Source organism: Novosphingobium kaempferiae (assembly GCF_021227995.1).
GTDB lineage: Bacteria > Pseudomonadota > Alphaproteobacteria > Sphingomonadales > Sphingomonadaceae > Novosphingobium > Novosphingobium kaempferiae.
This window is the reverse complement of the sequence record NZ_CP089301.1, coordinates 3,938,635-4,053,977: the sequence shown is the minus strand read 5'-3', so window position 1 is coordinate 4,053,977 and position 115,343 is coordinate 3,938,635. Positions and strand designations below refer to the sequence as shown.

The window sequence follows — 115,343 nt, the reverse complement described above, 5'->3', positions numbered from 1 at the left end:
ATGAAGCCCGGTGAGACGACCAGACCATCGGCGTCGACCACCTCGCGGGCATCGGACGGAGAGACGGAGCCGATGCGCACGATCATACCGTCCTTCACGGCAATGTCGGACACCTGCCGTTCGTCGCCGGACCCGTCGATCACCGTGCCGTTGCGGATAAGCAGATCATACATGGCAAGCATCCTTCAGCTGAGCTGTTGCAGGGGCCGGTTGCGCGCCGCGAACCAGCTTTCCGGGCATGGTGCCGGTGGGCACGGCATCGCGGGCGATGACATGGCCGTTGACGATCGTGGCCGCATATCCGTGCGCGCGCTGGATCAGCCGTCGCCCGCCCGCAGGCAGATCGTATGTGACTTCGGGCCGCTTCAGCCGAAGGTGCGCGAAGTCGATCACGTTGATGTCGGCCTTGTAGCCCTCGGCGATCAGTCCGCGATCCAGCAGGCCCACGGCCTCTGCCGGATCGCGTGACAGGCCCTTCACCACGTCGACCAATGCCAGTCGCTCACCGTTCCGGTCGCGCGCCCAGTGGGTGAGCATGAAGGTGGGATAGCCGGCGTCGCAGATCATCCCGCAGTGCGCCCCGCCATCGCCCAGCCCCATCAGGGTATGTGGGTGGCGCAGCATGGCCAATGCGGCGTCGAGCGTGCCATCCGCGAAATTGGCGAAGGCGATGCTGAGCACGGCGCGGCCATCGTCTTCCAGCAGCAGGTCGTAGGCGAGTTCCTCCGTCGAAATACCGGCCCTTGCCGCGCGGGCTGCCACGCTGTCTTCAGGCGAAAACTCGTACTGGGGCGGATCGGCCAGCGGGAACATCCGGTCGAACTCGGTCAGGTACTTGAGATGAACCAGCCAGTCCTCGCCCGGCCGCTCGGACAGGATCGCCGCACGCACTTCAGGCCGACGCATCCGCTCCAGCCGTTCCGCCAGCGGGAGGTGCTGGATCTCACGATAGCTGGGGTGCAGCGAGAACGGATTGTACGACAGGTCGAGCCCCACCAGGATGCCGGTCGGTCGCCCTATCACCTGCGCGCGCAGGGCCACCCCATCGGCCTGCGCCGCATCGACAAGTTCCAGCGCACGGGCATAGCTCCGCGGCGCCTCGCGCACCTGCGCCAGAGAGAAGCTGGCCGGTCGGCCCGTTTCCTCGGCGATGCCGCGCAGCAGCTTCACCTCGGCTTCCACCATATCCTCGCCGTGGAGGTCGATGACCGCCTGAAGCACGCCCTTGCCCGCCTGCGCCAGCCCCTTAGCAATAGCGACCAGTTCCGCGCGCCCCGCGTCGTAGCTGGGCACCGCGGCGCCATCGCTGCTCTTGTGGAACATCGTGCGCGAGGTGCCGAATCCGATCGCCCCCGCCTCCATCGCCTCGCGGGCAAGGCGGGTCATTTCAGCGAGATCGTCGGCTGTCGCAGGCTCCCCGCTCGCGGCCCTTTCGCCCATGACGTAGACGCGCAGGCAACTGTGCGGGAGCTGCGCCGCCACGTCGATGTCCCGCGCGCGCGCGGCGATCGCATCGAGGTATTCCGGGAAAGTCTCCCAGTTCCATGGCAGCCCCTCGGTCATCACGATTTCCGGAATGTCCTCCACCCCCTCCATCACCCGCAGGAGGGTGTCGCGGTCGCCCGGACGGCACGGCGCGAAGCCGACCCCGCAGTTGCCCATCACCACCGTCGTCACGCCGTGGTCGCTGGACGGGGCGGTGCGCTCGTCCCAGGTGACCTGACCGTCGTAATGGCTGTGGATGTCTACGAAACCGGGCGTGACCAGCAGGCCGCTTGCGTCGATTTCCTCGACGCCAGGCCCGATACCGTCGCCGATGCCGGCGATGACGCCGCCGCTCACGCCGATGTCGGCGATATATTCCGGCCCGCCGCTGCCATCGACGACGGTGCCGCCCCGGATTACGAGGTCGAAGGGTACAGCCATGTGATGATCCTCTCACTGCGATCCCGACTCGCATTTGGGGGATTCGCATCCGCAGTGTTACGTCTTCGACGCAGTTCAACAAGAACAAAAAGAGATCATTAAAACAGACATCATGTCATGCGGACTGACATCGCCAAATCATTTCATTGACGCCGCAGATATTTTGCCGGGATTATGCCGACCATGACCAATAATCCGCTCCCGTTGCGTGATGCACATCGCGAATATACGCGCCGCCGCATTCTCGATGCTGCGATCGATCTTCTGAAGCAGTGTGAATTCGATGACTTTCAGGTCGGTGAAGTCGCTGCACGGGCAGGGATCGCGGAACGCACGGTTTATCGCTACTTCGCGACGCGGGCCGAACTGATCGATGCCGTCTGGGCGCACATCGGCGGAGAGATCACCTCTCCCTGCCTGGACACGCCCCAAGCTCTCGCCGCCGATCCCCTGACCGCCTTCCCCGAATTCGACGCCCGCGAACCGCTGATCCGCGCGATCATCGACACGCGGCAGGGCAAGGCGCTGCGTCTGGCCGTCTATACCCAACGCGCCGAGATGATCCGCCGCGCCGTCCGCATCGCGCATCCCGATCTTGCCGAGCCGGATTTCACGGGCCTGTGCGCCGTAGTGGACCTGCTCCACAGTTCCGTCGGCTGGTCGGTGATGAAGGATTACTGGAAGATAGATGGAACCGTCGCTGGGCGGGCGGCCTCGAAGGCGCTGGCCGAACTGCTGCACATCGAAGCGCCGCTGTAAGCGCAGGCACGGCCTTCCGCGTCAGGCCGCTTCGGGGCGCGCCTGCCGCGAACACAGGAGATTGTCGGCGAATTCCCAGAACAGGTTGGTCGCCACGTTCGTCTCCCCGTTCGCACGCGCCAGCATCAGGTCGGTCCAGCCGATGCGGTCTTCCAGCGGCCGCACGACCATGTCGCCCATCGCGATCTCGTCCTCAGGGCTGAGGGAATCGAAGGCGACGGTGATGACCCGGTTCTTGCGTGCGGAATGCACCAGGCCGATGAAGCTGGGATTCATCGCCGGCCGGATCACCGCCCCATGCGCCACCAGCGGCGCGATGGTCGGGTCGAAGAACGCCGGAGCCTGGTGTCGCGCCGGGGTCCACATCTCCAGCCCGTCGAGGTCGGCCAGGGCAACGCGCGGCTTGCGCGCCAGCGGATGCTCCGCCGGGATCAGCAGGTCGGTATAGATCCGCCGCAGCTTCAGCGTGTCCAGTCCGGCAGGTTCCTTCTCCGTCGCGATCAGCAGCGCCACGTCGAGACGGCGGTGTTGCAGTTCCACGATGAGCGAGGATGCCAGGCCGATGTGGACGTTCATCGAGACTGCCGGATAGCGCTTGGGGAATCGCTCGATCAGGTTTTCCAGTTCCGGAACGTCGGTCATGTAGGGCGGATAGCCGAGCCGGAAATCGCGACTGCCCCCGCAGCGCAGTTCCCTGACCAGTTCGCTGGCAACTTCCGACGCATCGATGATTTCGCGCGCGCTGGGCAGAAACCGCTCGCCTTCCACCGTCAGTTCGACATGCCGGGAGTTACGGTCGAGCAACCGGAAACCCAACAGGGATTCCAAACGCCTGACGCCGCAGGAAACCACGGGCTGCGATGCATTCAGGCGCAGTCCTGCCTGTGTAAATGAGCCTTCCTCCGCAACAGTCGCGAAATATCGGAGAAGCCTGACCGGGTAGTCCATCAAACAACATCCTGCTCCACGGCAGTCTTTGCTGCCTGATTCGGACACTGTATATGAGGACCACCTCGCGCTCCAAGCCCCCGGTCGAAGCTGTTCCGGTATCAGCCATATCATTTTTATATGGTTGCGACGGATTTGATATTGGACCTCGCGCCACGTCAGTATCTAGCATCCACGTTATCGACGAGTTCAGCCGGAGTGACACGATCACTCACGAGTAATGAGAATTCATACCGTCGAAATCGGGAGAGATTAGATGGCGACGCATTCCGCCGATTTGTTCGTGAATCCGGAAAACGAGTGGCGGACCGTCACACCCGGCCCCGAAAGCTGGGCGAAGGACGTTCGTCCCGGCACGAATAAGCAGAAGTACTTCATGATTTCTGCCGACGCCCACCTGATGCCGCCGCCGACACTGTTCAAGGAACGGCTGGACAGGAAATGGCACCACAAGCTCCCCCGCGTGGAAGTGCGCGATGGCGTGAAGTTCATCATCATGGAAGGCATGAAGGACGAACGTCTCTGGGACTTCGACCTCATGGGCGAGGATCTGGTGCGGTCCCGCTCCGGCGCCAGCATTCCCGATCCCGAAGCGCCTTCGGAGGAACTGGGCCTCAAGCGCATCACCGACCAGATGCGCGATGGCGTGGACGGCGAGGTGATCTTCCCCAACGGCCCCGCCCTGCTGATGTGGAGTTCGGCCGATGCCGAATTCGTGCAGGCCCAGTGCCGCGTGTGGAACGACTGGGCCTCGGAAGTGTGCCAGCCCTATCACAAGCGCTGCAACCCCGCCGCCACCGTGGCGCCCGCCGATGTCGAAGGCGCTGTGCGCGAAGTCGAGCGTGCGGCGAAGATGGGCTATCGCACCGTCATGCTGCCGTGCAAGCCGGTGTGGAATTCCCACGATCCGGACGATCCCAACTACAACCAGCCGATGTTCGACCCGCTCTGGGCGGCGATACAGGATCACGACCTAACCATCTGCTACCACATCTCCACCGGCAAGGATCCGCGCGGTGCGCGCGGCAAGGGCGGCGCCGTCATCAACTACGTGGTGCATTCGCTGGCGCCAACGATGGAGCCGATCGTGGCGATGTGCGCATCCGGCGTATTCGAACGCTTCCCGCGCCTGCGGGCGGCGACCATCGAGGCCAATGCCGGCTGGCTGCCATGGATGCTGGAGGCAATGGACGAGGTCTATCGCAAGCATCACATGTGGGTGCGCCCCAAGCTCAAGAACCTGCCGAGCGAATACTATCGCAGCAACTGCTTCGCCTCGATCGCCGAGGACCGCGCGGCGCTGGAACTGGTCGAGCGCTACGGCCTCCAGGACAAGCTTATGTGGGGTAACGATTATCCCCACCACGAAGGAACCTGGCCGCATTCGGCCGAGGCCATCGAGCGCACCTTCGGGGACAACCTCAAGGAAGATACGCGCGCGAAGATCCTGGGCCTGAACGCGGCGAAGGTCTTCCGCTTCGAGATCCCGGACGAGTACGCGAACGCCTGACCATCGGCCTTTCGCCTCTCCTTCAACAGCCTCAGTCCCAGTCATGCCGCTTCGGCGGCAGGAGGAACCATGCCTGCTTCCCAGCGCCCGGACCTTCCGGCCTATCAGCCTCGCCAAGCCGACCTGCCGCTTGCCCTCGAAGGGCTGAAGGTCGTCGATTTCTCCCGCGTCCTTGCCGGCCCGTTCGGCACCCAGATTCTTGCCGATCTGGGTGCCGACGTCATCAAGGTGGAAGATCCGCGGTGCGGGGACAGCATCCGCGCGATCCCGCCCTTCGTCGATGGCGACAGCGACGAGAGCACGTTCTTCATATCGTGCAACCGCAACAAGCGCAGCATCGCGCTGGACATCAACACGCCAGAAGGGCGCGAGGTGGCGCTGAAGCTCATCGCCTGGGCCGACGTGCTGGTGGAGAACTACACCTCGCGCGTCATGAAGAAGGCCGGGCTCGATTACGAGAGCCTCAAGGCGCAGTTCCCCCGCCTGATCTACCTGTCGATCTCGGGCTACGGCCGTACCGGCCCGCTGGCCGACGCGGCAGGGCTGGACCCGGTGATCGCGGCCGAAACCGGCGTCATGTTCATGAACGGCCTGCCGGGGCAGCGCCCGGGCATCTCGACGGTGCCCTGGGTCGACATCACCGCAGCGCTCAACGGACAGGTGGCGGTGCTGGCGGCGCTGCACGCCCGCGACCGGCTGGGGAAGGGCCAGCACATCGACCTGTCGATGTACGATTCCGCGATCTCGGACCTGTCCTACATCGGCGGGCGTTACCTCGGCACCGGGCAGGTGCCCGAACGCTACGGCCTCTATCGCCCGGAACTGGTTCCCAGCGGCGAATACGACTGCCGCGATGGCCGGCCTGTCTACGTCTACTGCATGACCGAGACCCACTATCGACGCATGGCCGTCGATGTGTTCGGTCGTCCGGATCTGGTCACGGACTACCCCACCTTCCCCGACCGCAACGTCGAGGCCGAGAAGCTGCAGTCGATCTTCCGCGACCTGTTCCGGTCCGACGATGCCGCCGTGATCGGCCGGAAACTGAAGGCCTGCGGCGTCCCGGCCGGGGTGCTCGCCACTCTGGACGAAGGGCTGACCTCACCGTCGGCTTTCGAGACGGGCATGGTCAGCCAGATTCCGCATCCCACGCTGGGCAGCGTGTTCAACGTCGGCTCGCCGTTCCGCAAGATGAGCCTGACCCCGGCCATCGACCCCAGCGCCGCGCCGATCCTTGGCGAACACAGCGCGCAGGTTCTGGCCGAGATCGGCTACGCCCCGGCAGAAGTCGAACGGCTTGTGCAGAGCGGCGCAATCCGCCGTGCCGCCGATACCGGGCGCAACGCTCCCGCCTTCGATGGCGAGACGCCGGAGCCTGTCATCGCCGTCTCGGGAGGGCTGGATGTACGCTGAAGCGGGCACCCCTGCCCAAGCGAAGCAGACGAGCTATCCGGCGGGCCGCGACTTCGCCTTCTTCTTCGAGGGGCTGGCGGAAGGCCGGCTGCTGGTGCAGCGCTGCCACGGCTGCGGCACGCTGCGCAATCCGCCCGGGCCGATGTGCGGGGAGTGCGGATCGCTGGGGTGGGTGCCGGTTGACGTCCAGCCGCATGGCACGGTGTTCAGCTATACGGTACACCGCCACCCCCCGATCCCACCATTCGCGACACCGCACGTCGTTGCGCTGGTCGACATGGCCGACGGCTTTCGCCTGCTCGGCCCGGTTAGTGGCATCGCCCCGGAGGACATGGCCATCGGCCTGCCCGTGCGCGTGGAAATCGGCCGGTTCGAGCACCCGTTCCCCAGCTTCCGCTTCGTGGAGGGCGCATGATGGGCGGGCTGTCAGGAAAGGCCGCCATCGCCGGCATGGGCGCCACCGAGTTCTCCAAGAACTCCGGCCGCAGCGAACTGCAACTCGCCGTCGAGGCGATCAGCATAGCGCTGGCCGACGCCGGACTGACGGCGGCCGATGTGGACGGCATGGCCACCTTCACGATGGACAACAATCCCGAGAACGAGGTCATGCGCAACCTTGGCGGGAGCGACCTGAATTTCTTCACCCGCGTCCACTATGGCGGCGGCGCGGCCTGCGCTCCGCTGCAACAGGCGGCGATGGCGGTGGCGACCGGCGTGTGCAAGGCGGTGGTCTGCTATCGCGCGATGAACGAGCGCTCCGAAGCGCGCCTCGGCGGGCCGGTGGGCCTGGGCGGGTTCGGAGCGGAAGCGCAGCTGGTGTCCTACCACACCGTCCACGGGCTGCAGACGGCGGCAGCGATGATGGCGATGAGCATGCGCCGCTACATGCACGAAACCGGTGCGACCAGCCGCGATTTCGCGCATGTCTCGGTCACCGCCCGCCATCATGCGGCCACCAATCCCAACGCCTACTTCTACGGCAAGCCGATCACGATCGAGGATCATCAGAATTCCCGTCCGATCGCGGATCCCCTGCGCCTGCTGGACTGCTGCCAGGAAAGCGACGGCGCCGTCGCATTCGTCGTCACCAGCGCCGAACGCGCACGCGACCTCAAGCAGCGTCCGGTCATCATCCGGGCTGCGGCGCAGGGCGCCACGCGCGATACACAGCAGCTGACCAGCTACTACCGCCCGGACATTTCACCCACCGACGAGGTGCGCCTGATCGGCGACCAGCTCTATGCGATGGCGGGACTGGCACCGGCGGACATGCAGCTGGCGATCCTCTATGACCACTTCGGCCCCGCCGTGCTGCCCCAACTGGAAGGCTACGGCTTCTGCAAGCCGGGCGAGGCGAAGGACTTCGTCAAGGACGGCAACATCGCGGTGGGCGGCACCCTGCCGGTCAACACCCACGGCGGCCAGCTCGGCGAAGCCTACATCCATGGCATGAACGGTATCGCCGAAGCCGTGCGGCAGCTGCGCGGAACCGCGGTCAATCAGGTCTCCGACGTCCACAACGTGCTGGTTTCGGCCGGCAACGGCCTGCCCTCCAGCGGAGCGATCCTGAGCACCTTACCGTAGACGCCCGAACAACAAATACGCACAAATGCGATAATGGGGAGAGAGGAATATGAAGCGCTTTGCTTTGCTTGCAGGCTCGGCGGCGGTCGTCGTCGCCATCGCCCAGGTGCCGGTCGCCCATGCTCAGGAGGTGGATTCGACGCCACCGCAGTCGGAGGCACATGCCAGCGTCGACGAGATCGTCGTGACCGCCACCCGGCGTGCGACGAACCTGCAATCCACCCCCGTCGCCGTATCGGCCATCGGCGAGAACGTCATCGCGCAGACCGCCGCTCGCAACATCGGCGATCTTGCCGCCTTCGTGCCCAACTTCTCGGCAGCGAAGATAGCGGGCTTCAACGCCGCCTCGTTCTCGATCCGCGGCGCCAGCCAGACCAACATCTCGATGTACAGCGAACCGCCGATCACCGTGCTGGTGGACGATTTCGTGATCGCCCACGTCCAGACGCAGCTGCTCGATACCTTCGACCTTGCGGGGATGGAAGTGCTGCGCGGACCGCAGGGCACCCTGTTCGGCAAGAACACCACCGGCGGCGCCATCGTGGTCCGCACCAAGCGGCCGGAACTCGATATCCTGGGCGTGCAGGGCATGGTCCGCGTCGGCAGCTTCGGCACGCGCCAGATCAAGGGCGCGGTCAACATCCCGATCGTGGAGGACATGCTGGCCCTGCGCGTCGTCGGCTCCTACGAGAAGTCGGACGGCTACATGCGCCGGGGCGGCTGCTACGGCCCGATCACGCCGCTGGTCGCCGATTCCAAGTGGGCCGGGGCTGCCGGCTGCGGCGATGGCAAGCGCGTGGGCGGCGACGACATCTTCGACGGCCGCGTGAAACTGCTCTGGAAGCCGGGGGACCGCACCGAGGTACTGTTCCAGTATCAGGCCCTGCGCGACCGGTCCGATGCGGCGGCAGGCGTCAACGGCACCCCTGCCAACAACCCGCGCTTCCTGCTGAGCCGCCTGAACATCGTCGAGGGGACCGGCGACCCGCTCAAGAACGCGGGCGGCAGCTTCCGCAGCGGCTACCTGCTGGATCAGGACGACGGCACTTCCGTGAACGTGGACATGTACCAGATCCACGTCGATCAGGAGGTGGACTTCGGCCAGTTCAGCGCCAACATCGGCCGCCGCGACGAACTCGCCCACCTGCCGCAGAGCTATGTCTTCTCCAACGTGCCGACCATCGATGGCGAAACGCTATCACTTTACGACGGCGATCGCGCCTTCAAGCGTCGCACCCAGCAGGCCGAACTGCGCTTCGCCTCGGATTTCGGTGGCCCGTTCGATTTTGTCGCGGGCGTGTTCCACCAGCGCGACCGGGTCTATCGCTGCGGCCACCAGTTGCTCGGCTTTCTCGATCTCAGCAGCAGGCCGGGGCCGTTCGGTCCGAACAACCTGAACCCGCAGCTTTTGTGCAATGCGCAGAAGGCCCGCTCTACCGCCGGCTACGTCGAGGGCAACTACAAGCTGACCGACCGGCTCACTCTGACCGCCGGCGTGCGCTATACCACCGAGACCAAGCGCTGGTGGGGACGTCCGACGGTCTACGTCCAGCAACTTGTCAGCCCGGCCGATCCGAACTTCACATGGCAGGATCTGGACCGCGCTCTGGACGGCAACGTCTTCGATTACCCGGCTGGCGTGGTGTCCAGCAAGACCACCTGGCGGGAACCCACCTGGCGCGGCACCGCGTCCTATCAGGCGACTGACGATATCTTCGCCTATTTCACCTATTCGCGCGGCTTCAAGAGCGGGCTCTACGCGGACTCCACCGGCATTTCCGGCGCGGCGATCGTTCCCAGCCAGTTGATCCCCACCAATCCGGAGAAGGCGGACTCGTTCGAACTGGGCGTGAAAACCGAGCTTCTGGATAAGCGCCTGCGCTTCAATCTGGCGGCCTTCCACGTCACCTACAACGATGCGCAGCGACAGGTGAACGTCCCCGTCGTCCGCGTGGACGGATCGCAGATCCAGGAGACCCGCTACTTCAACGCCGCCAAGGCTGTCGTGAAGGGGCTGGAGGCCGAGATCACCGCCGTCCCGGTGGAGGGCATCACGCTGCGCAGCGCGATCGGCTACCAGGACGCGAAGTACAAGAGCTTCGTCAGCCCCCTGCCCACCGGCCGCAACCTAGCCGAAGCCCCGCTGGAGCGCACGCCGCGTTGGCAGGCCTCGCTGGACGGCACCTATGAAACCGAGATCGGCAACTGGGGCAAGGTCAGCGTCAACGGCAACGTGCAGTACGCCGGGCGCAACCTCTACAATCTCAGCCTGACCAGTGCGCTGGACGACGCCTACCTGCCCGCCCGCACGCTGTTCAACGCATCGATCACGTTTTCCGACCCGGAGGACAAGTATTATATCCGCCTGATCGGCCAAAACCTCAGCGACAAGCGCTACCTCGTCGGGCACCTCGTGGCGGGCGGCCTGTTCGTGACCAAGAACTACGGTCCGCCGCGCTTTCTGGCCGCGGAAATCGGTTTCAAGATGTAAGCCCGTGGCAGGTTCCGACGATCAGAACGGGTTTGCAGGGCCGCTGGCCGGTATTCGCATGGTGGAGTTTGCAGGGCTCGGCCCTCTGCCTCATTGCGTGCGGATGCTTGCCGGGCTCGGCGCGGACGTCATCCGGATCGAGCGCAAGGGCCCTCAGCCCCTGACCGATCCCAACGCCGCCTTCGGCCGCGCCGTCCTGCCGCTGGACCTGTCGAACGAGGACGACCGGCAGACCGCGCTTGCGCTCTGCACCAAGGCGGACATTGTGGTCGAGGGTTTCCGCCCCGGCGTGATGGAACGGCTGGGGCTGGGGCCGGAGCAGCTGCTCGCGGCCAACCCGCGTCTGATCTACGGCCGGATGACCGGTTGGGGCCAGACAGGCCCGCTGTCCCGCACCGCCGGGCACGACATCACGTACCTCGCAATCACCGGGGCACTCGCCGCGATGGGCGATCCTGCCGCTCCGCCGCGCCCGCCGCTGAACCTCGTCGGCGATTATGGCGGCGGGTCGTTCCTGCTCGCGTTCGGCCTGCTTGCAGCCCTGCACGAACGAACCGGATCCGGCAGGGGACAGATCGTCGATGCGGCCATCATCGACGGGGTGGGCTCGATGATGGCCACTTTCGCCGAGGGAGCGCTGTCGCTGGACCGCAATGCCAGCCTGCTCGGCGGGGCGGCGCCGTTCTACCGCTGCTATCGCTGCGCCGATGGCCTCGATATCGCCGTGGGCGCGATCGAGCCGCATTTCTACGCCGAATTGCTGCGCAGCATAGATGCCCCCGCGCATCTGCTCGAAGACCAGTACCGCGAGGAGACATGGCCCGCGCATTCCGCGCACCTGGCCGCGATCTTCGTAACGCGGCCCCGTGACGAATGGCTGGAACGCCTTGCCGGAAGCGAAGCCTGCGCCGCGCCTGTCCTGCCCCTCGGCGAAGCCACGCTGCATCCCCAGATAGCGACGCGCAATGCACGCTCGCACCTGTCTCCTGCACCGCTGGGCGATCCCGTTCCGCGGTTTTCCCGTACCCCCGGCGCATGGCGTGCCAATGGCGACGCCCTGGCTCGCATGGACATCTGGGGTCTGGACATCGCTGCGCAGGACATACCGTCATGAAGGTCGAGGCAACCGGCACGATCCGCCCGGCAAGCGTATCCCGGCGCAGCGCGTTGCGCCCGAACTGGACGCTGGCCCTGCTCAGCATCCTCTACATCCTCTCGCTGGTCGATCGGATGATCCTGGCGCTGCTGATCGCGCCGGTGAAAGCCGAACTCGGCATCAGCGACGTGCAGATCGGCCTGCTGGTCGGCACCGCCTTCGCCATCATCTATGGACTGCTGGGCATCCCCCTCGCCCGCCTCGCCGACAGCGGAAACCGTCGACGCATCATCCTGGCGGGACTGGTGATATGGAGCGCCTCCACGGTCGGTTCCGCGTTCGCAACGTCCTACACAATGCTGGTGCTCTTGCGTCTCGGCCTCGCCATCGGCGAGGCTGCACTCTTGCCCGCCACCTATTCGATGATCGGCGATCTGTTCCCCCCTCAGAAGCGCGCACCTGCCGCCAGCATCTTCGCCGCATTGGGCGCGGCCGGTGCGGGAGGGGCCTTCATTCTGGGGGCGATCATAATCGATAGCGTCGACATGCTGCGCAGCATGGCTGCGATCCCTGCCGCCATCGCAGACTGGCGCATCGTGCTGATACTGGTCGGCGCACCGGGACTGCTGCTGGCCGTTGTGCTTTGCCTGACCGTGAGCGAACCCCCGCGTGGCGGTCACGGTGCAGAAGCACGGAGCGAAGCCTCGCTCGTGACGCTGGTCACTCACGCAAAGCAACATGCGCGGATGTATGCCGGGTTGATGTCATGTGCCTTCACGGGGACCGTCAGCTATGCGTTCGTCACCTGGCTGCCGGAAATGCTGCGGCGCGATTTCGGATGGTCGGCTGCTCAGGCAGGCAGCACGCTGGGCTGGATTCTCGTCGTTTCGGTGCTCTTCGGATCGCTGGCAGGGCCGCGTGCTGCAGAAAGGCTTATGAGGGCGGGCCACCACGACGGCTTCATATTGGTTTCCGCTGCGATGGTCTTGCTCGGCATGCTGACCGCTATCCTTGCAGCAATGCAGAGTTCGGCCAGCGCCTTGCTCACCATCTACTTCTTCACCAGCATGTTCCTGAGCGGATGCTCAAATACCTGCATAACCTCGATCCAGATCGTCAGTCCGGCGCGAATGCGAGGGACGGTCGTCGCCACGTACATGCTGCTCATCAGCATGGCCGGGCTCGGCATCGGCCCGCCGCTCACCGCCTGGCTCAGCACGAACTTTTTCTATGGCAGTATTGGCCCTGCACTCGCGCTCGTTGCGATCGCGGTAGGAGCACCTACACTCGCCACGCAAATTTGGAGCCGAAAAGGTTATAAGGTCCGGATCACTGCAATTGCAGAAAGGAATGGCGAGGGCTGAATGCGAACATTATCCCATTACATCTAGCTGTCTGATTGCGATGCATCTTTGGAACATGGCAAGTAGTGCCGTCCTGGATCACCCGTAACGATCCATCCCTGCCCTCCCACTGTCGATTTCCAACTCTCAGATGCAGACAATTCGCAATTCGGCCAGATGTTGAACGCATTGCTTAGTCGAGAAACGCTCGCATGATGCGTGTCCGGTTCGGATGCTTGAGCTTGGGCAACGTCTTGGCTTCGATCTGACCGACACGCTCGCGTGTCACCGGAAACCGCTGTCCGATCTACGCCAAGGCAGGTCTGACTTTTGTGGTGTGCGGTGCGGTCAGGCCGCAACGTCCTTCGAGCGGCGGCGGGCCTCGCTGATGGTCAGCGAGACAGCCGAGATGAGGAAGTAGAAGGCACCGAAGGCGGCGTAGGGCGCGATGTCGGCGATGCTGACCGGTGCGGCGCCGACGGCCTTGCTGAACATGTGCGCTCCGGCGAGGCCCGACTGAGCGCCGCTCAGGATCATCGTCCACTGCGCGCCGTAGGACTTCCATCGGCGCACGCCGGTGAGGAGCTGAAACAGGCCCGACAGGACGGCCCAGACGCCGAAGATCTGGAGGATGGCGTGCATGCCTTGCGGAAGCGTTGCTGCGACGGCGATTGCGGTCAAGACGCTGACGACGAAGTTCAGCATCTGGCTCTTGTTCCTGGCGAGGCCACCGGACCGATTGGCGTCGATGTAGTTGGCCAGAGCGTCCCACGCAGGATAGGCGACGAGCATTATTGCGGCCAACGCCGGGCCGGTCTTCGCCACCGTGAAGGCGAGCCCGACCCAGATCGCAGAGACCGCGAAGCGCAGGTAATAGTAGGTCTTGAGCCAGTCGCGGTCCGGGGCCTTCGCATCGGTTATGGTCTTCATCGCATGGTTCCTTTCTGTGGCGCAGGCGCACGGCTCCATCCCGTAATCCGGGTGGGTCGGCGATCAGAGATTCAGTCGGTGCGCGGCCTGGTATGGCCGTGTTGGGTCAGCTCAGAGGCGGAAACGTCGGGGCAGACGCCATCTGGCCACGGCGGCCACGGCGCCGGATCCCACGGAATACCAGACCACGACGTAGAGCGGATCGTTGAAGGGGCAGCAAAAGGCGAACACGAACGCTCCGCAGGCTCCGGCGGCGATCCCCGAGGCAAGAGCACTCAGCTTGGGCTGGGTCGGCGCGGCCCTCCTCATCAGGACGCCAAGCAGCGCTACGATAGGCAGCGAAAGCACGAAGATTGAAGTCGCGCACAGGATGCCGCTTGCGGGATCGATGCGATCGAGCAACGCGCGCTCGCCCACACCGTCGGGCACGACGAACGCGCCACCGACGATAGCCAAGGCAGCGAGGACGCTGGCCAGCATCAGCCCCCGGCGCGGTTGCGCGGTTGGTGAGTAAGATCTGATCGCCAGGGTACAGGCAGCGATGGCGAGAAGGCCGAGACTTCCGACACGCCACATCAGGAATGGCGACCCACCCACGTGATGCATGTCCGGCCGCATCACGCCCATGGCGAGGAAGAGCACAAGCTCCACGACGCCGAGCGCAAGGACCAGTCCGCCTTCACGCAGCATGCTGCGGCGCTGGACGGGAGCGAGGTCCGACGACAATTCCGCGATCAGGGCTTCACTCGACATCATGCGTCTTCTCAATGATTGCCGTCAGGCGCGCGAGCCCACGGTGGATGTTCATCTTCACGGCCGAAGGGGAGAGGCCGGTCTGGGCTGACGCCTCCTCGACGCTGAAGCCCTGCACCTTGACCAGCAGTATTGCCTGTGCCTGCGCGGGGCGGAGTTCGTCGAGCAGGCTGGCCAGCACGGAACTGCTGATCACGGTCGCCTCGTGGTCCCCGACCGCTATATCGTCGAGAAGCTCGTCCATCGGTCGGCGCGCCAGGCTGCGTAGCTGATCGATCCACTTGTTCTTCGCGATCGCCGCCAGCCACGGGCCAAGCGGATACTGGGGATCGTATGTGTGGCGACGCCGATGGATCGCGAGCAGCGTCTCCTGCACGGCGTCATCCACATCGGCTGCGGGCAGGCGGCGCTGGAAGTATCGCGTGAGCCACTCCGACATCTCGGCGAGCAGCCGCCGATACGCGCCACCATGCCCGTTCTGGGCGGCGACCATAAGACTGCTCCAGCTATCCGGTGTCGTCCGCGACGGGCGCTCACGACTGACCGGTGCCTCCCCGCGCACAGGCTTTGAGATCAGTCTCGAGAGGAAGTGCGAGCGCATGACCCCTTATTCGCGCGCTTCGCGGCCCTGGTCACTCCGCGCTGATAATTAATTCGGACACGCCGCGCGAGGACCGGGTTCGACCGGCCTTTCCCATTTTACGTCGCTGGTATGTCCAAACGGTAAGTGTCGGCTCTTGGTACAACATGACATTTGGCGACCCGGGCTGGCGCGATGGCGGCGGCGTGTTGACGGCGTCGCTGGATGCGGAACTGCCATCCGCCGCCGGGAGCATCCACAAGCGCCTCGAAACAGCACGCAACCAACCAGCGCTGTATTTGCTGATATACTCCGCCCAGGGCGGCAAATCGTCAGCCAGCTCAGCTAAGCCAACCTGTCGAGCCGCGTAGTGGTCCTTTGGTGCGACACGACATGAGCATAAACATACCTTCAAACTACCCGCAGCCTGCAATCCTCAAGGCATCAGGTCGCCGAAACTCGCTGAACCAACCGTGTCAGGATGGTAAGTTCCGCGCGGATGGGACGCACCGTATCAGTCTGCGCCCTTGCATAAATCCGCAATTGCGAGGTCAGGAAGCTTGAGAACAGCGCGGCTTCAGTGACGCCGACCGTTCTGTGCTCGCCCACCAGGTCCTGCAAGGTACTGCGCGAAGTACGGCCGCGCAGATAGCGTAGCTGGGCTCCGAACTGACTGAGCCCGGGGTCGCGGGCGGTGGCAAGGAAAAGTTCATCGCTGCCCCGGGCATTGCCCCCGCGCCGGAGCATCCCCGCAAGATCGTCGGCAAGGTCGCCGCGCGGAGCGGTCTCCGGCTGCAATCGCTCGACATTGGCGCGGTAGAGCCCTTCAAACGCGGCTTCGAGCAGCGCCGATTTGGTCCGGAACTTGTGCGAGACGGTGCCGAGCGTCAGCCCGCCGCGATCCGCTACGGCCCGATGTGTTAGCCGCGCAAGCCCCTCCTCGTCGATTATCCGCGCGGCGGCATCCACGATCCGGGCGGCGGTGTCGTCGCGGTCGGGCAATGTGGGCATCGAACACAGCGCTTCCTCGCGTGCGTACTCGCGCCAGGGCGCAACAGGCATCGCGGTTCCCGTCAGCCAGGCCGACAGCGAGCGGGCGGTTTCGTCCAGCGCCGCCCGGTCGACCATCCGGCGCCAGCGGATCATGTGCAGGAAGCTCTCGTTCTCGAACACGCGCCGCACCACCAGCGTGCCGTCACCGAGTCCGAAGCGCCGCGCGGCTTCGTCCCAGAACCGCTCCCAGACCTGCGACCACTGCTCTGCCGGTTCACGGAACAACGGCGACTGCTGGGCAAGCAACTGACATTCACGCCATGCAAAGGCTAGCGGGCGGCGCTGTTCGCACCATGCATCGACGATCTGCGCAAAGAATCCAGCGAACGCATGCGGAGACGGCGCGAAGCCATCGAACTGGCGCAACTGCTCTTCGCCCCATTGCCGGGCAGCGGCGATGCAGGCCTGCTGCGACCTTAGAAACAAGTGTTCCAGAGAACCGAAATGATGATAGATTGAGGAGACCGGTGCACCGGTCAAGCCGCTGATCTGGCGGGCTGACATGCCCGCAGCCCCACCCAGTTCCCACTGCTCCTGCACGGTAGCGATGAGTCTGTCATATGACGGAATTTCTGCAGAACTGCTGTGGGGCATGACGCTCGATAATCGCTTTCAATCGGACAGGCCTAGCAGACCGGGCGTTTGCAATCGAGCAATACTGTGCGCTCGTTATGTTCCAATTTGTCCTTTCGCATGTCATCCAACATACATACAAACGTTCTAGCCGCCACGTCGAACCGATCAGGTCCGACTCATTTCTGGGGGCTTTCGTGAAACTGAACACCTGCATATTCCTGCGCTCGACGGCCATCGCCGGCGCGCTCGCCGCATCGCTCACCGGCGCTACTCTCGCTCATGCCGAGGAGGCCGACGCCGCAGCCGCAGTCGCCGACGATGCCGCCGTCGGCGAGGACATCGTCGTCACCGGCTCGATCGTCTCGGCCCAGCAGGATTCGATCGAAGCCAAGCGCGTGATGGACAACCTTGCCGACGTGGCTGCGTCGGATGCGGTCGGCCGCTTCCCGGACCAGAACGCTGCCGCCGCACTCTCGCGCCTGCCCGCCGTCGCAGTGCAGCGCGACCAGGGGCAGGAACGCTACATCCAGGTACGCGGCGCGCCGAACCGCTGGACCTCCGTGAGCATCGACGGCATCCCGATGGCGGGCGTCGATGAGGGCGGCGATACCCGCGCCTTCCGTTTCGACGCGATCCCCGCCGTGCTGCTCTCGCAGATGGTCATCAACAAGTCGCTGACCTCGGATCTGCAGGCCGACGCGGTCGTCGCCACGATCGACCTGCGCACTTACTCGCCGATGGAGCAGAAGGGCCTGCACGTATCGGGCGACGCGGGTTACGGCTTCATGGACCTCGGCAAGGGTGAACAGCGGCAGGGATCGCTGCGCCTGTCGTGGTCGAACGACACCTTCGGCGTGGTCATCGGCGGCTCGCACTATCGCCGCAAGCAGTTGACCGACAACCGTGAGGTCGGGGCCTACGACGCCAACGGCCCGACCGAATTCGATATCCGCCAGTACGAGATCGAGCGCTGGAACAACGGCCTGTTCGCGGGCGTCGAATACCAGCCGGAGGAAGGCAAGCGCATCTATGCCAAGGCCATCTTCTCGGAGTTCAACGACAACGAACAGCGCAACCAGTACGAGTTCCGCCTCGACCGCGCGACCGGCGGCACCCGCACGCTGGCCTCGGGCAACCTGACCGGCGTTCCGCTGCGTGGCAGCTTCAACTTCGGCGAGTACCGCAACCGCAACTACATCGGCACCGTCGGCGGCGACTATGAGGGCGACGACGGCTTCAACGCCTCGTTCAAGTTCAACTACGCCAAAACCGAGAACACCAGCTACCTGCCGCTCGTGCAGTCGTCGACCAGCGCCGCCAACAACCTGGCGCTCAGCTACGACAATTCCGATCCGCGCTTCCCGATCGTGTCGATCGTGGGCGACTTCAACCAGAAGAGCCTGAGCACCTCGGGCACCTACATGATCACCGCCCGCCAGAAGACGGTTTCGGACAGCTATACCGCCAAGCTGGACCTGTCGAAGCAGATGGGCGACCTCAAGCTATCGGCCGGCGGCCTCTACATCGACCGCGACATTTCGGGTAACAACTTCTCATCGTCCAACATCGTCTATATCGGCGCGATGAGCGCGGCGGTGGGCCAGCCGTTCGACGTCAACAACTATGTCACCGGCAAGGCCTGGGACACGGGCTTTCCGCTCGGCGTGACCTTCAACTACGTCGACAACGTGGCGATGCGCCGCGACATCGACAGCCTGCTTGGAAGGCTTGAGACGGCGGGTCTCTACGATCCCGCGCTCGACGTGCCGACGACCGACAAGTACTACCAGCGCGAGAAGACGCTGGCGGGCTACGTCATGGCCAAGGTGGAGAGCGGGCCGCTGACCGCGGTTGGCGGCGTGCGCGTGGAGAACTACGTCCTCGACAACGCCGGCTCGGTACTGGTCGGAGCAGCCTATATCCCCCTCTCCCGCCATTCGAGCAAGACCGACTTCTTCCCCAGCCTCAACATCAAGTACGCCGCTACCGACAACCTCGTCCTGCGCCTTGCGGGCCAGCGGGGCGTGTCCCGCCCTGCCTACGGCGCGATCCGCGTCGGCGCCTCGATCAACGACACCAACAGCCCCGGCACCATCGGCGGCGGCAATCCGGCGCTCAAGCCCGAATACACCTGGGGCGCGGACGCCAGCATCGAATATTACCTGCCCGGCAACGGCATGATCTCGCTCGCGGGCTTCTACCGTTCGGTCGACAACGTGCTGTATCAGGCGCAGAACCCGGTCGGTTCGGACTTCTACAACTTCGGCGGCGTTGACCGTTCGAACTACCTGCTGACCGGCACCTACAACGGCGACAAGGGCAAGCTCTACGGCGTCGAGTTCAACGTGCTCAAGCAGTTCGACTTCCTGCCCGGCGCACTCGACGGCTTCGGCTTCCAGGGCAACGTGACGTTGCTCGACGGCGATTTCGACACGCCGACCGAACAGAACATCGCGTTCCAGGGCATGTCGGACACGATCGCCAACGCCTCGCTGTTCTACGAGAAGTACGGCCTTTCCGCGCGCGTCAGCTACCAGTGGCGGTCGGACTGGCTGGACTCGCTTGGCGGCTTCGGCAGCGGCGAATATCGCAAGGGCTACGAGAACCTCGACGTCTCGCTGCGCTATGCGCTGACCGAAAACTTCACGCTGTTCGCCGATCTCGCGAACCTTACCGACGAAACTTACGTCGCCTATCAGGGCACCACCGCCATGCCGACCGAAGTCGAGCAGATCGGCGCGCGCTACCTGTTCGGCGTCCGCTTCAGCTACTGACCGGGAGAATGACAATGCGAAAGATCGCCACTACCACTGCCCTTATCGTCCTCGCACTGGCTGCACCCGCATCGGCCCGCGAACTGGCGACGCTGACGCGGATCGACGCCGCGACCGTCGAACTGAACCGCGAAGACGCCGCGCCCGTCGCGGTATGGATCAGCGCCGACACCGTGCTGGACAAGGGCGACCAGCGCTTCGCCGCCGCCAGCAAGGACGGAAAGATCACGCTGCCCATCGCCGCAGCCGACCGCCGCTACGTGATCCTTGAAGGCAAGTCCGGCAAGGCGCGCACCGTCGTCGCCGAACGGGTGCTGCCGCTGGAGCAGGGCAGCAACTTCCGCGATGTCGGCGGCTACGTCACGAAGGATGGCCACACGGTGAAGTGGGACAAGGCGTTCCGCTCCGGCGCGATGCCGCTGCTGACCGATGCCGACTATGCGCTGCTCGGCCAGTTGGGCATCGGCAACGTCGTCGACCTGCGCAGCATCGAGGAGCGCGAGGTCGCGCCAGATCTGCTCGATGACAAGGTGGGCGCGCTGTTCATCGCCAACGACTATTCGCTGAAGCCCCTGATGGCCAAGATGGGCCAGGGCGCAGGCGAGAACATGTACGCGGGCATGGAGAAGATGCTGGCCCCGCAGTTCCGCTCGCTGTTCCGCCGCCTCATCGCGGACGAGGGTGCGGTGGTCTATCACTGCTCCGCCGGGCAGGACCGCACGGGCATGGCGACGGCGCTGATCTACGACGTGCTGGGCGTAGACCGGGAGACAATCGTCAAGGACTATCACCTGTCCACCGACCTGCGCCGCCCGCAGTTCGAGATGCCCAAGGTCGATCCCAAGGACTACCCGAACAACCCGATCCTGAAGTACTACGTCGCTGCCGAGGACGGCACGCCGCGCAAGGCCGAACCGCTCTACACGCCGAGCGGCCAGTCGCATCTCGTGCAGTTCTTCGCCTACCTCGACAAGCAGTACGGCGGCTCGGAAGCCTACCTGCGCACGCTCGGCTTCACCGATGCGGATTTCGCGAAGCTGCGCAAGACGATGCTCGACTGACTAGGCCAGGTGGAGGGCTGCGGATCAACGCCCTCCACCTGACCCCGTTGGGTCAGCCTGCCAGCTCGCCGATGACCCGGTTGCGCGTCATCGAAAGCTGCGCGATCAGATCGCTGAGGAGATAGGCGTCGCGGCGGCGGGTCCAGGGTTGTACGGACTGCGGATCGTATTTGACCGGCAGCGGCACTTCGCGGGCGACGGCGGCGGTCATGCCATTGTCCCGCGAAACCAGCACGCAGCGCTTCACGCGATCGCGATGCCCGACGACGACCACTTTGCCGAGGGCCTGGGCGGAGCCGGCATGGGCGACCACAGCCTTGGCCACGCCATCGGTGCTGAGGTAGATCGTCTTGCCTTCCGGCCCCTTGACGGGATTAGAGGCTGGCAGCTTTGTGAAGGTTCCCGGCTTCGTGTCCGGGCATAATGTGAGCCTCCGGCCTTCATCTGCCGGGGTCAACCCCGGCAGATGAAGCAAACTTAACTGGCATAAGCCAGCCTAGGGAGGTGAGGACGGCACTCATTGTAGTCCCGTCGCCACGCGTCGATCTTGCTCCTGGCGTCGGCCACAGACAAGAACCAATGAGTGTTCAGACATTCGTCCCGGAACCGGCCATTGAACGATTCCACGAAGGCATTTCGACGGTGCTGCTGCGCAAGCTCACGCAGCGTCAACCGAAGGTCAGCATCATCGTCCCGCTGTGACCGGTAACGCACGCTCTTCCGGTCAGCGCCGATAACACGACACGCCCGCCGCTCGCTCATCCGCAGAACCGCCTGGAGACGAGCGACCGCCTCTCGCTTGGCAGCGGGCGTTACCAATTTTTTGCGAGAAGATCCTTCAGGCCGGCATACCTAGCTTTCCAGTGGTAGATCGTCGCTTCCGACACACCGTGGCGACGAGCCAGATCGGCAATCTTCGCGCCAGCCTCCTGCTCCTTCAGCACGCCGATGATCTGCTCTTACGTGAACCGTGCTCGCTTCATTCGTCCGTCCTTCCATCACGCCAGACTCCAATCAAGCTGGGAGGAAAATCAGAAGGTCACATCAAAGGCGACGTGAATCCATCGTGCAAAAGAGAGCTTGAAGCCCTCGGTCGCCATTTGGATGAAGTGCCACCTGCCAACAGAAACCCATCACAGATCTCATCAGTGACCCAACCACCCATCGCAGGCATTTGGACCCATTGAAGACTCTTAGCATCTAATTTTGATCTGCAACTGTTGACGGTCTGCTATCCCGGTATGAATCGACCAGCGCAAGTCGTTCCAAGATCCGGGCAAGAACGGCTGCTCTTGCCGAAACATGGCGTAATCGCGGTGCGATTCGCCTTCAACTGAAGCGCCGACATATCAGCAGGCGAGGATACCGATGTAACGGCGGCAGGTTCACGCCTGGCACCCGCTTCCTGTTCGACAATCGCCAGGACTCTCGGCTGCGCATCTCGCTGTCGTGCGTCGATCTGCCTGAGTTGTGCGCTCATCCGATGCTTATCGACTTCCATCAGGACATATCCTGTATGGTGTACGTCGCTGAACCGGATGTGCGGATTGTTGGCCAGAACATCTCCGAAACGCCCCGGAGGCGGCAATTGCGCAGCCAGAGCGGAGGTCACGATCTCGGTGCCGACCGTTGGACCTGAAACCGGGCCGTGCTTGAGGTCATTGACCCAGAAACTGTGAATGTCGCCGCTAAGCACGACGGCATTGTTGACGGATGGCAGACCCAGTTTTTCAGTCAGGCGGTCTCGGGCGGCGGGGTAGCCGTCCCACTGGTCGCTCCATACCTTTTCGCCCGTCCCATCCAGCGCCAGAGGAGCGAAAAACACCCCTTGGGCCAGCAGGGTCCAGGGACGGCGTTCACGTTCGAGACGCTGGACAAGCCATGCTTCCTGCATAGCGCCCAGCATGGATCGATCGGCGCCGTGCCGTTCCCGGCAGTGATCGAGCTTCACGTTGCGCGCCACCTGCGGAGCAGCACAGGCCGGATCGCTGCGATACTGGCGCGTATCCAGCATGGAGAGCGAAGCAAGCTCTCCCCAGTCCACGCCCCGGAACAGCCGCGGCGTCGGTTTCGAGCGCCACAGGCTGGGCCGGATCGGCATATGTTCGAAATAGGCTTGGTAGGCTGCTGCCCGACGCGGAGCGAATAGCTCCGGTGGCAGTCCTTCGCGATTGGCGAGCGCGGCGTAGTCGTTCAGGACTTCATGGTCGTCCCAGGTGACCAACCACGGGAACAGCCGGTGGGCCTCCCGCAAGTCCTTGTCACTGCGATAGAGCGCATAGCGCGCGCGGTAGCCTTCGAGGTCGACGGGGTCAGGTGAGCCGAAGCTGCGCACTTTCGGCTGGTCGGGGTACGCCTGTTCGTAGATGTAATCGCCCACCTGGACGATGAGATCGGGCGCTGCGGCGATCATGTCGCGGTAGGCGTGGAACCAGCCGAGTTCCCAATGCTGACAGGAGGTCAGCGCGAGACGCAGGCGGTCGGCGTTCAACGGTACGGTCTTGGTGCGGCCGACGGGGCTGGTCGCGCCCAACGCATGGAAGCGATACCAGTAAGTGCGCCCCGGACGCAATCCGCCCAGTTCCACGTGGACGCTGTGAGCAGCCGCTGGATGGGCTACCTCGACGCCAGCGCGAACGATCCGGCGGAATGCCTCGTCCTCGGCGATTTCAAAGCGGACGGGGACGGCCCGTGAGGGCAACGGCGTCGCCGCCGGGCCGACCAGCCGCGTCCACAGGACGAATCCGTCCTGCGCCGGATCGCCACTCGCGACACCCAGCGCGAACGGATCGGCGGTTGCGGCAAACGCGTCAAATCGGGGGAAGGCCTGCGCGCCGAGCGCGGCCATTGCGGCCAGCACCGCACGGCGGTGCCACCCGATGCCTAGCGGAAAATCGTGCATGACTGCACCGCTATCCGCCTTTTCGGACATTGATGTGACAACCGGTGTCCCCGAAATGTCATTCACACCGCCTAACGGCCCCGTCCGGGTTCGCGAAAAAGGACGAAGGCGTTGGCCTGGCTACGGGACGCAGATCGCTGGTTCATCGATGAAGTGCTGCCGCATCGCGCGGCTTTCCGGCGTCAGGCCGCGCGCCTCGTCGCGCCTGCCGATGCCGAGGATCTGGTCCAGGAAGCCTACGCTCGCGCCATCGATGCGGCAAACCAGCGCGAAATCGCCAATGCGCGCGGCTTCGTGCTGACCATCATCCGCAACCTGGCACACGAACGCCACCGCCGCGCCACGGTGGTGCGCTTCGAGCATCTGGCCGACATGGAGGCGATGGACTTCGCCGATGGCGCGCCCGACCAGTTCGCCGTCGTCTCCGGCCAGATCGAACTGTCGCGGCTGATGGACCTCATGGAAACGCTGCCCCCGCAGGCCCGCACGGTGGTTCAGTTGAGGCGTTTCGAAGGAATGTTGCCGCGCGACATAGCGGTGCGGATGGGCTTGTCCGTCTCTACTGTGGAGAAGCATCTTGCAAAGGGACTGGCCATTCTGGCCAGTGCGTTGCAGGAAGCGCCCCCGCAGGCAGAAGGACCGACGATTTCACGCCTATGGCAACGCCGCCGAAACCAAGCGAACTGATGGAAGAAGCGGCCGCGTGGCTGGCCGCACTGGACGCCGGATCGGCAACGCGCGAGGAATTCGAGGCCTGGCGCGCTGTTGATTCCCGGCGCGCGGTCGCCTTCGCGCAAGTCGCCGACGCCTTCGAACAGATCGAGCGCCTGCGCACCGTACACGATCCGCTGCCCGAGCCGCGGCGACTGGGGCCAGTGCGCCTCAACCGCCGCAACCTGCTGCGCGGCGGCGTGGTGGCGGGCGGCATCGCGATCGCAGGCGGCTTCGCCATGCAGGCGGCCGCACGCGAACACGCCGAGACCGGCGTGGGAGAGCGGCGCACCGTGGTTCTGGAGGACGGCACGCGGGTTTCGCTTAACACGGACACCCGGATCAGCTGGCGGATCAAGGGGGAGACCCGCTCGCTCTGGCTCGATCAGGGTGAAATCGCGCTGAACGTGCGCGCTCTGGCCGGGCCTCCCCTGCGTCTGTCCGCCAACGGCATGCGCTTCGACCTCGAACCCGGGGCCTTCAACGCGCGGCGCGAACCGGAAACCGTGGCGCTGCTGGTGCTCAAGGGGACGGCAAGCGCCGAGAACCGGGCCGTCAGGGTGGGGGCGCTGGCGCAAGCCATCGGACGCGACATCTCCGTGCATCCGGCAGAGGCGGTGGCGATCGACCGGGCCAGAAGCTGGCAGAACGGGCAACTGGTGTTCGAAGGCGAAAGCCTCGACTTCGTGGTGGCCGAGTTCAACCGCTATCTCGATGACAAGCTGGTAGTGGCCGACCCTCGGCTGTCGCGCATCCGCCTTGGCGGTCGCTTCACCAACACCGATCCGACAGAACTGCTGAAGGCGCTCGATGCCTCATTCGGCATTCGCGCAAAGCGCGGCGAAAGCGGCGCGATCATGCTTTCGGCAAGCTGAACGTTTTTTTGCGCCGCGATAGAGGTGGCCCCGGTTTCGCGCATCTCCCCTTCCGAGACACGGCTTTTCCGGAAGGGCGCACATGCCAATTCACTCTATCGCACTACCCATGATCCTGGCCATTTCGCCCCCCAACGCGGCCTCGGCGAATGCCCGCGAACATGCCATCAGCTTCGATATCCCGTCGCAGAACATGGCGACCTCGCTCAACGAATTCGGTCGCCAGGCCGGCGTGCAGATGGTGTTCCCCTACGACACCGTGGCCGGCCAGCGCTCCGCCCCGCTCAAGGGCCGTTTCACCCGCGCCGAGGCGATCCGCCGACTGATCGCCGGGCGCGGCATGAAGATCGCGTTCGAGGGTTCGAGCATGATCTCGCTCGCTGCGGAGCCCCGCACCCTGAAGCGTGATGTGGCCGCCACCGACGCCACCGCCGATAGCGACATCGTCGTTACCGCGCAGAAGCGCCAGGAAGATCTCTCGAAAGTTCCCGCCGCTCTCACCGTCGTTTCCGGCGACGAAGTCCAGAAGCGCAAGATCACCGACTTCAGCAGCCTGGTCGACGAAGTTCCGGGCCTGTCTATCAATTACAGCACTGGCGGCGAAAGCTACGGCCTGCTCTCCATCCGCGGCATCGGCGGGGCGGACGACTACAAACCCAACGGCAGCCCTTCGGTCGCACTGCACGTTGACGGCGTCTATCAAACCTCCAACGCCTACCTCGGCATGCCGCTGTTCGACCTCGAACGCATCGAGGTGCTGCGCGGTCCGCAGGGCACGCTCTATGGTCGCAATACCACCGCGGGCGTGATCAACGCGATCACCCGCGGCGGCAGCGATCACTTCGAAGGCTATGTCGATGCCCGCTACGGCAGCTACGACAGCTTCCGTGCCGAAGCTGCGTTCGGCGGTCCGCTGAGCGACAACGTTCGCATGCGCATTGCGGTGATGACCGACCAGGGCGGCGGCTTCATGCATGGCATGGGCGCCGGCGATCTGGCCGGGGCGCGGCTGAGTGTGGGCGGCGTTGTTCAGTCGCAGGTTCCCGCGATCACCGATCCGGGCGAGCGCAAGGGCTTCGGCGACAAGGATCTGTTCGCCGCGCGCGGTACGCTGGATATCGACCTTGGCCCTGATACTTCGCTTGTCCTGAAAGCATTCGCCAGCCGCGACCGGGGCGATACCCGCCAGTACGACCGCATCAACGCCGCCCAGGATAGCAGCGTCCTCAATGCGGGCGAGGACAGCGATCCCTACAAGTTCTACTCAGCCAAATACTTTCGCCAGAAGATCGACATTCAGGGCGGCTCGGCCCAGCTTTCCCACCTGATGAACGACAGCCTGCGCCTCGACATCGTGGTCGGCGCGCAGGCCAGCCAGCGTCAGGTCGGCGGCAATGGCGACGGCACGCCCTATCCTCAGTACGAATACCTGTTCGACGAAAAGCTGAGCCAGGCCTCTTTCGAGGCGCGCCTGCGCAACGAACAGCAGGGCCGCTTCAACTGGGTGGTCGGCACGTTCATCATGAGTGACACGATCGACTACCAGAGCCAGTGGACCAGTTGGGCCGCGCGCACGATCTATCACAACATCCACAGCCAGCGCCGCCGTTCGGGCGCGATCTTCGGCCAGGCCGACTTCGAAGTGATCCCCGATGTGCGCGTCACCGGCGGCCTTCGCTACACGAGCGACCAGATCGATTCCACCGGCCGCAACGTCGATGACAATCCGTGGGGCATCACGTATTACAACACGCTGTTCGCCTCGACGAACAACTTCAGCTGGGACAAGCAGTTCAAGGACAGCGATGTCTCGGGCCGCGCCTCGGTGCAGTGGTTCATCAACCCCGACCTCAACGTCTTCGCCTCTGTGGCGCGCGGCTATCGTTCGGGCGGCTTCGACGGCACCTCGATCATGACGCTGGCAGAGACCGAGCCGTTCCAGTCGGAAACGGTATGGGCCTACGAAGCGGGCGTGCGCTACTTCAACGGCCCGATCCGCCTGTCGCTGGATGCTTTCGCCAATGACTTCGATAATCTTCAGGCAACCACTCGTCTCGCCAACGACACCAACGGGCGCACCAACGTCGGCAAGGCCAGGACGCGCGGTTTCGAGGGATCGCTCGATCTGACTCTGTTCCGATCAGGCGGTCACGAGCTCGATTTCGATGCCTCGGGTACGTACCTCTACTCGAAGATCACCGAGTTCAACTCCGCTCGCATCGCCGACGTACTGGCAACCGTGGGCGATCCGCTGCCGGGCGCGCCGAAATGGACCGGCCGCGTCGGCCTCGTTCACGACTACAGCTTCGGCGAAGGCTGGAAGCTGGAGAGCCGCGTCAACGTGTTCTACCACGGCAAGGAATCGAACCGCCTGAACGCGCTGCCGAACAACACTTCCGCCGCCTACACGCTGCTCAACGCCCGCGTCGAACTACAGTCGCCGCACGGCTGGTCGATCTATGCGATGGGCCGCAATATCACCGATGAAGTCTACTTCCCGGAACTGAACGGCGCAGCTCGTCTGGTCGGTGCTCCGGCGACTTACTCGGTGGGCTTCCGCGTCGCCTTCTGATCTTTCCAACGAAGGGTGGCTCCTGTGGGAGCTACCCTTCGTCGCTGTAACCGCGATGTGCCTGATTTCTGCATATCGGCGAAAGACGTCGAGGCGCGGAAGGGGTTGTGAGAAGTCCGGTCCTTTGAAGCGTTGAGAGCGTCGGCGTTGCCCTTCGCTTTACAATTACAGCGGCCGTGCTTGGGAATGACAGCCTCCAGGATAGAGGTTTGGGCCTACGAACGACCACCTTCGGGCACGTTGCTGCCTTCCTGCCCTCGACTCATCCGAGACCCTTAGCGGTGAATTGTCGGTCCTCAGTTGCAGACCGGCCGCAATTCGGTCGGATGTCGCGCTGCCCGTCCTTAATCGAGGAACGCTCGCATGATACGTGACCGGCTCGGGTGCTTGAGCTTGCGCAGCGCCTTCGCTTCGATCTGGCGGATACGTTCGCGGGTCACCGAGAACTGCTGGCCGACCTCTTCCAACGTGTGATCGGTCGGCATTCCGATGCCGAAGCGCATGCGCAGCACGCGCTCTTCACGCGGGGTCAGCGATGCCAGCGTGCGGGTGATCATTTCCTTCAGATTGTTCTGGATCGCCGCGTCCACCGGGATGACGGCGTTCTCGTCCTGGATGAAGTTGCCGAGGCTGCTGTCTTCCTCGTCGCCGATCGGCGTTTCGAGGGAGATCGGCTCCTTGGCGATCTTCAGCACCCGCTTCACCTTTTCGAGCGGCATCGAAAGTTTCTCAGCCATTTCCTCGGGCGTCGGCTCGCGGCCCTGATCGTGGAGGAACTGACGGCTGGTGCGGACCAGCTTGTTGATCGTCTCGATCATGTGGACGGGGATACGGATCGTGCGGGCCTGATCCGCGATCGAGCGCGTGATCGCCTGCCTGATCCACCAGGTCGCATAGGTCGAGAACTTGTAGCCGCGGCGGTACTGGAACTTGTCGACCGCCTTCATCAGGCCGATGTTGCCTTCCTGGATGAGGTCGAGGAACTGCAGACCGCGGTTCGTGTACTTCTTGGCGATCGAGATCACCAGACGCAGGTTCGCCTCGACCATCTCCTTCTTGGCGATGCGCGCCTCGCGCTCCGCCTTCTGGACCATGTTGACGATGCGGCGGAACTCGGGAAGTGCCATGCCGGTGGCGGCGGCGATGTCGGACACTTCGAGGCGGATGCGCTCGGCAGGTTCAACCTCGTTTTCTGCGAAGGCCGCCCACTTCTTGTCCGTCCGGGCTATTTCGGCGACCCAGGTATCGTCCAGTTCACGCCCCGTGTAGGCTTCGAGGAAATCGGCGCGCTTGACCTTGTGACGCTCGGCCAGACGCAGCATCTGGCCGCCCAGCGTCGTCAGGCGACGGTTGAAGGCGTAGAGGTTGTCGACGAGGTACTCGATCTTGGTCGCATGGAACTGCACCGATTCCACCTGCGCGGTGAGATCTTCGCGCAGCTGCTGGTACTGGTCTTCCTTGGCGGCCGGGAAATCGATGCCCAGCGCGAGGGCTTCGAGACGCTCGCTCTGCACGCGTTCGAAAGTGCGGAACAATTCGGTGATGAGCGCGAACTTTTCCAGCGCTTCCGGCGTAAGCGCGGCTTCCATCTGGGCGAGCGAAAGAGTGTTGTCCTCTTCATCGTCCTCGACCCTGCGCTTGGGGATCGGGTTGCCGTCCTCGTCGAGTTCCTCCGAGTTGTCCTCGGCGGAATCGTCATCGTCCTTGAAGGAAGGGCCGGCGGTGGCGGCGGAAATCTCGCCGTCGGCTTCACCGTCCTCGCCCAGATTTTCGGGCTGCGGCTCCTTGGAGAGCATCGCGTCGAGATCGAGGATCTCGCGAAGCAGCATGTCGCCATTGTTGAGCGCTTCGGACCACCCGATGATCGCGTGGAAGGTCATGGGGCTTTCGCATAGTCCCATGATCATCATGTCGCGGCCGGCTTCGATGCGCTTGGCGATTGCGGCCTCGCCTTCGCGGCTGAGCATCTCGGCCGCGCCCATTTCCTGCAGGTACATGCGTACCGGGTCGTCGGAACGCGCGGCCGTATCGGCCTTGCGGGTCTCACCGGGACGGCGGCGGGAATTGCCTTCGTCGAACCCGGATTCCGAGCCGGATTCATCATCGGGACCATCGACGGCCTCGACGCCGTCCTCCTGCTCGCCTTCCTCATCGTCATCATCGTCGTTCTCGATGATCTTGACGCCCATTTCCGAGATCGCAGCCATGATGTCCTCGATCTGATCGGTGGTCATCTGGTCCTGCGGCAGAGCGGCGTTCAATTCCTTGACCGTGATGACACCCTGACTTTTGGCGCGCGCGATGAACCGCTGGACCGAGCCCTTGTCCAGGTCGAGAAGGGGAGAATCGTTGTCGCCGCTGCGATCGTCGTTGGTCATGCAATCCGTTGTCGTGTTATTGGCCGTTTCATAACGATAATTTCGTCATGAAACGGCTAGGTTTTTAGATCATCAGGCTGACAGGGCCACTGGGGAGCAGCCTTGCAGGAATGAACCACCCCTGGTCTGGGGTTCAGGTAATGTGGCCCGGCATAAATTCCAGAAGCAATCTGGTTCACCCACGGCAGGGCATGCTGCGCGTTCGAATGAGGACTGCACGTCCTTGTTCCAGCAGGCAGTATGTCGAAAGCGGCTTTAGCCGGGCCTTCGACATAAGGCGCACCTTGATCGCGATACGATCGATGCAGGCCGGATATAAGGCCATGGCCGCCGGCGGCAGCCATGGCCGGATTCGTCAGCGCTGGACCAGATTCACGGCCGACGCCTTGCCGCGGCGATCGATCTCGATCTCGAATTCGAGCTGATCGCCTTCCGAGAGGCCATGCAGACCGGAGCGCTCGACGGCGCTGATGTGCACGAACGCATCAGGCTGGCCGTCATCACGCACGATGAAGCCGAAGCCCTTGGTGCCGTTGAAGAACTTGACCGTGCCGGTAGCCTTCTCGCCAGTCGACTGACGCTGGGCGGGAGCCGGGGCGCGCTCGCGGCGTTCGGCCACGATGACCTCGCCAACGATGGTCAGCTCGGACGCGGAAACCTTGCCGTTGCGCTCGACCAGCTGGAATTCCAGCTGCTGACCTTCCGCCAGCGTTTCGAGGCCCGCGGACTGCACGGCGCTGATGTGCACGAAGGCGTCGTCGCCGCCACCTTCAAGCTGGATGAAGCCGAAACCCTTGTCGGGGTTGAAGAACTTGACCGTGCCACGGCCCTGACCGACGACCTGGCCCGGGCCGCCGCGCGAACCGCCGCCACCGCCGAAACCACCGCCGCGCGATCCACCGAAGCCGCCACGCTGGCCGCCGCCGAATCGATCACCGCCACCGCCGAACCGGTCACCACCGCCAAAACGGTCGTTGCCGCCGCCCCAGCGATCATCACCACCGCCGAACCGGTCACGACCGTAGCCGCGATTTCCCCTGTCGAATGTCATTTTCTTAGTACCTTACGCTACGCTCGAAGAAACCTGTCCTCGCGAGTGAACGTAGCACGCAAGGCCGCAGAACCCGTTTCAGGATCTGGGACGAAAGGCGATAGCAGCGTAGCGACGTCTTGGCGACCTTCGTTCTGCGAACAGCTTGATGTATCGCACGCTGGCGGATTCAGCACAGGCGTGAGCGAAATTTTCGCGCGCTTTCGACAATCGATCCACCCGCCGGTGGACGCGATCCAGTGGTTCAGCTGCCGATTTCCATAGTCCAACAGCAAACCGACTGCCTTTTCTTCCCGCATACGGAAGAAGAAGCCTAACACACTCAGAACTTACCTAATGACTGCCCTCCTCTTCTCCTCGATGAACCGACCACTCCCCGGTCTTGCAGTTTTCCGGATCGAAAGAGGCAATTGCACGCATGGATTGAGCGGATTCTCCGGGGACCGCTATGCGGAACCTGACGATAGCTACCCATTCTCCGCCGGGCTTCTGCCTTTCTACCTTTAGATTTCTGAAATCGAAGCCCTTGCTCCCGGGCGGCAGGCCGTTGCTTATCTGCAGCAGCAGATCGCGCAGGAAGGTGGGGTGACGGCTGCGGCAAAAGTCTTGGGGCTCGGCGGCGGCGAGGTCTGCCTTTTCGATGCCATAGGTGGTGGGCATTGACTTGGGCTCCCGAGAATCGGGGCTGCAACCTGACATTGCAGCAGCAACCAGGTACGCACCGGCTATTGTGGCCGCCAAATTCCTCATCGCCTTCTCCCACAATCAGCCTGCGCCGTTCTGCTGTGGACATTTGACGTTCGTCTGTCCCAGCTAGCGACCCGATGTCCAAGTATCACAGACCTACACGAAAAGCGGGCGATCCAACCGATGTCAAATTCTCGTCAGAAGCGTTCCAGCCATCGACCCTTGCCGGTCACTCAGCCTCTGATTTTGACTTCTCAGGAGCGGACTGACGGGATTTCTGTCCATCATTCGCCAAAGGGCCGCGCATAGCCGACATTAATTGGTTCTGGCTCCCCGCCGCCGCGGGGAGCCAGATAGCTTCAGATCTCGGTGCCCTCTGCCAAAGTCAAGGCGTCTTCCACATCGACGCCGAGGTATCTGACCGCGCTTTCAATCTTCGTATGCCCTCGTAAGCTGCCGTCGCCTCGAGTTGGTCGAATGACAGCGGATCGAACCGCGACGGATCGTCAGCGATCAGGGAGATCGAAGTCATTGTGCGCCTCCCCGGTCATTGAAGGTTCCGGAGGCCAGCATTGCCTCAAGCACGGTTATGTGCTTGAGAATCCCGTCGCGCGGATCGACGAACAGCTCACGACGCCGGAGCCACTGGCCTCGGCGCCCGAGCACTTGGCCTTCGAACATCCACTCGCCATAACGCCCGATAGAAATGCGCGTCAGCACGAAATCATCGATATGTTGGCGCACGTGCATCTTGACCGTGCTGCCCGTGTCGAGCTTGGCGCAGATCTCGCTGAAGACGGCGGCCGCGCTGGCGCCGCAGGTAGCGAATCAAGGGGGCGAGGTTCTCATTCAACGACTTGGTGTAGGGCGCACCGATGCCGGCATGGCGCTTGAGCCCGATATGGCGTGCGTCGGTCTGAGGGATCCTTTTCAATTTGGGAGAAGCGGCGTGGCTCGCGCCCCAACGGGGGCGTTCGACAATCACCTTGAACATGTCATCACGCATGACAAGCCTCCCCAAATAGAGGTGTGACAACGACGGAAAGTTTGGAAAAATTAGCGGCGCGAAGGCCGCGAAAAGCAATCAGGCGAAAGGTGTCGCCCTTGAGGCAATTGCCCATGCAATCTGTTCCTGAACACAGGGCTTCGCGTCGGGCGGCTTTTCCCTCATCAGAAGGGGCGGTCTAACCGTAACGAATGACCGCTTCAGAGCAACGGAACAGAGCTGCTGTCCGGCTACAAAGGGCGCGAAGCGGACCTTCTGGCGATCGGCTTCTTCCACGTCGTCTTCACGATACCCGCCGAAGTCGCTGACTGAAACAGCATCCACCGCATGACGACGTTTGGCGCTTTCCGCTTAATCACATCACGTCAGAACCGCAAACATCGCAGCATGTCCCCGGCCGTCGCCGGATAAGCCCCGGCACGCCGTTCCACAAGGAGATCTGCCTGGGCGAGCATCATCTGGGCGGATGCCTGCTGACGCTCGATGATGCTGACGCCGCTTTCCGCATCATCCGAAATCGCACAGAGAAATTGATCGCGCTCGGTTCCACCCGGCGCATCATGGAGCAAGCGACGCTTGGTCCAGCGCAGCGCGTGGTCGAAGCCTGCTCCCGAAAGTGCGCAGATCAGCGGGGCGAGGAACAACCGTGCGGTCGTCAATGCGGCGGTGGGGTTCCCCGGCAGGCCGAGCACATGCGCACCGCCGATCCTGCCATACCACAGCGGCTTGCCCGGCTTGATGGCGACGCCCGAAAACAGCAGACGCAGCCCCAGCGGCATCAGTGCCGCGCGCGCCATGTCGCGATGGCCGTGCGAAGCCCCGCCGACAACCAGCAGGATGTCCGCGTCCTCCAGCGCGGCCTGCGCCATGGCGCGCAGACCCTCCACCCGATCCTTCGATCGCGACGCTCCGACCGGCTTGGCTCCCCACTGCCGCGCCAGCAGGGCAAGCCCTTCACTCAGGCTGTCAGGCACCGAATGCGCATTCGGCGCGGCGTGCCCCGGCGGTGCCAGTTCGTCACCGTTCGACAGGACATGGACCCTGGGCTGCCGCCAGACGCCGACGCGATCCAGATCGGCGGCGGCGGCGACGACCATCGTCCTTGCATCCACGCGTGTTCCTGCCGGCAGCAGGATATCATCCCTTGCGAAGTCCGATGCACGAGCGCGTACGTGGCGCTTGCCGGTTGTACCGGGGACGATGACCTCGTCGCCTTCGGTCCGGGTAAGTTCGCGCATCACGACCCGGTCGGCGCCGGGGGGCATCGGCGCGCCGGTCGAGATCCTGAGCGCGGTGCCGGGTTCGAGCGGCTGCGGCGCCGATCCGCCGGCCGTGCTTTCTCCGACCAGCTTCAGCCGAACGACCTCGCCGGTCAGGTCGGCGGAGCATACGGCATAGCCGTCCATCGCCGCGCTGTCCCGCCGGGGAGAATCGATCCGAGCGACCACTGGCTGCGCCAGAACGCGCCGTCCCGCCTTCGCAAGCGGCACACTCTCGATACCCAGCGGCAGGGCGTTCTCCCGCACGACCGCCTGCGCGGCATCGAAACCGATCGTCGCCTGGCAGGGAATTTCGGGAGCCGTGGCCATGTCTCGTTATCCTGCGGCGAAGCCTTCGGCGAAGGCGCGGGCAGGTACGATAGCATCCGTCTGCGCGACTGCCTCACCGATAAGCATCAGCGTGGGACGATCCTGTGCAAAGGCCTGCACCACCAGCGGCAACAGATCGAGCCGGGTACGCAGCCGCTGTTCCTGCGGCAGCGATGCGTCGCAGGCGATCAGCACCGGCGTCGATCCCGGCAGGCCCGCCGCGATCAGCGCCGCGCTGAGTTCCGGCGCGGCGTCCCGGCCCATGTAGACGGCGAGCGTGCAGGCCGGATCGGCCAGCGCCTTCCAGTCGAGATCGAGCGCCTGCCCGTTACGGCTGTGCGCGGTGATGAACTGCACCCGGCGCGCCGTTCCCCGCAACGAGAGGGACAGCCCCGCCGACGCTGCGACCGCACTGGCGGCGGTGATGCCGGGACATACCTTCACGGCAGCGCCAACGGCACGCAGCGCGGTCATTTCCTCGGTCGCGCGGGCGAACATCGCGGGATCGCCGCCCTTGAGGCGCACCACCCGCCTGCCTGCCAGCGCGGCGGCGACGAGCAGTTCGTCGATCGTGCGCTGGTCCTTCGAGTGGCGACCGGAGCGCTTACCGACGCAGACCTTCTCCGTTTCAGCCGGGATCAGGTCGAGTACGCCGGGACCGACGAGCGCGTCGTAGAAGATCACTTCCGCCGCCGCGATCAGCTTTTCCGCCTTGCGGGTCAGCAGGTCGGGATCGCCCGGCCCCGCACCGACCAGCCAGACTTCTCCGGGCGCGATCAGATCATTCTGCTGCATGGACGATCTCCTGAGAGGTTTGGACGAGGATGTTGGCAAGCGCGGGGCGGCACGATCCGCAGTTGGTGCCCGCGCCCAGCGCCTTGCCGATGGCGGGAACGTCGACCAGCGCCTGCTCGCGGATGGCGGCGACGATCTGGTTGAGGCCGATGTCGAAGCAGACGCAGATGGTCGCGCCTTTGTCGGGCTGGCTGCCGGGACCGCGCGCGGCTAGGACGGTGGCGCCCACGCCCTCGACAGCAAGCTGCCCGATGAGCCAGTCGCGCGAGGGCAGCAGGCCGGTGTGGGTGACGAAGAGGACGCCCGCCAGTCTGCCATCGACGATGACCGCGATGCGGCGGGTGCCGCGCGTCAGGTCTATGGCTTCGACGCGCTCGCCGTTCGGCAGGCAGGCTTCGATGCGCGCGGCATCGCCGTTGCCCGCGATCTCGTAGAGCGCACCACCCGGCACCGCCACGCGCGTCGCCCACATGCATGGGACGCGGGCAGGCTCATCTCCGCGCAGGATGAGGAAGCCCTTCCATTCCGTCTCCACCTTCGCGAGCGCGGCGGGGGTGGACTTGAAGCCGGGCTGGCCGGAATGCGGATCGACCAGCGGGCGCGGGAGCAGGCCGGTGCGGCCTCCGGTGGAGGTCTGGTCGGTCCAGTGGATCGGCGTGAAGATCTCTCCCCGGCGCTGGCCCTCGCTGAGCGCGACGCGGAAGGTGCTGTGGCCCTGCGGCGTGGAGACGCGGGCGAGATCGCCATCCTTCAGGCCCAGAGTGGCCGCATCGGCGGGATGAACCTCGACCAGCGGTTCCTCGCGATGGCGCGCCAGCTTGGGGGCGAGGCCGGTGCGGGTCATCGTGTGCCACTGATCGCGGTAGCGCCCGGTGTTGAGCGTCAGCGGCCAGTCGGCCAGCGGTGCCTGCAGTTCCATCTGCACGACCCTGACCATTCGCGCACGCCCGCTCGGCGTCGGAAAGCGACCGTCGGCGAACGGCGTGCCGCCCCAGCGAAACGGCTCCAGCGCATCGTAAGCGGCGTTGCCGATGACGGCCTGGGCAGCGAGGTTCAGCACGCGCGCGCCGTCGTTCTGGTAGGCCGTAAGGCGGGCATGTTCGCGCCAGATGTCAGCGGGGGTGTCGTAGGCGAAGGCGCTCTTCCAGCCCATCCGCCGCCCCACTTCCTTGACGATCCACCAGTCGGGCTTCGCTTCTCCCGGCCGCGCCATGAAGGGGCGCTGGCGGCTGATCGTGCGTTCGGAATTGGTGACGGTGCCGTCCTTCTCCCCCCACGCGGCGGCGGGGAGGCGGACATCGGCGTAGGCGGTGGTATCGGTGTTCGCGATGACGTCGGAGACCACGACGAACGGGCACTTCTCCAGCGCCGTACGCACGTTTCCGGCATCGGGCAGCGAGACGGCAGGGTTCGTCGCCATGACCCACAGCGCCTTGATCCTCCCTTCCCCCATGGCGCGGAACAGGTCCACCGCCTTGAGCCCCGGCTTCGCCGCCATCGACGGCGCCGCCCAGAACCGACCGACACGCGCGACGTTTTCCGGCGCAAAGTCCATGTGCGCCGCCAGCGTCGAGGCAAGGCCGCCCACTTCGCGCCCGCCCATCGCATTGGGCTGGCCGGTGATCGAGAACGGCGCCGCGCCGGGCTGGCCGATCCGCCCGGTGGCGAGGTGGACGTTGATGATCGCGTTGACCTGATCGGTGCCCCGGATCGACTGGTTGATGCCCTGGCTGAACATCGTAACCGTGCGCGGGTTCGCGGCGAACATCTCATAGAACCTGAGCAGCAGCGCGGGATCGAGGTCGCAAGTCTTCGCCGTGGTCCACAGGTCACGCCCGGCGGCGAGATGCTTCCAGAACCCTTCCGGCACTTCGACGTGGCTTTCCATGAACGCCTTGTCGACCATGCCCTGCTCGGCCAGCCACGCAAGGAGGCCGTTCATCAGCGCCACGTCGCTGCCGGGGCGCAGGGGGAGGTGCAGGTCCGCGCCTTCGCAAGTCTCGGTGCGGCGCGGGTCGATGACGATCAGCTTCGTACCACGTTCGGCCCGCGCCGCCTGGATGCGCTGGTAGACGATCGGGTGGCACCAAGCGGTGTTGGAGCCGACGAGGACGATGAGATCCGCCTTCTCCAGATCCTCGTAGCTCGCGGGCACTATGTCCTCGCCGAAGGCGCGGTTGTGGCCCGCCACCGCGCTCGACATGCACAGGCGCGAATTGGTGTCGATGTTGGCCGAGCCGATGAAGCCCTTCATCAGCTTGTTGGCGACGTAATAGTCTTCGGTCAGCAACTGTCCCGAGACGTAAAATGCCACGCTGTCCGGCCCATACTTGGCGATGGTGTCGCGAAAGCGCTTCGCCACGAGGTCCAGCGCCTTGTCCCAGCTTGCCCGCCGGTCCCCGATCATCGGGTGGAGCAGGCGGCCGGCAAGGCCCACCGTCTCGCCCAGATGCGTGCCCTTGGAGCAGAGGCGGCCCGCGTTTGCCGGGTGCGCTGCGTCGCCCCGGATCGTCACCTCGCGCTCGCCGGTCGGCGTAGCGGAGATGCCGCAGCCGACGCCGCAATAGGCGCAGGTCGTGCGGACCGCCTCGCGCATCAGGCCGCGTCCCTCAGGGCTTCAGGATTCTGGGCTTCGGGTCGGGCCAGCAGCAACCGCCCGTTCTCCTCGCGCACGGCGATCGTCGGGGTGCAGCCGCTGTCCGCGCCTTGCGCCTCGCCGCTGGCGAGCGCGATGTTCCAGTTGTGCAGCGGGCAGGCGACCAAGTGCCCATGGACGATGCCCTGGCTGAGCGGCCCCTTCTTGTGCGGGCATTCGTTGACGAGCGCGAAGACCTTGTCGTCGCCGGTGCGGAAGACGGCGATCTCCGGTTCCCCGTCAAGCCGCACCGTGCGCGCGCCGCGCTGGGGAATGTCGCTGAGGGTTCCGATATCGATCCAGTCGGTCATGGGTGTCACTCCGCCGCTTCGAGCGCTTGGGGTTGGAGGTGCTGGTGCAGGTCGGCGCGGTTGCCCGAGGCACGTTCGGCCCACGGATCGTCCTGGCTGAAGCTCTGCGAGTAGAGGAACCGCGCGGCGAGCGCCTTGCGACCCGCCTCGTCCTCGACCACGCGGGCCTTCGCATGATCGACGCCGACGCGCTCGATCCACGGCGCGGTGCGTTCCAGATAGCGCGCTTCCTCGCGGTAGAGCTGGATGAAGGCGGCGCAGTATTCCAGCGCCTCTTCCTCGGTCGCGACCTTGCAGAGGAAGTCGGTGGCGCGCACATGGATGCCGCCGTTGCCGCCGACGCTCAGTTCGTAGCCGCTGTCGACGCAGACGATCCCGAAGTCCTTGATCGTCGCCTCGGCGCAGTTGCGCGGGCAACCGGAGACGGCGATCTTGAACTTGTGCGGCATCCAGCTGCCCCAGGTCATCCGCTCGGTCTTGACGCCGAGGCCGGTGGAATCCTGCGTTCCGAAGCGGCACCACTCCGATCCCACGCAGGTCTTCACGGTGCGCAGCGACTTGCCGTAGGCATGGCCGGAAACCATCCCGGCAGCGTTCAGGTCCGCCCAGACGGCGGGCAAATCTTCCTTCTTGATGCCGAAGATGTCGAGGCGCTGGCCGCCCGTCACCTTCACCATCGGCGCGTCGTACTTTTCCACGACGTCGGCGATGGCGCGCAGTTCGCGCGGGTTGGTGAGGCCACCCCACATGCGCGGGACGACCGAATAAGTGCCGTCCTTCTGGATGTTGGCGTGCATGCGCTCGTTGACGAAGCGGCTCTGCTGGTCGTCCACGTATTCGCCGGGCAGCGCGCAGAGCAGGTAGTAGTTCAGCGCCGGACGGCAGGACGAGCATCCGTCCGGCGTCGTCCAGTGCAGCTTCTGCATGACTTCCGGGATCGAGCGCATGTCCTGCGCGACGATCTCGCGCCGCACGTCGTCGTGGGTGAAGCTGGTGCATTTGCACATCGTCTTCGGGCCGGACTGGACGTCCTCGCCCAGCGTCAGCGCCAGCAGGTTCTCGACGAGGCCGGTGCACTGGCCGCAGCTGGCCGAAGCCTTGCAGCCCGCGCGCACCGCGTCGAGGCTGCACGCCCCCGCTTCGATGCAGCCGACGACCTGCCCCTTGGAAACGCCGTTGCAGCCGCAGATCTCGGCATCGTCCGAGAGCGCCGCAACGGCCGCCTTAGGGTCCAGCGCGCCTCCTCCGGAGGCGAAGGCCTGACCGAAGATCAGCAGGTCGCGGACTTCGGAGACGTCCTCGCCCTTCTTCAGAAGGTCGAAGTACCAGCCACCGTCCGCCGTGTCGCCGTAGAGCACCGCGCCGACGACCTTGTCGTCCTTCACCACGACGCGCTTGTAGACGCCGCGCGCCGCGTCGCGCAGGACGATGTCCTCGCAGCCTTCGCCGCCCGAAAAGTCCCCGGCGGAGAACACGTCGAGCCCTGCGACCTTCAGCTTGGTCGAGGTGACGGAACCGCGATAGCCGGTGTGTCGGTCGGTCAGCCCGTCGGCAAGGCTGCGGCACATGTCCCACAGCGGCGCGACGAGGCCGTATACGTTGCCGTCATGCTCCACGCATTCGCCGACCGCGAGCACCGAGGGGTCGCTCGTCACCATATGGTCGTCCACCTTGATGCCACGATTGACCTCCAGCCCCGCCTCGCGCGCCAGCGCGGTGGATGGGCGGATGCCGACGGCCATGACGACGAGGCTGGCCGTGATCTCGCGCCCGTCCTTGAGGCGGACGCCCTCAACCTTGCCGTCGCCATAGATCTCGGCGGTGTCGGCGCCGGTCAGGATGGTCTGGCCGCGCCCTTCCAGCGCGGACTTGAGCAGCCAGCCCGCCGCTTCGTCCAGCTGGCGCTCCATGAGTGTGGGCATCAGGTGGATGACGGTGACTTTCATGCCGCGCAGGGTCAGGCCGTGCGCCGCTTCCAGCCCCAACAGACCCCCGCCGATGACCACGGCGGAGCCTCCGCCGGAAGCCTTGCCCGCTTCCGCTGCCGCCAGCATCGTGTCCACGTCATGCATGTCGCGGAACGAGATGACGCCGGACAGATCCTTGCCGGGAACCGGGATGATGAAGGGATCGGAGCCGGTCGCGATCAGCAGCCGGTCGTAATGGACGGTGCGGCCCGACCGCGAGGTGACGGTCTTCGCGGCACGGTCAATCGTGGTGACGGGATCGGCGGTGATAAGGTCGATGCCGTTCTCGTCGTACCATTCGCGGGTGTTGATGACGATCTGCTCGAAGGTCTTCTCGCCCGCCAGTACCGGCGAGAGCATGATGCGGTTGTAGTTCACATGCGGCTCGGCGCCGAAGATCGTCACCCGATAGCGGCCCGCATCGCGCGCCAGCAGTTCCTCGACCGCGCGGCACCCTGCCATGCCGTTGCCGACGACGACCAGATGCTCGCGCACATCGTCGGAAGGCACGATCAGCGCATCGTCGTAATCGGAATTGGGTTCGATCCCGTCCTGAAAGTCCATTTTCGAAACTCCGGCTGTCATGGGAATTGGAGCTGAAAACGAGAAAAGGCCGCCATCCGGACCCCCGGTGCGAAACCGGAAGTCTGGATGGCGGCCTTGCCATCGTTCGGTGCCTACATGTCCCGCCAGTGGGACGTTTCGGCGATGTAGGAAGGACAACGCTGCCCTTTGCATTGCAACATAAATGGAATCGCCCGAAGGCTCAAGCGATTCCGTGACGAAACTGTCAGATCGCCCAGTCGAGCTGGACCCAGAACTTGTCGACGTCGGTGGCGAAAGCCTTCGCGTCGTAATGGGCGTAGCGGAGCGCCACCGTGGCCTTGCGCAGCTTTGCCGAAGCCAGCAGGTTGATTTCGTTGCCGTAGTGCTGGTCCAGCCGGTCGCTGTCGAAACGGTGCCAGGTGGCCTGCAAAGTGACGGCGGACAATGCGCCGATCTGCTTCGCGCCATAACCGCCACCCACGTACAGATCGCGCACGCCGTTCGGCGGGGTCGTCAGGAACTTGTCCGCCCAGCCCTGGAACTTGAAGTTGGTGCCGAGCGGGGTCTGGAAGCTGGTGAACGACCGCCCGTCATCGGCGCCGAGCACTTCGTATCCGGCGTTGAGCTTCCAGCCCTTCACGTCCAGCGTCGCATCGGCGAGCCAGTATTCGGCGCTATAGTCGTTGGGGTTGCGGTGCCAGTCGGACTGGCGCGCATAGCTTGCCTGATAGGACAGCTTCACCGCCTTGCCGAAAGCATGCGTCCCGGCGAAGCGCGCGCCATAGGTCTGGCTGGAGAGCCGGAACGCCTGCACCGCCGCCTCGTCCTGATCGACGAGATAGGCGAAACCGGTCAGCGTGCCCAGCGGGGTTTCCCAGGAAAGGTTCGCCAGCACGTTGTCCCCGCCGACCGCCTGCTGCTTTACGCCGCGTCCATCAATGCCCCAGATAGTGCGCACGCTCCAAGCGTAGGACAGGTCGAGCTTGAGGCCCTTCACCGGGACCAGTTCGGCACGGACCGCATCGAAGGTCTGGGCATTGTCGCGGAAGGCGATGTTGCCGACGAAACGCTCGTCGTCGAGGGCGATCTTCTGGCGCCCGGCGATAAGGGTCAGGGCCTTTGTCCTGTACTGCAACTGGGCGAGATAGAGCGCGATGTTCTGCGGATCGGCGACCAGCGGCCGCGTGGCGTCTCCCTGCAGCCCGTCGAAGTAGTTGTCGACCGCTGCGAACGTTCCCTGTGCGACTATGGTGGCGGTCAGTGCGCTCTCAGTCACCTGTAGTCCGCCGCGAACTCGCACCGTCAGAGCGTCCGCATCGGTCGGAAGACCGTCCTGTTCGACATGCTCGTACCGCATCCGCGCCTCGGCGACGGGCTTGACGGTGATCTCCTGAGCGTGCGCGGAATGGGCGCAGGCAATCCCGCCGACGGCCAGAGCGGCCGCCGTCAACTTATTGTTTTTCATGATGTAAGCGTCCCCCTCAGGACGAAAGGAAGTGGGGCGGCGGTGGCTTGGGAACCGCCGCCCCGGTTGCCGGCTCAGATGCGTGCGCCGGTTTTCCAGGTCGCGCGCCAGCGGGCCTTGACCATCGCCACGGAGGCAAGGGCCACGACTGCAAGGCCGGCAAAGATCAGGAAGCCCGGCGCAAAACTGCCGGTGAACTGCTTGGCAAGGCCGAGCGAGCTGGCGAGGTAGAACCCGCCGATGCCGCCCGCCATGCCGACAAGCCCGGTCATCACGCCGATCTCTGCCTGGAAGCGCTGCGGGACCAGCTGGAACACGGAACCGTTGCCGGTGCCCAGCGCCAGCATGGCCAGCACGAACAGCGCCAGCGCGGCGGCAAGGCTGGGCGCCTGCGACACGCCGACAAGCGCGATCACCGCCGCCGCATAAACCATCATCAGCGCCTTCACGCCGCCGATCCGGTCAGCCAGCGCGCCGCCCATCGGGCGCACCAGCGATCCCGCGAAGACGCAGCCTGCGGTGCAGTATCCGGCGACCACGGTGCTGAGGCCGAACTGGTCGGTGAAGTAGATCGGCAGCGATGCGGCAAGGCCAACGAAGCCGCCGAACGTCACGGCATAGAAGGCCATCAGCCACCACGCATCGGCCTGCTTGAGCAGCGCGGCATAGTCCACGAACTTGCGCGGCGCGGGCGGATTGGGGGCGTCCTTGGCGATGGCGAGGTAGATCGCCAGCACGGCCACCAGCGGGATGCAGGCAAGGCCCAGCACCGCATTCCAGCCGAACATCTTCGCCAGCGTCGGCGCGAACAGGGCGGCGAAGACGGTGCCCGAATTGCCCATGCCCGCAAGGCCCATCGCCTTGCCCTGATGTTCGGGCGGATACCACCGGCTCGCCAGCGGCAGCGCCACCGCGAAGCTGGCGCCCGCAAAGCCCAGGATCACGCCCAGCGCCAGCGTGCCGCCAAAGCTGCTGACGCCCATCGTCCAGGCCGTGAACAGGCCGAGGATGACGATGATCTGGTTGATCGCGCCCGAACGTTTGGGGCCGATGCGGTCCACCAGCAGCCCGTTGACGACGCGCAGCAGCGCGCCCGCCAGCGTCGGCACGGCGACCATCAGGCCCTTTTGCGCAGGCGTCAGGCCCAGCGTCTTCGAGATTTCCGGCGCCAGCGGGCCGAGCAGCACCCACACCATGAAGGCGAGGTCGAAATAGAGGAAGGCCGCGACGAGCGTCGGCGCGTGGCCGGCTTTCCAGAAGCTCACGGAAGCGCTGGCTCCCAGATCAGACTGCGCGTGATCGGCGGCGGATTCGTCATCGGGTCGCCAGTATGCGGTTGCCATTTTGTGTCCCTCATAACCCTGAAACGGAAACGAAAAAAGCCGCAGGCCGGACGTCACCATGGGGTGAGCCCGGTCAGCGGCTTTGCTGCGAATTTCGGTGAGGATGGCCTCCCGCCCTTGGGACGGCTATCCGGTATGGGCGCGCATCATCGCGCGACGTTCATATAGTCACGCGATTCGCTGAATCTGGCAAGATGCAAAATCGCGTGGAATTTCAGCGGGTCTGCGAAAAGCCCGAGACGTAGTCCGCGATCCGCTCGGGATCGAAAACGCGGCCGTCGAAGAAGCGATCGGGGCCAAGCGTGAGGTCGCCCTTGCGCGATCCGACCCCGAGCGGCGCACCCACGGCGCCCTCCAGCTTCATGCTCGCCCCCGGCATCGGCAGGTCGCTGCCCGCCAGCGCGCGGCGATAAACATCCGGGCGGAACACCGCCGCCGCCTTCGCCTCCGTTTCGTCGGAGGGCTCCGCCATTTTCCAGCGCACCAGCTGCGAATAGATCCACAGCGCTTGGCTGCGCCACGGGAACGATGTCGCCTCCCGCGAGAACAGCACGAAGTCGGGAGACGACACCGCCGCGTCGCCTGCCCTCGGAACGATCGTCCCGGTCAGGGCGCGCAGGATCAGGTCGGACGGCTGGCCGACGTAGCGCGGATCGGCAAGGATATCGGCCAGCGCCTCCCGGTTGCCGGGCTCGTCGCACCAGACGGCGGCGCGGGCGAGCGCGCGCAGCAGGCGGTCCACGGTGTCCGGGTTCTCGTCCAGCCAGTTCTCGCGGAAGGCCAGCACTTTCTCGACGCCGCGCTGCCAGATGCGCTCACCGATGGCGACGGCTTCGGCCCGCCCGGAATCGATGGCGGCGCTACCCCATGGCTCGCCGGCGATGAAACCGTCGATCTCTCCGCCATGGATCGCTTCGACCGTCAACGAAGGGGGCAACACGCGCAGCACCACATCGCGGTCCGGGTCCACGCCCGCACTGGCGAGCCAGTAGCGCAGCATAAGCGCATGGCTGGAGAAGCGATGGACGACGCCGATCACCGGCTTGCGTCGCCACAACCCGATGGCCGCCGCGAAGTCGTGCGCGGTGCCCAGCGGATCGGCCAGCCGCGCCGCAGGATCGGGAGCGAGCGCAGCGGCGAAGTCCTTCGCCATGACCAGCATGTTGCCGTTGACGCCCAGCTTGAAGGGCGCCGCCAGCGCGGCAGGCTGCTGGCTCAGCCCCAGCGTCACCGCGACCGCCAGCGGGGCCAGCATGTGCGCGGCCTGCACCTGTCCGTAGACCAGCCGGTCACGCAGGGTCGCCCAGCTCGTCGTGCGCACGAGGTCGAGCGCGATGCCCTCCTCCTCGGCAAAGCCGCGCTCGCGCGCGACGGCCAGCACGGCGACGTCGTTGAGCGGCAGGAAGGCGATACGAAGGCTGGTCGTCATTATATCCCTCCCAACAGATCGCTGGCGGTTATGAGCGCCTGCGCGACGTCGACGAGCTTCTTCCCCTGGTTCATCGCGGTGGAGCGCAGCAGAGCATAGGCATCCTGTTCCGACAGGGCGCGCTGGTTCATCAGGATGGACTTGGCGCGGTCGATCACCTTGCGGTCGGCCAGCGCGGTGCGCGCCTCCTCGAGTTCGGTCTGCATGCGGGAGAAGGCATTGAACCGGCGCACCGCAAGCTCCAGCACCGGCTTCACACGCTCCTTGCGCAGCCCGTCGACGACATAGGCGGACACGCCCGCATCGATCGCCGCGCCGATCATCGCCTCGTCCGACTGGTCCACGAACATCGCGATGGGCCGCGCCAATGCCCGGCTGACGGTGAGCATTTCCTCGAGCGTATCGCGGCTCGGGCTGCCGAGGTCCATGAGCACGACATCGGGCGCCATGCGCTCCAGACGCGCGACGAAGGCACCGCGCGGCGGGACGATGTGGATGTCATCGTAACCCGCATCGCGCAGCCCCTCTTCGAGCACGGTCGCCCGAAGCCCGCTGTCGTCGATGATGACAATCCGCATGAAGGCCCCTTCGCCGGGGAGCATTGCCGCAACTCGCTTGGCCTCGTCAATCCTCGGCGAACAGCGCGTCAGGACACGCTTTGTAACGCAATGCCCTCGAACACCCGCCCGCCCTGTGCGTTGCCTGCGCGCTTCAGGGAATGAATGCGCCCTGCGCCATCGGCATATTTTCCGGGGTTGGTCTGGTTGCGCACACCAACGGCGTTGAGGCGATTCTGAACACGGCGGGTCATGACTGAGTGCTCCTGAAGAGCGGCCCACCCCGCCTGAGGGTGCTGAGATTGTGCTTTGGAGGGCAAATCGAACCCTCCTTTCCACCTCCCTTTGAGGGCTCGCTACCCCCCTTTGACCCCTCATTTCGGGGTGCGAAGCAGCGAGACGCAAGGAGAATACATGGAAAACTAAAGCTTTCCAATGCCCTGATTTTAAATGATTTTTGAGACGCTCCAAGATCACTTGGAACGTTTTGAGCCGACGATGGTGGCGGAGACGCCGGGATTCGAACCCGGGGTGCCCCCTTAAGGGCACGACGGTTTAGCAAACCGCTGGTTTCAGCCACTCACCCACGTCTCCGAGTGCGGCTTGGAGCGGTGCCTATAGCGGGGGGATTCGAGGGCGACAAGGGGGGACCACGCAAGAAAATACTTTTGCACAACCCCACCCGTTTCCGCCGATTTTCGATTCGCCCTGCCGCAAAACCGACTCGTGTCGTCGCCCGTTCATTGCGAGGTCAGGCGCGGTGGATTCTTGTGCGATGACGCCAGTTTTGACCGCGCGCGGTGCGCGGGGGACGTGGGAGCGCCGGATTCGGCCTCAGGAACAGCACGAAGGTAAGCACGCCATGATCGGACATCACAAGCAAGGCCGCGGGATCGCCGTCAAGGTCGCGGCGGCGCTGCTCACGGTGCTCACGCCGCTCGCGCCCGCCATGGCGCAGGTCACGACCGTCGATCCGGACGCCGCGATCGACTCCGATCTCAATCAGGGCACCACCTATTCGCCCGTTCCGCCTGCCGGAGACCCGGGCAACGGCACTCCGGTCGAAGCGCCCCCGGCGACCGACTGGAACGGCGGCCAGTCGCCCGCTTATCCTGCCCCGACGCCCGCGCCTTCTGCCCCCGGCGCGCCTGCGGTGGCGACACAGGACACCTCGACCTATCGCGAGGACGACCTCATCGGCGCGGCCGAGGGCGTGTTCGGCAAGGGCGCGAAGGGCCTCGCCGACATCATCAAGGATCTCCTCGCCAAGCAGGGCGAGCCCAACGGCTACATCGTCGGGCGCGAGGCCGGCGGCGCGATCGCGGTGGGCCTGCGCTACGGTTCGGGCACGCTGCACCACAAGGTCGAGGGCGAGCGCCCGGTCTACTGGACCGGCCCCTCCATCGGCTTCGACGCGGGCGCCAACGCGGGCAACGCCTTCGTGCTGGTCTACAACCTCTACGACACGCAGGAACTGTTCCACCGCTTCGGCGCGGGCGAGGGTCAGGCCTATCTCGTCGGCGGCTTCACCGTCAGCTACCTGCGCCGCGGCAACACCGTGCTGATTCCCGTGCGCGCGGGCGCGGGCCTGCGCCTGGGCGCGAACATCGGCTACATGAAGTTCTCCGAAAAGCAGAGCTGGCTGCCGTTCTGACGTAACTTTATTGCGCATCCACGCGACCGCTGCACTAGGCGGTTGCGCTGGATCGCAGGCAGGGCTAAGGGCCGCCCGCCATGCTCAACGACCTCAAGCAACAGCCCGCCGACGCGCTCCTCGCGCTCATCAAGCTCCACAACAACGATCCGCGCGCGGACAAGATCGACCTCGGCGTCGGCGTCTACAAGACCGCCGATGGCGCGACGCCGGTGTTCGCCGCGATCAAGGCGGCCGAGCAGAAGCTGGTCGACGGGCAGGACACCAAGGCCTACCTCGGCCCCGAAGGCGACATGGGCTTCGTCGAAAAGCTGATGCCCTACGTGTTCGGCAAGGCGAATCCGACCATGGACGGCCGCATCGACGGCATGCAGACCCCGGGCGGCACCGGTTCGCTGCGCCTCGCACTCGCGATGGTCCAGCGCGCGGGCTACAAGCGCATCATCGTCGGCAAGCCGAGCTGGCCGAACCACAACCAGATCTGCGCCGACCTCGGCCTCGACGTTCTCGAATTCAACCACGCCACCGCTGACGGCGCCGACATGGACGCCCTGCGCGCCGCCATCGCCGGGGCTCAGGAAGGCGACGCCATCCTGTTGCACGGCTGCTGCCACAACCCGACCGGCATCGACTACACCAACGCCGAGTGGGACGAGATCGCCGCCCTGCTCGCCGCCTCGACCATCCTGCCCGTGCTCGACCTCGCCTACCAGGGTCTCGGCAAGGGCATGGAAGAGGACGCCTACGGCCTGCGCCGCGTCCTCGCCGCCGTGCCGGAAGCGCTGATCTGCTATTCGTGCGACAAGAACTTCGGCCTCTACCGTGACCGCGTCGGCGCGCTCTACGTGATGGTCGCCGATGCCGCCGATGTCTCCAAGGTGATGTCGAACGGCTATGCGCTGGCCCGCTCCAACTGGTCGCAGCCGCCAGATCACGGCGCCGCCGCCGTGCGCCTCATCCTCGAGGACGAGACCCTGACCGCGCAGTGGCTCGGCGAACTGGACGAGATGCGCGATCGCATGCGCGAAGTGCGCGCCACGCTTCAGGCGGCCGGCAAGACCGGCGGCGTCGACCTGACGCCGGTGGGTTCGCAGAACGGCCTGTTCTCGATCATCCCGTTCACCCCGGAGCAGGTGCAGGCCATGCGCGCCAAGCACGGCATCTACTTCGCCGCATCGGGCCGCATCAACGTGGCGGGCCTGACCAAGGGCAACATCGAGCAGTTCATCGCCGCCGTCGCGGACGTGACTGCCTGACATGAACCGGCAGCCGGTTCTCGTCGGGGACCGGCTGACGCTGCGGCCCCTGCTGCCCACGGATTGGGAGGCGCTGTTCGCGGTCGCCTCCGATCCCGCGATCTGGGCCGTCCACCCCTCGCACGACCGCTGGCAGGAGCCGGTGTTCCGCGCCTTCTTCGATGACGCGCTGGAAGGTGGCGGGGCTTTCGCCATCGTCGACAACGCCACCGGCGCGATCGTCGGTTCGAGCCGCTACGGCGCGCCCGAAGCCGAAGGGCCGGGCGAGATCGAGATCGGCTGGTCGTTCCTTGCCCGCGACTGCTGGGGCAAGGGCTGGAACGCCGAATTCAAGCGCCTGATGCTGGCGCACGCGCTGTCCCACTTCGATCGCGTGATCTTCCAGGTCGGCGCCGACAACGTGGTGTCGCGCCGGGCCATGGCGAACATCGGCGGGCGACTGGTCGAAGGCCGGACGCGCAGCTACGAGCGCTGCGGCGTCATGGTCGATCACGTCATCTTCGAGATCACGCGCAAAAGCTTTGCCGCAGGCCCGCTGGCCTGATCGATCCGGGCGCGCAACCCGGCATCGTCCAGCGCCGACAGCGCCAGCATCGCGGCATAGGGATCGCCCGGCAGGTCGAGCACCTGCGCGAAGGCAGGCTCGGTCTTCGCACCCGTGGCGCGCGCCTGCATCACCGCGTCGCGAAAGGTCGGACCGCCAAGGTCGAGCAGCCTGCGCTCCACGTCGAAATGCTGCCAGCCGACCTGCTCCACCACCGGCAGGGGTGAGCCGAATATCTCGAACGGCACGCCCCGCAGCGTGAACGCGGCGACGACGGCGCGCTCGCCCCTCGCCCACTGGTGCATCGCGAAGTCCGCGCAACCGGCGAAGGCCTGCCATACGTCCTGCGCGAAACCGGCGGCGTCGGGCGCGTGGCACAGCACGTCGATGTCGCTCCCCTCGACGTCGAGACCAAGCGGGAACGTGCCCGCGACGTGCGGGTCCAACGGGGCGAGGACTTCCAGCACCCGGCTCTGCGCAAGGGCTTCGCGCCAGTCGGCCATGTCAGGTCGCGGCGTAGGCCTCGATCCGGTCGAGGTGGAACGCCACGACTTCGGGCGGCAGGAACGATCCGGTGAAGCTGTTGCGCGCCAGCGTCACGATGTCCTCGCGAGAGAGCCCCCTCGCCGCCGCCACGGCGCGGTAGTTGTCGCCCACGTAACCGCCGAAGTAGGCCGGATCGTCCGAATTGACCGTCGCCTTGAGGCCGAGCGCCAGCATCCGGTCGAGTGGGTGGTCGGCAAGATCCTTCACGACGCAGAGCTTAAGGTTGGACAGCGGGCAGACCGTCAGCGTCATGCCCTCATCCGCCAGCCTCGCCACCAGCGCCTCGTCCTCCAGCGCGCGGTTGCCGTGGTCGATGCGGTCGACGCCGAGCAGGTCCAGCGCTTCGTGGACGTAGGCGGGCGGGCCTTCCTCTCCGGCATGGGCGGTGATCTTCAGGCCCTTCGCGCGGGCGGTGGCGAAGACGCGCGCGAACTTGGCGGGCGGGTGGCCGACTTCCGAACTGTCGAGGCCGACGGCGGCGATCCGGTCGAGCCAGGGCTCGGCCATCTCCAGCGTGGCGAAGGCGGCGTCCTCCGACAGGTGGCGCAGGAACGAGAGGATCAGTTGCGAGGTCAGGCCGTATTCGGCCTCGGCGGCGCGCATGGCGGACAGCAGGCCCTCGATCACTTCCTCGAAGGCGATGCCGCGGTCGGTGTGGGTCTGGGGGTCGAACATGATCTCGGCATGGACCACGCCATCCGCCGCCGCGCGCGCGAAATACGCCATCGCGAGGTCGTGGAAGTCCGCCCGCGTCCGCAGCACGTCCGCGCCCGCGTAGTAGATGTCGAGGAAGTCCTGCAGGTTCGAGAAGTCGTAGGCCGCCCGCACTTCCTCCACCGAGGCGTAGGGGATGGCGACGGCGTTGCGCTGGGCCAGTTCGAACATCAGTTCGGGCTCCAGGCTACCCTCGATATGCAGGTGCAGTTCGGCCTTGGGCAGGCCGGTGATGAAGGTGTCGAGGTCGGTCATGGTGTCCTTTTGTACGCGCATTCGCCCATGACGTAAGTGCGGGCGATGGCGCGTTCGTCCCCCAGTATCTGGAGCGCGAAGAGGCGCGTGGCAAGGTCGGCGCCTGCGGTACGGCGCGCCATCAACGGCGTCGATGCGCTGTCGAGCACCACGAAGTCCGCCTCCTGCCCCACTTCCAGCGCGCCCACGCGGTCGGCGATGTGGAGCAGCGAGGCGCTGCCCGCCGTGGCGAGGTAGAGCGCGCGGAACGGGTCCAGCCGGTCCTCCCGCGCCAGCGCCACCTGATAGGCGAGCCCCGCCGTGCGCAGCATCGAGAACGAGGTGCCCGCCCCCACGTCGGTGCCGAGGCCGAGCCGCAGGGCATGGCGGTCTGCCTGCCCGAAGTTGAAGTGCCCGGAGCCGAGGAACAGGTTCGACGAGGGGCACACCGCCACTCCCGCCCCGCTCTCGTGCAGGCGCGAGCAGGCGCGGTCCGAGAGGTGGATGCCGTGCGCGAAAACCGAGCGCGGGGTGACGAGGCCGAAGCGGTCGTAGGCGTCGAGGTAGTCCGCGCTGTCCGGGAAGCGCGCGGCGACGGCAGCGACTTCGTGGACGTTCTCCGACAGGTGCGTGTGCATCAGCACTTCGGGATGCTCCGCCAGCAGCGCGCCCGCGTCCGCCAGCTGCTCGTCGCTGGAGGCGAGCGCGAAGCGCGGCGTCACCGCATAGCCGAGCCGCCCGCGTCCGCGCCAGCGGCGGATCAGCGCCTCGGTCTCTGCCCGGCCCGACGCCACGGTGTCGCGCAGGCCATCGGGGCCGAGGTCCATCAGCACCTTGCCCGAGACGATCCGCATCCGTCGCTCCAGCGCCGCTTCGAACAGGGCGTCGACCGACTGTTCGTGGACGGTCGGATAGACCAGCGCGCTGGTGGTGCCGTTGCGCAGCAGTTCGTCGAGGAAGAACGCCGCCACCGCATCGGCATGGGCGCGGTCGGCGAAGGCCTTTTCCGCCGGGAAGATATGCTTGTCGAGCCAGTCCAGCAGCTGCTCGCCATAGGAGGCGATGCGGTCGGTCTGCGGGTAATGGACATGCGCGTCGATGAAGCCCGGCACGACGAGGCCGGCCAGCGGCTCGGCGTCGGGGTAGCTGTCCGCAAGGTCCGCCCAGGCCCCGCGCGCGATGACCACGCCGTCCTCGACCGCCAGCAGGCCATCGGGTTCGTGGCGCACGGCGTCGGGGGAATCGTGGGATACCGACAGCAGTTCGGCGCGATAGGCGCGGATCATCACTTGCCCCTCAATTGCAGCAGCTGTGCGCAGACGGCGATGGCGATCACGTCGGGCTCCTTGCCGGAGACGCCGGGAACGCCGATCGGCGCGGTGAGACGGTCCAGCGCCTCGGGTGGAAGGCCGTCCGCCCTCAGCCGCGAGCGGAACCGCGCGATCTTGGTGGACGAGCCGATCAGGCCGACGAAGGCGAGCGGATCGGCCCGGCCCAGCGCCGCCAGCGTCAGGTGGTAGTCGAGCGGATGGTCGTGCGTCAGGATCAGCACCGCCGCATCCGCGGGAGCCTCGGCCACGCAGGTCGCGATGTCCTCTTCCGCCACCACGGTCACGCCGTCGATGTGCCCCTGCTCGGGCCGGGTGTCGAACCATGCGAGCTGTAGCGGCAGCCCGGTCATGTGGCGGGCGATGGCCTGCCCGACATGGCCCGCGCCGAAGAGATAGACCGGACGCGGCCGCTCGCCCACCGGCTCGACGATGCGCACGCCCGCCTCGGGCCGGTCGCCGCGCGCGGACTGGCGGGTCGCCGTCTCGCGCTCGAACACATCGCGCCTGACCGCATCGGGCTCGAACCGCGTCGCCAGCATCCGGCCCGGCTCGGCATCGTGCAGCCAGCCCAGCGCGCCCGCGTCGAGATGCTCGACCAGAACGCGCACCCGCCCGCCGCAGCACTGGCCCAGCAGCGGGCCGAGCGGATAGTCCTGCACCCGCCACGTCCCCGGCGCATGGTCGAGGATGGCGCGCGCCTGCTCCACCGCGCGGTATTCGAGCTGGCCGCCGCCGATGGTCCCTTCCTGCGCGCCCGCCGTCACCAGCATCCGCGTCCCCGCCCCGCGCGGCGCGGAGCCCTCGCTGGCGAGCACGCTCACCATCGCGGTCGGGACCATGGGGTCCAGCCGTCGCAGCCAGCCTATCCACTGGGTCATGCAACGGCCTTGGCGGCGGCCTTGTGCGCCGCGATGGCCTTGAGGATGCGCTCGGGCGTACACGGCGCGTCGAGCGGCGGCAGCGCGCGCCTGTCGGGCGCGGTGGCCGCGACCGCCCGGTTCAGTGCCGAGAAGACCGAGATCGCCAGCATGAACGGCGGCTCGCCCACCGCCTTCGAACGGTTGATGGTCGGCTCCACGTTCTCGCCGTCCCACAAGGTCACGATGAAGTGCTTCGGGCGGTCGGACGCGGTGGGAATCTTGTAGGTCGCGGGACTGTGCGTCAGCAGGCGCCCCTTGCCGTCCCACACCAGTTCCTCGGTCGTCAGCCAGCCCTGCCCCTGGATGAAGCCGCCCTCGATCTGGCCCTTGTCGATCACCGGGTTCAGCGAGCGGCCGACATCGTGGAGGATGTCCACCGCCAGAACCTTATGCTCGCCGGTCAGGGTGTCGATCACCACCTCGCTCACCGCCGCGCCGTAGGCGAAGTAGTAGAACGGGCGGCCCTTGAAGACCGAGCGGTCGTAGTCGATCCCCGGCGTCGCGTAGTAGCCGGTGGAAGACAGCGAGATGCGCCCCATGTGCGCCTTGCGCGCCACCTGCCCGAACGTCAGCGTCTCCGCGCCGACCAGCACGCCGCCCGGCGTGAAGTGGACGTCGCTCTCGGGCAGTCCGTAAGTGCGGGCGAGGAACTCGACCAGCCGGTCGCGGATCGTCGTGGCCGCGTTGTGTGCGGCCATGCCGTTGAGGTCCGCACCCGAACTCGCCGCCGTGGCCGAAGTGTTGGGCACCTTGTCGGTGCGCGTGGCGGTGATGCGGATCGTCTCCATCGGCACCGCGAAGACATCCGCCACCACGCGCGCGACCTTGGTGTAGAGCCCCTGCCCCATCTCGGTGCCACCGTGGTTCACCTGGATCGACCCGTCGGCATAGACGTGGACGAGCGCGCCCGCCTGGTTGAGATGGGTGGTGGTGAAGCTGATGCCGAACTTCACCGGCGTCAGCGCGATGCCCTTCTTGAGTACCGGACTGGCGGCATTGAACGCATCGACGGCCTGCGCGCGCTCATCGTAACGCGAAGTCTCACGCAAGCGCGCCATGATCTGCGGGGCCACGTTGTCGGCGACGACCATTTCGTAAGGCGTCGTCTCCCGGCCCGGGCCGTAGAGGTTGGCCATGCGCACGTCGAGCGGATCGAGGCCGAGCGCGGCGGCGACGTCGTCCACCACACGCTCGATCGCCAGCATCCCCTGCGGGCCGCCGAAGCCCCGGAACGCGGTGGCGGAGACGGTGTTGGTCTTCAGCCGCTCGGACACGATCTCCACGTCCGGCAGGAAGTAGCAGTTGTCCGAATGGAACATCGCGCGGTCGTTGATCGCGGGCGACAGGTCCACAGTCGCCCCGCAGGCCGAGGCGAGGTGCAGCGACAGCGCCAGCAGGTGCCCGGCATCGTCGAAGCCGACCTCATAGGCGACCTCGAAGGGATGGCGCTTGCCGGTCATCACCATGTCGTCGTCACGATCGCAGCGGAACTTGGCGGGACGACCGGTCTTGCTCGCGACGAGCGCGGCGGCAGCGGCGAACAACGCGGCCTGCGTCTCCTTGCCGCCGAACGCGCCACCCATGCGCCGCACCTCGATCGTTACGTCGGCGGACGAGACGTGGAGCATGTGCGCGACGAGGTGCTGGACCTCGCTCGGGTGCTGGGTGGAGCACAGGACATGGACCTGCCCGTCCTCGCCGGGCGTGGCGACGGAGACCTGCCCTTCGAGGTAGAAGTGGTCCTGCCCGCCCATGTCGAACCGGCCCGAGCGCCGATGCGGCGCGCCGGCGAGCGCGGCGGCGGCATCGCCGCGCGCCATGCGCTGCACCGGCTCGATGTGGGAGTTCGCGGCCTGTGCCTCGGCGATGGTGAGCGCGGCGGGAAGCGGTTCGTACTCGACTTTGCCCAGACGCGCGGCGATGCGGGCGGCGCGCTGGCTGGTCGCGGCGACGAGGAAGATCGACTGGCCATGGGTGACGACCTCGCCATCCGCCAGCAGGCGGTCGTCGCCCGCCACCGGGCTGACGTCGTTCGCACCGGGAATGTCGGCGGCGGTGTAGACCGCCACCACGCCCGGCGACGCGCGCACGGCGGACAGGTCCATCGCCACGATCCGCGCCCGCGCCTCGCTCGACTGGCCGAAGGCGAGGTGGAGCATGTCGGCGGGTTCGGCGAGGTCGTCAGCATAGCGCGCCTCGCCCGCGACATGCAGCCGCGCGCTGTCGTGCGGGTGGGAGGGCTTGGGCACCACCTTCCAGGCGGGGTCGCGCTCAGCCATGGGTGGCCTCCAGCACCGAGATGGCAACGCCCTGCGAGCGCAGCCACAGGCGACGCAGCAGGTTGGCGGCGGCGTCGAGGCGGTAGTCAGACGAACCGCGCACATCGGAGAGCGGCTGATAGTCTGCCCGCAGCGCCTCGGCAGCGGCCTCGATGGTCGCTTCGATGAAAGGCGCGCCGGTCAGCGCGGCCTCGCAGGCGGCGGCGCGCTTCGGGGTCGCCGCCATGCCGCCGAACGCCACGCGCGCGGCGGTAACGGTGCCGTCGGTCACGCTCAGCGCGAAGGCGCCGCAGACCGCCGAGATATCGCTGTCGAACCGGCGGGACAGCTTGGCGATGTGGATCACCGCATCCGGACCGGGGCGCGGAATGCGCACGGACTCGACGAACTCACCGGGCTGGCGGTCCTGCTTGCCATAGGCGAGGAAATAGTCCTCCAGCGGCATCGTCCGCCGCCCGGCCGCGCTGCGCAGCGTCAGTTCCGCGCCCAGCGCGATCAGCGCGGGCGGTCCGTCACCGATGGGCGAGCCGTTGGCGATGTTGCCGCCCACGGTCCCGGCATTGCGAACCTGCAGCCCGCCGATGCGCCGCACCAGCTCGCCCAGCTCGGGATGCAGCCGCGCCATCGCCGCATGGGCATCGGCATAACGCACCCCCGCGCCGAGGATCAGCGCCTCGTCGGTTTCCTCGATGGTCGAAAGGTCGGCCACGTCGCCAAGGAAGATCACGGTATCGAGCGTGCGCAGCCCCTTTGTCACCCAGAGCCCCACGTCGGTCGCCCCGGCGACAAGACGTGCTTCGGGATGCTCGGCCAGCAGCGCGGCAAGCTCATCGCTCGACCGCGGCGCGAACCAGCGACGCCCCTGCCACTCGCCCGAAGTGCTGAGCGACAATCCCTTGAGCGCCTCAACCACGGGGGCATCATCGGAGCGGCACGGAGCGGCGCATTCGCCCGCCTCGATGATCGGACCATATCCGGTGCAGCGACACAGGTTGCCGGCGATGACGTCCTCGACCGGAAGTTCACATCCGCGAGCGCCGATGGTGCGTCCGTGGAGCGACATCACGAAGCCCGGCGTGCAGAACCCGCACTGTGAGCTGCCGTTCGCCGCCATGTGCGCCTGAAGGTCGTTCAATGCGCCCTCGGTGGCGCTCTGTGCGCCCTTGGTGCAGTTCAGTGACTCCACCGTCAACAGCGCCTTGCCGTTGAGCATCGGCAGGAACTGGATGCAGGAATTGACCGCGCGCCAGGCGATTTCCTCGCCCTCCAGCGCGCCGACGAGCACGGTGCAGGCCCCGCAGTCCCCCTCGGCGCAGCCCTCCTTGGTGCCGGTGCGGCGCATCCGGTAGCGCAGGTGATCGAGCACCGTCGCGGTCGGATCGACCGCATCCAGTTCGACCGTTTCGCCGTCGAGAAGGAAGCGCACCGTCAAGTCAGCTCCCCCGGTACGTCGAGTAGCCGAAGGGCGAAACCAGCAGCGGAACGTGGTAGTGCCCATCGGGATCGGCGATGCCGAAATCGATCGAGACATGGTCGAGGAACGGCGGCTCGGGCAGCTTGATGCCCTTGGACCGGAAATAGGCGGCGACCGCGAAAGTCAGCCGGTAAGTGCCCGTCGGCAGCGCCGGAAGCCCCGGACAACGGCCATCTGCGTTGGTCTCGCCGGTGAACAGGATCGTGCCCGATCCGGTCTCCAGACAGAGCGAAATCCCCGTCGCGGGTGCGCCGTGCGTGGTGTCGAGGACGTGCGTGCTGAGGCTGCTCATGCGACCGCCTCCCGGGGCCACTGGCCGAGAAATTCATGTTCGTCGTAGTCGAGGAAATCGGCCACCAGAGCCTCGCGATCGTCAAGAAACAGCTGGTCCGCAACGCCCTTCACCAGCCGGGGCAGCGCATTGTGCAGCCCCGACAGAGCCGAGGCCGAAAGCCCGAGGCTCACCAGCGCGGAATAGTTGAAGGCGAACAGCCCATGCAGCGGCGCGCCGTCCACGCCCTCGCGCGGGAGGAACTCGAAGGCATCGCCGAGATAGGGATGCGCGTCGATCAGCGCGTTGGGCTTGCCCGGCGCGGTGACGCGGTCGCCCCAGCGCGCGATCAGGCCGGCGAGGTCGGCCAGTTCGGGGCGCAGGCCGGGATCGCTCAGCAGGCCGGTAGAAATGACCACGAAATCAAAGTCATGCACGCCATGCGGCGTCATCACGCGGACCAGCCCATCGTGCTCCTTCACGTCCAGCCACGGTGCGCCGAGGTGCAGCGCGAAGCCGGGCCATGCCGCTGCGCGCTCGAACGTGTCGTTGGTCGGCGGCTGATTGTGGCCGAGGAAAGCGTCCATCGCCGCATACTTGGTCGCATCGTCGAGCGCGGGATAGCGGGCGGTGAAGCCGACGCGCTCCATGAAGCGGATCGGGTTGATGCGCGGCAACTGCTTGCGCCGCATGAAGACTTCCGCCGCCGCCACGCCCTGCGTCAGCGCGAAGTTGGCGTTGTCGAACGCCGAAGCGCCGCCGCCGAGCACGCCGATGCGCTTGCCGTGCAGCTTGCCGAAGTCGATCGGCTCGCTGGTATGCGCCCAGAGATGCCGAGGCAGGTTGTCGCTCACCATCGCGGGCGTGTGCCATTCCCCGCCGCCCTGGATGCCGGTGGCGAGCACCACCTTGCGCGCATGCTCCATCGCGCCGCCCGCGAAGTGCAGGCGGTGCAGGCCGAGTTCCGGCAGCGGCTCGATCCGCTCCAGCTTGGCGCCGTTGCGCACCGGCAGGTCGAGCACGCGACGATACCAGCGCAGGTATTCCATCCAGTCGCCGCGCGCGATCTTGTCGACCGCTTCCCAGCCCGCGCTGCCATGCTGCGCCTCCCACCAGGCGCGATAGGTCAGCGAGGGGACACCGAAATCGATGGGATTCAAATGCTTGGGCGTACGCAGCGTGACCATGCGCGCGTAAGTCTCCCAAGGCCCTTCGAACCCGGCAGCGTTTTCATCGAAGACCACGACATTGGTCACGCCCTCGCGCCGCAGGCCGAGCGCGGCGGAAAGGCCGCACTGGCCGCCGCCGATCACCGCGACGTCGAGCACCGCTTCCCCATCCAGCGTGCGCGAGCGCACCCATTCAGGGCGGGCAAACCCGATCAGCTCCAGTTCGCGAGCCAGCTGCGCCTCGAGCGCGGGCAGTCCGATCTTGTCAGTCATTTCATGTCTTCCAGACGCAGGCGGACGATCTCGCCGATCTGCTCCAGCGCGGTGGCCACTTCGGTCTCGCGGTCGTTCGCGAGGCGGCGTTCCATCGCAGCGAGGATACCAGCCTTGTCGGTCAGGCGCACGCAGATGATGAAGGGGAAGTCGAAGCGATCCCGATAGGCGGCGTTGAGGCGATGGAATTCGGCGTATTCGTCCGGCGTAAGGCGGTCGAGCCCGGCGCTGGCCTGCTCGGCGGTGCTGGCTTCGGTGAGAGTCCGGTCGATCGCCGCCTTGCCCGCGAGTTCGGGGTGGGCACGGATAAGCGCGAGTTGCTCCTCCGGCGTCGCATCGTACATCACGGCCATGAGATCGGCGTGGCGGTCGCCGGTCGAAGGCCGCGCATCGGCGCGTTCCTCGACCCAGGGGCTGTGCTCGAACAGGGCGGTCACGAGGTCGTACCCTCCAGGCTGACATGGGCGGAGACGACTTTCCAGCCGTCGGCGAACTTCACCCAGGATTGCGTCTGGCGGCCCCGGCGTTCCGAGCCTTCGCGGAAGAACTCGGCATCGGCGGTGGCGAAGGCGTCGTCGTAGACGGTGATCGCGACGCGGCCCAGCCTGCGCTGCGGAGAACCGCCGCGTCCCTTGCGGAACTCGCGGATCTCCTCGATCCCGTAGAGCACCTCGCCCACGCCGTAGCGGTTGGTTGTGGGGGCATCGTGGAACAGCGCGTCCATCGCCGGGATGTCGTCGGCCATCAGCGCCGTCTCGTAGGTGTGGAAGGCGTGCGTCACTTCGGCGAGCAGCACGGGGTCATTGATCCGCATGGGGATGCACCTCCATCCAGTGCCGCGCGATGTCGATACGGCGGGCGACCCAGGCGTCGCCGCTGGCGATCACATGATCCATGAACCGCGCCAGCCAGCGCGCACGGCCGGGCTTGCCGGCGATGCGACCGTGGAGGCCGATCGACATCATGCGCCCGCCCTCCTCGCGAAGCTGGTCGAAGGTATCGCGCATGTGGCGGAAGAACTGCTCGCCCTCGGTAAAGCCGTTGAGCGCGACGATCTTCATGTCGTTGACGTCGAGCGTGTAGGGCACGATGAGCTGCGGCTTGCCGTGGCGGGTATCCCAATAGGGCAGGTCGTCGGCGTAGCTGTCGGCATCGTAGAGGAACCCGCCCTCCTCCGCGACGAGGCGCGCGGTGTTGGGCGAGGTCCGGCCCTGATACCACCCGAGCGGGCGCGAACCGGTGAGCTTCTCGTGGAGCGCGATGGCCTCCGCGATATGGGCCCGTTCGACCTCTTCCGGCTGGTACTGGTAGTCGATCCAGCGCAAGCCGTGGCTGGCGATCTCCCAGTCGGCCGCCAGCATCGCCTCGACCGCCTCGGGGTTCATCTCCATGGCCTTCGCGACGCCGAAGACGGTCACGGGCAATCCGCGCTCGGTGAACAGGCGGTGGAGGCGCCAGAACCCGGCGCGGCTGCCGTATTCGTAGAGGCTTTCCATCGCCATCGCCCGGTCCGGGTGACTGCCCGCGCCGACCATTTCGGAAAGGAACGCCTCGGAGCCCTTGTCGCCGTTGAGGACGCTGTTTTCCGCGCCTTCCTCGTAATTGACGACGAACTGCACCGCCACGCGCGCGCCGTTCGGCCACTGCGGGTCGGGCGGGGTCTGCCCGTAGCCGGCGAGGTCGCGGGAGGTCATGCCTCCCACGCCGCCATCGCCGCCGGAACCGCCTCGCCCAGCGGAAGCGCGAAGCCTTCCATGCGCAGGCACGATTCCAGCGCCGCCAGCGTCAGCAGAACCTTGTGCTTCGCCGCGTTGTAACCCATCGCGCCGATGCGCCAGATCTTGCCTTGGAGCGGGCCGAAGGCGGTGCCGATCTCGATCTCGAACAGTTCGCGCATCGCCTTGCGCACCGCCTCGCCGTCCACGCCTTCGGGGATATGGACGCCGGTCACGTTGGTCATGCGATAGCGGTCGTCGCCGAATACCGTCAGGCCCATCGCGCGCAGGCCCGCGGTCATCGCACGGCCTGCCGAGGCGTGGCGGGTGTAGCGCGCATCCAGGCCCTCCCCCAGCATGATGCGGGCGCATTCGCGCGCCGCGTAGAGCATCGAGGTCGCCTCGGTATGGTGGTTGAGGCGCTTTTCGGACCAGTAGTCCATGATCATCGCGAGGTCGAAGTAGTTGGAGCCGATGCGCGGCCCCACGCCATCGACCATGCCCTCACTGCGGATGCCCTTCTCGACATGGCGGCGACGGCCGATGTGCTCGGCGGCCTTGTCGGAGATGGTGATCGGCGCGGAGCCGGACGGCCCGCCGAGGCACTTCTGGAGGCCACCGGTGACGATATCGACGCCCCAGCGGTCTGCGGCCAGCTCCATGCCGCCGATGGTCGCGGTCGCATCGACATAGGACAGCGCGCCAGCCTGGCGGCACAGTTCGCCGAAGCCTTCGAGCGGCTGCGCCATCGTCGTCGAAGTGTCGCCGTGGATGGTCGCGACGATCTTGGGATGCACGCGGGCGATGGCGTCGGCGATGCGCTCCATCGGCACGACTTCGCCCCAGGGCGCATCGACCGTCTCGATCACCGCGCCGATGCGCTGGAGAATCTCGCTCAGCAGCAGGCCGAAGCGGCCGAAATTGACGACCAGCACGACGTCGCCCGGCGCGACGAGGCTGACCAGCGCCGCCTCGATCCCGGCGCGGGCGGTGCCGTCCACCAGCATCGTCCACTTGTTTTCGGTTCCGAAGATCGGGCGATAGAGCGCCATGACCTGATTCATGAACCCGGTCATCTCGGGATCGAACTGGCCGAGGAGATCGGCGCTCATCGCCCGCAGCACGCGCGGGTGGGCGTTGATCGGGCCCGGGCCCATCAGCAGGCGCTGGGGCGGATCGATCTCTCCGAAGAGCAGCGGATCAAGTGCGGGCGACAAAGTTCTCTCCAAGACGTTCGATGAAGCCGAGCATCACGTCGAGAGCGATCTGCACGTCGGCAGGCTCCACATGTTCGGCGGGATTGTGACTGATGCCGTCGCGGCACCGGATGAACAGCATCGCGGTGGGGCACAGCGCGGCCATGTTCATGGCGTCGTGCCCGGCGCCGGAGACGAGGCGGCGCACCGGCTGGCCCGCGGCGGCGAGCGCGGCGTCCATGATGTCCATCAGCGCCGGATCGCTCGGGCTGGCGGCAAGGTCGTGGACCAGCGCGATGGTGATCTCCAGCCCGCGCGCCTCGGCGATCTCGCGAAGGCGCGCAAGGATCCCTTCGGCCACGGCATCGCGGCGGCTTTCCGCGCCGGAACGCACGTCGATGGTGAAGCGGACCTCGCCGGGGATGACGTTGGGCGCGCCGGGCAGCGCCTCGATCACGCCGACGGTGGCGACGACATCGGAGTTGTCGGCACGGGCGAGTTGCTCCACCGCCAGCACCATCGCGGCGGCACCGGCCAGCGCATCGCGACGCAGGCGCATGGTGGCGGTGCCCGCGTGTCCGGCCATGCCCTTGACGGTGACGGCATAGCGCAGCTGCGCGGCGATGCCGGTGACGGTGCCGACCGCGAGCCCGTCCGCCTCCAGCACCGGGCCCTGCTCGATATGCGCTTCGAGGTAGGCGAGCGTGGTGTCCGGCGCGCGGGCGGCGGTGAGATAGTCGGGCGTGGTGACGAGCGCTTCGGCCAGCGTGATGCCTGCGGTATCGGTGACGTCGAGCGCGGCGGCGTCCAGCGTTCCGGCGACGGCACGGCTGGTCAGCATGGCGGCGGGGAAGCGCGAACCTTCCTCGTCCCCGAAGGCGTAGACCTCAATCGGGAACGGCAGGCGCGCGCCCTTCGCGTTGAGTGCCGCGACCGCCTCGATCCCGAGCATGATACCTAGAGGCCCGTCGTAAGGCCCGCCGTCGCGCACGGAATCGAGGTGGCTGCCGATCACCAGCGCCGGAGCGTGGCCAAGGTGTCCGTCATAGCGCCCGACGAGATTGGCGGCGGCATCGCGATGGACGCGCATTCCGGCGGCTTCCATCCACCCGGTCAGAGCCTCCTGCGCGGCGGCATAGGCGGGCGTCAGGTAGGCGCGGAACAGGCCGCCCTCCATGTCGCTGTAAGGCGCGACACGCAGCGCATCGCACCGCGCGACCGCGCGGGCGCCGCCGGGGGTGTCGCTCACCATCCCGCCGCCTCGCCATCGCTGCGCGGGTCGGACGCGCCCTCGAACGAACCGTCTGCAAGGCGCACCACCGCCCCGGCGTGGCCCATCGTCGCGGTCAGCGGGCCGACGCGCTCGACATCGTGCCCGGCCTCGGCAAGCTGGGTGTAGAGACCTTCGTCGAAGCCGTCCTCCAGCTTCAGCGAGGTCGTGACATCGCCCCATGTGCGGCCGAGCAGCCAGCGCGGAGCGCTGATGGCGTCCTGCAGGTCCATGCCGAAGCGGGCATAGCGGCTGAACAGCGCGGCCTGCGTCTGCGGCTGCCCCTCCCCGCCCATGGTGCCGTAGGCCATGACGCGCCCGTCGTCGAACACCGCCAGCGCCGGGTTGAGCGTGTGGAACGGCTTGCGGCCCGGCTTGAGGGCATTCCAGCCGCTCTCGGCAAGGCGGAACGAGCTGCCGCGGTTCTGCCAGGTGATGCCGGTCTGCGGGAGGACGAGGCCGGAGCCGAACTCGAAGTAGGTGGACTGGATGCAGGACACCACGCGGCCATCCGCATCGGCAGCGCCAAACCAGCAGGTATCGCCCCACTGCGGCGGCTGAGGCCACTCCAGCGCCTTCGCCGGGTCGATCCGCGCGGCAAGTTCGTCCAGTGCGGCGGGGTCCGAGAGCAGGCCCTGAAAATCGAAGTCGGTATAGGCCGGATCGCCCACATGCACGTCGCGCAGCAGGAACGCCTGCTTCGTCGCCTCGACGAGCCCGTGAACGTGATCGAAGCCTTCGGGCGCATCGGCCTTGAGGCGGTCGAACAGCGCGAGGATCACCAGCGAGGCAAAACCCTGCGTCGGCGGCGTCGCGTTGTAGAGCGTCGCACCGCCGATGGCGGTATGCAGCGGCTCGGGCCGGGTCGCCTCATGCGCGGCAAGGTCGGCCGCCGACACAGGGCTGCCGAGCGCCTCAAGATCCGCCGCGATCAGCGTCGCCAGTTCGCCGCGATAGAAATCGTCGAGGCCGTTCGCCGCCAGCTTGCGCAGGGTCTGCGCTAGGGCAGGAAGACGCAGGGTGTCGCCCTCCGCCAGCGGGCGGCCCTCCGGCTCGAAGGTGGCCGCATAGACGCCCGGCTGGCCGCGCAGTTCGTCGCCCTTGCCCGCCGCGATGCCCGCGCCGCCCTTCGTCACCGGCACGCCATTCTCGGCATGGGCGATGGCGTCGCGCAGCAGGCGATCCAGCGGGAGCTTGCAGTAATCCGCCTCCAGCGCCGCCGCCCAGCCCGAGATCGTGCCCGCCACCGTGTTGGCCGCCAGCGGCCCGCGCGTCGGCACTGCGTCCAGCCCGGCGTAGAGCGAAAGGTCGGCCTTGGCCGCCGCGCCGCCGCAGCCGTGGATCGAATGCATCCGACCGTCCGGCTCGCGGATCACCCAGAACCCGTCGCCGCCGATCGCGGTCATGTGCGGGTAGACGACGGCGAGCGTCGCGGCCACGGCCACGCAGGCCTCCACGGCGCTGCCTCCGTCGGCGAGCACGTCGCGCCCGGCCTGCGCCGCGAGATAGTGCGGCGCGGTGACGATGCCGTTGCTGGCGGTTACGGTCTTCATGCTGTCCCTCAGTCCGGAAGCGCCGCCACGAAGGCGCGCACCACATGGGCGGAGTTCACCGAGGCAAGGCGCTCGTAAGTGTCCTCCATGTTCTTGTGCCTGTCGCCGCCGGCAAGGTCCGAAAGCGAGCGGAACACGATCGTCGGCACCTGGTTGGCATAGGCGACCTGCGCCACCGCGCCGCTTTCCATGTCGAGCACACGGGCGTGCCATGCCTTGTAGAGATACTCGCGGAATTCCGCATTGTCGGCATAGACCCCGGCGCTGACCCCGGTGCCGCCGACGACGACCTTGGGGGGCTTGGCGAGGCACAGCTCGGTATCGGGAAGCTGCTGGGGCGACGGCGGCACGCAGCGCTCCATGGAGATCGTGGTCGCGACCTTGCGGGCGAGGTCCAGCAGCTGCGGGTCCATCGGGAAGGTGAAGAAGCGCTTGGAGGGCGTGACGGCATTGGCCACGGTCACGCCGCGCGGGAAGATGAAGTTCCAGTTGCCCGGAGCCTCGGGGCGCACTTCCTCGGGCGATTTCCAGCCCTTGCCCGCCTTGCGCGCGAAGTTCACCTCAAGATACTGGCCCCAGTCCTCGGTGACGATGACGTCGCCGATGGACAGCGCCGGGTCCACACCGCCCGCGATGCCGGAGAAGACGATGCGCTTCACGCTGAACCGGTCGATCACCAGCTGCGTGTTCATCGCCGCGTTCACCATGGAAACGCCGCTCTGCATCAGGAGGACGGGTTTGCCCTCCAGCACGCCGGTCAGGTAGGTCGAGCCGTTGATTTGGTACTCCTTCGGCTCCGCCACCGCATGGACCAGAGCGTTCCATTCGGGCTGGTAGGCCGTCATGACGAGGGTACGCGGGGTGAGGTCAAGCCGCTCGTCCGCCAGCGCAGGCGTGGCCGAAAGCGTCAGGGCGGCGGCGATCGCGAATGTGCGCATCAGGCGCCTCCCATCCAGACGAAGCGGGCGACGAAGAGCAGCGCCAGCACCAGCAGGAACCAGTCCTTCCGCGTGATCGTCCCGCGCACCAGCTTGAGCACGGCATGGGCGGTGATGCCGAAGGCGAGGCCGTTGGCGATCGAGAAGGTCAGCGGGATCATCGCCACGGTCAGGAACGCAGGGATGGCGGAGAGCGGGTCTTCCCACTCCACCTCGGTCAGCGGCAGCAGCATGAGGCCGCCGACGATGATGAGCGCGGGCGCGGTCGCGGCCAGCGGGATCACCTGCGCGTAAGGGGCCACGAACATCATCGCGAGGAACAGCAGGCCGGTGACGACGGCGGTCAGGCCGGTACGCCCGCCCGCCTGCACGCCCGCCGCGCTCTCGACATAGCTGGTGACGGTGCTGGTGCCCGCCATCGAGCCGACGATGGTGGCGGTCGCGTCGGTGATGAGGATGCGGTTGAGGCGCGGGATGCGGCCGTTTGCGTCCATCAACCCGGCGCGCTTGGTCACGGCGACGAGGGTGCCGATGTTGTCGAACAGGTCGACGAAGAGGAACACGAACAGGATCTCCAGCAGGCCGAGGCCCTGCTTGCCGGAAAGCCCGAAGACGCCGCCGAGATCGAGCTTTAACGCGGTGCCGGTCAGCGCGGCAAGCGAATAGGGCTCGGGACTGATCGAGACCATGCCTGCGATCCAGCCCACCACGGTGGTGGCGACGATGCCGACGAGCATCGCCCCGCGCACGTTCCAGACGCTGAGCGCGCCGATCACGACGAGGCCGAACATCGCCAGTGCCGCTCCGGGAGCCTTGAGGTCGCCCAGCGCCACGAAAGTCGCGGGGTTGGCGACGATGATCCCGGCGTCCTTGAAGCCGATGAAGCCGATGAACAGGCCAATGCCGCCCGCGACCGCGGCGAAGAGGTAATGCGGGATGGAGTTGACGATGAGCTGGCGCACGCCCGTCAGCGTCAGGATCAGGAACGCGACGCCCGAGATGAACACGCAGCCCAGCGCCACCGGCCAGGGCACGCCCATCTGCTGCACGACGGTGAAGCTGAAGTAGGCATTGAGGCCCATGCCCGGCGCCAGCGCCAGCGGCGTGTTGGCGACGAAGCCCATCAGGATCGAGGCGAAGGCCGCCGCGAAGCAGGTCGCCGCCGCCACCGAGGCGACCGGCATCCCCGCGCTGCCGAGGATCGCCGGGTTGACGAGGACAATGTAGGCCATCGTCAGGAAGGTCGTCATGCCCGCCAGCACTTCGGTACGGGCAGTCGTGCCGCGCTCGGTCAGGGCGAAGATGCGTTCGAGCTTGCCCGAAGGCACGGCTTCGGGCCCATCAGGTATGGTTTGGGTCTGTGTCTGCGTCACGCACTTGCCCCCTGCGCCGCCCCCAGCGGCATGGAAAATCCGATGATGCCCTGCGCCTCCAGCTTCGCGGCGAAGGCGAAGAGGTCGCTTTCACGCCCCGGCCCGCCGATCAGTTGCACGCCGATCGGCAGCGCACCCGGACGGTAGAGCGGAACCGCCAGCGACGGCAATCCGGTGAAGGTGATCGGCTGGGTATGAATGCCAAGGTCCGCCCGTGCCGGGGAAAGCGCTCCATCGATCGCGATGCGCGGATCGGCGATGGACGGCGCGAACGTCGGCGTCGCGGGGGCGAGCAGCACGTCGTAATCGGCGACCAGCGTCTCGATGCGGGCGCGGTATTCGGCGCGGAACGCCTGCGCTTCCTCGTAGAGTGTGTCGGGCAACAGGGCACCCGCGATCAGGCGGTCGCGCACTTGCGGGTCGAAAGCCATGGCGCTTGCCGCCAGCGCCTCGCGGTGGAGCGCGCCGCCTTCACAGGCGGTGATGATGAAGGCTGCCGAACGCGCGCGGGCAATCTCGGGGAGTTCGACCAGCGGCGCGTCAGGGGCGATGGCGTCGATGGCCGCAAGCTGGTCGGCCTCGGCATTCTCGCGGAAGCGGCCGCCGAGGCAGGCGACGCGGAAGTCCCCCCTGCCCGCCGGTTCACGGCCGCCGAGCACCTGCCAGACGAGCGACATTTCCGCGATCGAGCGGGTGAACGGGCCGATGTCGTCGAAGCTCTCGGCGAAGGGGAATACCCCCGCAAGCGGCAGGTCGCCGTGCGTCGGCTTGAGGCCGTAGAGCCCGCAGAGGCTCGCGGGAACGCGGATCGAGCCGTTGGTGTCCGATCCCAGCGTGAAGGCGAGCAGCCCGGCAGCGACCATCGCCGCCGAGCCGCCCGAGGAGCCGCCTGCGAGGCGGGAGGGATCGTGAGGATTGCGGGTGGTGCCGTAGGCCGCGTTGATCGTCGCGAAGCCGTAGGCGAACTCGTCCATGTTGAGGGTGGCCATGCACACCGCGCCCGCCGCCTTGAACCGCGCCACGGCCTCGGCATCGGTGGCGGCAGGCAGCGCATCGGCATAAAGCGTCGAGCCCGCCGTGGTCGGCAGGCCAGTAAGGTCGAACAGATCCTTGACCCCGTAAGGCACGCCCGCCAGCGGCCCCGGATCGCGCCCGGCAGCGACCATCGCGTCCACCGCATCGGCCTCGGCGCGGGCACGTTCGTGAAGGACGCGGGTCACGGCGACGTGCGTGTCGGTGGCGAGCGCGGCGAGCGTCTCCTCCGCCAGCGCGCGGGCGCTCAGCGTTCCGGCCCGCACGGCGGCGGCGGTTTCGGCGATGCTCCTCACGCCGCCTCGCCGCGCATCGTGCGCACATGGCGGGCCAGCAGCGCTAGGTTCGCCTCGACGCCGGGCGCGCATTCGGGAAGGATCGGCAGACAGCGCGCAGCCGCGGCGGCGGCGATTTCCGCCTCACCCTGAGGGACTTGGGGGAGGGAAGGATGGGCGGGATGCTCGGCCATGGTCTCGCGCGGTCAGACGGTCAGGAATGGCACAGACCGCGACCGGAAAAACCGCGCCCCGCACCCGCTCCCTAACTGCCTTGCCTGACCTGCGCGATCAAACGCAATGATCGAAACGGATCGTTGCAAAAATCAGAGCGGGGTGAGCCATGGCGCCGTAATTCGTCATTGCGAGCGCAGCGAAGCAATCCGAGGCTATTCAAACCGCGCTGGATTGCTTCGCTGCGCTCGCAATGACGAAGAGGAGTATCGTCGTCCCGGGCTCGACCCGGGACGACAGGGCCATCCTCACACCATCGTTTCAGGCCGCACCACGCGGTCGAACGTCGCCTCGTCCACCAGCCCCAGGTCCAGCGCCGCCTGCTTGAGCGTCTGCCCTTCGGCATGGGCGTGCTTGGCGATCTTCGCCGCATTGTCGTAGCCGATCTCCGGCGCAAGCGCCGTCACCAGCATCAGCGACCGGTCCAGCAGTTCGGCGATGCGCGCGCGGTTGGGCTCGATGCCATCCACGCAACGCTCGGCGAAGCTGACCATGCCGACCGAGAGCAGGTCGATCGAGCGGATCACCGCCGCCCCGATCAGCGGCTTGAACACGTTGAGTTCGAACGCGCCCTGCAGGCCGCCGACGGTCGCCGCCTGATGGTTGCCGATGACCTGTGCGGACACCATCGTCAGCATCTCGCACTGCGTCGGGTTGACCTTGCCCGGCATGATCGAGCTGCCCGGCTCGTTGGCGGGGAGGTCAAGCTCGCCAAGACCCGAGCGAGGGCCGGAGCCCAGCCAGCGGATGTCGTTGGCGATCTTGGTCAGCGCTACCGCCAGCGTCGCCAGCGTGGACGAGAGGTGGACCAGCGGATCGTTGGAGGCGAGCGCCTCGAACTTGTTCTCGGCCGGGCGGAACGGCAGGCCCGTCAGGTTCGCGAGTTCCTGCGCCACATCGACGTCGAAGCCGGGCGCGGCGTTGAGGCCGGTGCCGACCGCCGTGCCGCCCTGCGCCAGCGCGGTCATGCCGTGCGAAACGGCAGGCTCGATGCGCTTGCGGCTGCGGTAGACCTGATGGACGTAGCCTGAGAACTCCTGCCCCAGCGTCACCGGGGTGGCGTCCTGAAGATGGGTGCGGCCGATCTTGACGATGTCCTTCCACGCCTCGGCCTTCGCCTCCAGCGAAGCGTGCAGCCGGTCGATCGCCGGGTAGAGCTTGTCCGTCGCAGCGCGGGCCGCCGCGACATGAAGCGCGGTCGGGAAGCTGTCGTTCGAGGACTGGCCCATGTTGACGTGGTCGTTGGGATGGACCGGCGACTTGCCGCCGCGCGTGCCCGTCAGGATCTCGTTGGCGCGGCCCGCGATCACCTCGTTGACGTTCATGTTGGACTGGGTGCCCGACCCGGTCTGCCAGATCACCAGCGGGAACTGGTCGTCGAGCTTGCCCGAGACCACTTCCTGCGCGGCGCTTTCGATGGCGTCGGCGATCGTGCCGTCTAGCCCGTGCTTGCGGTTAACCCGCGCCGCCGCCTGCTTCACCAGAGCGAGGGCGTGGACGATGGCAATCGGCATGCGCTCGGTCTCGCCGAATGGGAAGTTCTCGATCGAGCGCTGGGTCTGCGCGCCCCAGTAGGCGCGCGCGGGTACGTCGATTTCGCCGATGCTGTCGGATTCGCGGCGGGTTTCCATGGGATCGAGACCTCCTTCGCTCTGCACTTCAGTCGCCGGGTTAGATAAGCCTCATCAAGCTGATGTCCACTGCTATTGCGAATGAATTGCATATTATTCCATGCTATATGCGCAAGTAGCTGCGCGTGGCGGGCGCTTGACGGAGCGGCGGATTTCGCCGACCTCCGGGCCATGAACACACGCCTGCTCGCCGGACGCGAAGTCGCCCCCATCGGTCTTGGTTGCATGAACGTGTGCTGGGCCTACGGCTCCGCCCCCGCGCGCGAGGATGCGGTGGCGCTGTTCCGCCACGCGCTCGACGCCGGTTGCGACCATTTCGACACGGCGAACATCTATGGCAACGGCGTCAGCGAGGAGATCCTGCGCGAGGCGATCATGGACCGGCGCGGCGAATTCCTGCTCGCCACCAAGACCGGCATCGTCACCGAGGGCGAGCGCCGCTACATCGACTGCAAGCCGGAAAGCATCACCGCCTCGCTCGACGCCAGCCTGAAGCGGCTCGGGACCGATCATGTCGACCTGTTCTACATGCACCGGCTGGACCGCGACACGCCCATCGCGGACTCGGTCGGCGCGATGGCCCGCGCGATCGAGGCGGGCAAGATCGGGGCCTATGGCGTCTCCGAGTGGTCCGCCGCGCACATCCGCGAGGCCCATGCGGTGCATCCGATGGCGGCGGTACAGACCGAGTACTCGCTGTGGACCCGCAACGTCGAGCTCGGCGTGCTGGAGACGACGCGCGACCTCGACATCGCCCTCGTCGCCTTCTCGCCGGTCGGGCGCGGGGCGCTGTGCGGGGACATCGCCTCGCCCGATGCGCTGGAAGAGGGTGACATCCGCCGCACGATGCCGCGCTTCTGGCCGGAGAACTGGCCTGCGAACCATGCGCTGATCGAACAGCTTTCCGCCCTCGCCGCCAGCGTCGGCGCCAACGCGGCGCAGCTCTCGCTGGCCTGGGTGCTGGCGCAGGGCGAGCACCTCCACGCCATCCCCGGCACGCGCACGATCGCGCACTTCGACCAGAACCACGCAGCGAACACGCTGGCGATCCCGCCCGAGGTGATCGAGCGCGCGGGCGCGCTCATCAACCAGCACACGGTTGTCGGGCACCGCTATTCGGCGGCGATGAACGCGACGATCGATACCGAGGATTATTGAGGACGCTGCCCTGCCTAAAGACCGCCAGCGGTCCCGGATCAAGTCCGGGACGACGCTAAACTCACCCCAGCGGCTTCAACTCGCGGATCAGGTCCACCAGCAGACGCAGGCCGCGGGGCACCTGGCGGCGGCTCGAATAATAGATGAAGTAGCCCGGTCCCGGCGAGGCCCAGTCATCCAGCGTCACGCGCAGCAGGCCCTGCTCGATCAGCGGGGCGATGGCGGGTTCGGCGGCGTACATCAGGCCGAGCCCGTCGAGCACCAGCGCGCGGCAGATGCTGGCATTGTCGATGGTGATCGGGCCGGGCACGTCGAGCGCGAGCACCTCGTCGCCCTTCTCGAAGTCCCAGTGGTACATCCGCCCGTTGCCGAGGCGCATGCGCAAGCAGCGGTGCCCGGCCATCAGGTCGCGCGGATGCGCGGGCTCGCCGAACCGTTCGAAGTAGGCGGGCGCGCCGGCGACGACCCAACGGAAGTCGGCGGAGAGGCGCTGCGCGATCATGTCCTCGGGCACGGTGCCGCCGAAGCGGATGCCCGCATCGAAGCCACCCTCGATCACGTCCACCATCGTGTTGTCGACGCAGATTTCCAGCTCGACGTCGGGATAGCGGGCGACGAATTCGGGGATCACCGGAGCGAGCAGGCGCGTCGCCGCCTCGTCCGGCACGTTGATCCGCACGCGGCCGGTGGGAGCGTCGCGGTGGAGGTTGAGCAGGTCTTCCGCCTCATGGATCGCGGCGAAGGGATCGTGGATCGCGCCGTGGAGATCCTCGCCCGCCGCCGTCAGCGTGACCGACCGATTGGTGCGGTTGACCAGCCTGACCTTGAGCCGCTCCTCCAGTCCGCGCAGCGAGTGGCTGAGCGCCGAGGCACTGACGCCAAGCTCGGTCGCGGCCTTGCGGAAGTTGCGGTGCCGGGCGATGGCGAGGAAATAGCTGAGATCGGCGAGATCGGAGCGCCTGAAAGGCATTTACGGATTTGTCCTGATGGTGATGACCCCAGCCTAGGCCGCAAAGCGTGACGCATCAATTCCTCCCCGAGCTTGTCTCGGGGAGGTGGCAGCCCGTCAGGGCTGTCGGAGGGGGCAGGATTTCCCCCTCCACCACCGCTACGCGGCGGTCCCCCTCCCCGAGCAAGCTCGGGGAGGAATGGGTTCAGGCGACTTCGCCCAGCTTGTCGAGGTACTTGTCGAGCGTGATCGGGTAGTCGCGCACGCGCACGCCGGTGGCGTTGTAGACGGCGTTCGCCACCGCCGCGCCGACGCCGCACAGGCCCAGTTCGCCCACGCCCTTGGCCTTCATCGGGGAGACCTTGTCGTCCGCCTCGTCGATGAACACGACCTCCTGGTGCGGGATGTCGGCGTGGACCGGCACCTCGTAGCCCGCAAGGTCGTGGTTGACGAAGAAGCCGAAGCGCTTGTCGACCGCGAGTTCCTCCATCAGCGCCCCGCCGACGCCCATGGTCATCGCGCCGATGACCTGGCTGCGCGCCGCCGTGGGGTTGAGGATGCGGCCCGCCGCGCAGACCGCCAGCATGCGCCGCACCCGCGTCTCGCCGGTGTAGCGGTCCACCGCCGCCTCGACGAAGTGCGCGCCGAAGGTGGACTGCTGGAACTTCTTGCCGAGGTCGCCGAACTCGATGGTGTCCTCGACGACGATCTCGCCCGCCTTGGCGGCGCTGGCGATGTCGGCGACGCGGTTGCCGACGTGGACCTGCCCGTTCTCGAACAGGGCCTCGCCCGGCCCGAAGCCGAGCTTGGCGACGATGGCCCCGCGCAGCTTGACGCAGGCGGCGTAGACGCCCGCGGTCGAGCTGTTCGCACCCCACTGGCCGCCCGATCCGGCGGAGACGGGGAACGAGCTGTCACCCAGCTTCACCGTCACCTTGGCGAGCGGCACGCCCAGCATCTCCGCCGCAGTCTGGGCGATGATGGTGTAGGTGCCGGTGCCGATGTCGGTCATGTCGGTCTCTACCGTCACGCCGCCCGTGGGGCTGAGGCGGACGCGCGCGCCCGACTTCATGTTGAGGTTGTTGCGGAACGCCGCCGCCACGCCCATGCCGATCAGCCAGCGCCCTTCGCGCACCTGACCGGGCGCCTTGCGGCGTGCCCAGCCGAAGCGCTCGGCCCCGTCCTGCAGGCAGCGCACGAGGTTGCGCTGCGAGAACGGGCGCGAGGGGTTCTCGGGATCGACCTGCGTATCGTTGATGACGCGGAACTGCACCGGGTCCATGCCCAGCTTCTCCGCGATCTCGTCGACCGCGATCTCCAGCGCCATCAGGCCCGGAGCCTCGCCCGGAGCGCGCATGGCGTTCGCTTCGGGCAGGTCGAGCACGGCAAGGCGCATCGCGGTCATTCGGTTGGCGCCCGCATAGAGCAGCTTGGTCTGCTGCGTCGCCACTTCCGGGCCACCGCCTTCGAGGTCGCCCGACCAGCTTTCGTGGCCGATGGCGGTCAGCTTGCCGTCCTTGTCGGCGCCGAGGCGGATGCGCTGGATCGTCGCGGGGCGATGCGTGGTGTTGTTGCCCATGAAGGGACGCGGCAGCGCCACCTTCACCGGCCGCTTCGCCGCCTTCGCGCCGAGCGAGGCCATGATGACGTCCGAGCGCAGGAACAGCTTCCCGCCGAAACCGCCGCCGATGTAGGGCGCGATCAGGCGCACCTTCTCGGGTGGAAGCTGGAGCGTGCGGGCAAGGTCGCCCGCGCCCCACGCGACCATCTGGTTCGCGCTCCACACCGTCAGGCTGTCGCCCTCCCACGCGGCGATGGTCGCGTGCGGCTCCATCATCGCGTGGCTCTGGTCCGGGGTAGTGTAGGTCTGGTCGAGCTGGACCGGGGCCGAGGCGAAGGCCCCCGCGAAGTCGCCCACGGCAGTCGGCGCGTCGGAGCCGGTGGCGTCGGGCGCGCCCGGCTTCGCGGCGACGAGATCGAACGCGCCGCCGTCCCGCGCATAGTCGACATCGACCAGTGCGGCGGCCGAGCGTGCCTGCTCGAACGTCTCGGCGACGACGACGGCAACGGCCTGATGGTAGTGCTGCACCTTCGGCCCGGCGAGGAGGTCCGCCGTGTTGAAGCGGCCGCGCGTCAGCTTGCCCGCGTTGCGATAGGTGACGACCGCCAGCACGCCCGGCGCACGTTCGGCGCGCACAGTGTCGATGGAGCGGATCGTGCCCTTGGCCACCGCCGAGCCGACGATGTAGCCATAGGCCGGCTTCGCGGGCAGTTCCTGATGCTCGTAGGCATAAGGCGCATGGCCCGTGACCTTGAGCGGACCGTCGATGCGCGTGGTGGGCTTGCCGACGACCTTCATGCGGTCGATCGGATTGGTCCCTGCGGGAGTGTCGAACTTCATGCCTTTGCCTCCGCTATGACGGACGCGATGGTGCGCTGGGCCAGCGTCAGCTTGAATGCGTTGTCCTCGCGCGGGGTGGCCCCGGCGAAGAGACGGTCGGCGACGGCCTTGGAGCCCTTGGGCAGCAGCGCGTCGGCTTCTTCCACGCGCCACGGCTTCGGGGCGACGCCGCCGAGCGCCACGGCACCCTTGCCGTCCTTGCCGATCACCGCCGCGACGGAGACGAGCGCGAAGGCGTAGGACGCGCGGTCACGCACCTTGCAGTAGATATGGGTGCCGCCTTTCGGCTTTGGCAGAGAGACGGAGATTATCATCTCGCCCTTCTCCAGCGCGGTTTCCACATGCGGGGTCTGGCCCGGCAGCTTGTGGAAATCGGCAATGGGGATGGCGCGGGTGGTGCCGTCGGGGCGGATCGTCTCCACCGAGGCGTCGAGCACGCGCATCGCCACCGCCATGTCGCTGGGGTGCGTGGCGATGCAGGCCTCGCTGGTGCCAATCACGCCGAGCGGGCGGCTGAACCCGCCGATGGCGGCGCAGCCCGAGCCGGGCTTGCGCTTGTTGCAGGGCATGTTGACGTCGTAGAAGTACGGGCAGCGCGTGCGCTGGAGCAGGTTGCCCGCCGTCGTCGCCTTGTTGCGCAGCTGGCCAGATGCGCCCGCGACGAGCGCGCGGGTCAGCACGCCGTAATCCTTGCGGATGCGCGCGTCGGCGGCAAGATCGGTATTGCGGACCAGTGCGCCGATGCGCAGGCCGCCGCCGTCGATGGCCTCGATCTTGTCCATGCCGAGGCCGTTGACGTCGATCAGGTGCGTCGGCGTCTCGATCTCCAGCTTCATCAGGTCGAGCAGGTTGGTGCCGCCCGCGATGAAGCGTGCTCCGGGGGTGGCCGCGACCTTCGCGGCGGCGTCCTGCGCGCTGGTGGCGCGCTCGTAGCTGAACGGCCTCATGCCTTGATCTCCGCAACCTGGGCCATGGCTTCGGCGATGTTGGAGTAGGCGCCGCAGCGGCAGATGTTGCCGCTCATGCGCTCGCGCATTTCCAGCGTCGTCATCGGCGAGGGCTTCGAGACGTCCTCGGTGACGTGGCTGGGGATGCCTGCGCGGATCTCCTCCAGCACCGCGACCGCCGAGCAGATCTGGCCCGGCGTGCAGTAGCCGCACTGGTAGCCGTCATGCTCGACGAAGGCGGCCTGCATCGGGTGCAGGTTGTCGGGCGAGCCGAGGCCCTCGATCGTCGTCACCTCGTCACCCTCGTGCATGACCGCGAGGGTCAGGCAGGAGTTGATGCGGCGGCCGTTGACGATGACCGTGCAGGCGCCGCACTGGCCATGGTCGCAGCCCTTCTTGGTGCCGGTCAGCTTCACATGCTCGCGCAGGGCGTCGAGCAGCGTGGTGCGGGTGTCGAGTTCCAGCCGGGTCGGCTTGCCGTTGACCTTGAGGCTGACGGCAGCGCGCGGGGGAGCCGCGCTTTCCGCCTGCGCCATGGCAACGTTGCCGGGCCCGAGCGAGCCCGCGATCGCAGCGCCTGCAGCACTGGTCTTGAGAACGTCGCGCCGGGAGATCGCTCCGTATCCTTCCGTCATGGTTTGAACTTCCTTGTACGGGACCGGACACGGCAAAGCCATGGCCGGATCGCGCCTTCCTTGCCCAAGACGCGCCCTCTGTGCCCTTCAAACCATACTGCGCCTATTGGTTGCCCTGCGCCATTCCGTCAGAGTTGCATGCGGTGTTGAGCGCAATTCATCACTGCGCTCAGTACTATGCATCGTGGGATATAGTACTTCGGTCAGCGGTCGAGGGGATTATCGCGCCGGGTGTCGGGCAGCATCAGCGCGGCGATCAGGGAGATCACGCAGAAGGCGGTGACGTACCAGTAGAACCCGTGCTCCAGCCCCGCCTGCTTGAAGGCGAGCGCGACGTTCTCCGCCGTGCCGCCGAACACCGCGTTGGCAAGGCCGTAGGCGAGGCCGACGCCCAGCGCGCGGACGTGGATCGGGAACAGCTCCGCTTTGAACAGCCCGCTGACGGACGTGTAGAAACTGCAGATCGTCAGCCCCGCCGCGATCAGCAGGAAGGCGGAGACCGGGCTCTTCGTCACCGCGAGCGCGCTGAACAGCGGCACGGTACATAGCACGCCGAGCGCGGCGAACACCACGATGTTGGTGCGGCGCCCGATCCGGTCGGACAGCAGGCCCATCAGCGGCTGCTGGATCATGAACACGATCAGCACCGCCGTCATCATCAGCGTCGCCGTCTCCTTGCTCATGCCCACGGTCAGGACGAGGAACTTCTGCATGTAGGTCGTGAAGGAATAGAACATCAGGCTGCCGCCCGCCGTCAGCGCGGCGACGATCAGGAAGGCGCGGGTCGAGTGGCGGAACAGCTCGGCCAGGCTTCCGGCTTCCTCGCCCGAGCGGTCGGCGGCGTGCGAGGTCTCGTGCATGTGGTTGCGCAGGAGCACGATCGTCGCGGCGGCAACCGCGCCGATGAGGAAGGCGATGCGCCAGCCCCATTCCTTCATCCCGGCCTCCCCGAACACCTGCTGGAGCAGCAGGATGACGAGGGTGGCGCTCAACTGCCCGCCGATCAGCGTGACGTACTGGAACGAGGACCAGAAACCCCGCCGCTTCGGCCCCGCGACTTCGGAAAGGTAGGTCGCGGCAGTGCCGTACTGGCCGCCGGTGGAGAAGCCCTGCAGCATGCGCCCGACCAGCAGCAGCGCCGGAGCCGCCGCGCCGAGTTGCGCATAAGTCGGCAGCACCGCGATCAGCAGCGCGCCCGCGCCCATCATCAGCACCGAGACCACCATCGCCCGCTGCCGCCCGTGCCGGTCCGCATAGCGCCCGAAGAACCACCCGCCGATCGGCCGCATCAGGAAGCCGACCGCGAAGATGCCGCTGGTCGCCATGACCTGCACCAGCGCGTCGCTCTTGGGGAAGAACTCAGAGGAGAAGTAGAGCGCGGTGAAGGCGTAGACGTAGAAGTCGTACCACTCGATCAGATTGCCCGCCGATCCCGCGACGATAGCGCGCAGGCGCATCGCGTCGGTCAGTTGCGGGGCTTGCGGGGTGGATTGGATCGCCAGGCCGTCGGACATCGTTTCCCTTTCGTCGTCCCGCCGAGGTAAAGACCGGCAGCGGTCCCGGATCAAGTCCGGGACGACGAATGGGTCAGATCGCCCCCTAGATTGGAAGCGCCGTCGTCGCCTTGATCTCGGACAGCGCGACGGTAGAGGTGATTTCCTGCACGCCGGGCAGTTGCGACAGCTTCTCGAAGAAGAACCGCTCGTAGGCGTTGATGTCCTCCGCCACGACGCGGATCATGAAGTCGACCGAGCCGAGCAGCACGTAGCAGTCCAGCACCTCGGGAAATTCGCGGATCTTGGTGCCGAATTCGTCGAGGTTGGCGCGGCCGTGGGCGTTCAGCTTCACCTGCACGAAGACGTGGGCGTTGAGGCCGACCTTGTGCCGGTCGACGATGGCGACGCGGCGCTGGATGAAGCCCTCGCGCTCCAGCCGGTCGATGCGCCGCCAGCAGGGCGAGGCGGAGAGGCCCACCCGTTCCGCGATCTGCGCCGTGGTCTGATTCGCGTCGCGCTGGAGTTCGCGGAGAATTTTTCTCTCATAGGGATCAAGATCGGACATTCCTGCCTGATATCATGCCTTCACGGGTCTCGTCTTGTCGGATTTCGTGATGGAGGACCGAAATGAGGTCAAAATTCCCTCGCCATCGCTGCCACAATGGCGGCGTCTCCCAAGACCCCGCAAATGGAGCCTTAGCGATGGTTAGCCAGACCCGGCGCATGATGCCGCCGATGGAATATGTCCGCCTGTCCGACGAAGCCGCCGGTCTCGACGGTGTCATCGCCATTCACTCCACCGCGCGCGGTCCGGCCGCCGGCGGCTGCCGCCTGTGGACCTATGCCGACCCGGCCGACGCCATGTGCGATGCCTTCCGCCTTGCCGAAGGGATGAGCTACAAGAACGCCATGGCCCGCCTGCCGCTGGGCGGCGGCAAGGCCGTGCTGCGCCGCCCCGAAGGCAACTTCGACCGCCGCGCGCTGTTCGAGGCGTTCGGCCGCGCGGTCGAGAAGCTGGACGGCCGCTACGTCACCGCAGAGGACGTCGGCACCGGCGTTTCCGACATGGAATGCGTCGCCCGCCACACCCGCCACGTCGCCGGACGCACCGCGCTGCCGGGCCTTGCCGGTGGCGACCCCTCGCCCTGGACCGCGCTCGGCGTGTTCGAGGCGATGAAGGCCGCGGTCGAGTTCCGCTACGGCAGCGGCCTTGCGGGCGTGACGGTCGCGGTGCTGGGCGTCGGCAACGTCGGCGCGGGGCTTGCCCGCCTGCTTCACGACGCGGGCGCAAAGCTCGTCGTCGCCGACATCGACCCGCTGCGCTGCGCGCGCCTGTCGGAAGAGACCGGCGCCAAGATCGCCACCATCGACACCATCGCCGCCTTCGAGGCCGAAGTCTTCGCCCCCTGCGCGCTGGGCGGCGCGCTGGACGAGGCGACCGTCTCGCTGCTCAAGGGCAAGGTCGTGTGCGGCGCGGCCAACAACCAGCTGGCCAGCCCCGACATGGCGAACCTGCTGGTCGAGCGGGGCATTTCCTACGCGCCGGACTACGTGGTCAACGCGGGCGGCATCATCAACGTCGCGGCGGAATACCTCGGCGAAAGCGAGAGCGAAGTGCGCGGGCGCGTGATGGACATCGGGCCGCGCACGCTGGAAATCCTCGAAGCCGCGTCGCGCGATGGCCTGCCGCCGTCGGTTATGGCGGACCGCATGGCCGAGGCGCTGATGCGGCCGGAGCAGGTGTTGGCCTGATAGAGGCCCGCCTCTCATTTACATCGTCGTCATTCCCGCGAAGGCGGGAACCCATCTCCTGACTGTGCCTGTTGCACCGGAATCAGATGGGTCCCCGCCTTCGCGGGGATGACAGAGTTTAGAGCGGGGGTGGGCAAGTCCCACCCCTCGCCCCATCAAAACGCCGCGTCCTCCAGCGCCATCATCGAGGCCTTGCCCGCCTTGATGGCAAGGAACGCTGCCGTCGCCTGCGGCAGGATCCGGTCGAAGTAGAACTGCGCGGTCGCCAGCTTGGCCTTGTAGAACCCGGCGTCCTCGCTGCCCTCACCCAACCGGTCCCGCGCGATGAGGGCGGACTTGGCGAAGCAGTAGGCCATCGCCACCAGCCCGGTCAGGCGCAGGTAGTCGGTGGCGGCGGCGCCCGCTTCCTCGGGATCCTTCATGCCCTTCTGCGCGATCGTCGCGGTCGAGAGCTGGAGCGCGCCGAAAGCCTTTTCCAGCGCCTCGATCATAGGCTTGAACTGCGCGTCGCCCTTGTTCGCGTCGACGAACTGCGAGACGGGATGGAAGAAGCTGCGCAGGTAGCGGCCCATGTGCGCGGGCATCTTGCGGCCGACGAGGTCGAGCGCCTGGATGCCGTTGGTGCCTTCATAGATCATGGCGATGCGCGCGTCGCGGGCGTACTGCTCCACGCCGCTTTCGGCGATGTAGCCGTGGCCGCCGTAGACCTGCACCGCGATGTTGGCGCTTTCGTGGCCAAGATCGGTGAACAGCGCCTTCACCACCGGGGTCATCAGCGCGATGAAGTCCTCCGCGCGCTGCTTCACCTCGGGATCGGTGGCGTGCTTCTCCGCATCGAGCGCGCGGCTGACCCAGCCGCCCAGCGCGCGGCACCCTTCGTTGTAGGCGCGCATGGTCATCAGCATCCGGCGCACGTCGGGGTGGACGATGATCGGGTCGGCGGGACCGTTGGGGTTCTTCACGCCCGAGAGCGAACGGCCCTGCAGGCGCTCCTTGGCGTACCACACCGCCGACTGATAGGCGGCTTCACCCACGCCAAGGCCCTGGACGCCCACCGAGACGCGCTCGGTGTTCATCATCTTGAACATGGCCTCCATGCCCTTGTTGGGCTTGCCGACCAGCCAGCCGGTGGAATCGTCGAAGTTGAGCTGGCAGGTGGCCGACGCCTTGAGGCCCATCTTGTGCTCGATGGCGGCGACCGAGACGCCGTTCGACGGACCCGGCGTGCCGTCCTCCTTGGGCAGATACTTCGGCACGAGGAACAGGCTGATGCCCTTCACCCCCGCAGGCGCATCGGGCAGCCGCGCGAGGACGAGGTGGATGATGTTGGGCGTCAGGTCATGCTCGCCCGCCGAGATGAAGATCTTGGCGCCGCTGAGCTTGTACGAACCGTCCTCCTGCGGCACCGCCTTGGTGCGCAACATGCCGAGGTCGGTGCCGCAATGCGGCTCGGTCAGGCACATCGTGCCCGACCATTCGCCCGAAACCATCTTCGGCAGGTAGAACCGCTTCAGGTCGTCGCTGGCATAGGCCTCGATCGCGGTGGTGCCGCCGTGCGTCAGGCCGGGGTAGAGGCTGAACGAGAGGTTGGCCGAGCAGATCATCTCCTCGGTCATCTTGTTCACCGCCTCGGGCAGCCCCTGCCCGCCCCACTCGGCGTCGGACGCCAGCGCGCACCAGCCGCCGTCGCGGAACATCTCGTAGGCTTCCCTGAAGCCCTTCGGCGTGCGGACGACGCCGTTCTCCAGCGTGCAGCCCTCCATGTCGCCGGAGCGGTTGAGCGGCAGCAGCACTTCCTGCGCCACCTTCGCCGCCTCTTCCAGCACCGCGTCGACCAGATCGGGGCTGAACTCCTCCAGCGCCTCCAGATTGCCGAACCCGTCGTCCTGATGGAGTTCGTGGATCACGAACTTCATGTCGCGCAAGGGCGCTTCATAGACCTGCATGTGTCACTCTCCTCGCGGGTTGCGATGTGCCACCTTGCCCCCACCGTTCGTCATTGCGAGCCGAAGGCGAAGCAATCCACGGCGGTTCGCGCCTTCGCTGGATTGCTTCGCGGCTGCGCCACTCGAAATGACGTAGAGGGGGTGGTGGATCACGCTCTCTTCCCGTTGTTCCTGTCTCAATTACGCAGCGGCTTGCCGGTTTCGAGCATGTGCTCCACCCGGGCGATGGAGCGCGGCTCGCGCACCAGCCGCATGAACGTCTCCCGCTCCAGCCTGAGCAGATCCTGCTCGCTGACGGTATCGACGAGGTCCGCCTCGCCGCCCGACAGGACGCCGGCCAGCGCATCGGAGACGACCATGTCGTAATCGGTCGCCTTGCCCTGCTTGCGGAAGCCCTCGGCCGCCATCGACAGCGCGGTGCGGCCGCTCTCGCCCGGAAGGCGGAAGTGCGGCGGCTCGGGCGCCTTGTATCCGTCCACCAGGCTGAGCGCCTTCTGCTTGGCATCGTAGAGCAGGCGGTCGCGGTTCATGGTGATCGCGTCCTCGGCCCGCAGGAACAGCATCTCCTTCGCCTGCGCGGCGGACTTCGACACCAAAGCGGTCGATACCGTCTCGAACACCTTGGCGACCGGGGGCATCGGCCCCTTCGGCATCAGCTTGTTCTTCTGCCAGCGGTCGAGCATCTCGCCGTTGCCGCCCCAGCCCGGGATCAGCCCGACCCCGCATTCGACGAGGCCCATGTACAGCTCGGCATGCGCCTGCACCGCGTCGCAGTGCAGCAGGATCTCGCACCCGCCGCCGACCGCGAGGCCCGCCGGCGCGCCGACCACCGGGAACGGCGCGTACTTGAGCCCCTTGTACGCCATCTGCCCACCGGCGACGAGCTTCTCGATCTCGCTCCACGCGGCGATGTTCACCGCGAAGATGGCAAGGCCGAGATTGGCCCCGGCGGAGAAGCTGTCGGCGTCGTTGTAGACGACCAGCGCCTTGTACTTCGACGCGACGAGGGGGATGGCCTCGACGATGAGCTTCATGACGTCGCCGTCGAGCGCGTTCATCTTGCCGGTGAATTCCAGCGCGACGACACCGTCGCCGATGTCCCACAGCGATGCCGACCCGTTGCGCAGCAGCGGGGAGGACGCCAGCTTCACGTCGGAGAGCCTCAGGACACCCTCAGGGCGCTTCAGGTCCTCGTAGGTTCCGTTCAGTGTCAGGTACTGGCGCACCCCGTTTTCGATCCGGTAGAAGGGCCGATCACCCGCGACCTTGAGGATTTCGGGGACGGGTTTCCCTTCGTTTTCAAGGCGCTGTGCAAGCCAGGCGGCGCCCAGCTTGTCGATCATCTCAAACGGCCCGACCTTCCAGTTGTAGCCGAGCTTCATGGCGTCATCGATCGCCACCACATCGGCCGCAGCGGACGGGACCAGCCCCGCCGCATACGCCAGCGTGCCGCCCAGCACCGCCCATGCGTAGTCGCCGATCGGACCTTTGACCTCCACCAGCTTGCGAAGGTCGCCCCTGCCCGCGCCGCCCGAGGGACCGGCCTCGCGCACGGTCTCGCGATACTCGCCGGACTGCAGGCCGATGGTCTCCTTGCGGCGGCCCATCTCCTTGTTAAGACGGTAGAATCCGCCCTTGCCTTTGCGGCCGGTATAGCCGTCCGCGATCATCTTCTCGATCAGCGGATGGCTGCGCGCGATAGCATGGTAGGGATCATCCTTGGCTAGCGTGGAGGTCAGGCTGGCTTGCAGATGCGGCATGAGGTCGATGCCTACGAGGTCGACGAGCCCGAAGATCCCGGTCTTGGGCACGCCCATCGGCTTGCCCGCCACGGCATCGGCCAGCTCGACGCTCAGCCCCATGTCGAAGGCGGCGTTGAGACCCAGCTGGATCCAGTAAGTGCCTATGCGATTTGCAATAAATCCCGGCGTGTCCTTGGCCTTGACCACCGTCTTGCCCATCGCGACGTCGGCGAACCGCTCCACCTTCGCGGCGACACCGGCATCGGTCTGCGGCCCGGTGACGATCTCCAGCAGCCGCATGTAGCGCGGCGGATTGAAGAAGTGGGTGATGAGGAAGTCGCGCTTGAACGCGTCCGAACGCCCGTCCACCAGCTGCGCCAGCGGGATGGTGGAGGTGTTGGAGGACACCGCCGTACCGTCGCGCTTCACCAGTTCAAGCTTGGCATAGAGGCCCTGCTTGATGTCGAGCCGCTCGATCACCGCCTCGATCACCCAGTCGCATTCCGCAACCTTTTCAAGGTGATCCTCGATGTTACCAGTCTCGACCAGCTTCGCAGCGGACTTGCTCATGAACGGCGCGGGCTCGGTCTTGAGCATCTTCGCAACCGCGCCTTCGGCCACGGCATTGCGGTTCGCAGCGTCCTTGGGAACGATGTCGAGCAGCAGCACCGGCACGCCCGCATTGGCGACCTGCGCGGCGATCCCGGCACCCATGGTGCCCGCGCCGATGACGCAGACTTTCCTGATCGGCTCGCTCATTCCACTGCCTCCAGAACGGTGGCGATGCCCTGCCCGCCGCCGATGCACTGGCTGGCGAGCGCGTACTTGCCGCCCTCCCGCTTGAGCAGCGCCGCCGCCTTGCCGACGATGCGCGCGCCGGTCGCGCCGAGCGGGTGCCCGATGGCGATGGCTCCGCCGTCGATGTTCACCTTGGCGGTGTCGAGGCCGAGATCCTTGATGCAGGCAAGTGCCTGAGACGCAAAGGCTTCGTTCAGTTCCACCACGTCGAGATCACCGGCGGAAATCCCCGCGCGCTGCATCGCCTTCTGGCTGGAGACGATCGGGCCAAGGCCCATGGTTTCCGGCGCGCAGCCGGAGATCGCGACCGACTTGATGCGGGCGAGGATCGGCAGGCCATGAGCGCGTGCATACTCTTCGGTCGTGACCAGCACGGCGCTGGCGCCGTCGGTCAGCGGCGAGGAGGTGCCCGCCGTCACCGAACCCTGCGCATCGAACGCGGGCTTGAGCCCGGCGAGCGCCTCGGCGGTAGTGTCGCCGCGAATCGTGCCGTCCTCGCTGACGGTGCCCGCCTTGGTCTCGATCGGCACGATCTCATCCACCAGCTTGCCCGCTTCGCGCGCGGCGGCGGCCTTCTGCTGGCTGGAAACCGCCAGAGCTTCCTGCTCGGCGCGACCGATCTGGTACTTGGTGGCGACATTCTCCGCCGTCTCGCCCATGCCCATGTACGCGGCGCTCTTCTTCGCCAGCACCGGGTTGGGGAGCGGGTTGAAGCCCATCATCGGCACCCGGCTCATCGACTCGACACCCGCGCAGACGAAGACCTCGCCCGCGCCGATGGCGATCTGGCCCATGGCGGTGTGGATCGCGCTCATCGACGAGCCGCAGAAGCGATTCACCGTCATGCCGCCGACCGACAGCGGCAGGTCCGCGAGGAGCCCGATCAGGCGCGCCACGTTCAGGCCCTGCTCGCCTTCGGGGAAGGCGCAGCCGACGATGATATCCTCGATATCGGCGGGCTCGACGCCGGTCTTCGCGATGAGACCACGGATCACCTGCGCGGCAAGGTCATCGGGGCGGACGCGGGCGAGCGCGCCCTTGTTGGCAAGGTGGAACGGCGAACGGGCATAGCCCGCGATCACGACGCTTTTCATGCATTCTCTCCATGGGCGGACCGGCGCGGCTATTGTGCCGAATCCGTAGCGATCCTCGTTCCTTCGAACGTCTTCCCTTAAGGTGCGAATCTTTCCCTATACGTCAAGCAAATTTTGGGATATGCCGAGTCCATCCGGTTCGGGATCCGGCGTCACCTGCGAAGCGAGGGGCGCGGTTCCAGCATAAACGAACCCGGGCGAGAGAGATGGAGAGGTCGCAAATGCACTTCGTTAAACTTACGACCATGGCGTTGGTTTCCGCCATGAGCGCCGCTTCGCCGGTGCTCGCTGCGGATGCCGGTTCGCTGGTCGGTTCGTGGCGCACGCCCGCCAAGCACGGCGTCGTCGAGATCGAACGCTGCGGCGGCTCGATCTGCGGCAAGCTGATGTCTTCCGAGAACATCCTGAAGAACCCGGAACTCAAGGACATCAACAACAAGGACGCGTCCAAGCGCGACCGCCGCCTCAAGGGCCTCCAGATCCTCGGCGGCTTCAAGGCGGACGGCAATACGTGGTCGGGCGGGTCGATCTACAACCCCGAGGATGGCGGCACCTACAAGGCCACCATCACACCTTCGGGCGCGGACACGCTCAAGCTCAAGGGCTGCATCGTCTGGCCGCTCTGCAAGACGCAGACCTGGACGCGGATCAAGTGAAGACCAGGGTCGTTCAAGAACAAGCGAAAAACAGTCGCTTAGGGAGAGTACCAATGCATTACCGTTCCAGTCGCCTCCTCCTTGCCGGCGCCGCCAGCGCCGTCGCCCTCGCCTGGGGAGGCACCGCGAGCGCACAGGCGTTCTATCTTCAGGAGCAGTCCGTCCGCGGACAGGGCCGCGCCTTTTCGGGCGAAGCGGCTGACACCGGCGTCGAGTCCCTGTGGTGGAACCCCGCCTCGATCGCCGGGATGCAGGGCGGCGAAGCTTCGGTCCGCGCCAGCTTCATCCGTCCGCGCGGCAAGGTGGTGGACAACAACACCGTGATCGTGCGCCCGGCGCAGGCCCCGGCCTCGGTCGGCGGCGATCCGCTCGCAAAGAACCCCATCGACAACGGCGTGCTCCCCTCGGGCGCGATCGCCTATGGCTTCGGCCGCGTGGCGCTTGGCCTGTCCGTAACCGCGCCCTATTCCTTCACTACCGACTACGATGCCGACAGCTGGTCGCGCTACAGCGCCGACAAGACCAAGCTGCGCACCTTCGACATCCAGCCCAGCATCGCGGTGGAAGTCGCCAAGGGCCTCTACATCGGCGGCGCGGCGAACATCGAGCATGTCGACGCCGCGCTCGGCAACTACCTCCCCAACCTCTCGCCGCTGCTGCCGGACGGGCACCAGAACCTCAAGGGCAAGGGATGGGACGTGGGCTGGTCTGCGGGCATGCAGTTCCATGACGGCCCGGTCTCGCTCGGCCTCGCCTACAAGTCGTCGATCAAGCACAAGCTCGACGGCACCGTGACGATCGAGGGGCTGGCCGGTCCGCTCGCCGCGCGCAACGGCACCATCGATGCCACCGCCGAATTCAGCACGCCATGGATGGTCATCGGCAGCGCCCGCGCGAAGATGAGCAAGAGCCTGACCCTCAACGCGCAGGTCGTGCGCATGGGCTGGAGCAAGTTCGACTCGATCGACCTCGGCGCCCCGCTGAACCAGTCGATACCCGAGAACTACCGCAACAGCTGGACCTGGGCGCTCGGCGCCGACTACGAGGTCAACCCGCAGTGGACGGTACGCACCGGCATCCAGCGCGGCATGACGCCCACCCGCAACGGCAACCGCGACGCGCGCGTGCCTGACAGCAACCGCTGGAACGTCTCGGCAGGCACCAGCTATTCGCTGAGCCAGAAGTTCACCATCGACGCGGCGGCCTCCTACATCTGGTTCAAGGACGCGACCATCGACCGCACGACGGCCGCCTATGCCGGGACGCCGGTGCAGACGCCGATCCTGGTCAATGGCGAGTTGCAGGACGCTTCCGCCCTCGTGTTCTCCCTCGGTGCAAGGATGGCCTTCTGATGAATGCTGCGGCGACGATCGGCGGGGTCGCACCCGCCACCGACTCTACCTCACCATCGGGGACGGACGAGATGCCGCCGATCGCGCCGCGTCTTCTGACCGACCTGCTGGACCATGCGGTCGAGGCCCACGGCCAGTGGCCCGCCATCGACTTCATGGGCCGCAAGTGGACTTATGCCGAGATCGGCGCGCTGGTGAAGCGCGCCGCCCGGGGCCTGCAGGATCTCGGCGTCACCAAGGGCACGCGGGTAGGCCTGTGCCTGCCCAACACGCCGTACTACGTCGTCAGCTACTTCGCGGTGCTGCGCATCGGCGCGGTCGTGGTGAACTTCAATCCGCTCTACACCGAGCGCGAGATGGCGCACCAGGTCACGGATTCCGGGTGCGAGGTGATGATCGCCACCGACCTCGCGCTCTGCCTGCCCAAGCTGGAGCCGCTGGTCGGCCGCAGCTCGCTCAAGCGCGTGGTCGTGTGCCCCTTCGCGGACGCCCTGCCCGCGATGAAGCGCCGCGCCTTCCTGCTGTTCAAGCGCAGCGACATCGCGCACGAGCCGCATGACCTGCGCTATGCCCGCTGGGCCAACCTCATCGCGCGCGACGCCGATCCGGACCCGGTGGAGCGTTCGCCCAACGACCTCGCGGTCCTGCAATACACCGGCGGCACCACCGGCACGCCCAAGGGCGCCATGCTGACGCACGCCAACCTTGCCGCGAACTCGGCGCAGATGATCGCGCATGTCGGCCACATGCCCGAGTGCCAGGAGCGCACGCTCGGCGTCCTGCCGCTGTTCCATGTCTTCGCGCTGACGACGGTGCTCAACTACTCGGTCGATACCGCCGCTGAGATGATCCTGCTGCCGCGCTTCGAGATGAAGTCCTTCCTCGCCACCGCCAAGCGCACCAAGCCGACGCAGTTCTTCGGGGTGCCGACGCTCTACACCGCGCTCAACGGCCAGCAGTTGCACGGCGAGTTCGACCAGACCCGCGTCTGCATCTCCGGCGGCGCCCCGCTCCCCCTCGAAGTGCGGCGCGAGTTCGAGCAGCGCACCGGGGTCAACGTGGTGGAAGGCTACGGCCTGTCCGAAGCGAGCCCGATCATCGCCTGCAATCCCCTGGAGGGGCTGGTCAAGGACAACTCCTGCGGCCCGGCCTTCCCAGGCACCGCGCTGGAGATCCGCGATCCCGCCGATCCTACCCGCCTCTGCGCGCCCGGCGAGAAGGGCGAGGTCTGCGCGCGCGGGCCGCAGATCATGAAGGGCTACTGGAACCGGCCCGAGGATACCGAGAAGACCTTCATCTACGGCGCATTGCGTACAGGCGATATTGGCTATCTCGATCAGGACGGCTATCTGTTCCTCGTGGACAGGATCAAGGACGTGATCCTGTGCGGGGGGTACAACGTCTATCCGCGCGTGATCGAGGAAGCGCTCTACGAGCATCCGATGGTCGCCGAAGCGGTCGTGATCGGCGTCCCGGACGCCTATCGCGGGCAGGCCCCCAAGGCGTTCGTGGTGCTGCATGCGGGGGACATCTTGGATCAGGAAACATTGCTGGGCTTCCTGCGCGAGCGGCTGAACAAGATCGAGATTCCCTCTTCGATAGAGTTCCGGGATTCGCTGCCCAAGACGATGGTCGGCAAGCTGTCCAAGAAGGATCTCGTCGCCGAGGAAGCCGCGAAGCGCGCGGCGGCAGCGGGCTCGGGTGGACCGGCCGCTTGAGCGCCGCTCCCGCCCCCGAACTCCCCCAGATGCTCGGCATCCAGGAGGCCGCGACGCTGCTTGGCGTGACGATGCGGACCTTGCGCTTCTACGAGGACAAGGGCCTGATCGCGCCGCAGCGGGCGGGCACCACGCGGATCTATTCGCGGCGGGAGATCGGGCGGATGCAACTGATCCTGCGCGGCAAGCGTCTCGGCTTCTCGATCCGCGAGATCAAGGACTTCCTCGACCTCTACGACGTCGATCCCGAGCATCAGGAACAGGTCCGCGCGCTGAAGGCCAAGGTGGGCGAGCGCATCGCCGACCTGCGCAAGCAGAAGCGCGCCATCGACCAGACGCTCGAGGAACTGCTCTCCATCGAACGGCAGGCCCTCGCATGGCTCGAAGGCTCCCCGCTGAGGCCAATTGATGGCTGACCCCGCTGCCGCCGTCGCCGAACTGCGCGCCCTGCTGGACGTCGAGGAGATCGACACCGACCTGTTCCGTGGCGCCCCCGCCGCCGAAGGGCCGGGCCGCGTGTTCGGCGGGCAGGTGGTGGCGCAGGCCCTCGCCGCAGCCGCGCGGGGCATCAACGAAGGCGACGGGCTGGAGCGTCAGGCGCACTCGCTCCATGCCTACTTCCTGCGCGCCGGCGACACCACGCGCCCGATCATCTACCGCGTCCTGCGCGATTTCGACGGCGGCAGCTTCGCCAATCGCCGCGTCGTCGCCATGCAGGGCGGCAAGCCGATTCTCAACCTCGCCGCCTCGTTCCACCGGCGCGAGGAAGGCTTCGCCCACGCCGCGCCGATGCCGCAGGTGCCTGCGCCCGAACAGTGCCCGGAACTTGCCGCCGCGCTCGCCGCGATCGGGCAGCAGTTCCCGCAGGCGATGATGGAGCGCCTCGCCTCGTTCGAGGTCCGTCCCGGACCGCCCGCGATGAAGGGCGCGATGCAGAGCGGCGAGACGCCGCGCCAGTTCCTGTGGTTCCGCCTTGCCGCGCCGATGGAAAGCGACGATGCGCTGAAACGCGTGATCCTCGCCTACGCCAGCGATTTCGCGCTTGTCTCGACGGCGGTGCTGCCGCATTCGAAGACCTTCTTCACGCCGGGCCTGCAAGTAGCGAGCCTCGACCATGCGGTGTGGTTCCACTCGACCCCGCCGGTGGATGACTGGCTGCTCTACAGCATGGAGAGCCCCTGGGCAGGCCATGCGCGCGGCTTCGCGCGCGGCGCGATCTACGACCGTTCGGGCACCCTCGTCGCCAGTGTCGCGCAGGAAGGCCTCGCCCGCGTGGTCAAGCCTCAGCCCGTGACCGCGTAGACCCGCAGGATCTGCTCCGCGACCTGATCGAGCGTCAGGCGGCCGGGGCGATACCAGTCGCTCGCGGAATTGAGCGTCGTCAGCAGCAGGATGCGGTAGATCGCGGGGTCGACGCCTGCGGGCGGCGGCGCGGCCTCCACCAGATCGACGAACAGCCGCTCGAAGGCGTCGCGGCGCTCCACCAGTTGCGCGCGCACCACTTCGGGCACCGCGCGGAAATCGTGCATCAGCGGCATCGTCAGCGATGCCGGGTCGAGCTGGATCGCCAGCAGCACGCGGCATGCCGTCGCCAGACGCAGCGCCGGATCGTCGATCCCCGTGATGGCGGCGCGGATGCGGTCCTCCGCCGCCTGCAATGCGCGGTCGTGGATGCGCACGAAGAGCGCGTCCTTGCTCTTGATGTAGTGGTAGAGCGAGCCGCCCAGCAGGCCCACGCGCTCGCCGATGTCGCGCATGCTGGTCGCCGCATAGCCGCGCTCGGCGAACAGACCGGCGGCCGCCGCCAGCACTTCCTCCTCGCGCGTGGGGCCTGTCGTTTCCACCCTGTCCGGCTTTCTGGCGCTCATGGCAGCGGCGATGGCGGCGCGCCCGCCGTTCGGCAAGGGATTTCGACGAGGGGCCCGGTCATCACGGCGATGCTCGCTTGATTGTAACGACCGTTTGGTACATTGACACAGCAACGCCCGCAAGCAGCCAGACAAGCCGGAGACGATCATGCCCTCGACCTACCAGCCCCCCGTCGCGACGATGCGCTTCCTGCTGGAGCATGTGCTCGATTTCGATGCGCAGATGGCCGCGCTGCCGGGGCTGGAGGAAGTTACCGCCGAACTCGCCGCCGAAGTGCTGACGATGGCGGGCCGCATGTGCGCCGAACGCCTCGCGCCGCTCAACCTGCCCGGCGATGCGGCGGGGGCGAAGCTGGTGGACGGCAAGGTCATCACCGCGCCCGGCTTTGCGCAGGCCTATGCCGAATATGTCGAGGCTGGCTGGTCGGGCCTTGCGGGCGATCCCGAGTACGGCGGACAGGGCCTGCCGCGCACGGTTCAGATCATGCTGGACGAGATGGTCTCCGCCGCGAACCTCTCGTTCGGGTTGTTCCCCGGCCTCACGCGCGGCGCGGCGGAAGCGCTGGCGGCGCACGGGTCGGAGGAACTCAAGGCGACCTACCTCGGCAAGCTCGTCACCGGCGAGTGGTGCGGCGCGATGGCGCTGACCGAGGCTTCGGCGGGCACCGACCTCGGCCTGCTGCGCACCCGCGCCGACCCGCGCGAGGATGGCAGCTTCGCCGTCACCGGCACCAAGATCTTCATCTCCTCGGGCGATCAGGATTTCGGCAACAACATCGTCCACCTGGTCTTGGCGCGGCTGCCCGATGCCCCGGCGGGCGTGAAGGGCATCAGCCTGTTCCTCGTCCCCAAGTTCCTGCCCGGAGCGGACGGCGCCTTCGATGAGCGCAACGCGATGTCAGTCGGCGCGCTGGAACACAAGATGGGCATCCACGCGCAGCCCACCTGCGTCATGAACTACGACGGCGCGACCGGGTGGCTGGTCGGCGAGGCCGGGCGCGGGCTCAATGCGATGTTCACGATGATGAATGCCGAGCGGCTGTTCGTCGGCATCCAGGGCCTCGGCCTTGCCGACGCGGCGACGCAGGGTGCCGTGACTTACGCGCGCGAGCGCCTGCAGGGCCGCTCCGCCGACGGTCGCCCCGGCCCGGTGCCGATCATCGCCCATGCCGACGTGCGCAAGATGCTGCTCGCCTGCCGCGCCTTCGTGGAGCCTGCCCGCGCGCTCGCCGCATGGACCGCGATCCGCATGGACGTGGCCGACCGTCACCCCGACCCGTCAGTGCGCGCCGCCGCCTCGGCAGACGTCGCGCTGCTGACCCCGGTCATCAAGGCGGCCTTCACCGACTTCGGCTTCGAGACGACGGTGCTGGCGCAGCAGGTCTTCGGCGGCCACGGCTACATCCACGAAGCCGGGATGGAGCAGTTCGTCCGCGACGCGCGCATCACCCAGATCTACGAGGGCACCAACGGCGTGCAGGCGATGGACCTCGTTGCGCGCAAGGTGACGCTGGAAGGCGGCGCGCCGCTGCGCGCCTACATCGCGGGCATCTCCGCCGATCTCGACAAGGCCGATGCCGCCGATCCGCTGGTCATCGGCATGCGCGGTGCGCTGGCGATGCTGGAGGAGGCGAGCGTGACCGTGGCGGCGGGCGCCGGCGACGTCGACCTGCTGGGCGCGGCGGCGACGGAGTACCTCAACCTCTTCGCGCTGGTCTCGCTCGGCTGGATGTGGGTGCGGATCATTGGCGCCGCCCCGGCGCTCGACGATCCGCGCACCCAGCGTACCCATGCCGCCCTCGCCGCCTACTACGCCAGCTACGTGCTGCCGCGCGCGGCGCTCCATGCCGCGCGGATCGCGGCGGGGCCGGAGACGGTCATGGCGCTCGACGAGGAACTGTTCTGACGGTGCAGTCACTTCGTCCCGCCACCGGCGCGCCGTAACGAATAGGCTTGGCATATCCCGCCCGAGGCAACCACTGCGCTCGGCGGGATTTATGCTGACAAGAGCACATACGGAGCACGGATGACCATGGGCGGGACACCGCTTGCCTGAAGCCAGGACTGAGCTGCAAAGCCGACGCTCCGATGCGATCCGCATCGCCCGCGTCATCTGCATCACCGGGATCGTCTACGTCCACGCATGGACGGGTCTTTCGGGCAACCTGCTCGAACTGGCGCGGGGCACGCCGCAGGAGACCTTCCGCTGGATCCTGATGGAAGTGTTCGGGCGCAGCGCGGTGCCGCTGCTCGGCCTGATATCGGGCTGGCTGGTCGCCGGATCGTCACGCACGCGCAACTGGGGGCCGCACGTCGCCCGCAAGGCGCGCACGATCCTGCTGCCGATGGTGCTGTGGAATGCGCTGGCGATCGTCTTCGTCTCGGGCGCCGCTTGGCTGTTCGGCTTGGCCGCACCGACCCCGCAGTCGGTGCGATGGCTGGCGGAGGAGCTGTTCATCGTCACCCGCCCGCCTGACATCAACGTGCAGATGCCGTTCCTGCGCGACCTGTTCCTGTGCATGGTGCTGGCCCCGCTGCTGGTGAGGCTGCCCTCGCGCGTGCTGGTGGTCATCGCGCTGGCGGCGGGGACATGCCACATCCTCGGCCTCGGCCCGCCGGTGATCCTGCGCGCGTCGATCCTGATGTTCTTCACCATCGGCATCATCGCCCGCCGCATCAACCTGGCCGAGCGCGCGGCGGACTGGCCCGCCATGGTCGCGCTGCTGCCCTTCGCGGTGCTGATGCCGCTGCATCTCTACGTCTCCATCGGCGACGCGCGCCCGTTCGACGATGCGTCGACCGCGGCGGTGGACCTCGTCGCCCGCGTCGCTGCGTCGCTGGCGGTGTGGTGGCTGGCGTGGAGGCTCACAGCCACTCCCGCCGCGTCGGTGATGCGGCGGATCGAGCCTTACATGTTCTTCTACTTCTGTGCGCACCTCATCCTGATCTGGCTGTTCGGCCCGCTGGTGGGCAAGCTGACCGGCAAGCTCGGATCGCCGCTCTATCCGGTCTACCTGATCGCGCAGCCGTTCCTTATCCTCGGCGCGGTGGTGGCGATGGCGCAGGGGCTGCTGAGGATTTCCCCGAAGCTGGCCAAGGTACTGAGCGGCGGGCGGCTCGACCCCGCCTGACCGCTCACATCCGCGAGAACAGCGGCGTCGGCGCGAAGGCGAGCGAGATGAGCCCCCAGAACGCCAGCGCCACCATCACGCCGCCGATCCACTGCGTCAGGTCGCGCGAAGGCGCTCGCCGCGTCACCAGCGCACCGACCGGCGCGGCGATGACGCCGCCGATCAGCAGCCCGAGCGCCGCCAGCCCGACCGACTGGAGCCCGAGGCTGCCGATGAACGCCGAGAGCACGGTGACGGTCACGAAGAACTCCGCCGCATTCACGGTGCCGACCGCCATGCGCGGGGTCATGCCCTGCGCGATCAGGCTGCCCGTCGTTACCGGCCCCCACGCCCCGCCGAAAGAATCGAGGAAGCCCGCGACGAAGCCCAGCGGCCCGACGGCGCGCATCCGGCGATAGGCCTGCGCGCGCCGCGCGGCCCTCCAGATGAGGTAGATGCCCACCGCCGCCAGATAGACCAGCAGCACCGGCCGCAGGATCGAGAGGCTGAGGTGCGAGAGCGCCCATACCCCCGCCAGCCCGCCCGCGATGCCGGGGATGACCAGCCGCGCGAACAGCGTCCAGTCGACGTTGCGTTGCAGGGCGTGCGCCACGCCCGAGACGCCGCTGGTGAAGCCCTCCACCATATGCATCACGGAGGACGCGGCGGCAGGCGGCAGGCCGAGCAGGAGCAGCAGCGAGTTGCCGATGACGCCGAAACCCATGCCCACCGCACTGTCGACCAGTTGCGCAAGGAACCCCGCCACGATGAACGGGGCGAGCGCCTGCCAGGGGATCGCGGAAAAGTCGATCATCCGTTGCTCCTGCGGCGGCGCGCAGCCCCGCTGCGGAACCGTCCGGCGGGAGAGGTCAGCAGGAACAGCGCCGGGAAGGTCATCGCCAGCACCGACAGGACGCCGCTCAGCAGCGGCTCCGCACCCGCGAGCCAGGGCAGCACCGCCGCCCAGATCGCCACCGAGAGCACCACCAGCAGCGTGCGCTCCTGCGTCCGGTCGTTGAGGCCCGAGAGATCCACCTTGGCGCGCCCTTCGAAGAGGCTGCGCAGGCCGATCCCGGTCGGGCTGCGGCGGTCCACCAGTGGGCGCGGGAACGCGCCCTGCACCAGACAGCCCGCCCCCGCCGCGACCATGCGCAGGCCGACAGCGCTGGCGAAACCGCGAAATTCGGTGTTGCGATCGAGCAGCGCGCGCAGGCCGGTGCGGCCGCCGAAGACCATGTCGGCCAGCGCCGTGCTTTCCGCCGGGGCGGGCTTGCGCTCCTGCACGGCGGCCTGCGTGGAGACGACCCATTCGAGGATCGCGGTCGGCACGTCGAGCCCGGTCGCCCGCTCCAGCCCCTGGAAGCCGGGGGCGGAGTTGGCCTCGCAGATGCGGTACCCGTCCTCGTCGAACAGGATGTCGATACCGGTGATGTCGAGTTCCAGCACGTCCGCCGCCTGCACCGCCAGTTCGGCCATTTCGGGCGGCGGGTTGTAGGCGACGCCGACGCCGCCGAGCGAGACGTTGGACTTGAACCCGCCGGTCAGCGAGCGCCGCTCCATCGCCGCGATCACGCGCCCGCCCACCACCAGCACACGCACATCGCGGCCATGGCTGGCGCGCACGTAATGCTGGAGGATGAAGTCGGCCTTGGCCTCCGCGCTTTCGAGCAGCCCGGCCAGATCCTCGAACTGGCTGCGGTCCTCGCACTTGAGGACGCCAGCCCCGCGCGTGCCCTTCAACGTCTTGACGATCACCGGAAAGCCCAGTTCGCGCTCCACCAGATCGACGTCGATGGGGAACGTCCCCAGCATCGTGCGCGGGATCGGCAGCCCCGCGCGGTTGAGCGTCTGGAGCGTGTGCAGCTTGTCCGAAACCGTCTCGATCGTCGCCGGGCCGTTGACGAGGCGCACGCCGCGCCGCTCGAAATGGCGCAGCAGGGCCAGCGTGAAGTAGTCCGTCTCCGCGCCGGTGCGGCAGATCACGAAGTCCGGCTTGTCGATCGGGCGGCCCTGGTACTGCATCGCCCAGTCGCCCACGGTGCCGACCACCAATTCGAAGCGGTGCGGCTGCAGGACGTGCATCTCGATGCCGAGCGCGCCCGCAGCCTCCTGGAAGCGCAGGACTTCCGGAACCTCCGGAATCGACGGGTCGAGTTCATGCTGAAACAGAATCCAGCCGCGCAAAGCGATGTAACCCCCGGAAATGGCCGTGACGTAAGATTGCGACAATGGCCTGCGCGTGTACGCTCGGCCGGGTTCTTCCCGATTAATGCCATCGGCGGGGCATGGTTGCAAACCTATGGCCATCGCCGAGGTTGTCCAGCCCCGGCGCATGGCCGTCACACGAAAAAGGGGAGCCCCGCACGGGGCTCCCCTTCATCAGCGACGGTGCGTCCGGTCAGGAGCTTCCGGTGCCGCCGCTGCCCGTCATGCCGGTCGTCGTCGTGGCGGTGCCAGAGCCAGTGCCCGTCGTCGCGGTATGCGAATAGCCCGGTGTGCCGGTGCCGGCGGTGAGGCCCTCCGTCTGCACGCGCAGGTTGTTCTGGACATGGCGCACGCCGGACACGCCGTCGGTCATGTCCTCGGCCCGGCGCTTCGACTGGCGGCTGTCGACGGTGCCTTCCAACGTCACTTCGCCGTCCTTGACGGTGACGCGCACGTTGCTGGCGTCGACGCGCCAGTCATGGGTCAGCGTGTCGTTCACGTCCTCGCGGATGCGTTCGTCGGAGCGGGTGTAGTCCGAAGGGCCGCGACCGCGATGGTCCTGCTCACGGCGGCGCTGGGCGTCCTCGTTGCCGAACCAGCTCGCGATCTCGTCACCCGCGCGTTCGAGGAAACCACGGCTCTCGCCATATTCGCGCCAGTCGCCGTAATCGCGGCTGCTGCTGCCCCAGCTTCCGGGGCCGTAGCTCGGGCGATAGGTGTCGCTGGAACGCATGCCGCCGGACAGGCCGCCACGGTTGCCCGAGAAGTCGCGACCGCCGTAGTCCTCGCTGGTGAAGCTGGAGAAGTCGTTGCCTGCGCTCGCGTCGAAGTCGCGCGCCGGATACCCTGCGTCGCGGTGGCCGGAGAACTGATAGCCGCGCTCGCCATAGCCGCCACGCGCACCGTAGCCGGGGCGGTTGCTGCCATGGCGATGCTCGCTGCGTCCATCGTCACCGTAGCGGCTGCGCGCCTCGTCACGAATATCGCCGGTATAGCGGCCCTCGAGATCCCGCGAGGCGGAGCGGCGGGCGCGCGCGTCGTCGGTCAGGTAGCCGCTGCGCTCATCGTCACCGGCATCCCAGCCGCCTCCGGCCTGCCGGTTCGAATCCGCCTGCCACTGGTTGGCCTGACGGGGCGAGTCCCACGCGTTCTCGTCGGAACGATAGCCGCCGGTCTGGCGGCTGCCGGCGTTGGGGTCACGTCGATTCATCGGTGCTCTCCTTCGTGTTTCTGATCTGTCACGCCGGGCGGGCGAAGGGCATTTGGGGGCATTGGGCGCGCCCTCTCCCGAGGCGCCATGTCGATGAAACAGCGCTGACCGCTTTTTCGATCCCTCCATCCGACGCGGTTCGTCGGGCATCCGTCGCAATGGCGATTACGCTCTTCAAACCCCGTCGCCCCTGCGCAGGCAGGGGCGACGGGTTGGGAGGCGGACAAACCACCGTTCCCGCTCGAAAAAACGAATGGTGCACGTTTTGTTTAGGATACCGCGCTAACACCTCGGCAGGCAAAGGGGGCCGGGACTTTTCGATGTCGGTGGATGCACATACGATGCTGTTGCTGTCGAACGCGATCGCGTTCGTGGCCGCCGCATTTCTTCTCATCGAATGGCGGTCCCTGCGCGAAGGCTTCCTGCTGAGCTTCGCGCTCGGCTTCCTGTGCATCGTGGTCGGCTGCACGCTGGCGCCGCTGCGGCAGGAAGGATCGTTCCTCATCGGCGTGTGGCTGTCGAACTCGATGGTGCCGCTGGCGCACCTGATGTTCCTGCGCGGCGCCGCCGCCTTCGCCGACCGCAGGCTCTCGCCCGGATGGTACTTCGCCCCGGTGGCCTGCGCCGCGCTGATGGCGATCCCCGAACCGCACGCCCGCGACCAGATGATGTCGCTGTTCAACGCCGCCTTCGTGGCGCTGCTCTCGCTGCGCGCCGCAAGCGTGCTGTTCGAGGCGCGGCGCACGACCGGGTCGGAGACGCGGATGCTGGTCTCCACCTTCCTCGCCCACGGCTCCTTCTATGCGGTGAAGGCGGCCTGCGCCTTCGCGCCCGGCGCCTTCGTCGATCTCGCCAGCTACACCGGCGCGATGATCGCGCTGTCGCTGTTCGAAGGCATTCTCGTCGAGGTCGCGCTCGCCATGTCGATCTCGGGCGCGCTCCGGCGGCGGCGCGAGGAGCGCGTGAACCGCCTCGCGCAGAGCGATCCGCTGACCGGCCTGCTCAACCGCCGCGGGTTCGAGGCACGCTCGGTGGACGTGCAGGCACAGGGCGGCGCGCTGCTCGTTATCGACGTCGACAACTTCAAGACTATCAACGACTGCTTCGGACACCAGGAAGGCGACCGCCTGCTGGTAGCGCTGTCGGAGTTCCTCCGGGACAGCCTTCCGGCAAGCGCGATCGCCGCGCGGCTGGGTGGAGACGAGTTCGCGGTGCTGCTCCCGCGCGTGGATGCCGCCGGGGGCCTGCGGGTCGCCGAAGGGCTGTGCTCGGGGTTCGCTTTGCGGCAGGGTGGTGACGCCTGTGGCACGCTCAGCATAGGCTCGGTGTCGTTCAGTGCAGGCACTTCGGACCTGTCCTTCGCCCATCTTGAGGCCGACCGCGCGCTCTACGACGCCAAGAGCAAGGGCCGCAATCGCGCCTGTCCCGCTCCGAAACCGCAGGAATCCGCCCCTCCCCTACGCTTCCCGAGAGCCATCGCGGGCTGACAAGATGGATTGACGGGGAACCCTCCCCCGCGCGATGTGTTCCCAGAGCACAAACGACGACGGAAAGCCCGTCCGGCGGCGCAAAGGGGACGGTAAAGGGCATGGCGCGCAGCGAGGGGAACGACGGGTTCATGGGACTCGAAGGCGATCTCGCATGGCGCATCGCCACCTATGACTGGGCCTCCACCCCCATCGGCGCGATCGAACGCTGGCCGGTCAGCCTGCGCCATACCGTCGCGATGATGCTCCCCTCCCCGGTGCCGCTGGTGCTGCTCTGGGGGCCTGAGGGCGTCATGCTCTACAACGATGCCTATGCCGAGTTCGCGGGCGGGCGCGACAGTCGCCTGCTCGGCTCGAACGTGCTCGACGGCTGGGCGGAAGTCGCTGAATTCAATGCCAATGTCATGAAGGTAGGGCTTGCCGGCGGTACCCTATGCTACCGCGACTTCATGCTCACGCTCCACCGCCACGGGCGTCCCGAGCAGGTCTGGCTGAACCTCGACTACTCCCCCGTTCCCGGCGACGACGGCAAGCCAGCCGGGGTCATCGCGGTAGTCGTCGAGATCACCGAGGCCCACCATGCCCGGCTGGCGCTGGAGGAAAGCGAAGCCAAGCTCCGCTTCCTCGACGATCTCGGCCGCGCCGTGGCGGACTGCCGCCAGGCCGAGGACATCCTCGCCATCACGACCCGCCTGACCGCCGAGCACCTCGGCCTGTCCAACTGCGCCTACGCCGACATGGACGATGACGGGGACGGTTTCACCATCCGCGGCAACTGGCACGCCGACGGTTCGCCCTCGATCGTGGGGCATTACAGCCTCGCCGACTTCGGGCAGCTTGCGGTGCAGGAACTTTCGGCCGGTCGCCCGCTCATCATCAACGACAACAGCGTCGAGATAGCGCCCGAGGAAGCCAGGACTTTCCAAGACATCGGCATCGCCGCGACCATCTGCATGCCGCTCGTGAAGGAAGGCCGTCTGACCGCCCTCATGGCGATCCACGACAGCAGTCCGCATCACTGGACCTCCTACGAACTCGGCGTGATCCGCGAGGTCACGGAACGATCCTGGGCCCACATCCAGCGCGTCGGCGCGGAGGGTCTGCTGCGTGAACGCGAGGGCTACAACCGCCAGATTCTCGACGGCGCGATCGACTACGGCATCGTCGCGACCGACCTCGACGGGAATGTCACCCTCTGGAACACAGGCGCAGCGGCGATGCTCGGCTGGACCGAACCGGAGATGCTCGGCCACCCGATCGACCTGTTCTTCACGCCCGAGGACCGCGCCGCCGGCCGTCCCGCCGCGAAACGCCGCGAGGCGCTGGAGAACAGTCGGGCCCACGATGCGCGCTGGCACCTGCGCAAGAGCGGCGAGCGGTTCTGGGGCCTTAGCGAGATGACCCCGCTGCGCAACGAGGCAGGGGCCGCCATCGGCCTCGTCAAGCTCATGCGCGACCGCACCTTCGAACACGACGCGCAGGAAGCCCTGCGCCTCAGTGCCGAGCAGCTGAGTCGCGCGCAGGTTGCAGGCGGCGTCGGCCTGTTCTCGGTCGATATCGTGGCGAACACCATCAGCGGCACCGACGAATTCTGCCGCATCTTCGGCGTGCCGCAGAACGGCCCAATGCCGCCGGAGCTGTTCGAGCAGATTATCGTTCCCGAAGATCGCCACCTGTCGTCCAACCACGCGCGGCGCAACTCCGGGGTCGCCGCACTCGACGTCGAATATCGCATCCGCCGACCCGATACCGGCGAGGAGCGGGTGATCGCCCGCAAGTCCGAGTTCGAGTTCGATCCTGCGGGCAACGCGGTGCGGATGATCGGCGCGGTCAGCGATGTCACCGACCGCAAGCGCACCCAACTGGCCTTGGAGAAGAGCGAGGCGCAGTTCAGCGCCCTCGCCCAGAATATGCCGACGCAAGTATGGACGGCGCGCGCCGATGGCCGGTTCGACTGGTTCAATGACCGCGCCTACGCCTATTCCGGCGAGCCACGCGGCGCGCTGGAAGGCGATGGCTGGGCCCGCCTCGTCCACCCGGACGACCGCGCCGCAACGCTGCATCAGTGGTCCAGCGCTCTGGCGACGGGCGAAAGCTACGACACCGAACTGCGCCTGCGCGACGCCGAAGGGCTCTATCGCTGGCACCTCGCCCGTGCGCTGCCGCTGACCGACGCCCACGGCACGATCACCGCATGGGTCGGCACCTTCACGCAGATCGAGGCGCAGAAGCAGGCCGAAGCCGCTTACGCGCAGGACCGCGACAGGCTCTGGAGCATCAGCCGCGACCTCATGCTGGTCTGCGACTTCAACGGGCTGATAACTGCCGTCAACCCTTCCGCCGAGCGGTTGCTGGGCTGGCACGAGGGAGAGATGCTGGGCCGCCGCGTCGCCTCCTTCGTCCATGCCGACGATCTGGATGCCACCGCCGCCGAGATCGCCAAGCTGTCGACCGGGCAGCGCACCATCGCGTTCGAGAACCGCTACCGCACCAAGGACGGCGACTATCGCCTGATCGCCTGGACGGCGGTGCCCGACGAACGGCGCATCCACGCCATCGGCCGCGACATAACCGAACAGCGCGCCATCGAGGAGGCCCTGCGCCAGAGCCAGAAGATGGAGGCAGTCGGCCAGCTTACCGGCGGCATCGCGCACGACTTCAACAACCTGCTGCAAGGCATCACCGGCTGCCTCGACATGATGCACAACCGGCTGGCACAGGGTCGGACGAAGGATCTCGACCGCTGGCTGACGGGCGCGCGCACCTCGGCGGAGCGGGCGGCGGCACTGACGCATCGGCTGCTCGCCTTCTCGCGCCGCCAGCCGCTCGACCCGCGCCCGGTCCGCACCAATCCGCTGATCGCCTCGATGGAGGACATGCTGCGCCGGACGCTGGGCGAGCACATCGAGCTTTCGCTCGTGCTGGCGGGCGGGCTGTGGCTGACGCGCTGCGACGCCAACCAGCTCGAAAGCGCCATCCTCAACCTCGTCATCAACGCCCGCGATGCGATGCCGCAGGGCGGCAAGCTCACCGTCGAGACGTGCAACGCCCATCTCGACAGTCACTACGCCGCGCGCGAGCGGGACGTGAAGCCGGGCCAGTACGTGTGCATCGCCATCACTGACACGGGCGTCGGCATGAGCCGGGATACGGCCGCGCGGGCGTTCGAGCCCTTCTTCACGACCAAGCCGATCGGACAGGGCACCGGGCTCGGCCTGTCGATGATCTACGGCTTCGCGCGCCAATCTGAAGGCTATGCCCGGATCTATTCCGAGGAAGGCATCGGCACCACGATCAAGCTATACCTTCCGCGCCATCACGGCAGCGACAGCGCGCCGGATGAAAGCGACCAGCTAGCCGCCCTGCCCCCCGCACAGAGTGGCGAAGTCGTGCTGGTGGTGGAGGACGAGCCGGTCGTGCGGGGGCTGATCCTCGAAGTGCTAGACGAACTCGGGTACAACGCCATCGAGGCATCGGATGGGCCTGCGGGCCTCGCCATCCTCCAGTCGGACCGGCGGATAGACCTGCTCATCACCGATATCGGCCTGCCCGGCCTCAACGGCCGTCAGGTCGCGGACGGAGGGCGCGCCAGCCGTCCCGGCCTCAAGGTGCTGTTCATGACCGGCTATGCCGAGAACGCGGCGCTGGCCTCGGGCTTCCTTGAGCCCGGCATGGCGATGATAACCAAGCCCTTCGCCATGGACCTGCTCGCGGGACGGATACGCGAGATCATCGAAGGCTGAAACCCGGCTTGCCGAAGGCTTCAAGCGCTGCCAATAGCTTGGAAGCGCGATGTGTGGTCGCGTACACACATGCCGGAGGATCGCACATGCCTGACGACACGCCGCGATTCGACGGCCTGCGGGTGCTGGTGGCGGAGGACGAGTTCCTCGTCTCAATGCTGCTGGAAGAGATGTTGGCCGACCTTGGCTGCGAGGTCGTCGGGCCCTTTGCGACCCTCGGCGCGGCGCTGGATGCCGCAGGCACCGGCGATTACGACGTCGCGGTGATCGACCTCAACCTTGCCGGACAGAAGGCGGACCCGGTGATCGCCGAACTGGCGGCGCGCGACGTGCCGCTCGCGATCGCCAGCGGCGGGTTCGAGCCGGGCCTCGACCATCAGCCGACCGTGCGGCTCGACAAGCCCTACAGCTCCGCGCAGCTCGAACAGGCGATGACCGCGCTGCACGCGGCCCTGCAGGACCGCGCCTGACGGCCCGGTCGCTCAGGCGGTGGTGAGGACGAACGGGATCGTCACGTAACCGCGCACGGCCGTCGCCACCCCGTTGCTCATCGTCGGCGACCAGCGCCAGTGTTTGACCGCACGCAGTGCGGCGCCGTCGAGGCGCGAACTGCCGCTGCTCGACGCGACCTTGATGTCCTTTACGGTGCCGTCGGAGCCGACCAGCAGCAGCAGCTTCACCGTCCCCTGCTCATGCGCGCGACGGGCGTCGACGGGATAGGTCGGCGGCTTGGCGAAGAGCACCTTGCTGGAAAGGTCACCCCCCTCCATCGTCGAGGCGGGCGCAGGCGCCACTGCGGGAGCGGCGGCAGGCTTCACGCCCTCGCTCACGAAAGTCGGCGGAGCAGGCGGCGGCGGGGCATCGACCATGACCTGCTGCGGGCCGGGGCTCGGCAATTCGATCATCGGCTTGGGCGCCACCGTCTGCGTCACCGCAGCCTGCGGCGTCTCCAGCTTGGTCGGCTCGGGCGGGGGAGGCGGCGGCGTGACCTCGAGTTCCTCCAGTTCGACGGCGGTCAGGCGCATCCGCTCCTTGTGCGCAGCGACGATATTAAGCGTGGCAAGACAGGCACCCATGCCCAGGATCATCGCCGCCGAGGCGATCAGCGCGACGGGATTGGCGCGAGCCGGACGGTATTCCGACCGCTCCCACCCAAGTGGCGACAGCGATTCGACGGGTTCCTGCGCCACGAACCCCAGCTCGCGCAACGCAGGCGGGACGGGGACGAACGCACGTTCATCCAGCGCGGGCGCCGCGACTGTCGCCAATTGTAACCTCCTGCCAACCACTATTGCGAGTGATTTGCATATACACTAAGCAGCTCGTCGTCCAGAGGGCTCTTGGCATCGCAAACGACGTGTGGCGGCACGTTAGCGCCAAGGTGACGCCCTCCCCAGAACCGAAGGATGCGACATCTTGGAAGTTGCCGACGCCCTAGACCGACGCGACGCCGATCCGGGCGACGCCGGAGCCTCGGACGATGCACGGACGGTCGCCCCGCCGCGTCCCGCCAAACCGAAGGCCGCCGCCGGCAAGAAGAAGAAAAACAAGAAGGCCCGCGCCTTCTGGCTCAAGCAGTTGCATACTTGGCACTGGGTCAGCGCGGCCATTTCGCTCGTCGGCATGCTGCTGTTCGCCGCGACCGGGATCACCCTCAACCACGCCGCCTCGATCGGCGCGGAGCCGGTGGTTACGCAGAGCGAGGGCAAGGTGCCGATAGCGCTGCTGACGAAGCTCCACGCGCCGGGCGACGCCACCGATCCGCTTCCGCCCGAAGTCGCGAAGGCCGTGGCAGCCGCCGTTCCCCTCGACCCGAGCGGCCACGCCGCCGACTGGACGGGCGAGGACGAAGTCTACATCGCCATGCCGGGACCGGGGCGCGATGCCTGGGTCAGCATCGACCGGGCGACCGGCGAAGTGCAGGCCGAAGTGACCAATCGCGGCTGGATCTCGTACCTCAACGATCTCCACAAGGGGCGCAACACCGGCGGGGCATGGTCGTGGTTCATCGACCTGTTCGCCGTCGCCTGCCTGATCTTCACGATCACCGGCCTGTTCCTGCTCCAGCTGCACGCGAAGCACCGGCCGATGACCTGGCCGCTGGTGGGCCTCAGCCTGCTGATCCCGCTGCTGCTGGCACTCCTTTTCATCCACTGACGAGAAAGCATGTGATGACCAGAACCAAGATCCTGCCCGCGCTGCCGTTGCTCGCGGCAGGTACTATTGCCACGCCTGCGCTTGCCGCCTCGGTCACCGTGACCGTTCCGCAGATCAAGGTGGCCGAGTACCACCGGCCCTACGTGGCTGGCTGGGTCGAGCCCGCCGCCGGCGGCAACGCCCGCACGATCTTCGTGTGGTACGATCTCAAGAAGCGCGGCAACGAGCCCGGTACCAAGTGGCTGGCGGACCTGCGCACCTGGTGGCGCAAGGGCGGCCGTTCGCTGAACCTTCCCGCCGATGGCCTGAGCGGCGCGACCCGCGCGCCCGGCAGCTACACCGTGGCGATCCCGGCCAACCTGCCCAAGGGCGACTACGTCCTCAAGGTCGAGGCCGCGCGCGAGACGGGCGGACGCGAACTCGTCTCCGTGCCCTTCACCGTGGGCGGCAAGGGCGGCTCGGCTTCCGGCAAGACCGAACTCGGCACAGTCACCGTGCGCTGATTGCTCAGCGTTGATCCATTCTTTCATTCGATAACAGGGGAACACCAATGCGCTTCCGCTCCATCCTGATTGCCGCTGCGGCCTCGTCCGTGCTGGCCACGCCTGCCCTTGCCCACCGCATGTGGCTGCTGCCTTCGACCAGCACGCTGGCAAGCACGAACGAGTACGTCACCGTCGACGCCGCCGTTTCGAACGACCTGTTCTACCCCGACCATGTCGCCATGGACCCCGCTCAGGTCAGCGTCTGGGCGCCCGACGGCACCGAGGGCAAAGTCGAGAATCCGTCCAAGGGCCGTCATCGCGGCACTTTCGACGTCGCGCTGAACAAGGCAGGCACCTGGAAGATCGGTATGGAGCGTACCGGCGTCATGGGCACGTTCAAGGTCGGTGCCGAGGAATGGCGCGTGGGTGGCCGTGGCCGTCCGCAGGGTCCGGGTGCTCCCGGTGGACCGGGCGCACCTGCCGGTGCCGGTGCTCCTCCGGCGGCTCCGGCAGGTACCCCTGCCCGCCCGCCGATGCGCATGGTCCCGACCGTCGCCGACATCCCGGCCAACGCCACCGACATCAAGCTGACCGAGTCGGTCACGCGCAACTTCGTCTACGTGACCGCGGGCGCGCCCACCAAGGTTGCGCTGACCGGCAAGGGGCTGGAATTCGACCCGATCACGCACCCCGATGAACTCGTCTCGGATGAGGAAGGCTCGTTCCGTTTCCTGATCGACGGCAAGCCTGCTGCGGGCGTCAAGATCACTGTGGTCCCCGGCGGCAAGAAGTACCGCGAGGCGGAAGATGCGCAGGAACTGACCACCGGCGCTGACGGCACCGTCAAGATCAAGTGGCCGGTCGCAGGCTGGTACTGGCTGAACGCCAGCGCTGAGGACGCCAAGCCGAGCGACAAGAAGGCCAGCGCCCGCCGCATGGCCTTCACCACCACGCTGGAAGTCGTCGCACCCTGACGACCGAAGCCTCCATGCGTCTCGCCGTCCCGCTCGAGATAGACCCCGCCTCGTTCGCCACCTGGCGACAGGGGCTGCCAGTGGTCGAGATGGGCGGCGAGACGATGGGCACGACCTGGCGCGTCAAACTCGCCGCCCCGCCCGGCTTCAACCGAGCGGCGGTGGCGGCTGCCATCAAGGCGCGCCTCGAAGACATTCTCGCCCAGATGAGCCATTGGCGCGAGGACTCCCTGCTCGGCCGGTTCAACCGCGCCGATGGCGGGGCATGGCTCACCCTGCCCGCCGACTTCGCGCGGGTGATGGAGGCCGCGCTCGATGTGGCGGAGCGTTCGGCGGGGGCGTTCGACCCCGCCGTCGGCACACTCGTCAACGCGTGGGGCCATGGTCCAACGCCCGTGATGCGCCCACCGACGCTTGCGGAGATCGAGGCCGCGCGCGCCGTGTCCGGCTTCATCCGCCTTGCATACGAACCCGAGACCCGCCGCCTGCGCCAGCCCGGCGGCCTGCGCCTCGATTTTTCCGGCATCGCCAAGGGTTACGCCGTCGATGCGCTCGCCGCGCTGCTGGACGACATGGGCTGCCACCACGCTCTTGTCGAAATCGGCGGCGAACTCGTCGGACGCGGCCTGCGTCCAGACGGCGATCCCTGGTGGGTCGATCTCGAGACACCGGCTGAGGGCATCGCCCCCTTGCGCATCGCCCTGCACCAACTCGCCGTCGCGACCTCGGGAGACTACGTTCGCGGACGGCATACCATCGATCCGCGCAACGGCCTGCCGGTGGAACATGCAATGGCGGTCAGCGTCGTCCATGCCTCGGCCATGCTCGCGGATGCCTGGGCCACGGCGCTGTGCGTGCTGGAGCCCGGCACGATGCGCGATCTCGCCATCCGGGAAAAGCTTGCCGTCCGCGTGCTCACCCGGCTTGACGACGATATCGTTGAATGGGTCAGCCCTGAACTCGAGGCGCTGCTGGAGCCCGCTTGAACATCGTGTGCTCGGGTCATGTTGCAACGTAAGTTCAACACCCTGCATCAAAAATGAAAACCGCAGGAAACATTTTTGAAATGGGCACTTGATAATGCGAGTAACTCTCAATATCAGCCCCTCCGTCAAGCTTCAGAGGGGAAGACATGTCCATCAAGTCCAAGGCGGCCGCGCGCCGCACGTTCCTTGCGCTGTCCTGCATCGCGCCGGTCTTTGCGCCCGTCGCCCATGCTCAGCAGGCTGACGGCGATCGCAGCCTCGGCGGCGTGACCGTCAGCGACAGCGCGATCACCGAGGAGCCGGGCCGCCGCCTTGAATCGCCTAAGCGCACCCGCCCCGTCCGCGACACGCCGCAGACCATCACCGTCCTTACCAACGAGGTGATCGAGCAGCAGAACCTGCTGACCCTGCGCGATGTCCTCGCCACTGTCCCCGGCATCACCTTCGGCGCTGGCGAAGGCGGCACCGGCCCGAACGACAACATCAACTTCCGCGGCTACAGCGCGGCGAACGACATCACCATCGACGGCGTGCGTGACAGCGCGCAGATCACCCGCACCGACCCGTTCAACCTTGAGCAGATCGAGATCACCAACGGCGCCAACTCGGTGATCTCGGGCGCCGGTTCGGTCGGCGGCAACATCAACATCATCACCAAGCGCCCGAAGGCGGACGACGCCTACGTCGTCACCGGCGGCGTCGGCACCGACGATTACTATCGTGCCACCGCGGACCTCAACAAGCGCGTCAACGACCTCATCGCCGTGCGCCTCAACGCCATGTGGCACCGCAACGACGTGCCCGGCCGCGACGTCGAGAAGTACGACCGCTGGGGCGTCGCACCTTCGATCACCATCGGTATCGAAAGCCCGACCAGCCTGACGCTGCAGTATGTCCATCAGGAAGACGACAACATCCCGCAGTACGGCCTGCCTTACTACAACGGCGGCACGATCCCGGGCGTCCACCGCAGCGACTACTTCGGCTTCCGCAACGTCGACCGCCAGAAGCTCAACACCGACCAGTTGACCGCGATCTTTGAGCATGAAGTCAGCGACAGCGTCTCGATCCGCAACCTCGCCCGCTGGCAGGACACACGCCAGCTGACCATGGTGAACCCGCCGCAGGGCACGTACTGCCTGTCCTCGGGCGTGACCCCCACGGGCGCGGCCTGCACCGTCAACATCGGTACGACCGCCGCGCCGAACAACGTGCTGGTTCCGGCAGGCTACTACTACGCCACCGGCCCGCGCGGCACGACCCGCGACACGCGCAACCAGCTGATGTTCGACCAGTTCGACGTCAAGGCCGTGTTCAACACCGGCGCGATCGAGCACACGATCAACGTCGGTGCCGCCGCGACCTGGGAAAAGTACGACCTCTACAACGGCAACGTGCTGCGTAACGCCAACGGCACCAACGCCTTCACCCGCCTGCCGCTGATCAACATCGACAACCCGAACGAAGTGATCGTCGGCCCGGCTACCTCGGCCTTCACGTATGGCAGCAACGTCTATACCGGTGCGATCAACTTCATCCGCGCCGGCCACACCATCGGTGAGCAGACCAACGTGGCGGGCTACCTGTTCGACACGATGAAGCTGGGCAAGCTGGAACTGAGCGGCGGCGCCCGGATCGAGCGCAACACCGGCAGCTCGCGCGCCGACACGATCTCGACCGCGACCGCGACGCTGGGCCAGGTGACGCCAGGCACCAAGGCGAGCAATTCCGACACGCTGTTCTCGTACCGCGTCGGCCTCAACTACAAGCCGGTCGAGGCGGTCAGCCTCTACATCGCCTACGGCAACTCGCGCACGCCGTCGAAAAACTCGGTCAACGGTTCGTGCACGGCCGAGGCGCCGGGCGTGGTCAACACAACCTGCAACATCAGCCCGGAATCGGCCAAGAACTACGAGATCGGCGCAAAGGCCGAACTGTTCGACGGCGGCCTGCTGCTGACCGCCGCCGCGTTCCGCAACGAGCGTGACAAGTACGCCGTCGTCTCCGGCGACCCGACCGTTCCCGACCAGCAGCTCGACGGCAAGTCGCGCGTTGACGGCATCGCGCTGGGCGTCACCGGCCGCATCACGCCGAACTGGAACGTCACCGCCAACTACACCTATCTCGACAGCGAACTGCTGCAGTCGGTCTCGGACTTCTGCCTTGCCAACCCCGGCGCGCAGACCACGAACCCGGTGCGCACCTGCACCAACTCGGCGGCCAACCCGAACCCGGGCGCGGGCCAGTACCTGCCGCAGACCCCGAAGCACTCGGGCAGCCTATTCACCACGTACCGCCTGCCCTTCGGCCTGACCATCGGCTACGGCTTCACCTACCAGGGCCGCTTCATGCTCGCCGCCGGTACGCCGACCGCCGCCGCGTCGTTCTCGGACGATTACCTCATCCACCAGGGCTACCTGGCGTATGAGATCTCGCCCAACATCTCGGCGCAGCTGAACGTCAAGAACATCGGCGACAAGCTGTACTTCACGCGCATCCGCAACAACGGCTGGGCGACCCCGGGCGACGCGCGCTCGGCAGTGTTCACCCTGACCGCGAAGATGTAATCGACGATCCCAACGGCCCGGCGGGTGCTCACCGAGCGTACCCGCCGGGTTTCGTTATTGTTGATGCGGATCATTGTCAGCAGCCGCATCCTCGGCAAATAGAGACCGCATGGTCATAGAAATTCCCGAACTGTTCGACGCCGCCGAAGTCCGCGAGATTCGCGAGGCGCTCCAGACCGCCGACTGGGCAGACGGCCGCGCCACCGCCGGGCATCGCGCCGCGCTGGTCAAGGAGAACGAACAGCTCCCGCTCGATCACCCACTCGCGAAGCAGCTTGCCGACCGCGTGCTAGGCCGCCTGTCGCAGACCCCGCTGTTCATCGCCGCCGCCCTGCCCGCAAAGGTGCTCCAGCCCCGCTTCAGCCGCTACGACGGACGCGGCCATTACGGCAACCACGTCGACAACGCGATCTTCCCGATCCCCGGCACCGGCGAACACTTGCGCTCCGACGTGTCGAGCACGCTGTTCCTGTCCGACCCGGAGGAATACGACGGTGGCGAACTCGTCATCGAGGACATGTTCGGCACGCATACCGTCAAGCTCCCCGCGGGCAGCCTGATCGTCTATCCCGGCTCCAGCCTGCACCGCGTCATGCCGGTGACGCGCGGGGTGCGGTTCGTCTCGTTCTTCTGGACCCAGAGCTTCATCGCCTCGCCCGAGCGGCGGCGGCTGATGTTCGAACTCGACGGTGCGATCCAGTCGGTCGCGACCGACCATCCAGAACATGCCTCTGTCGATACGCTGACGCAGGTCTATCATAACCTGCTGCGGCAATGGTCGGCAACGTGAGCGCGCCCCTGCCGCCGCTCGCCGCGATCCCGCCGGACCTGCGTACCCTGTCCGACTACGAGCGCCGCGCCGAAGCACACCTGACGCCGGAAGCATGGCGGCACATCCAGGAAGGCGCAGGCCGCGAGATCACGCTGGCGGAGAACCGTTCCGCGTTCGACCGCATCGGCCTGCTGCCACGCGCCATGGCCGACCTCACCGGCAGCACGGAGATCGGACTGCTCGGTCGTCGCCATGCCTCACCGATCCTGCTGGCGCCGATCGCCTACCAGCGCCTCGCCCACCCCGAAGGCGAACTGGCCTGCGTCCGGGCGGCCATGGCGCTCGACACCGGCATGGTCGTCAGCACCCTGTCGAGCGTGCCGCTCGAGGACATCGCCGCCGCCGGACAGGGGATGGCGCGCGAACTTGGCCGCGCGCCTGCGCCGCTGTGGTTCCAACTCTATCTCCAGCCGGAGCGCGAGCATAGCCTGCAACTCGTCCGCCGCGCCGAGGAGGCAGGATACGAGGCCATCGTGTTGACCGTCGACGCGGCGCTCAAGCCTGCCGGCATGACGCTCCCGGCGGGGGTGGAGGCAGTGAACCTCGCCGGAATGCCGCGTCCGCGCCAGACCTCGGTGCCGGGCGGCAGGATCCTGTTGGGCACCCCGCTCACCGATGCCGCACCGGGATGGGATGACCTTGCATGGCTGCGCGAGGCGACCTCGCTGCCGATCCTCGTCAAGGGGCTGGTGCTGGGGGAGGATGCCGCGCGGGCGGTGGACGAAGGGGCCGATGCGCTGATCGTCTCCAACCACGGCGGGCGTGTGCTGGATGGTCTGCCGAGTGCACTCGAACTGATCCAGAGCGTCGCCGAAGCCACGCAGGGCCGTGTGCCGCTGCTGCTCGACGGCGGGGTCCGGATGGGAACCGACCTGGCCAAGGCACTGGCGCTCGGCGCGGCGGCTGTGCTGGTCGGACGCCCGCAGATGCACGCGCTGGCGGTGGCGGGGATGCCCGGCGTTGCGCACATGATCCACGTCCTACGCACCGAGCTGGAAGCCGCGATGGCGCAGCTTGGCTGCCCAAGGCGCGATCTGCTCACGCCCGATCGGCTAGTAATGCTGGGCGGAAGGTAGCACCTAATTCCTCCCCGAGCTTGCTCGGGGAGGTGGCAGCGCGAAGCGCTGACGGAGGGGGAATGGGATGGTCTATCCCCCTCCACCACCGCCTGCGGCGGCGGTCCCCCTCCCCGAGACAAGCTCGGGGAGGAATTGGCGTCGTCCCGGGCTCGACCCGGGACCGGTGGCTGTCTTTAGGGTAGGTGCTGTCGGCAGGGCGCGTGCAGCGCGGTGGGCCGGTCACGGCCAGCGGTCCCGGGTCGAGCCCGGGACGACGACGAACGCCGGACACACGAAAACGCCCGCTGGCGAGTGCGGGCCTAACGCCGGGGGAAGAGACGCGAGGATCCGAGAGTGAACATCGGGTCGGCGTCGTGAGCGTCCGGACGGGACGCGGGGGTTTTGTTTCCACAGCGCGTTGCGAGTGGCCGGGTAGGTGCGGAGAGCAGCCCGGCTCGACCTGTATTCCATCGGACCTGTCCGGTATGACCGACGTTGGGGCTCGCGTCGGTATCGGTCATGGGACTTCCGGGAGAGCCGCTCCCAGGCCGAGAACTCGGTTGGGGGAACGGCCGGGCCAGAGCCTAGAGGACGGTCCGGGTCTTCGATGGACACCGTGGTGCGTAGCTACGGCTTGATACCGCATCCCGGCCCACGACGCCGACCCGATACACCGCCGAACCCTTGTACGTCAGGTCCGGCGGATGCTGGGCCATATAACCTATTTGGCGATATTTGTCAACTGTATCCGTGCTTGCCGCCATCGTAGCCCTGCGTTAGGCGATCTCGATGGCAAAAGCAGATCGTCTCGAACGCCTCGACGCGCACCGTGCGGACCTCGAAGCGGACTATCGCGAGGCGCTGATCGCAGCGCTGCGGGTAACGGCCGCGGGCAAGTGGGGCCTGTTCGACCACAACGCCGACCGCCATGCCCGCGCCGCAGTCGCGCCGACCATCGCCAACCTAACTGAACTGGCGGAAGAGATCGACGCCGCGCGCGAGCAGCTGTTCATGGAGCCGTTCGAACTGCACCGCGAATTTCTGAACCAGCGCGGTCCGGTCAGCTCGCAGGCGGTGGGTGAGCCCAAGCAGGCGCAGGCCTGGCTGGCGAAGCTTACGGCCTGAGGTCCAAATTCGTCACCGCCCCCTTTACATCGTCATTGCGAGCGTAGCGAAGCAATCCAGCGCGGTGCCGTGACGCTGGATTGCTTCGCTACGCTCGCAATGACGAAGAGTTAAGGTCGACCGCCCCCTAGAGCCTGACCACCACCTTGCCGATGTTCTTGCCGGTCAGCATCCGCTCGTAGGCAGTCAGCACGTTGTCCAGCCCGGCGGTTTCGTCGAAGCGGACCGCCAGCTTCCCGGCGTCCAGCCAGCCGCGCAGCTGTGGCATGAACTCCGCCCCGCGTTCGAGGAAGTCGGGGATGAAGAACCCCTCTATCCGCAGGCGGCGCATGAGCACCTGGTCGAATTTCGCCGGGCCCGGCATCGGCGCGTCGGTGTCGTAGCCCGCGACCATGCCGCAGACGGCGACGCGGCCGTAATGCGCCATGTTGCCCAGCACCGCGTCGAGGATCGGGCCGCCGACGTTGTCGAAGAAGGCGTTAACGCCGCCCGGCACTTCGGCCAGCCGCGCCGCCACGTCCTCATTGCGATAGTCGATCGCCATGTCGACGCCGACCTCATCGATCAGGTAGCGGCACTTGTCCGCCCCGCCCGCGATGCCGACGACTTTCGCGCCGAGGTTCCTGCCGACCTGACAGGCAAGGCTGCCCGTCGCGCCCGCCGCGGCTGACACGACGAGCCACTCGCCCGCCTTGACCGCCGCCACTTCCCTGACGCCGACATAGGCCGTCCACGCATTCATGCCGAGCGCGCCGAAGTGCTGGCGCGGATCGGCGACGGTCTCGTCCACCACTTCCAGCCCGGTCAGCGCAGGGACGACGGTGGCGACGTCCGCCCACTGCCCGAAGCCGCGCACCAGCGCGCCGACCGGATAGGCCACGTCCGCGCTGTCGATCACCCGGCCAAGTACGAGGCCGACCATCTTCGAGCCCAGCGGCAGCGGCGGCTGGTAGCCGTCGGTACGCGGGCTCATCCACATGCGCGTGCCCGCGTCCATCGACAGCCACTCGACCGCGATGCGCACTTCGCCCTCGGCAAGCGGGGCGCAGTCCTCTTCCTGCAGGCTCAGGAAACGGGCGAAATCGGTATTTCCCTCGGGGTGGCGATCCAGTCGCCAGAAACGGCAGCGCGTCAATTCAGGTCTCCTCGCGCAGACCCTCGCGCCCGCCAGCCCGCAGGCCACCTGTCCAAACTGATAGGGCTATCCGTTTGCACAGGACACCCCCGGAAACGCGCGGGTCTAGGCAGGATGCAAGAACGATTACAAGAATACGGGAGGTTTCTGAAATGCGTATCCCCAAATCCGTCCTGCTCGTCTCCACGGCGCTGACGATGGCCACGCCCGCGATGGCGCAGGAAGCACCCGCGCCCGCCGTCGCGCCGCAGGATGACGCGGCCCAGCAGCAGCAGGGCGGCCTCAACGACATCATCGTCACCGCCCGCAAGCGGCAGGAGACGGTGCAGGACGTTCCGGTCGCCGTCACCGCCATCTCGGCCGAGCAGATCGCCACCCGCGACGTTACCAGCGTCGAGAAGATCACCGCCATCGCCCCGCAGTTCAGCGTCGGTCGCGCCTCCAACGGTTCGGGCGCGCAGCTGACCCTGCGCGGCATCGGCTCGTCCTCCACCTCGATCGGCATCGAGCAGTCCGTAGCCGTCGTCGTCGACGGTGCCTATTACGGCCAGGGCCGCGTCATCAACGAGGGCTTCTTCGACCTTGCCCGCGTCGAAGTGCTGAAGGGCCCGCAGGCGCTGTTCTTCGGCAAGAACGCGACCGCAGGCGTGATTTCCATCACCTCGGCAGATCCGACCGCCGCGCCCGAATTCATGCTGAAGGGCGGCTACGAATTCCGCAGCCAGCAGTACCGCGTGGAAGGCTACGCCTCGTTCCCGCTGACCGAGACGCTCGGCTTCCGCCTTGCCGCGCGCTATTCCAAGATGGACGGCGGCTATTACCGCAACGTCGCCGACGACATCAATTACACCGAAGTCGATTCCGTCAGCGTCCTCGCGGGCGGCACCGGCAACCCGACCACCCACGTCGCCACCCCGGCGGCACGCAAGGCCCCCGGCGAGGAGGAATTCCTCACCCGCGCCACTCTCAAGTGGGAGCCGACGGACCGCCTGACCGCCACCCTCAAGGGCAGCTTCGACCAGAGCACGGTCAACAACTCCTCGTGGAACTATGTCGCGTACCGCTGCGGCAACGGCGAGACCTCGCAGCTCAACGGCTATGCCTGCGGCAAGGACTTCGTCACCCACCAGAACAACATGCCCGCCGACATCGCCGCGACTTATCCTTATGCGAAGAAGGACGGCTCGCTCTACAACAAGTACCGTTCGGCGGGCGGCACCCTGAACCTGACTTACGATGCCGACGAACTGCAGCTGTCGTCCGTCACCAACTACCAGTGGAACAACAACCGCTGGACCTGCGCCTGCGATTTCCAGTCTGGCGGCAGCGAGAACGGCATCGGCCCGACGTGGGCGACCGAGAACTCGTCGTGGAAGGCGTTCAGCCAGGAACTGCGCGCACTGACGCAATTCGACGGGCCGTTCAACTTCATGCTGGGCATGCTCTACCAGAAGACCCGGCGTGACTTCGACCAGTTCGTGCTGACCGGCGGCGTCTCCAACTCCGCCGCGCCCGCGGGCTACGAATACGTCACCACCGCCAAGAGCAGCTTCACCAAAGGCGAGACGATGGCCGTGTTCGGCCAGGCGACCTACAAGATCTTGCCCAGCCTCGAACTGGCGGGCGGCGTGCGCTATACCGACGAGACGAAGAACAGCTTCTTCACGCAGCCCTACAACAACCCGCTGGTCCTCGGCATCTTCCGCGACCAGAACGACCCCGACGGCCTCGGTGTCGTGACCGCGCGCCAGCACTTCACCAACTGGTCGCCCGAAGCCACGCTGACCTGGAAGCCCACGCCCGACCTCATGGTCTACGGCGCGTACAAGACCGCCTACAAGTCGGGCGGCTTCTCCAACGGCGGCATCAACTCGAAGTTCTCGACCGATCCCACCGCCGACCTGACCTTCGATCCCGAGAAGGCCGAAGGCTTCGAGATCGGCTTCAAGTCGACGCTGCTCGACCGCCAGCTGCGCTTCAACGTCACCGCGTTCAACTACAAGTACAAGAACCTGCAGGTAGACTTCTTCAACTCGCCGATCTTCGCGTTCCAGACCCTGACCGCAGACGCGCGCACCAAGGGCGTGGAAGTGGAGTTCGAGTTCGCGCCCAACGGCGTGCCCGGCCTCGATGTGCACGGCTCGATCAACTACGACGAGGCGCGCTACATCGACTTCCCGCTGGCCCCCTGCTTCGCTGGCCAGACCCCGGCGGAAGGCTGCAACCTTCAGGGCAATAGCCGTCAGGATCTGACCGGCA

Annotated in this window: 95 protein-coding genes, 1 tRNA gene and 5 pseudogenes (2 of these 101 only partly in view); 38 read left to right on the top strand and 63 right to left on the bottom strand. The window is 66.7% G+C overall.

Translation table 11 applies throughout. From position 1 onward, the window contains the following. Positions 1-86 carry the start of an N-acyl-D-amino-acid deacylase family protein gene (locus LO787_RS18475; protein ID WP_232492447.1) on the bottom strand. Its footprint begins 1,588 nt before the window's first position, so the window shows 86 of its 1,674 coding nt (coding positions 1-86); it begins with the start codon at positions 84-86; its stop codon lies beyond the left edge, outside the window. 79 nt (positions 87-165) lie between these two features. Further along, the gene (locus LO787_RS18470) at positions 166-1,926 is read right to left on the bottom strand and encodes an N-acyl-D-amino-acid deacylase family protein (RefSeq protein ID WP_232492446.1); all 1,761 of its coding nucleotides are present in this window, start codon (positions 1,924-1,926) and stop codon (positions 166-168) included. Between the two features lie 174 nt (positions 1,927-2,100). Here LO787_RS18470 and LO787_RS18465 point away from each other — a divergent pair, with 174 nt between their 5' ends. Further along, complete coding sequence (locus LO787_RS18465; protein WP_232492445.1) at positions 2,101-2,685, top strand: TetR/AcrR family transcriptional regulator; 585 nt, start codon at positions 2,101-2,103, stop codon at positions 2,683-2,685. 21 nt (positions 2,686-2,706) lie between these two features. Here the strand turns inward: LO787_RS18465 and LO787_RS18460 are convergent, their stop codons facing one another. Together LO787_RS18460 and LO787_RS26245 are read right to left on the bottom strand one after the other, a co-directional pair. Continuing rightward, positions 2,707-3,501, bottom strand: coding sequence for a LysR family transcriptional regulator (locus LO787_RS18460; protein WP_232492444.1), 795 nt, complete (start codon positions 3,499-3,501; stop codon positions 2,707-2,709). Next, positions 3,502-3,633 (bottom strand): annotated as a pseudogene (locus LO787_RS26245) (helix-turn-helix domain-containing protein); the annotation flags it as partial. Positions 3,634-3,889: 256 nt separating this feature from the next. Here LO787_RS26245 and LO787_RS18455 point away from each other — a divergent pair. From LO787_RS18455 to LO787_RS18425, 7 genes are all read left to right on the top strand, one after another. Next, positions 3,890-5,143 (top strand): amidohydrolase family protein, encoded by a 1,254-nt coding sequence (locus tag LO787_RS18455; RefSeq protein ID WP_232492443.1) that lies wholly within the window; start codon positions 3,890-3,892, stop codon positions 5,141-5,143. A gap of 69 nt (positions 5,144-5,212) precedes the next feature. Then, positions 5,213-6,556, top strand: a complete 1,344-nt coding sequence (locus LO787_RS18450) for a CaiB/BaiF CoA transferase family protein (protein WP_232492442.1) — start codon at positions 5,213-5,215, stop codon at positions 6,554-6,556. Beyond that, on the top strand, positions 6,546-6,971 hold the full coding sequence (locus tag LO787_RS18445) for a Zn-ribbon domain-containing OB-fold protein (protein WP_232492441.1): 426 nt from the start codon (positions 6,546-6,548) through the stop codon (positions 6,969-6,971). The genes LO787_RS18450 and LO787_RS18445 overlap by 11 nt, the downstream gene beginning before the upstream one ends. Continuing rightward, positions 6,968-8,140, top strand: coding sequence for a lipid-transfer protein (locus LO787_RS18440; RefSeq protein ID WP_232492440.1), 1,173 nt, complete (start codon positions 6,968-6,970; stop codon positions 8,138-8,140). Before LO787_RS18445 ends, LO787_RS18440 begins: the two co-directional genes overlap by 4 nt. A gap of 49 nt (positions 8,141-8,189) precedes the next feature. Further along, positions 8,190-10,631 carry a TonB-dependent receptor gene (locus LO787_RS18435; protein WP_232492439.1) on the top strand — a complete coding sequence of 814 codons (2,442 nt, stop codon included), beginning with the start codon at positions 8,190-8,192 and terminating at the stop codon, positions 10,629-10,631. Positions 10,632-10,635: 4 nt separating this feature from the next. Continuing rightward, a complete protein-coding gene (locus LO787_RS18430; RefSeq protein ID WP_232492438.1) occupies positions 10,636-11,745 on the top strand; it encodes a CaiB/BaiF CoA transferase family protein in 1,110 nt (369 codons plus the stop codon). Next, a complete protein-coding gene (locus LO787_RS18425; protein ID WP_232492437.1) occupies positions 11,742-13,091 on the top strand; it encodes an MFS transporter in 1,350 nt (449 codons plus the stop codon). Before LO787_RS18430 ends, LO787_RS18425 begins: the two co-directional genes overlap by 4 nt. Before the next feature lie 172 nt (positions 13,092-13,263). On the opposite strand, the pseudogene LO787_RS18420 reads toward LO787_RS18425, so the two are convergent. The 5 genes and pseudogenes from LO787_RS18420 to LO787_RS18400 all read right to left on the bottom strand — a co-directional run. Next, a pseudogene (locus LO787_RS18420) lies at positions 13,264-13,377 on the bottom strand (sigma-70 family RNA polymerase sigma factor); the annotation flags it as partial. A gap of 41 nt (positions 13,378-13,418) precedes the next feature. Beyond that, entirely contained in the window at positions 13,419-14,000 is a 582-nt protein-coding gene (locus tag LO787_RS18415) for a DUF308 domain-containing protein (RefSeq protein ID WP_232492436.1), read from the bottom strand. A gap of 111 nt (positions 14,001-14,111) precedes the next feature. Further along, positions 14,112-14,756, bottom strand: a complete 645-nt coding sequence (locus tag LO787_RS18410; protein ID WP_232492435.1) for an NrsF family protein — start codon at positions 14,754-14,756, stop codon at positions 14,112-14,114. Then, positions 14,743-15,246: a sigma-70 family RNA polymerase sigma factor gene (locus tag LO787_RS18405; RefSeq protein ID WP_232492434.1), complete on the bottom strand. Its 504-nt coding sequence runs from the start codon at positions 15,244-15,246 to the stop codon at positions 14,743-14,745. Before LO787_RS18405 ends, LO787_RS18410 begins: the two co-directional genes overlap by 14 nt. A gap of 531 nt (positions 15,247-15,777) precedes the next feature. Next, positions 15,778-16,926 carry a TetR/AcrR family transcriptional regulator gene (locus tag LO787_RS18400; RefSeq protein ID WP_232492433.1) on the bottom strand — a complete coding sequence of 383 codons (1,149 nt, stop codon included), beginning with the start codon at positions 16,924-16,926 and terminating at the stop codon, positions 15,778-15,780. A gap of 230 nt (positions 16,927-17,156) precedes the next feature. Between LO787_RS18400 and LO787_RS18395 the strand changes: the two genes are divergently transcribed. Together LO787_RS18395 and LO787_RS18390 are read left to right on the top strand one after the other, a co-directional pair. After that, positions 17,157-19,736: a TonB-dependent receptor gene (locus LO787_RS18395; protein WP_232492432.1), complete on the top strand. Its 2,580-nt coding sequence runs from the start codon at positions 17,157-17,159 to the stop codon at positions 19,734-19,736. Between the two features lie 14 nt (positions 19,737-19,750). Then, the gene (locus LO787_RS18390) at positions 19,751-20,797 is read left to right on the top strand and encodes a tyrosine-protein phosphatase (RefSeq protein ID WP_232492431.1); all 1,047 of its coding nucleotides are present in this window, start codon (positions 19,751-19,753) and stop codon (positions 20,795-20,797) included. 52 nt (positions 20,798-20,849) lie between these two features. On the opposite strand, the gene LO787_RS18385 is transcribed toward LO787_RS18390, so the two are convergent. From LO787_RS18385 to LO787_RS18370, 4 genes and pseudogenes are all read right to left on the bottom strand, one after another. Beyond that, the gene (locus LO787_RS18385) at positions 20,850-21,272 is read right to left on the bottom strand and encodes a hypothetical protein (RefSeq protein WP_232492430.1); all 423 of its coding nucleotides are present in this window, start codon (positions 21,270-21,272) and stop codon (positions 20,850-20,852) included. Then, positions 21,238-21,436, bottom strand: a pseudogene (locus tag LO787_RS18380) (integrase core domain-containing protein); the annotation flags it as partial. The pseudogene LO787_RS18380 and the gene LO787_RS18385, both read right to left, overlap by 35 nt. Continuing rightward, a pseudogene (locus tag LO787_RS18375) lies at positions 21,434-21,750 on the bottom strand (transposase); the annotation flags it as partial. The pseudogenes LO787_RS18375 and LO787_RS18380, both read right to left, overlap by 3 nt. 278 nt (positions 21,751-22,028) lie before the next feature. Continuing rightward, entirely contained in the window at positions 22,029-23,729 is a 1,701-nt protein-coding gene (locus LO787_RS18370) for an alkaline phosphatase D family protein (RefSeq protein WP_232492429.1), read from the bottom strand. A gap of 123 nt (positions 23,730-23,852) precedes the next feature. Between LO787_RS18370 and LO787_RS18365 the strand changes: the two genes are divergently transcribed. The 3 genes from LO787_RS18365 to LO787_RS18355 all read left to right on the top strand — a co-directional run bounded on the left by LO787_RS18365 (position 23,853) and on the right by LO787_RS18355 (position 27,857). Beyond that, on the top strand, positions 23,853-24,386 hold the full coding sequence (locus LO787_RS18365) for an RNA polymerase sigma factor (protein WP_232492428.1): 534 nt from the start codon (positions 23,853-23,855) through the stop codon (positions 24,384-24,386). Continuing rightward, positions 24,386-25,285: a FecR family protein gene (locus tag LO787_RS18360; RefSeq protein ID WP_232492427.1), complete on the top strand. Its 900-nt coding sequence runs from the start codon at positions 24,386-24,388 to the stop codon at positions 25,283-25,285. The genes LO787_RS18365 and LO787_RS18360 overlap by 1 nt, the downstream gene beginning before the upstream one ends. Positions 25,286-25,394: 109 nt before the next feature. Next, positions 25,395-27,857 (top strand): TonB-dependent receptor, encoded by a 2,463-nt coding sequence (locus LO787_RS18355; RefSeq protein ID WP_232492426.1) that lies wholly within the window; start codon positions 25,395-25,397, stop codon positions 27,855-27,857. A gap of 344 nt (positions 27,858-28,201) precedes the next feature. On the opposite strand, the gene rpoD is transcribed toward LO787_RS18355, so the two are convergent. From rpoD to LO787_RS18325, 5 genes and pseudogenes are all read right to left on the bottom strand, one after another. Continuing rightward, positions 28,202-30,235, bottom strand: coding sequence for an RNA polymerase sigma factor RpoD (gene rpoD, locus LO787_RS18350; RefSeq protein WP_232492425.1), 2,034 nt, complete (start codon positions 30,233-30,235; stop codon positions 28,202-28,204). A 355-nt stretch (positions 30,236-30,590) separates the two neighbouring features. Further along, positions 30,591-31,286: a cold-shock protein gene (locus tag LO787_RS26160; protein ID WP_276574169.1), complete on the bottom strand. Its 696-nt coding sequence runs from the start codon at positions 31,284-31,286 to the stop codon at positions 30,591-30,593. Between the two features lie 333 nt (positions 31,287-31,619). Further along, the gene (locus LO787_RS18335) at positions 31,620-31,946 is read right to left on the bottom strand and encodes a hypothetical protein (protein WP_232492424.1); all 327 of its coding nucleotides are present in this window, start codon (positions 31,944-31,946) and stop codon (positions 31,620-31,622) included. Positions 31,947-32,332: 386 nt separating this feature from the next. Continuing rightward, a pseudogene (locus tag LO787_RS18330) lies at positions 32,333-32,440 on the bottom strand (integrase); the annotation flags it as partial. Between the two features lie 61 nt (positions 32,441-32,501). Further along, positions 32,502-32,723 carry a hypothetical protein gene (locus tag LO787_RS18325; protein WP_232492423.1) on the bottom strand — a complete coding sequence of 74 codons (222 nt, stop codon included), beginning with the start codon at positions 32,721-32,723 and terminating at the stop codon, positions 32,502-32,504. Position 32,724: 1 nt separating this feature from the next. Between LO787_RS18325 and LO787_RS18320 the strand changes: the two genes are divergently transcribed. Continuing rightward, positions 32,725-33,006 (top strand): hypothetical protein, encoded by a 282-nt coding sequence (locus tag LO787_RS18320; RefSeq protein WP_232492422.1) that lies wholly within the window; start codon positions 32,725-32,727, stop codon positions 33,004-33,006. 338 nt (positions 33,007-33,344) lie between these two features. Here the strand turns inward: LO787_RS18320 and LO787_RS18315 are convergent, their stop codons facing one another. The 11 genes from LO787_RS18315 to LO787_RS18265 all read right to left on the bottom strand — a co-directional run bounded on the left by LO787_RS18315 (position 33,345) and on the right by LO787_RS18265 (position 46,210). After that, positions 33,345-34,568, bottom strand: coding sequence for a molybdopterin molybdotransferase MoeA (locus LO787_RS18315; protein WP_232492421.1), 1,224 nt, complete (start codon positions 34,566-34,568; stop codon positions 33,345-33,347). Positions 34,569-34,574: 6 nt separating this feature from the next. Further along, positions 34,575-35,363: a uroporphyrinogen-III C-methyltransferase gene (gene cobA / locus LO787_RS18310; RefSeq protein ID WP_232492420.1), complete on the bottom strand. Its 789-nt coding sequence runs from the start codon at positions 35,361-35,363 to the stop codon at positions 34,575-34,577. After that, a complete protein-coding gene (locus LO787_RS18305; protein WP_232492419.1) occupies positions 35,350-37,959 on the bottom strand; it encodes a nitrate reductase in 2,610 nt (869 codons plus the stop codon). Before LO787_RS18305 ends, cobA begins: the two co-directional genes overlap by 14 nt. Then, positions 37,959-38,309 (bottom strand): nitrite reductase small subunit NirD, encoded by a 351-nt coding sequence (gene nirD / locus LO787_RS18300; protein ID WP_232492418.1) that lies wholly within the window; start codon positions 38,307-38,309, stop codon positions 37,959-37,961. Before nirD ends, LO787_RS18305 begins: the two co-directional genes overlap by 1 nt. Positions 38,310-38,314: 5 nt before the next feature. Then, on the bottom strand, positions 38,315-40,840 hold the full coding sequence (gene nirB, locus LO787_RS18295) for a nitrite reductase large subunit NirB (protein WP_232492417.1): 2,526 nt from the start codon (positions 40,838-40,840) through the stop codon (positions 38,315-38,317). 226 nt (positions 40,841-41,066) lie between these two features. Then, positions 41,067-42,287 (bottom strand): hypothetical protein, encoded by a 1,221-nt coding sequence (locus LO787_RS18290; RefSeq protein WP_232492416.1) that lies wholly within the window; start codon positions 42,285-42,287, stop codon positions 41,067-41,069. A gap of 74 nt (positions 42,288-42,361) precedes the next feature. Then, a complete protein-coding gene (locus tag LO787_RS18285; protein WP_232492415.1) occupies positions 42,362-43,630 on the bottom strand; it encodes a nitrate/nitrite transporter in 1,269 nt (422 codons plus the stop codon). Between the two features lie 214 nt (positions 43,631-43,844). After that, positions 43,845-45,059: an ABC transporter substrate-binding protein gene (locus tag LO787_RS18280; protein ID WP_232492414.1), complete on the bottom strand. Its 1,215-nt coding sequence runs from the start codon at positions 45,057-45,059 to the stop codon at positions 43,845-43,847. After that, on the bottom strand, positions 45,059-45,637 hold the full coding sequence (locus LO787_RS18275; protein ID WP_232492413.1) for an ANTAR domain-containing response regulator: 579 nt from the start codon (positions 45,635-45,637) through the stop codon (positions 45,059-45,061). The genes LO787_RS18280 and LO787_RS18275 overlap by 1 nt, the downstream gene beginning before the upstream one ends. A gap of 68 nt (positions 45,638-45,705) precedes the next feature. Then, complete coding sequence (locus tag LO787_RS18270; protein ID WP_232492412.1) at positions 45,706-45,870, bottom strand: hypothetical protein; 165 nt, start codon at positions 45,868-45,870, stop codon at positions 45,706-45,708. Positions 45,871-46,118: 248 nt separating this feature from the next. Further along, positions 46,119-46,210, bottom strand: a tRNA-Ser gene (locus LO787_RS18265). 268 nt (positions 46,211-46,478) lie between these two features. Between LO787_RS18265 and LO787_RS18260 the strand changes: the two genes are divergently transcribed. The 3 genes from LO787_RS18260 (at position 46,479) to LO787_RS18250 (ending at position 49,070) form a co-directional block, all read left to right on the top strand. Next, positions 46,479-47,270 carry a DUF1134 domain-containing protein gene (locus LO787_RS18260; RefSeq protein WP_232492411.1) on the top strand — a complete coding sequence of 264 codons (792 nt, stop codon included), beginning with the start codon at positions 46,479-46,481 and terminating at the stop codon, positions 47,268-47,270. Between the two features lie 80 nt (positions 47,271-47,350). Then, on the top strand, positions 47,351-48,526 hold the full coding sequence (locus tag LO787_RS18255; RefSeq protein WP_232492410.1) for an amino acid aminotransferase: 1,176 nt from the start codon (positions 47,351-47,353) through the stop codon (positions 48,524-48,526). A gap of 1 nt (position 48,527) precedes the next feature. Further along, on the top strand, positions 48,528-49,070 hold the full coding sequence (locus LO787_RS18250) for a GNAT family N-acetyltransferase (RefSeq protein WP_232492409.1): 543 nt from the start codon (positions 48,528-48,530) through the stop codon (positions 49,068-49,070). Here the strand turns inward: LO787_RS18250 and LO787_RS18245 are convergent. The 19 genes from LO787_RS18245 to fumC form a co-directional block, all read right to left on the bottom strand. Continuing rightward, the gene (locus LO787_RS18245) at positions 49,016-49,573 is read right to left on the bottom strand and encodes a DUF4269 domain-containing protein (RefSeq protein WP_232492408.1); all 558 of its coding nucleotides are present in this window, start codon (positions 49,571-49,573) and stop codon (positions 49,016-49,018) included. The two genes, LO787_RS18250 and LO787_RS18245, sit on opposite strands and share 55 nt — an antisense overlap. A 1-nt stretch (position 49,574) precedes the next feature. Further along, entirely contained in the window at positions 49,575-50,585 is a 1,011-nt protein-coding gene (locus LO787_RS18240) for an adenosine deaminase (RefSeq protein ID WP_232492407.1), read from the bottom strand. Beyond that, positions 50,582-51,850: a guanine deaminase gene (gene guaD / locus LO787_RS18235; protein WP_232492406.1), complete on the bottom strand. Its 1,269-nt coding sequence runs from the start codon at positions 51,848-51,850 to the stop codon at positions 50,582-50,584. Before guaD ends, LO787_RS18240 begins: the two co-directional genes overlap by 4 nt. After that, positions 51,850-52,773 carry a xanthine dehydrogenase accessory protein XdhC gene (gene xdhC / locus LO787_RS18230; protein ID WP_232492405.1) on the bottom strand — a complete coding sequence of 308 codons (924 nt, stop codon included), beginning with the start codon at positions 52,771-52,773 and terminating at the stop codon, positions 51,850-51,852. Before xdhC ends, guaD begins: the two co-directional genes overlap by 1 nt. Then, positions 52,770-55,094 (bottom strand): xanthine dehydrogenase molybdopterin binding subunit, encoded by a 2,325-nt coding sequence (xdhB, locus tag LO787_RS18225; RefSeq protein WP_232492404.1) that lies wholly within the window; start codon positions 55,092-55,094, stop codon positions 52,770-52,772. The genes xdhC and xdhB overlap by 4 nt, the downstream gene beginning before the upstream one ends. Continuing rightward, the gene (xdhA, locus tag LO787_RS18220) at positions 55,087-56,520 is read right to left on the bottom strand and encodes a xanthine dehydrogenase small subunit (RefSeq protein ID WP_232496366.1); all 1,434 of its coding nucleotides are present in this window, start codon (positions 56,518-56,520) and stop codon (positions 55,087-55,089) included. Before xdhA ends, xdhB begins: the two co-directional genes overlap by 8 nt. A 7-nt stretch (positions 56,521-56,527) precedes the next feature. Beyond that, positions 56,528-56,860: a hydroxyisourate hydrolase gene (uraH, locus tag LO787_RS18215; RefSeq protein ID WP_232492403.1), complete on the bottom strand. Its 333-nt coding sequence runs from the start codon at positions 56,858-56,860 to the stop codon at positions 56,528-56,530. Further along, positions 56,857-58,281 carry an FAD-dependent oxidoreductase gene (locus LO787_RS18210; RefSeq protein WP_232492402.1) on the bottom strand — a complete coding sequence of 475 codons (1,425 nt, stop codon included), beginning with the start codon at positions 58,279-58,281 and terminating at the stop codon, positions 56,857-56,859. Before LO787_RS18210 ends, uraH begins: the two co-directional genes overlap by 4 nt. Beyond that, positions 58,278-58,718 carry a 2-oxo-4-hydroxy-4-carboxy-5-ureidoimidazoline decarboxylase gene (gene uraD, locus LO787_RS18205; RefSeq protein ID WP_232492401.1) on the bottom strand — a complete coding sequence of 147 codons (441 nt, stop codon included), beginning with the start codon at positions 58,716-58,718 and terminating at the stop codon, positions 58,278-58,280. Before uraD ends, LO787_RS18210 begins: the two co-directional genes overlap by 4 nt. Next, positions 58,715-59,095: an oxalurate catabolism protein HpxZ gene (hpxZ, locus tag LO787_RS18200; RefSeq protein WP_232492400.1), complete on the bottom strand. Its 381-nt coding sequence runs from the start codon at positions 59,093-59,095 to the stop codon at positions 58,715-58,717. Before hpxZ ends, uraD begins: the two co-directional genes overlap by 4 nt. Next, on the bottom strand, positions 59,082-59,975 hold the full coding sequence (puuE, locus tag LO787_RS18195) for an allantoinase PuuE (RefSeq protein ID WP_232492399.1): 894 nt from the start codon (positions 59,973-59,975) through the stop codon (positions 59,082-59,084). Before puuE ends, hpxZ begins: the two co-directional genes overlap by 14 nt. Beyond that, a complete protein-coding gene (locus LO787_RS18190) occupies positions 59,972-61,153 on the bottom strand; it encodes a pyridoxal-phosphate-dependent aminotransferase family protein (RefSeq protein WP_420847820.1) in 1,182 nt (393 codons plus the stop codon). Before LO787_RS18190 ends, puuE begins: the two co-directional genes overlap by 4 nt. A 43-nt stretch (positions 61,154-61,196) precedes the next feature. Beyond that, entirely contained in the window at positions 61,197-62,444 is a 1,248-nt protein-coding gene (locus LO787_RS18185) for an allantoate amidohydrolase (protein ID WP_232492397.1), read from the bottom strand. After that, positions 62,438-64,015 carry a gamma-glutamyltransferase family protein gene (locus LO787_RS18180; RefSeq protein WP_232492396.1) on the bottom strand — a complete coding sequence of 526 codons (1,578 nt, stop codon included), beginning with the start codon at positions 64,013-64,015 and terminating at the stop codon, positions 62,438-62,440. The genes LO787_RS18185 and LO787_RS18180 overlap by 7 nt, the downstream gene beginning before the upstream one ends. An 8-nt stretch (positions 64,016-64,023) precedes the next feature. After that, positions 64,024-64,953, bottom strand: a complete 930-nt coding sequence (locus LO787_RS18175; RefSeq protein WP_232492395.1) for a 5'-methylthioadenosine/S-adenosylhomocysteine nucleosidase — start codon at positions 64,951-64,953, stop codon at positions 64,024-64,026. Next, positions 64,953-66,326 (bottom strand): NCS2 family permease, encoded by a 1,374-nt coding sequence (locus tag LO787_RS18170; RefSeq protein ID WP_420847763.1) that lies wholly within the window; start codon positions 66,324-66,326, stop codon positions 64,953-64,955. Before LO787_RS18170 ends, LO787_RS18175 begins: the two co-directional genes overlap by 1 nt. After that, a complete protein-coding gene (locus LO787_RS18165) occupies positions 66,323-67,654 on the bottom strand; it encodes an AtzE family amidohydrolase (protein WP_232492394.1) in 1,332 nt (443 codons plus the stop codon). The genes LO787_RS18170 and LO787_RS18165 overlap by 4 nt, the downstream gene beginning before the upstream one ends. After that, entirely contained in the window at positions 67,651-67,827 is a 177-nt protein-coding gene (locus tag LO787_RS18160; protein ID WP_232492393.1) for a hypothetical protein, read from the bottom strand. Before LO787_RS18160 ends, LO787_RS18165 begins: the two co-directional genes overlap by 4 nt. Positions 67,828-68,115: 288 nt before the next feature. Beyond that, positions 68,116-69,498, bottom strand: a complete 1,383-nt coding sequence (gene fumC / locus LO787_RS18155) for a class II fumarate hydratase (RefSeq protein WP_232492392.1) — start codon at positions 69,496-69,498, stop codon at positions 68,116-68,118. 171 nt (positions 69,499-69,669) lie between these two features. On the opposite strand from fumC, the gene LO787_RS18150 reads away from it, so the two are divergent. Further along, the gene (locus LO787_RS18150) at positions 69,670-70,656 is read left to right on the top strand and encodes an aldo/keto reductase (RefSeq protein ID WP_232492391.1); all 987 of its coding nucleotides are present in this window, start codon (positions 69,670-69,672) and stop codon (positions 70,654-70,656) included. A gap of 61 nt (positions 70,657-70,717) precedes the next feature. Here the strand turns inward: LO787_RS18150 and LO787_RS18145 are convergent, their stop codons facing one another. The 6 genes from LO787_RS18145 to LO787_RS18120 form a co-directional block, all read right to left on the bottom strand. Then, positions 70,718-71,626 carry a LysR family transcriptional regulator gene (locus tag LO787_RS18145; protein ID WP_232492390.1) on the bottom strand — a complete coding sequence of 303 codons (909 nt, stop codon included), beginning with the start codon at positions 71,624-71,626 and terminating at the stop codon, positions 70,718-70,720. Positions 71,627-71,810: 184 nt separating this feature from the next. Further along, positions 71,811-74,006, bottom strand: coding sequence for an aldehyde oxidoreductase molybdenum-binding subunit PaoC (gene paoC, locus LO787_RS18140; protein WP_232492389.1), 2,196 nt, complete (start codon positions 74,004-74,006; stop codon positions 71,811-71,813). Next, the gene (locus LO787_RS18135) at positions 74,003-74,953 is read right to left on the bottom strand and encodes an FAD binding domain-containing protein (RefSeq protein WP_232492388.1); all 951 of its coding nucleotides are present in this window, start codon (positions 74,951-74,953) and stop codon (positions 74,003-74,005) included. Before LO787_RS18135 ends, paoC begins: the two co-directional genes overlap by 4 nt. Continuing rightward, the gene (gene paoA / locus LO787_RS18130) at positions 74,950-75,588 is read right to left on the bottom strand and encodes an aldehyde dehydrogenase iron-sulfur subunit PaoA (protein WP_232492387.1); all 639 of its coding nucleotides are present in this window, start codon (positions 75,586-75,588) and stop codon (positions 74,950-74,952) included. Before paoA ends, LO787_RS18135 begins: the two co-directional genes overlap by 4 nt. A gap of 203 nt (positions 75,589-75,791) precedes the next feature. Beyond that, the gene (locus tag LO787_RS18125; RefSeq protein WP_232492386.1) at positions 75,792-77,102 is read right to left on the bottom strand and encodes an MFS transporter; all 1,311 of its coding nucleotides are present in this window, start codon (positions 77,100-77,102) and stop codon (positions 75,792-75,794) included. 85 nt (positions 77,103-77,187) lie between these two features. Further along, complete coding sequence (locus LO787_RS18120) at positions 77,188-77,649, bottom strand: Lrp/AsnC family transcriptional regulator (protein WP_232492385.1); 462 nt, start codon at positions 77,647-77,649, stop codon at positions 77,188-77,190. 137 nt (positions 77,650-77,786) lie between these two features. Here LO787_RS18120 and LO787_RS18115 point away from each other — a divergent pair, with 137 nt between their 5' ends. Further along, entirely contained in the window at positions 77,787-78,836 is a 1,050-nt protein-coding gene (locus LO787_RS18115) for a Leu/Phe/Val dehydrogenase (protein WP_232492384.1), read from the top strand. Between the two features lie 155 nt (positions 78,837-78,991). Here LO787_RS18115 and LO787_RS18110 read toward each other — a convergent pair whose 3' ends face one another. From LO787_RS18110 to LO787_RS18100, 3 genes are all read right to left on the bottom strand, one after another. Beyond that, positions 78,992-80,782 (bottom strand): acyl-CoA dehydrogenase C-terminal domain-containing protein, encoded by a 1,791-nt coding sequence (locus tag LO787_RS18110; RefSeq protein ID WP_232492383.1) that lies wholly within the window; start codon positions 80,780-80,782, stop codon positions 78,992-78,994. A 176-nt stretch (positions 80,783-80,958) separates the two neighbouring features. Then, on the bottom strand, positions 80,959-83,283 hold the full coding sequence (locus LO787_RS18105) for a 3-hydroxyacyl-CoA dehydrogenase/enoyl-CoA hydratase family protein (protein WP_232492382.1): 2,325 nt from the start codon (positions 83,281-83,283) through the stop codon (positions 80,959-80,961). Continuing rightward, on the bottom strand, positions 83,280-84,416 hold the full coding sequence (locus LO787_RS18100; RefSeq protein WP_232492381.1) for a thiolase family protein: 1,137 nt from the start codon (positions 84,414-84,416) through the stop codon (positions 83,280-83,282). The genes LO787_RS18105 and LO787_RS18100 overlap by 4 nt, the downstream gene beginning before the upstream one ends. A gap of 221 nt (positions 84,417-84,637) precedes the next feature. On the opposite strand from LO787_RS18100, the gene LO787_RS18095 reads away from it, so the two are divergent. From LO787_RS18095 to LO787_RS18075, 5 genes are read left to right on the top strand one after another with little or no spacing between them, the layout of a single operon-like run. After that, positions 84,638-85,072, top strand: a complete 435-nt coding sequence (locus LO787_RS18095; RefSeq protein WP_232492380.1) for a DUF2147 domain-containing protein — start codon at positions 84,638-84,640, stop codon at positions 85,070-85,072. Between the two features lie 53 nt (positions 85,073-85,125). Next, positions 85,126-86,424, top strand: coding sequence for an OmpP1/FadL family transporter (locus tag LO787_RS18090; protein WP_232492379.1), 1,299 nt, complete (start codon positions 85,126-85,128; stop codon positions 86,422-86,424). Then, positions 86,424-88,142, top strand: a complete 1,719-nt coding sequence (locus LO787_RS18085; protein ID WP_232492378.1) for a long-chain-fatty-acid--CoA ligase — start codon at positions 86,424-86,426, stop codon at positions 88,140-88,142. The genes LO787_RS18090 and LO787_RS18085 overlap by 1 nt, the downstream gene beginning before the upstream one ends. Before the next feature lie 29 nt (positions 88,143-88,171). After that, positions 88,172-88,558 (top strand): MerR family transcriptional regulator, encoded by a 387-nt coding sequence (locus tag LO787_RS18080; protein WP_232496364.1) that lies wholly within the window; start codon positions 88,172-88,174, stop codon positions 88,556-88,558. Beyond that, entirely contained in the window at positions 88,551-89,444 is an 894-nt protein-coding gene (locus LO787_RS18075; RefSeq protein ID WP_232492377.1) for an acyl-CoA thioesterase, read from the top strand. Before LO787_RS18080 ends, LO787_RS18075 begins: the two co-directional genes overlap by 8 nt. On the opposite strand, the gene LO787_RS18070 is transcribed toward LO787_RS18075, so the two are convergent. After that, on the bottom strand, positions 89,426-90,010 hold the full coding sequence (locus tag LO787_RS18070; RefSeq protein ID WP_232492376.1) for a TetR/AcrR family transcriptional regulator: 585 nt from the start codon (positions 90,008-90,010) through the stop codon (positions 89,426-89,428). The two genes, LO787_RS18075 and LO787_RS18070, sit on opposite strands and share 19 nt — an antisense overlap. A gap of 148 nt (positions 90,011-90,158) precedes the next feature. On the opposite strand from LO787_RS18070, the gene LO787_RS18065 reads away from it, so the two are divergent. Then, positions 90,159-91,916: an acyl-CoA dehydrogenase gene (locus LO787_RS18065; RefSeq protein WP_232492375.1), complete on the top strand. Its 1,758-nt coding sequence runs from the start codon at positions 90,159-90,161 to the stop codon at positions 91,914-91,916. 142 nt (positions 91,917-92,058) lie between these two features. Then, complete coding sequence (locus tag LO787_RS18060; RefSeq protein WP_232492374.1) at positions 92,059-93,141, top strand: acyltransferase family protein; 1,083 nt, start codon at positions 92,059-92,061, stop codon at positions 93,139-93,141. A 4-nt stretch (positions 93,142-93,145) separates the two neighbouring features. Here LO787_RS18060 and LO787_RS18055 read toward each other — a convergent pair whose 3' ends face one another. From LO787_RS18055 to LO787_RS18045, 3 genes are all read right to left on the bottom strand, one after another. Next, positions 93,146-93,934, bottom strand: coding sequence for a sulfite exporter TauE/SafE family protein (locus tag LO787_RS18055; RefSeq protein ID WP_232492373.1), 789 nt, complete (start codon positions 93,932-93,934; stop codon positions 93,146-93,148). Beyond that, positions 93,931-95,304 carry an ATP-grasp domain-containing protein gene (locus LO787_RS18050; RefSeq protein ID WP_232492372.1) on the bottom strand — a complete coding sequence of 458 codons (1,374 nt, stop codon included), beginning with the start codon at positions 95,302-95,304 and terminating at the stop codon, positions 93,931-93,933. Before LO787_RS18050 ends, LO787_RS18055 begins: the two co-directional genes overlap by 4 nt. 214 nt (positions 95,305-95,518) lie before the next feature. Then, complete coding sequence (locus tag LO787_RS18045) at positions 95,519-96,535, bottom strand: BON domain-containing protein (protein WP_232492371.1); 1,017 nt, start codon at positions 96,533-96,535, stop codon at positions 95,519-95,521. 320 nt (positions 96,536-96,855) lie between these two features. Between LO787_RS18045 and LO787_RS18040 the strand changes: the two genes are divergently transcribed. The 3 genes from LO787_RS18040 to LO787_RS18030 all read left to right on the top strand — a co-directional run bounded on the left by LO787_RS18040 (position 96,856) and on the right by LO787_RS18030 (position 102,235). Continuing rightward, positions 96,856-98,022, top strand: a complete 1,167-nt coding sequence (locus LO787_RS18040) for a GGDEF domain-containing protein (protein ID WP_232492370.1) — start codon at positions 96,856-96,858, stop codon at positions 98,020-98,022. A gap of 131 nt (positions 98,023-98,153) precedes the next feature. After that, the gene (locus LO787_RS18035; protein WP_232492369.1) at positions 98,154-101,765 is read left to right on the top strand and encodes a PAS domain S-box protein; all 3,612 of its coding nucleotides are present in this window, start codon (positions 98,154-98,156) and stop codon (positions 101,763-101,765) included. An 86-nt stretch (positions 101,766-101,851) separates the two neighbouring features. Further along, positions 101,852-102,235 (top strand): response regulator, encoded by a 384-nt coding sequence (locus tag LO787_RS18030; protein ID WP_232492368.1) that lies wholly within the window; start codon positions 101,852-101,854, stop codon positions 102,233-102,235. A 12-nt stretch (positions 102,236-102,247) separates the two neighbouring features. On the opposite strand, the gene LO787_RS18025 is transcribed toward LO787_RS18030, so the two are convergent. After that, positions 102,248-103,033: an energy transducer TonB gene (locus LO787_RS18025; RefSeq protein WP_232492367.1), complete on the bottom strand. Its 786-nt coding sequence runs from the start codon at positions 103,031-103,033 to the stop codon at positions 102,248-102,250. A gap of 148 nt (positions 103,034-103,181) precedes the next feature. Between LO787_RS18025 and LO787_RS18020 the strand changes: the two genes are divergently transcribed. From LO787_RS18020 to LO787_RS17985, 8 genes are all read left to right on the top strand, one after another. Continuing rightward, positions 103,182-103,922, top strand: coding sequence for a PepSY-associated TM helix domain-containing protein (locus tag LO787_RS18020; RefSeq protein WP_420847762.1), 741 nt, complete (start codon positions 103,182-103,184; stop codon positions 103,920-103,922). A 14-nt stretch (positions 103,923-103,936) separates the two neighbouring features. Then, positions 103,937-104,425 carry a DUF2271 domain-containing protein gene (locus LO787_RS18015; RefSeq protein ID WP_232492366.1) on the top strand — a complete coding sequence of 163 codons (489 nt, stop codon included), beginning with the start codon at positions 103,937-103,939 and terminating at the stop codon, positions 104,423-104,425. Positions 104,426-104,472: 47 nt separating this feature from the next. Continuing rightward, the gene (locus tag LO787_RS18010; protein WP_232492365.1) at positions 104,473-105,381 is read left to right on the top strand and encodes a DUF4198 domain-containing protein; all 909 of its coding nucleotides are present in this window, start codon (positions 104,473-104,475) and stop codon (positions 105,379-105,381) included. Between the two features lie 14 nt (positions 105,382-105,395). After that, on the top strand, positions 105,396-106,367 hold the full coding sequence (locus LO787_RS18005) for an FAD:protein FMN transferase (RefSeq protein WP_232492364.1): 972 nt from the start codon (positions 105,396-105,398) through the stop codon (positions 106,365-106,367). 146 nt (positions 106,368-106,513) lie between these two features. Then, entirely contained in the window at positions 106,514-108,934 is a 2,421-nt protein-coding gene (locus LO787_RS18000; protein ID WP_232492363.1) for a TonB-dependent receptor, read from the top strand. Positions 108,935-109,043: 109 nt separating this feature from the next. After that, a complete protein-coding gene (locus tag LO787_RS17995) occupies positions 109,044-109,724 on the top strand; it encodes a Fe2+-dependent dioxygenase (RefSeq protein WP_232492362.1) in 681 nt (226 codons plus the stop codon). Next, positions 109,721-110,842 carry an alpha-hydroxy acid oxidase gene (locus LO787_RS17990; RefSeq protein ID WP_232492361.1) on the top strand — a complete coding sequence of 374 codons (1,122 nt, stop codon included), beginning with the start codon at positions 109,721-109,723 and terminating at the stop codon, positions 110,840-110,842. Before LO787_RS17995 ends, LO787_RS17990 begins: the two co-directional genes overlap by 4 nt. Positions 110,843-111,613: 771 nt before the next feature. Continuing rightward, entirely contained in the window at positions 111,614-111,949 is a 336-nt protein-coding gene (locus tag LO787_RS17985; protein WP_232492360.1) for a hypothetical protein, read from the top strand. Positions 111,950-112,076: 127 nt separating this feature from the next. Here LO787_RS17985 and LO787_RS17980 read toward each other — a convergent pair whose 3' ends face one another. Next, a complete protein-coding gene (locus tag LO787_RS17980) occupies positions 112,077-113,084 on the bottom strand; it encodes an NADP-dependent oxidoreductase (protein WP_232492359.1) in 1,008 nt (335 codons plus the stop codon). Positions 113,085-113,236: 152 nt separating this feature from the next. Here LO787_RS17980 and LO787_RS17975 point away from each other — a divergent pair, with 152 nt between their 5' ends. Then, on the top strand, positions 113,237-115,343 hold the 5' portion of the coding sequence (locus tag LO787_RS17975; protein WP_232492358.1) for a TonB-dependent receptor. 380 nt of this gene lie beyond the right edge of the window; the window shows 2,107 of its 2,487 coding nt (coding positions 1-2,107); its start codon is at positions 113,237-113,239; the stop codon falls past the right edge of the window.

What these genes read in the sequence shown, in the direction of transcription:
- LO787_RS18095 (WP_232492380.1), top strand. Translation starts at nt 84,638, where the DNA reads ATGCACTTCGTTAAACTTACGACCATGGCGTTGGTTTCCGCCATGAGC.
- LO787_RS18415 (WP_232492436.1), bottom strand. Translation starts at nt 14,000, where the DNA reads ATGAAGACCATAACCGATGCGAAGGCCCCGGACCGCGACTGGCTCAAG.
- LO787_RS18180 (WP_232492396.1), bottom strand. Translation starts at nt 64,015, where the DNA reads ATGAAGACCGTAACCGCCAGCAACGGCATCGTCACCGCGCCGCACTAT.
- LO787_RS18135 (WP_232492388.1), bottom strand. Translation starts at nt 74,953, where the DNA reads ATGAGGCCGTTCAGCTACGAGCGCGCCACCAGCGCGCAGGACGCCGCC.
- LO787_RS18075 (WP_232492377.1), top strand. Translation starts at nt 88,551, where the DNA reads ATGGCTGACCCCGCTGCCGCCGTCGCCGAACTGCGCGCCCTGCTGGAC.
- LO787_RS18260 (WP_232492411.1), top strand. Translation starts at nt 46,479, where the DNA reads ATGATCGGACATCACAAGCAAGGCCGCGGGATCGCCGTCAAGGTCGCG.
- LO787_RS18245 (WP_232492408.1), bottom strand. Translation starts at nt 49,573, where the DNA reads ATGGCCGACTGGCGCGAAGCCCTTGCGCAGAGCCGGGTGCTGGAAGTC.
- LO787_RS18285 (WP_232492415.1), bottom strand. Translation starts at nt 43,630, where the DNA reads ATGGCAACCGCATACTGGCGACCCGATGACGAATCCGCCGCCGATCAC.
- LO787_RS17995 (WP_232492362.1), top strand. Translation starts at nt 109,044, where the DNA reads ATGGTCATAGAAATTCCCGAACTGTTCGACGCCGCCGAAGTCCGCGAG.
- LO787_RS18390 (WP_232492431.1), top strand. Translation starts at nt 19,751, where the DNA reads ATGCGAAAGATCGCCACTACCACTGCCCTTATCGTCCTCGCACTGGCT.
- LO787_RS18270 (WP_232492412.1), bottom strand. Translation starts at nt 45,870, where the DNA reads ATGACCCGCCGTGTTCAGAATCGCCTCAACGCCGTTGGTGTGCGCAAC.
- LO787_RS18280 (WP_232492414.1), bottom strand. Translation starts at nt 45,059, where the DNA reads ATGACGACCAGCCTTCGTATCGCCTTCCTGCCGCTCAACGACGTCGCC.
- LO787_RS18210 (WP_232492402.1), bottom strand. Translation starts at nt 58,281, where the DNA reads ATGACTGACAAGATCGGACTGCCCGCGCTCGAGGCGCAGCTGGCTCGC.
- LO787_RS18150 (WP_232492391.1), top strand. Translation starts at nt 69,670, where the DNA reads ATGAACACACGCCTGCTCGCCGGACGCGAAGTCGCCCCCATCGGTCTT.
- LO787_RS18010 (WP_232492365.1), top strand. Translation starts at nt 104,473, where the DNA reads ATGCGCTTCCGCTCCATCCTGATTGCCGCTGCGGCCTCGTCCGTGCTG.
- LO787_RS18325 (WP_232492423.1), bottom strand. Translation starts at nt 32,723, where the DNA reads ATGCACGTGCGCCAACATATCGATGATTTCGTGCTGACGCGCATTTCT.
- LO787_RS18315 (WP_232492421.1), bottom strand. Translation starts at nt 34,568, where the DNA reads ATGGCCACGGCTCCCGAAATTCCCTGCCAGGCGACGATCGGTTTCGAT.
- LO787_RS18115 (WP_232492384.1), top strand. Translation starts at nt 77,787, where the DNA reads ATGGTTAGCCAGACCCGGCGCATGATGCCGCCGATGGAATATGTCCGC.
- LO787_RS18090 (WP_232492379.1), top strand. Translation starts at nt 85,126, where the DNA reads ATGCATTACCGTTCCAGTCGCCTCCTCCTTGCCGGCGCCGCCAGCGCC.
- LO787_RS18015 (WP_232492366.1), top strand. Translation starts at nt 103,937, where the DNA reads ATGACCAGAACCAAGATCCTGCCCGCGCTGCCGTTGCTCGCGGCAGGT.
- xdhB (WP_232492404.1), bottom strand. Translation starts at nt 55,094, where the DNA reads ATGGCTGAGCGCGACCCCGCCTGGAAGGTGGTGCCCAAGCCCTCCCAC.
- LO787_RS18465 (WP_232492445.1), top strand. Translation starts at nt 2,101, where the DNA reads ATGCCGACCATGACCAATAATCCGCTCCCGTTGCGTGATGCACATCGC.
- LO787_RS18065 (WP_232492375.1), top strand. Translation starts at nt 90,159, where the DNA reads ATGCCCTCGACCTACCAGCCCCCCGTCGCGACGATGCGCTTCCTGCTG.
- LO787_RS18435 (WP_232492439.1), top strand. Translation starts at nt 8,190, where the DNA reads ATGAAGCGCTTTGCTTTGCTTGCAGGCTCGGCGGCGGTCGTCGTCGCC.
- LO787_RS18160 (WP_232492393.1), bottom strand. Translation starts at nt 67,827, where the DNA reads ATGGCCGAGCATCCCGCCCATCCTTCCCTCCCCCAAGTCCCTCAGGGT.
- LO787_RS18100 (WP_232492381.1), bottom strand. Translation starts at nt 84,416, where the DNA reads ATGAAAAGCGTCGTGATCGCGGGCTATGCCCGTTCGCCGTTCCACCTT.
- LO787_RS18070 (WP_232492376.1), bottom strand. Translation starts at nt 90,010, where the DNA reads ATGAGCGCCAGAAAGCCGGACAGGGTGGAAACGACAGGCCCCACGCGC.
- LO787_RS18425 (WP_232492437.1), top strand. Translation starts at nt 11,742, where the DNA reads ATGAAGGTCGAGGCAACCGGCACGATCCGCCCGGCAAGCGTATCCCGG.
- LO787_RS18275 (WP_232492413.1), bottom strand. Translation starts at nt 45,637, where the DNA reads ATGCGGATTGTCATCATCGACGACAGCGGGCTTCGGGCGACCGTGCTC.
- LO787_RS18335 (WP_232492424.1), bottom strand. Translation starts at nt 31,946, where the DNA reads ATGCCCACCACCTATGGCATCGAAAAGGCAGACCTCGCCGCCGCCGAG.
- LO787_RS18445 (WP_232492441.1), top strand. Translation starts at nt 6,546, where the DNA reads ATGTACGCTGAAGCGGGCACCCCTGCCCAAGCGAAGCAGACGAGCTAT.
- paoC (WP_232492389.1), bottom strand. Translation starts at nt 74,006, where the DNA reads ATGAAGTTCGACACTCCCGCAGGGACCAATCCGATCGACCGCATGAAG.
- LO787_RS18055 (WP_232492373.1), bottom strand. Translation starts at nt 93,934, where the DNA reads ATGATCGACTTTTCCGCGATCCCCTGGCAGGCGCTCGCCCCGTTCATC.
- LO787_RS18450 (WP_232492442.1), top strand. Translation starts at nt 5,213, where the DNA reads ATGCCTGCTTCCCAGCGCCCGGACCTTCCGGCCTATCAGCCTCGCCAA.
- LO787_RS18035 (WP_232492369.1), top strand. Translation starts at nt 98,154, where the DNA reads ATGGGACTCGAAGGCGATCTCGCATGGCGCATCGCCACCTATGACTGG.
- xdhC (WP_232492405.1), bottom strand. Translation starts at nt 52,773, where the DNA reads ATGACCCAGTGGATAGGCTGGCTGCGACGGCTGGACCCCATGGTCCCG.
- LO787_RS18290 (WP_232492416.1), bottom strand. Translation starts at nt 42,287, where the DNA reads ATGAAAAACAATAAGTTGACGGCGGCCGCTCTGGCCGTCGGCGGGATT.
- LO787_RS18080 (WP_232496364.1), top strand. Translation starts at nt 88,172, where the DNA reads ATGCTCGGCATCCAGGAGGCCGCGACGCTGCTTGGCGTGACGATGCGG.
- nirD (WP_232492418.1), bottom strand. Translation starts at nt 38,309, where the DNA reads ATGACCGACTGGATCGATATCGGAACCCTCAGCGACATTCCCCAGCGC.
- LO787_RS18355 (WP_232492426.1), top strand. Translation starts at nt 25,395, where the DNA reads ATGATCCTGGCCATTTCGCCCCCCAACGCGGCCTCGGCGAATGCCCGC.
- LO787_RS18405 (WP_232492434.1), bottom strand. Translation starts at nt 15,246, where the DNA reads ATGGTCGCCGCCCAGAACGGGCATGGTGGCGCGTATCGGCGGCTGCTC.
- LO787_RS18005 (WP_232492364.1), top strand. Translation starts at nt 105,396, where the DNA reads ATGCGTCTCGCCGTCCCGCTCGAGATAGACCCCGCCTCGTTCGCCACC.
- LO787_RS18030 (WP_232492368.1), top strand. Translation starts at nt 101,852, where the DNA reads ATGCCTGACGACACGCCGCGATTCGACGGCCTGCGGGTGCTGGTGGCG.
- LO787_RS18305 (WP_232492419.1), bottom strand. Translation starts at nt 37,959, where the DNA reads ATGCGCGAGGCGGTCCGCACGACCTGCGCCTATTGCGGCGTCGGCTGC.
- LO787_RS18000 (WP_232492363.1), top strand. Translation starts at nt 106,514, where the DNA reads ATGTCCATCAAGTCCAAGGCGGCCGCGCGCCGCACGTTCCTTGCGCTG.
- hpxZ (WP_232492400.1), bottom strand. Translation starts at nt 59,095, where the DNA reads ATGCGGATCAATGACCCCGTGCTGCTCGCCGAAGTGACGCACGCCTTC.
- LO787_RS18125 (WP_232492386.1), bottom strand. Translation starts at nt 77,102, where the DNA reads ATGTCCGACGGCCTGGCGATCCAATCCACCCCGCAAGCCCCGCAACTG.
- LO787_RS18470 (WP_232492446.1), bottom strand. Translation starts at nt 1,926, where the DNA reads ATGGCTGTACCCTTCGACCTCGTAATCCGGGGCGGCACCGTCGTCGAT.
- uraH (WP_232492403.1), bottom strand. Translation starts at nt 56,860, where the DNA reads ATGAGCAGCCTCAGCACGCACGTCCTCGACACCACGCACGGCGCACCC.
- LO787_RS18045 (WP_232492371.1), bottom strand. Translation starts at nt 96,535, where the DNA reads ATGAATCGACGTGACCCCAACGCCGGCAGCCGCCAGACCGGCGGCTAT.
- LO787_RS18255 (WP_232492410.1), top strand. Translation starts at nt 47,351, where the DNA reads ATGCTCAACGACCTCAAGCAACAGCCCGCCGACGCGCTCCTCGCGCTC.
- fumC (WP_232492392.1), bottom strand. Translation starts at nt 69,498, where the DNA reads ATGGAAACCCGCCGCGAATCCGACAGCATCGGCGAAATCGACGTACCC.
- rpoD (WP_232492425.1), bottom strand. Translation starts at nt 30,235, where the DNA reads ATGACCAACGACGATCGCAGCGGCGACAACGATTCTCCCCTTCTCGAC.
- LO787_RS18360 (WP_232492427.1), top strand. Translation starts at nt 24,386, where the DNA reads ATGGAAGAAGCGGCCGCGTGGCTGGCCGCACTGGACGCCGGATCGGCA.
- cobA (WP_232492420.1), bottom strand. Translation starts at nt 35,363, where the DNA reads ATGCAGCAGAATGATCTGATCGCGCCCGGAGAAGTCTGGCTGGTCGGT.
- LO787_RS18455 (WP_232492443.1), top strand. Translation starts at nt 3,890, where the DNA reads ATGGCGACGCATTCCGCCGATTTGTTCGTGAATCCGGAAAACGAGTGG.
- LO787_RS18175 (WP_232492395.1), bottom strand. Translation starts at nt 64,953, where the DNA reads ATGCGCACATTCGCGATCGCCGCCGCCCTGACGCTTTCGGCCACGCCT.
- LO787_RS18240 (WP_232492407.1), bottom strand. Translation starts at nt 50,585, where the DNA reads ATGACCGACCTCGACACCTTCATCACCGGCCTGCCCAAGGCCGAACTG.
- LO787_RS18440 (WP_232492440.1), top strand. Translation starts at nt 6,968, where the DNA reads ATGATGGGCGGGCTGTCAGGAAAGGCCGCCATCGCCGGCATGGGCGCC.
- LO787_RS18185 (WP_232492397.1), bottom strand. Translation starts at nt 62,444, where the DNA reads ATGGTGAGCGACACCCCCGGCGGCGCCCGCGCGGTCGCGCGGTGCGAT.
- LO787_RS18250 (WP_232492409.1), top strand. Translation starts at nt 48,528, where the DNA reads ATGAACCGGCAGCCGGTTCTCGTCGGGGACCGGCTGACGCTGCGGCCC.
- paoA (WP_232492387.1), bottom strand. Translation starts at nt 75,588, where the DNA reads ATGACGGAAGGATACGGAGCGATCTCCCGGCGCGACGTTCTCAAGACC.
- LO787_RS17985 (WP_232492360.1), top strand. Translation starts at nt 111,614, where the DNA reads ATGGCAAAAGCAGATCGTCTCGAACGCCTCGACGCGCACCGTGCGGAC.
- nirB (WP_232492417.1), bottom strand. Translation starts at nt 40,840, where the DNA reads ATGGACTTTCAGGACGGGATCGAACCCAATTCCGATTACGACGATGCG.
- LO787_RS18410 (WP_232492435.1), bottom strand. Translation starts at nt 14,756, where the DNA reads ATGATGTCGAGTGAAGCCCTGATCGCGGAATTGTCGTCGGACCTCGCT.
- LO787_RS18370 (WP_232492429.1), bottom strand. Translation starts at nt 23,729, where the DNA reads ATGTCCGAAAAGGCGGATAGCGGTGCAGTCATGCACGATTTTCCGCTA.
- LO787_RS18145 (WP_232492390.1), bottom strand. Translation starts at nt 71,626, where the DNA reads ATGCCTTTCAGGCGCTCCGATCTCGCCGATCTCAGCTATTTCCTCGCC.
- guaD (WP_232492406.1), bottom strand. Translation starts at nt 51,850, where the DNA reads ATGATCCGCGCCTATCGCGCCGAACTGCTGTCGGTATCCCACGATTCC.
- LO787_RS18105 (WP_232492382.1), bottom strand. Translation starts at nt 83,283, where the DNA reads ATGAGCGAGCCGATCAGGAAAGTCTGCGTCATCGGCGCGGGCACCATG.
- LO787_RS18120 (WP_232492385.1), bottom strand. Translation starts at nt 77,649, where the DNA reads ATGTCCGATCTTGATCCCTATGAGAGAAAAATTCTCCGCGAACTCCAG.
- LO787_RS18110 (WP_232492383.1), bottom strand. Translation starts at nt 80,782, where the DNA reads ATGCAGGTCTATGAAGCGCCCTTGCGCGACATGAAGTTCGTGATCCAC.
- LO787_RS18040 (WP_232492370.1), top strand. Translation starts at nt 96,856, where the DNA reads ATGTCGGTGGATGCACATACGATGCTGTTGCTGTCGAACGCGATCGCG.
- LO787_RS26160 (WP_276574169.1), bottom strand. Translation starts at nt 31,286, where the DNA reads ATGACATTCGACAGGGGAAATCGCGGCTACGGTCGTGACCGGTTCGGC.
- LO787_RS18085 (WP_232492378.1), top strand. Translation starts at nt 86,424, where the DNA reads ATGAATGCTGCGGCGACGATCGGCGGGGTCGCACCCGCCACCGACTCT.
- LO787_RS18190 (WP_420847820.1), bottom strand. Translation starts at nt 61,153, where the DNA reads ATGGGCCCGGGCCCGATCAACGCCCACCCGCGCGTGCTGCGGGCGATG.
- puuE (WP_232492399.1), bottom strand. Translation starts at nt 59,975, where the DNA reads ATGACCTCCCGCGACCTCGCCGGCTACGGGCAGACCCCGCCCGACCCG.